At 68.7% G+C, this 110,589-nt stretch carries 111 protein-coding genes, 1 pseudogene and 1 riboswitch (1 of these 113 only partly in view); of the genes and pseudogenes, 65 read left to right on the forward strand and 47 right to left on the reverse strand.

From position 1 onward, the window contains the following. A partial coding sequence (locus tag RJ05_RS04670) for a PspC domain-containing protein (RefSeq protein ID WP_036533659.1) occupies positions 1 to 1,190 on the reverse strand: 1,190 nt, incomplete at its 3' end. Between the two features lie 149 nt (positions 1,191 to 1,339). Between RJ05_RS04670 and RJ05_RS04675 the strand changes: the two genes are divergently transcribed. Both RJ05_RS04675 and RJ05_RS04680 read left to right on the forward strand, forming a co-directional pair. Further along, positions 1,340 to 2,734, forward strand: coding sequence for a PspC domain-containing protein (locus RJ05_RS04675; protein ID WP_228790368.1), 1,395 nt, complete (start codon positions 1,340 to 1,342; stop codon positions 2,732 to 2,734). 99 nt (positions 2,735 to 2,833) lie between these two features. After that, a complete protein-coding gene (locus RJ05_RS04680; protein ID WP_036533661.1) occupies positions 2,834 to 3,469 on the forward strand; it encodes a response regulator in 636 nt (211 codons plus the stop codon). Between the two features lie 137 nt (positions 3,470 to 3,606). Here the strand turns inward: RJ05_RS04680 and RJ05_RS04685 are convergent, their stop codons facing one another. Beyond that, entirely contained in the window at positions 3,607 to 4,734 is a 1,128-nt protein-coding gene (locus RJ05_RS04685; RefSeq protein ID WP_036533489.1) for a serine/threonine-protein kinase, read from the reverse strand. A 353-nt stretch (positions 4,735 to 5,087) separates the two neighbouring features. Between RJ05_RS04685 and imuA' the strand changes: the two genes are divergently transcribed. From imuA' to RJ05_RS04700, 3 genes are all read left to right on the forward strand, one after another. Continuing rightward, the gene (gene imuA' / locus RJ05_RS04690; protein WP_036533491.1) at positions 5,088 to 5,840 is read left to right on the forward strand and encodes a DnaE2-dependent mutagenesis accessory factor ImuA'; all 753 of its coding nucleotides are present in this window, start codon (positions 5,088 to 5,090) and stop codon (positions 5,838 to 5,840) included. A 94-nt stretch (positions 5,841 to 5,934) separates the two neighbouring features. After that, positions 5,935 to 7,503, forward strand: coding sequence for a DNA polymerase Y family protein (locus RJ05_RS04695; protein WP_036533493.1), 1,569 nt, complete (start codon positions 5,935 to 5,937; stop codon positions 7,501 to 7,503). Between the two features lie 68 nt (positions 7,504 to 7,571). Then, the gene (locus RJ05_RS04700; protein ID WP_051016252.1) at positions 7,572 to 8,327 is read left to right on the forward strand and encodes an alpha/beta fold hydrolase; all 756 of its coding nucleotides are present in this window, start codon (positions 7,572 to 7,574) and stop codon (positions 8,325 to 8,327) included. A 37-nt stretch (positions 8,328 to 8,364) separates the two neighbouring features. On the opposite strand, the gene RJ05_RS04705 is transcribed toward RJ05_RS04700, so the two are convergent. Beyond that, on the reverse strand, positions 8,365 to 9,339 hold the full coding sequence (locus tag RJ05_RS04705; protein WP_036533495.1) for an SDR family NAD(P)-dependent oxidoreductase: 975 nt from the start codon (positions 9,337 to 9,339) through the stop codon (positions 8,365 to 8,367). A gap of 143 nt (positions 9,340 to 9,482) precedes the next feature. On the opposite strand from RJ05_RS04705, the gene RJ05_RS04710 reads away from it, so the two are divergent. The 4 genes from RJ05_RS04710 to RJ05_RS04725 are packed head-to-tail and all read left to right on the forward strand — an operon-like array spanning position 9,483 to position 14,668. Beyond that, positions 9,483 to 9,938: a hypothetical protein gene (locus RJ05_RS04710; protein WP_036533497.1), complete on the forward strand. Its 456-nt coding sequence runs from the start codon at positions 9,483 to 9,485 to the stop codon at positions 9,936 to 9,938. Between the two features lie 29 nt (positions 9,939 to 9,967). Next, the gene (locus RJ05_RS04715; protein WP_036533499.1) at positions 9,968 to 13,429 is read left to right on the forward strand and encodes an error-prone DNA polymerase; all 3,462 of its coding nucleotides are present in this window, start codon (positions 9,968 to 9,970) and stop codon (positions 13,427 to 13,429) included. A gap of 44 nt (positions 13,430 to 13,473) precedes the next feature. Then, positions 13,474 to 14,481 (forward strand): DUF4349 domain-containing protein, encoded by a 1,008-nt coding sequence (locus RJ05_RS04720; RefSeq protein WP_228790366.1) that lies wholly within the window; start codon positions 13,474 to 13,476, stop codon positions 14,479 to 14,481. Next, entirely contained in the window at positions 14,441 to 14,668 is a 228-nt protein-coding gene (locus tag RJ05_RS04725) for a DUF167 domain-containing protein (protein ID WP_036533501.1), read from the forward strand. The genes RJ05_RS04720 and RJ05_RS04725 overlap by 41 nt, the downstream gene beginning before the upstream one ends. 6 nt (positions 14,669 to 14,674) lie before the next feature. Here RJ05_RS04725 and RJ05_RS04730 read toward each other — a convergent pair whose 3' ends face one another. Genes RJ05_RS04730 through RJ05_RS04740 form a run of 3 tightly spaced genes read right to left on the reverse strand, consistent with a single transcriptional unit; the run spans position 14,675 to position 15,828 of the window. Then, positions 14,675 to 15,139 carry a tRNA (cytidine(34)-2'-O)-methyltransferase gene (locus tag RJ05_RS04730; protein WP_036533503.1) on the reverse strand — a complete coding sequence of 155 codons (465 nt, stop codon included), beginning with the start codon at positions 15,137 to 15,139 and terminating at the stop codon, positions 14,675 to 14,677. A gap of 27 nt (positions 15,140 to 15,166) precedes the next feature. Continuing rightward, complete coding sequence (locus tag RJ05_RS04735) at positions 15,167 to 15,580, reverse strand: type II toxin-antitoxin system VapC family toxin (protein WP_036533505.1); 414 nt, start codon at positions 15,578 to 15,580, stop codon at positions 15,167 to 15,169. After that, a complete protein-coding gene (locus tag RJ05_RS04740) occupies positions 15,577 to 15,828 on the reverse strand; it encodes a hypothetical protein (RefSeq protein ID WP_036533507.1) in 252 nt (83 codons plus the stop codon). The genes RJ05_RS04735 and RJ05_RS04740 overlap by 4 nt, the downstream gene beginning before the upstream one ends. 169 nt (positions 15,829 to 15,997) lie before the next feature. On the opposite strand from RJ05_RS04740, the gene RJ05_RS04745 reads away from it, so the two are divergent. Next, positions 15,998 to 16,243 carry a DUF3017 domain-containing protein gene (locus RJ05_RS04745; RefSeq protein ID WP_228783591.1) on the forward strand — a complete coding sequence of 82 codons (246 nt, stop codon included), beginning with the start codon at positions 15,998 to 16,000 and terminating at the stop codon, positions 16,241 to 16,243. Positions 16,244 to 16,276: 33 nt separating this feature from the next. Here RJ05_RS04745 and metX read toward each other — a convergent pair whose 3' ends face one another. Next, positions 16,277 to 17,425 (reverse strand): homoserine O-acetyltransferase MetX, encoded by a 1,149-nt coding sequence (metX, locus tag RJ05_RS04750; RefSeq protein WP_234012345.1) that lies wholly within the window; start codon positions 17,423 to 17,425, stop codon positions 16,277 to 16,279. Further along, positions 17,422 to 18,747 (reverse strand): bifunctional o-acetylhomoserine/o-acetylserine sulfhydrylase, encoded by a 1,326-nt coding sequence (locus tag RJ05_RS04755; protein ID WP_036533509.1) that lies wholly within the window; start codon positions 18,745 to 18,747, stop codon positions 17,422 to 17,424. Before RJ05_RS04755 ends, metX begins: the two co-directional genes overlap by 4 nt. Positions 18,748 to 18,834: 87 nt before the next feature. Continuing rightward, positions 18,835 to 18,945, reverse strand: a riboswitch (SAM riboswitch). Between the two features lie 291 nt (positions 18,946 to 19,236). Here RJ05_RS04755 and RJ05_RS04760 point away from each other — a divergent pair. Then, positions 19,237 to 20,454 (forward strand): NADP-dependent isocitrate dehydrogenase, encoded by a 1,218-nt coding sequence (locus RJ05_RS04760; protein ID WP_036533511.1) that lies wholly within the window; start codon positions 19,237 to 19,239, stop codon positions 20,452 to 20,454. 144 nt (positions 20,455 to 20,598) lie between these two features. Here RJ05_RS04760 and RJ05_RS04765 read toward each other — a convergent pair whose 3' ends face one another. Next, entirely contained in the window at positions 20,599 to 21,495 is an 897-nt protein-coding gene (locus RJ05_RS04765; RefSeq protein WP_036533513.1) for an NAD(P)-dependent oxidoreductase, read from the reverse strand. Positions 21,496 to 21,621: 126 nt separating this feature from the next. Here RJ05_RS04765 and RJ05_RS04770 point away from each other — a divergent pair, with 126 nt between their 5' ends. The 7 genes from RJ05_RS04770 (at position 21,622) to RJ05_RS04800 (ending at position 28,627) form a co-directional block, all read left to right on the forward strand. Then, a complete protein-coding gene (locus RJ05_RS04770) occupies positions 21,622 to 22,629 on the forward strand; it encodes a helix-turn-helix domain-containing protein (RefSeq protein ID WP_036533514.1) in 1,008 nt (335 codons plus the stop codon). A 36-nt stretch (positions 22,630 to 22,665) separates the two neighbouring features. Beyond that, complete coding sequence (locus RJ05_RS04775) at positions 22,666 to 23,310, forward strand: TetR/AcrR family transcriptional regulator (protein ID WP_036533516.1); 645 nt, start codon at positions 22,666 to 22,668, stop codon at positions 23,308 to 23,310. Between the two features lie 415 nt (positions 23,311 to 23,725). Further along, positions 23,726 to 24,931: a lipid-transfer protein gene (locus RJ05_RS04780; protein ID WP_036533517.1), complete on the forward strand. Its 1,206-nt coding sequence runs from the start codon at positions 23,726 to 23,728 to the stop codon at positions 24,929 to 24,931. Positions 24,932 to 24,992: 61 nt separating this feature from the next. Further along, positions 24,993 to 25,427, forward strand: coding sequence for a type II toxin-antitoxin system Rv0910 family toxin (locus RJ05_RS04785; protein WP_036533519.1), 435 nt, complete (start codon positions 24,993 to 24,995; stop codon positions 25,425 to 25,427). 14 nt (positions 25,428 to 25,441) lie between these two features. Then, entirely contained in the window at positions 25,442 to 26,317 is an 876-nt protein-coding gene (locus RJ05_RS04790) for a MaoC/PaaZ C-terminal domain-containing protein (protein WP_036533521.1), read from the forward strand. Between the two features lie 149 nt (positions 26,318 to 26,466). After that, on the forward strand, positions 26,467 to 27,336 hold the full coding sequence (locus RJ05_RS04795) for an SDR family oxidoreductase (protein WP_036533523.1): 870 nt from the start codon (positions 26,467 to 26,469) through the stop codon (positions 27,334 to 27,336). A 28-nt stretch (positions 27,337 to 27,364) separates the two neighbouring features. Further along, entirely contained in the window at positions 27,365 to 28,627 is a 1,263-nt protein-coding gene (locus RJ05_RS04800) for an acyl-CoA dehydrogenase family protein (RefSeq protein ID WP_036533525.1), read from the forward strand. Positions 28,628 to 28,726: 99 nt separating this feature from the next. Here the strand turns inward: RJ05_RS04800 and RJ05_RS04805 are convergent, their stop codons facing one another. Then, positions 28,727 to 29,182 carry an HAD family acid phosphatase gene (locus RJ05_RS04805; RefSeq protein ID WP_036533675.1) on the reverse strand — a complete coding sequence of 152 codons (456 nt, stop codon included), beginning with the start codon at positions 29,180 to 29,182 and terminating at the stop codon, positions 28,727 to 28,729. Positions 29,183 to 29,279: 97 nt separating this feature from the next. Between RJ05_RS04805 and RJ05_RS04810 the strand changes: the two genes are divergently transcribed. The 3 genes from RJ05_RS04810 to RJ05_RS04820 all read left to right on the forward strand — a co-directional run bounded on the left by RJ05_RS04810 (position 29,280) and on the right by RJ05_RS04820 (position 31,700). After that, positions 29,280 to 29,696 (forward strand): hypothetical protein, encoded by a 417-nt coding sequence (locus RJ05_RS04810; RefSeq protein WP_138445690.1) that lies wholly within the window; start codon positions 29,280 to 29,282, stop codon positions 29,694 to 29,696. Between the two features lie 416 nt (positions 29,697 to 30,112). Beyond that, on the forward strand, positions 30,113 to 30,397 hold the full coding sequence (locus RJ05_RS04815; protein WP_036533529.1) for a hypothetical protein: 285 nt from the start codon (positions 30,113 to 30,115) through the stop codon (positions 30,395 to 30,397). An 82-nt stretch (positions 30,398 to 30,479) separates the two neighbouring features. Continuing rightward, positions 30,480 to 31,700: a serine hydrolase gene (locus tag RJ05_RS04820; RefSeq protein WP_036533531.1), complete on the forward strand. Its 1,221-nt coding sequence runs from the start codon at positions 30,480 to 30,482 to the stop codon at positions 31,698 to 31,700. A 62-nt stretch (positions 31,701 to 31,762) separates the two neighbouring features. On the opposite strand, the gene ephH is transcribed toward RJ05_RS04820, so the two are convergent. Continuing rightward, on the reverse strand, positions 31,763 to 32,623 hold the full coding sequence (ephH, locus tag RJ05_RS04825; RefSeq protein WP_249040548.1) for an epoxide hydrolase EphH: 861 nt from the start codon (positions 32,621 to 32,623) through the stop codon (positions 31,763 to 31,765). 61 nt (positions 32,624 to 32,684) lie between these two features. Here ephH and RJ05_RS04830 point away from each other — a divergent pair, with 61 nt between their 5' ends. The 3 genes from RJ05_RS04830 to RJ05_RS04840 all read left to right on the forward strand — a co-directional run bounded on the left by RJ05_RS04830 (position 32,685) and on the right by RJ05_RS04840 (position 34,524). Next, the gene (locus tag RJ05_RS04830; RefSeq protein ID WP_036533533.1) at positions 32,685 to 33,467 is read left to right on the forward strand and encodes an exodeoxyribonuclease III; all 783 of its coding nucleotides are present in this window, start codon (positions 32,685 to 32,687) and stop codon (positions 33,465 to 33,467) included. Between the two features lie 92 nt (positions 33,468 to 33,559). After that, positions 33,560 to 34,048, forward strand: coding sequence for a guanyl-specific ribonuclease (locus RJ05_RS04835; protein WP_036533535.1), 489 nt, complete (start codon positions 33,560 to 33,562; stop codon positions 34,046 to 34,048). Then, positions 34,048 to 34,524, forward strand: coding sequence for a barstar family protein (locus tag RJ05_RS04840; protein WP_036533536.1), 477 nt, complete (start codon positions 34,048 to 34,050; stop codon positions 34,522 to 34,524). The genes RJ05_RS04835 and RJ05_RS04840 overlap by 1 nt, the downstream gene beginning before the upstream one ends. Before the next feature lie 12 nt (positions 34,525 to 34,536). Here RJ05_RS04840 and RJ05_RS04845 read toward each other — a convergent pair whose 3' ends face one another. Next, positions 34,537 to 35,172 (reverse strand): TetR/AcrR family transcriptional regulator, encoded by a 636-nt coding sequence (locus tag RJ05_RS04845; protein ID WP_232052322.1) that lies wholly within the window; start codon positions 35,170 to 35,172, stop codon positions 34,537 to 34,539. Positions 35,173 to 35,278: 106 nt separating this feature from the next. Between RJ05_RS04845 and trpS the strand changes: the two genes are divergently transcribed. Together trpS and yhjD are read left to right on the forward strand one after the other, a co-directional pair. Beyond that, complete coding sequence (gene trpS / locus RJ05_RS04850) at positions 35,279 to 36,307, forward strand: tryptophan--tRNA ligase (RefSeq protein WP_036533538.1); 1,029 nt, start codon at positions 35,279 to 35,281, stop codon at positions 36,305 to 36,307. A gap of 51 nt (positions 36,308 to 36,358) precedes the next feature. After that, a complete protein-coding gene (yhjD, locus tag RJ05_RS04855; protein WP_036533539.1) occupies positions 36,359 to 37,381 on the forward strand; it encodes an inner membrane protein YhjD in 1,023 nt (340 codons plus the stop codon). 91 nt (positions 37,382 to 37,472) lie between these two features. Here the strand turns inward: yhjD and RJ05_RS04860 are convergent, their stop codons facing one another. Next, the gene (locus tag RJ05_RS04860) at positions 37,473 to 38,762 is read right to left on the reverse strand and encodes a D-alanyl-D-alanine carboxypeptidase family protein (protein WP_174343898.1); all 1,290 of its coding nucleotides are present in this window, start codon (positions 38,760 to 38,762) and stop codon (positions 37,473 to 37,475) included. Positions 38,763 to 38,876: 114 nt separating this feature from the next. Between RJ05_RS04860 and RJ05_RS04865 the strand changes: the two genes are divergently transcribed. From RJ05_RS04865 to RJ05_RS04875, 3 genes are read left to right on the forward strand one after another with little or no spacing between them, the layout of a single operon-like run. Then, a complete protein-coding gene (locus RJ05_RS04865) occupies positions 38,877 to 39,818 on the forward strand; it encodes a metal ABC transporter substrate-binding protein (protein WP_249040549.1) in 942 nt (313 codons plus the stop codon). After that, positions 39,815 to 40,552 carry a metal ABC transporter ATP-binding protein gene (locus RJ05_RS04870; protein ID WP_036533541.1) on the forward strand — a complete coding sequence of 246 codons (738 nt, stop codon included), beginning with the start codon at positions 39,815 to 39,817 and terminating at the stop codon, positions 40,550 to 40,552. The genes RJ05_RS04865 and RJ05_RS04870 overlap by 4 nt, the downstream gene beginning before the upstream one ends. 5 nt (positions 40,553 to 40,557) lie before the next feature. Further along, positions 40,558 to 41,436, forward strand: a complete 879-nt coding sequence (locus RJ05_RS04875) for a metal ABC transporter permease (RefSeq protein WP_036533542.1) — start codon at positions 40,558 to 40,560, stop codon at positions 41,434 to 41,436. A gap of 256 nt (positions 41,437 to 41,692) precedes the next feature. Here RJ05_RS04875 and RJ05_RS04880 read toward each other — a convergent pair whose 3' ends face one another. Next, positions 41,693 to 42,370 (reverse strand): JAB domain-containing protein, encoded by a 678-nt coding sequence (locus RJ05_RS04880; RefSeq protein ID WP_036533691.1) that lies wholly within the window; start codon positions 42,368 to 42,370, stop codon positions 41,693 to 41,695. An 86-nt stretch (positions 42,371 to 42,456) separates the two neighbouring features. Further along, positions 42,457 to 42,654, reverse strand: a complete 198-nt coding sequence (locus tag RJ05_RS04885; RefSeq protein WP_036533544.1) for a type II toxin-antitoxin system VapB family antitoxin — start codon at positions 42,652 to 42,654, stop codon at positions 42,457 to 42,459. Positions 42,655 to 42,845: 191 nt separating this feature from the next. Here RJ05_RS04885 and RJ05_RS04890 point away from each other — a divergent pair, with 191 nt between their 5' ends. Further along, positions 42,846 to 43,730, forward strand: coding sequence for a phenylalanine 4-monooxygenase (locus tag RJ05_RS04890; protein WP_036533545.1), 885 nt, complete (start codon positions 42,846 to 42,848; stop codon positions 43,728 to 43,730). Positions 43,731 to 43,898: 168 nt separating this feature from the next. On the opposite strand, the gene RJ05_RS04895 is transcribed toward RJ05_RS04890, so the two are convergent. Genes RJ05_RS04895 through sdhC form a run of 4 tightly spaced genes read right to left on the reverse strand, consistent with a single transcriptional unit; the run spans position 43,899 to position 47,290 of the window. Then, complete coding sequence (locus RJ05_RS04895; protein WP_036533547.1) at positions 43,899 to 44,672, reverse strand: succinate dehydrogenase iron-sulfur subunit; 774 nt, start codon at positions 44,670 to 44,672, stop codon at positions 43,899 to 43,901. Further along, positions 44,672 to 46,438 carry a succinate dehydrogenase flavoprotein subunit gene (gene sdhA / locus RJ05_RS04900; RefSeq protein WP_085996156.1) on the reverse strand — a complete coding sequence of 589 codons (1,767 nt, stop codon included), beginning with the start codon at positions 46,436 to 46,438 and terminating at the stop codon, positions 44,672 to 44,674. Before sdhA ends, RJ05_RS04895 begins: the two co-directional genes overlap by 1 nt. Before the next feature lie 16 nt (positions 46,439 to 46,454). Further along, positions 46,455 to 46,886, reverse strand: a complete 432-nt coding sequence (locus RJ05_RS04905) for a succinate dehydrogenase hydrophobic membrane anchor subunit (RefSeq protein ID WP_014349289.1) — start codon at positions 46,884 to 46,886, stop codon at positions 46,455 to 46,457. Positions 46,887 to 46,891: 5 nt separating this feature from the next. Further along, on the reverse strand, positions 46,892 to 47,290 hold the full coding sequence (sdhC, locus tag RJ05_RS04910) for a succinate dehydrogenase, cytochrome b556 subunit (protein WP_081505318.1): 399 nt from the start codon (positions 47,288 to 47,290) through the stop codon (positions 46,892 to 46,894). Between the two features lie 312 nt (positions 47,291 to 47,602). Between sdhC and RJ05_RS04915 the strand changes: the two genes are divergently transcribed. The 4 genes from RJ05_RS04915 to RJ05_RS04930 all read left to right on the forward strand — a co-directional run bounded on the left by RJ05_RS04915 (position 47,603) and on the right by RJ05_RS04930 (position 51,274). After that, positions 47,603 to 48,004 carry a cytidine deaminase gene (locus RJ05_RS04915; RefSeq protein ID WP_036533549.1) on the forward strand — a complete coding sequence of 134 codons (402 nt, stop codon included), beginning with the start codon at positions 47,603 to 47,605 and terminating at the stop codon, positions 48,002 to 48,004. 47 nt (positions 48,005 to 48,051) lie between these two features. Then, entirely contained in the window at positions 48,052 to 49,344 is a 1,293-nt protein-coding gene (locus tag RJ05_RS04920; protein WP_174343899.1) for a thymidine phosphorylase, read from the forward strand. Positions 49,345 to 49,438: 94 nt separating this feature from the next. Then, on the forward strand, positions 49,439 to 50,536 hold the full coding sequence (locus tag RJ05_RS04925; RefSeq protein WP_036533551.1) for an adenosine deaminase: 1,098 nt from the start codon (positions 49,439 to 49,441) through the stop codon (positions 50,534 to 50,536). Between the two features lie 180 nt (positions 50,537 to 50,716). Continuing rightward, on the forward strand, positions 50,717 to 51,274 hold the full coding sequence (locus RJ05_RS04930; RefSeq protein ID WP_249040550.1) for a hypothetical protein: 558 nt from the start codon (positions 50,717 to 50,719) through the stop codon (positions 51,272 to 51,274). A gap of 28 nt (positions 51,275 to 51,302) precedes the next feature. On the opposite strand, the gene RJ05_RS04935 is transcribed toward RJ05_RS04930, so the two are convergent. The 5 genes from RJ05_RS04935 to RJ05_RS04955 all read right to left on the reverse strand — a co-directional run bounded on the left by RJ05_RS04935 (position 51,303) and on the right by RJ05_RS04955 (position 54,800). Continuing rightward, the gene (locus RJ05_RS04935) at positions 51,303 to 52,562 is read right to left on the reverse strand and encodes a SatS C-terminal domain-containing protein (RefSeq protein ID WP_036533554.1); all 1,260 of its coding nucleotides are present in this window, start codon (positions 52,560 to 52,562) and stop codon (positions 51,303 to 51,305) included. A 26-nt stretch (positions 52,563 to 52,588) separates the two neighbouring features. After that, positions 52,589 to 52,936 carry a YbaB/EbfC family nucleoid-associated protein gene (locus RJ05_RS04940; RefSeq protein ID WP_036533556.1) on the reverse strand — a complete coding sequence of 116 codons (348 nt, stop codon included), beginning with the start codon at positions 52,934 to 52,936 and terminating at the stop codon, positions 52,589 to 52,591. A gap of 70 nt (positions 52,937 to 53,006) precedes the next feature. Next, positions 53,007 to 53,357, reverse strand: a complete 351-nt coding sequence (locus RJ05_RS04945; RefSeq protein WP_036533558.1) for a hypothetical protein — start codon at positions 53,355 to 53,357, stop codon at positions 53,007 to 53,009. Next, complete coding sequence (locus RJ05_RS04950) at positions 53,354 to 54,478, reverse strand: C40 family peptidase (protein WP_036533560.1); 1,125 nt, start codon at positions 54,476 to 54,478, stop codon at positions 53,354 to 53,356. The genes RJ05_RS04945 and RJ05_RS04950 overlap by 4 nt, the downstream gene beginning before the upstream one ends. Positions 54,479 to 54,482: 4 nt before the next feature. Next, positions 54,483 to 54,800, reverse strand: a complete 318-nt coding sequence (locus tag RJ05_RS04955; RefSeq protein WP_036533561.1) for a type VII secretion target — start codon at positions 54,798 to 54,800, stop codon at positions 54,483 to 54,485. A gap of 146 nt (positions 54,801 to 54,946) precedes the next feature. On the opposite strand from RJ05_RS04955, the gene upp reads away from it, so the two are divergent. Then, positions 54,947 to 55,570, forward strand: a complete 624-nt coding sequence (upp, locus tag RJ05_RS04960; RefSeq protein WP_036533563.1) for a uracil phosphoribosyltransferase — start codon at positions 54,947 to 54,949, stop codon at positions 55,568 to 55,570. A 142-nt stretch (positions 55,571 to 55,712) separates the two neighbouring features. On the opposite strand, the gene RJ05_RS04965 is transcribed toward upp, so the two are convergent. Together RJ05_RS04965 and RJ05_RS04970 are read right to left on the reverse strand one after the other, a co-directional pair. Beyond that, positions 55,713 to 57,221, reverse strand: coding sequence for a phospho-sugar mutase (locus RJ05_RS04965; protein WP_036533565.1), 1,509 nt, complete (start codon positions 57,219 to 57,221; stop codon positions 55,713 to 55,715). Then, positions 57,222 to 58,001, reverse strand: coding sequence for a purine-nucleoside phosphorylase (locus RJ05_RS04970; protein ID WP_036533567.1), 780 nt, complete (start codon positions 57,999 to 58,001; stop codon positions 57,222 to 57,224). Between the two features lie 116 nt (positions 58,002 to 58,117). On the opposite strand from RJ05_RS04970, the gene RJ05_RS04975 reads away from it, so the two are divergent. The 3 genes from RJ05_RS04975 (at position 58,118) to RJ05_RS04985 (ending at position 61,449) form a co-directional block, all read left to right on the forward strand. Then, positions 58,118 to 58,822, forward strand: coding sequence for an enoyl-CoA hydratase-related protein (locus RJ05_RS04975; RefSeq protein ID WP_036533569.1), 705 nt, complete (start codon positions 58,118 to 58,120; stop codon positions 58,820 to 58,822). A 78-nt stretch (positions 58,823 to 58,900) separates the two neighbouring features. Continuing rightward, on the forward strand, positions 58,901 to 60,184 hold the full coding sequence (locus RJ05_RS04980; RefSeq protein WP_228790918.1) for a M20 family metallopeptidase: 1,284 nt from the start codon (positions 58,901 to 58,903) through the stop codon (positions 60,182 to 60,184). Between the two features lie 122 nt (positions 60,185 to 60,306). After that, on the forward strand, positions 60,307 to 61,449 hold the full coding sequence (locus tag RJ05_RS04985) for a M20 family metallopeptidase (RefSeq protein WP_036533571.1): 1,143 nt from the start codon (positions 60,307 to 60,309) through the stop codon (positions 61,447 to 61,449). On the opposite strand, the gene RJ05_RS04990 is transcribed toward RJ05_RS04985, so the two are convergent. Then, complete coding sequence (locus RJ05_RS04990) at positions 61,450 to 61,929, reverse strand: gamma-glutamylcyclotransferase family protein (protein ID WP_014349306.1); 480 nt, start codon at positions 61,927 to 61,929, stop codon at positions 61,450 to 61,452. 134 nt (positions 61,930 to 62,063) lie between these two features. Between RJ05_RS04990 and RJ05_RS04995 the strand changes: the two genes are divergently transcribed. The 5 genes from RJ05_RS04995 (at position 62,064) to RJ05_RS05015 (ending at position 67,600) form a co-directional block, all read left to right on the forward strand. Next, positions 62,064 to 63,464, forward strand: coding sequence for an NAD(P)H-quinone dehydrogenase (locus RJ05_RS04995; RefSeq protein WP_036533573.1), 1,401 nt, complete (start codon positions 62,064 to 62,066; stop codon positions 63,462 to 63,464). 286 nt (positions 63,465 to 63,750) lie between these two features. Next, complete coding sequence (locus RJ05_RS05000; protein ID WP_051016257.1) at positions 63,751 to 64,782, forward strand: hypothetical protein; 1,032 nt, start codon at positions 63,751 to 63,753, stop codon at positions 64,780 to 64,782. Positions 64,783 to 64,871: 89 nt separating this feature from the next. After that, positions 64,872 to 65,888, forward strand: a complete 1,017-nt coding sequence (locus RJ05_RS05005) for a DUF8176 domain-containing protein (protein ID WP_036533700.1) — start codon at positions 64,872 to 64,874, stop codon at positions 65,886 to 65,888. 137 nt (positions 65,889 to 66,025) lie between these two features. Further along, entirely contained in the window at positions 66,026 to 66,214 is a 189-nt protein-coding gene (locus tag RJ05_RS05010) for a hypothetical protein (RefSeq protein WP_036533575.1), read from the forward strand. A 159-nt stretch (positions 66,215 to 66,373) separates the two neighbouring features. Then, the gene (locus RJ05_RS05015) at positions 66,374 to 67,600 is read left to right on the forward strand and encodes an aminotransferase-like domain-containing protein (RefSeq protein ID WP_036533576.1); all 1,227 of its coding nucleotides are present in this window, start codon (positions 66,374 to 66,376) and stop codon (positions 67,598 to 67,600) included. Between the two features lie 193 nt (positions 67,601 to 67,793). Here the strand turns inward: RJ05_RS05015 and glpK are convergent, their stop codons facing one another. After that, positions 67,794 to 69,293 carry a glycerol kinase GlpK gene (glpK, locus tag RJ05_RS05020; protein ID WP_036533578.1) on the reverse strand — a complete coding sequence of 500 codons (1,500 nt, stop codon included), beginning with the start codon at positions 69,291 to 69,293 and terminating at the stop codon, positions 67,794 to 67,796. Positions 69,294 to 69,481: 188 nt separating this feature from the next. Between glpK and glpD the strand changes: the two genes are divergently transcribed. Beyond that, positions 69,482 to 71,215 (forward strand): glycerol-3-phosphate dehydrogenase, encoded by a 1,734-nt coding sequence (glpD, locus tag RJ05_RS05025; RefSeq protein WP_036533580.1) that lies wholly within the window; start codon positions 69,482 to 69,484, stop codon positions 71,213 to 71,215. Positions 71,216 to 71,267: 52 nt separating this feature from the next. Here glpD and RJ05_RS05030 read toward each other — a convergent pair whose 3' ends face one another. From RJ05_RS05030 to RJ05_RS05050, 5 genes are all read right to left on the reverse strand, one after another. Beyond that, a complete protein-coding gene (locus RJ05_RS05030; protein WP_036533582.1) occupies positions 71,268 to 72,098 on the reverse strand; it encodes an MBL fold metallo-hydrolase in 831 nt (276 codons plus the stop codon). Then, a complete protein-coding gene (locus RJ05_RS05035) occupies positions 72,095 to 72,658 on the reverse strand; it encodes a TetR/AcrR family transcriptional regulator (protein ID WP_036533583.1) in 564 nt (187 codons plus the stop codon). The genes RJ05_RS05030 and RJ05_RS05035 overlap by 4 nt, the downstream gene beginning before the upstream one ends. Positions 72,659 to 72,691: 33 nt before the next feature. Beyond that, positions 72,692 to 72,892 (reverse strand): hypothetical protein, encoded by a 201-nt coding sequence (locus RJ05_RS05040; RefSeq protein WP_036533585.1) that lies wholly within the window; start codon positions 72,890 to 72,892, stop codon positions 72,692 to 72,694. A gap of 88 nt (positions 72,893 to 72,980) precedes the next feature. Further along, positions 72,981 to 73,763 (reverse strand): DNA-formamidopyrimidine glycosylase family protein, encoded by a 783-nt coding sequence (locus RJ05_RS05045; RefSeq protein ID WP_036533586.1) that lies wholly within the window; start codon positions 73,761 to 73,763, stop codon positions 72,981 to 72,983. Between the two features lie 24 nt (positions 73,764 to 73,787). After that, positions 73,788 to 78,404, reverse strand: a complete 4,617-nt coding sequence (locus RJ05_RS05050; RefSeq protein ID WP_036533588.1) for an ATP-dependent helicase — start codon at positions 78,402 to 78,404, stop codon at positions 73,788 to 73,790. A gap of 68 nt (positions 78,405 to 78,472) precedes the next feature. Between RJ05_RS05050 and RJ05_RS05055 the strand changes: the two genes are divergently transcribed. Continuing rightward, positions 78,473 to 79,018 (forward strand): histidine phosphatase family protein, encoded by a 546-nt coding sequence (locus tag RJ05_RS05055; protein ID WP_036533590.1) that lies wholly within the window; start codon positions 78,473 to 78,475, stop codon positions 79,016 to 79,018. A gap of 14 nt (positions 79,019 to 79,032) precedes the next feature. Here RJ05_RS05055 and amaB read toward each other — a convergent pair whose 3' ends face one another. Next, complete coding sequence (amaB, locus tag RJ05_RS05060; protein ID WP_036533592.1) at positions 79,033 to 80,562, reverse strand: L-piperidine-6-carboxylate dehydrogenase; 1,530 nt, start codon at positions 80,560 to 80,562, stop codon at positions 79,033 to 79,035. 110 nt (positions 80,563 to 80,672) lie between these two features. Here amaB and RJ05_RS05065 point away from each other — a divergent pair, with 110 nt between their 5' ends. The 3 genes from RJ05_RS05065 to RJ05_RS05075 all read left to right on the forward strand — a co-directional run bounded on the left by RJ05_RS05065 (position 80,673) and on the right by RJ05_RS05075 (position 83,934). Beyond that, on the forward strand, positions 80,673 to 81,125 hold the full coding sequence (locus tag RJ05_RS05065; protein ID WP_036533594.1) for an Lrp/AsnC family transcriptional regulator: 453 nt from the start codon (positions 80,673 to 80,675) through the stop codon (positions 81,123 to 81,125). Between the two features lie 64 nt (positions 81,126 to 81,189). Continuing rightward, complete coding sequence (lat, locus tag RJ05_RS05070) at positions 81,190 to 82,539, forward strand: L-lysine 6-transaminase (protein ID WP_174343900.1); 1,350 nt, start codon at positions 81,190 to 81,192, stop codon at positions 82,537 to 82,539. A 168-nt stretch (positions 82,540 to 82,707) separates the two neighbouring features. Further along, positions 82,708 to 83,934 (forward strand): YncE family protein, encoded by a 1,227-nt coding sequence (locus RJ05_RS05075; RefSeq protein WP_249040551.1) that lies wholly within the window; start codon positions 82,708 to 82,710, stop codon positions 83,932 to 83,934. Positions 83,935 to 83,947: 13 nt separating this feature from the next. On the opposite strand, the gene RJ05_RS05080 is transcribed toward RJ05_RS05075, so the two are convergent. The 4 genes from RJ05_RS05080 to RJ05_RS05095 all read right to left on the reverse strand — a co-directional run bounded on the left by RJ05_RS05080 (position 83,948) and on the right by RJ05_RS05095 (position 88,368). Continuing rightward, positions 83,948 to 84,295 carry a GNAT family N-acetyltransferase gene (locus RJ05_RS05080; RefSeq protein WP_036533598.1) on the reverse strand — a complete coding sequence of 116 codons (348 nt, stop codon included), beginning with the start codon at positions 84,293 to 84,295 and terminating at the stop codon, positions 83,948 to 83,950. A 111-nt stretch (positions 84,296 to 84,406) separates the two neighbouring features. Further along, the gene (locus RJ05_RS05085; RefSeq protein ID WP_255220917.1) at positions 84,407 to 85,348 is read right to left on the reverse strand and encodes a patatin-like phospholipase family protein; all 942 of its coding nucleotides are present in this window, start codon (positions 85,346 to 85,348) and stop codon (positions 84,407 to 84,409) included. Between the two features lie 158 nt (positions 85,349 to 85,506). Continuing rightward, positions 85,507 to 87,309, reverse strand: a complete 1,803-nt coding sequence (locus RJ05_RS05090; protein ID WP_036533602.1) for an acetyl/propionyl/methylcrotonyl-CoA carboxylase subunit alpha — start codon at positions 87,307 to 87,309, stop codon at positions 85,507 to 85,509. 153 nt (positions 87,310 to 87,462) lie between these two features. Continuing rightward, positions 87,463 to 88,368: a sulfurtransferase gene (locus RJ05_RS05095; protein WP_036533604.1), complete on the reverse strand. Its 906-nt coding sequence runs from the start codon at positions 88,366 to 88,368 to the stop codon at positions 87,463 to 87,465. A gap of 168 nt (positions 88,369 to 88,536) precedes the next feature. On the opposite strand from RJ05_RS05095, the gene RJ05_RS05100 reads away from it, so the two are divergent. Continuing rightward, positions 88,537 to 89,286 carry a helix-turn-helix transcriptional regulator gene (locus RJ05_RS05100; protein WP_036533606.1) on the forward strand — a complete coding sequence of 250 codons (750 nt, stop codon included), beginning with the start codon at positions 88,537 to 88,539 and terminating at the stop codon, positions 89,284 to 89,286. Here the strand turns inward: RJ05_RS05100 and RJ05_RS05105 are convergent. From RJ05_RS05105 to RJ05_RS05115, 3 genes are all read right to left on the reverse strand, one after another. Further along, positions 89,209 to 89,847: a nucleoside triphosphate pyrophosphatase gene (locus RJ05_RS05105; protein ID WP_036533608.1), complete on the reverse strand. Its 639-nt coding sequence runs from the start codon at positions 89,845 to 89,847 to the stop codon at positions 89,209 to 89,211. The two genes, RJ05_RS05100 and RJ05_RS05105, sit on opposite strands and share 78 nt — an antisense overlap. Positions 89,848 to 89,872: 25 nt before the next feature. Beyond that, positions 89,873 to 90,202 carry an acyl-CoA carboxylase subunit epsilon gene (locus tag RJ05_RS05110; protein ID WP_036533610.1) on the reverse strand — a complete coding sequence of 110 codons (330 nt, stop codon included), beginning with the start codon at positions 90,200 to 90,202 and terminating at the stop codon, positions 89,873 to 89,875. Between the two features lie 129 nt (positions 90,203 to 90,331). Beyond that, on the reverse strand, positions 90,332 to 91,972 hold the full coding sequence (locus tag RJ05_RS05115) for an acyl-CoA carboxylase subunit beta (protein ID WP_036533612.1): 1,641 nt from the start codon (positions 91,970 to 91,972) through the stop codon (positions 90,332 to 90,334). Between the two features lie 193 nt (positions 91,973 to 92,165). On the opposite strand from RJ05_RS05115, the gene RJ05_RS05120 reads away from it, so the two are divergent. From RJ05_RS05120 to RJ05_RS05140, 5 genes are all read left to right on the forward strand, one after another. After that, positions 92,166 to 92,348: a hypothetical protein gene (locus RJ05_RS05120; RefSeq protein WP_036533614.1), complete on the forward strand. Its 183-nt coding sequence runs from the start codon at positions 92,166 to 92,168 to the stop codon at positions 92,346 to 92,348. 28 nt (positions 92,349 to 92,376) lie between these two features. Next, positions 92,377 to 93,174, forward strand: a complete 798-nt coding sequence (locus tag RJ05_RS05125) for a biotin--[acetyl-CoA-carboxylase] ligase (protein ID WP_036533616.1) — start codon at positions 92,377 to 92,379, stop codon at positions 93,172 to 93,174. A gap of 113 nt (positions 93,175 to 93,287) precedes the next feature. Next, the gene (locus RJ05_RS05130) at positions 93,288 to 93,815 is read left to right on the forward strand and encodes a PH domain-containing protein (protein WP_036533702.1); all 528 of its coding nucleotides are present in this window, start codon (positions 93,288 to 93,290) and stop codon (positions 93,813 to 93,815) included. Between the two features lie 40 nt (positions 93,816 to 93,855). Beyond that, on the forward strand, positions 93,856 to 94,533 hold the full coding sequence (locus RJ05_RS05135) for a response regulator transcription factor (RefSeq protein WP_036533618.1): 678 nt from the start codon (positions 93,856 to 93,858) through the stop codon (positions 94,531 to 94,533). A 1-nt stretch (position 94,534) separates the two neighbouring features. Beyond that, a complete protein-coding gene (locus tag RJ05_RS05140) occupies positions 94,535 to 95,845 on the forward strand; it encodes a sensor histidine kinase (RefSeq protein WP_036533620.1) in 1,311 nt (436 codons plus the stop codon). Positions 95,846 to 95,921: 76 nt separating this feature from the next. On the opposite strand, the pseudogene RJ05_RS05145 reads toward RJ05_RS05140, so the two are convergent. Continuing rightward, positions 95,922 to 96,405: pseudogene (locus RJ05_RS05145) on the reverse strand (GtrA family protein); the annotation flags it as partial. A gap of 39 nt (positions 96,406 to 96,444) precedes the next feature. Between RJ05_RS05145 and RJ05_RS05150 the strand changes: the two are divergent. From RJ05_RS05150 to RJ05_RS05170, 5 genes are all read left to right on the forward strand, one after another. Beyond that, positions 96,445 to 97,665, forward strand: a complete 1,221-nt coding sequence (locus tag RJ05_RS05150) for a 5-(carboxyamino)imidazole ribonucleotide synthase (protein ID WP_036533625.1) — start codon at positions 96,445 to 96,447, stop codon at positions 97,663 to 97,665. Continuing rightward, the gene (gene purE / locus RJ05_RS05155) at positions 97,658 to 98,167 is read left to right on the forward strand and encodes a 5-(carboxyamino)imidazole ribonucleotide mutase (RefSeq protein ID WP_036533627.1); all 510 of its coding nucleotides are present in this window, start codon (positions 97,658 to 97,660) and stop codon (positions 98,165 to 98,167) included. The genes RJ05_RS05150 and purE overlap by 8 nt, the downstream gene beginning before the upstream one ends. A 31-nt stretch (positions 98,168 to 98,198) precedes the next feature. Beyond that, positions 98,199 to 98,882, forward strand: coding sequence for a TetR family transcriptional regulator (locus RJ05_RS05160; protein ID WP_036533629.1), 684 nt, complete (start codon positions 98,199 to 98,201; stop codon positions 98,880 to 98,882). A 159-nt stretch (positions 98,883 to 99,041) separates the two neighbouring features. After that, complete coding sequence (locus RJ05_RS05165; RefSeq protein ID WP_036533631.1) at positions 99,042 to 100,202, forward strand: acyl-CoA dehydrogenase; 1,161 nt, start codon at positions 99,042 to 99,044, stop codon at positions 100,200 to 100,202. A 305-nt stretch (positions 100,203 to 100,507) separates the two neighbouring features. Beyond that, complete coding sequence (locus RJ05_RS05170; RefSeq protein WP_249040552.1) at positions 100,508 to 101,623, forward strand: serine hydrolase domain-containing protein; 1,116 nt, start codon at positions 100,508 to 100,510, stop codon at positions 101,621 to 101,623. Between the two features lie 17 nt (positions 101,624 to 101,640). Here the strand turns inward: RJ05_RS05170 and RJ05_RS05175 are convergent, their stop codons facing one another. After that, complete coding sequence (locus tag RJ05_RS05175; RefSeq protein ID WP_324195225.1) at positions 101,641 to 101,979, reverse strand: GNAT family N-acetyltransferase; 339 nt, start codon at positions 101,977 to 101,979, stop codon at positions 101,641 to 101,643. Next, positions 101,979 to 103,376 (reverse strand): FAD-binding oxidoreductase, encoded by a 1,398-nt coding sequence (locus RJ05_RS05180; protein WP_051016259.1) that lies wholly within the window; start codon positions 103,374 to 103,376, stop codon positions 101,979 to 101,981. Before RJ05_RS05180 ends, RJ05_RS05175 begins: the two co-directional genes overlap by 1 nt. Positions 103,377 to 103,475: 99 nt before the next feature. Between RJ05_RS05180 and RJ05_RS05185 the strand changes: the two genes are divergently transcribed. Beyond that, complete coding sequence (locus RJ05_RS05185; protein ID WP_036533707.1) at positions 103,476 to 103,793, forward strand: hypothetical protein; 318 nt, start codon at positions 103,476 to 103,478, stop codon at positions 103,791 to 103,793. A 46-nt stretch (positions 103,794 to 103,839) separates the two neighbouring features. Then, a complete protein-coding gene (locus RJ05_RS05190) occupies positions 103,840 to 104,349 on the forward strand; it encodes a GtrA family protein (protein ID WP_051016260.1) in 510 nt (169 codons plus the stop codon). A 63-nt stretch (positions 104,350 to 104,412) separates the two neighbouring features. Here RJ05_RS05190 and RJ05_RS05195 read toward each other — a convergent pair whose 3' ends face one another. The 3 genes from RJ05_RS05195 to RJ05_RS05205 are packed head-to-tail and all read right to left on the reverse strand — an operon-like array spanning position 104,413 to position 106,392. Then, entirely contained in the window at positions 104,413 to 105,051 is a 639-nt protein-coding gene (locus RJ05_RS05195) for a Type 1 glutamine amidotransferase-like domain-containing protein (RefSeq protein ID WP_036533639.1), read from the reverse strand. Between the two features lie 4 nt (positions 105,052 to 105,055). Continuing rightward, positions 105,056 to 105,892, reverse strand: a complete 837-nt coding sequence (locus RJ05_RS05200) for a maleylpyruvate isomerase family mycothiol-dependent enzyme (RefSeq protein ID WP_036533642.1) — start codon at positions 105,890 to 105,892, stop codon at positions 105,056 to 105,058. After that, on the reverse strand, positions 105,889 to 106,392 hold the full coding sequence (locus RJ05_RS05205; protein WP_051016261.1) for an HIT family protein: 504 nt from the start codon (positions 106,390 to 106,392) through the stop codon (positions 105,889 to 105,891). Before RJ05_RS05205 ends, RJ05_RS05200 begins: the two co-directional genes overlap by 4 nt. A 358-nt stretch (positions 106,393 to 106,750) precedes the next feature. Here RJ05_RS05205 and RJ05_RS05210 point away from each other — a divergent pair, with 358 nt between their 5' ends. The 4 genes from RJ05_RS05210 to RJ05_RS05225 all read left to right on the forward strand — a co-directional run. Next, on the forward strand, positions 106,751 to 107,869 hold the full coding sequence (locus tag RJ05_RS05210; RefSeq protein WP_051016262.1) for a Re/Si-specific NAD(P)(+) transhydrogenase subunit alpha: 1,119 nt from the start codon (positions 106,751 to 106,753) through the stop codon (positions 107,867 to 107,869). Beyond that, positions 107,869 to 108,195, forward strand: coding sequence for an NAD(P) transhydrogenase subunit alpha part 2 (locus RJ05_RS05215; protein WP_036533645.1), 327 nt, complete (start codon positions 107,869 to 107,871; stop codon positions 108,193 to 108,195). The genes RJ05_RS05210 and RJ05_RS05215 overlap by 1 nt, the downstream gene beginning before the upstream one ends. Positions 108,196 to 108,198: 3 nt before the next feature. Beyond that, the gene (locus RJ05_RS05220) at positions 108,199 to 109,620 is read left to right on the forward strand and encodes an NAD(P)(+) transhydrogenase (Re/Si-specific) subunit beta (RefSeq protein ID WP_036533647.1); all 1,422 of its coding nucleotides are present in this window, start codon (positions 108,199 to 108,201) and stop codon (positions 109,618 to 109,620) included. A 116-nt stretch (positions 109,621 to 109,736) separates the two neighbouring features. Further along, positions 109,737 to 110,589, forward strand: the 5' portion of a protein-coding gene (locus RJ05_RS05225; RefSeq protein ID WP_228790900.1) for a DUF5925 domain-containing protein. Its footprint extends 293 nt past the window's final position; only the first 853 of its 1,146 coding nucleotides appear in the window; the start codon lies at positions 109,737 to 109,739; its stop codon lies off the right edge, out of view.

A 110,589-nucleotide genomic window follows, 5' to 3' on the forward strand; every position in this document is an offset into this window, starting at 1 on the left:
AGTGGCGCGGTCACCACCAGCAATCCGTAGCCACGGCGCAGGAACGCACCGAGGATCAGGCCGAGACCGATCACGCCGAGCGCGACCGCGGCGATCCGGCCCGGCGTCATCCACTCCACTCCGGACGCGGCCGCCGCGCCCGCGCCCGCCGCGGCGAGTATCGCCAGGCCGAGCACCACCGGTGTGAGGCGGGAACGCGGCTTCTTCGGCTCCGGCGCGACCACGGTGCGCGCGGGCGAAGGCTCGGGCAGGTCCCAGGCCAGCGGTGCCACACCGAGCGGATCCCAGGACGGCGGGGTCACGCCTGCGGTGTGCAGGGTGCTCGGACCCGGCTGCACGGCCTTGGTGAGCTGCGGTTTCGCCGGTTCGACCGGTCCGGCAGCGGCAGAACCGGTGGAGCCGGGCTCGTCATCCGGCGATGCGGTGGCATCGTTCGGTGTGTGGGCTCCCGTGGCCGGAGTGGCATCGCCGGTGTGGAGGACCTCGGTGGTCTGTGTGCTCGCGAGGACCTCGGTGGGGCGATCGGTATTCAGCACGTCGGTCCGGTTCTCCTCGGGCTGCGCAGCCCGGGGCGCATCAGCGGCCTTGTCGAGCACCACCGGCTGGTCCGGGACGTACTGATCCGGCAGTTTCGTGTACGGCGTGTACGGGCCGTAGGTAGGTGTCGGGAACGGGGGAGCGCCGGTCCACAGCGGAGCCGTCTGCGGGAAGGCAGTACCCGGGTACCCGGTACCGGTGAGCCGGTCGCCGAATTCGGGGACGGGCGGCTGCGGGGTGCGCAGGTACAGCATCCACCAGCCCGCCAGCATGAACGCCAGCCCGATCACGCCGGACCCGCCGAGCCCGACGCCGATCGGCCCGACCGCGCTCACCGCGATGGCCAGCGCCACGATCAACACGATGGTCTTGGTCTGCGACTGGGAGCTGTGCCCCTTGCCGACCAGCGACTCGGCCGCCGAGGTCTCGTCGCCTTCCGCGCTGCACAGCAGCCAGGCCAGCAGATACAGCACGATCCCGGCCCCGCCGAAGATCGTCGACACCACGAACGCCACCCGCACCAGCACCGGATCGACGTGGTAGCGCTGCCCGAACCCGGCGGCCACGCCCGCGATCGGCCCGCGCCGCGGCAACCGCACCGGCCGCGTCCGCCACATCTGCTGAAGCTGCTCACCGAAGCTCGTCTTGGTCATGCCATTCAGCATCGGCCCCACCTCACCTCCCGCGCATCGGGGTTCACCCTGAAAATCCTCCTGAACCGCACGGACTCCGGATCGATACCGGCGATCTCAGGGTGTTTCCCGATGGCTGGGTGTCGGTGACGCGTGCCAGTATCGGGGGTATGTATCCGTCTGTTCCGGCGTTCGACGCGCGTGGGTTCGATGCTGCTCGCGGGGTGGCCGAGCCCGGGGAGCAGGCGCAGGGGCGGTTGGTGCGGCGCTCGGGTGGGCGGATCGTCGGCGGAGTGGCCGGCGGGATCGCCGATCATCTCGGGGTCGACGTGTTCAAGGTGCGGATGGCGTTCGTGTTGCTGTCCGCGCTGGCGGGGGCGGGGATCGTCGCGTATGCGATGTTGTGGATCTTCACCCCTGGCGGCGCCGACGATGTGCGGCCGTCCGGCCAGGAGCGGCGCCAGGCCATCGGGCTCGCGCTGCTCGGGTTCGGGTTGTCGGTGGCGATGTCGGCGCTGTTCAGCGGGACGGCGGCACGGATCATCGTCCCGTTGATCGCGGTCGCGGTGGGCGCGGCGCTGGTGTGGCGCGAATACGACGCGGACGGACCGCGGTCGCTGCTCGGCCTGCCTGCGAAGCCGTCGATGGTGACGTGGTCACGCATCGTCGCCGGTATCACCTTGATCGTGGCGGGGCTGGCGGTGGTGGTGCTGGCCGGTATCGATATCGGATCGCTCGGCTCGGCGCTGTTGGCGGTCGCGGTCACGCTGCTCGGGGCCGGGCTGCTGTCGGTGCCGCTGTGGCTGCGGATGATGCGGGCGTTGAACGCCGAACGCGCCGCCCGCATCCGCAACGAGGAACGCGAGGAGATCGCCTCCCATCTGCACGATTCGGTATTGCAGACGCTCGCGCTGATCCAGCGTCAGGCCGACGACCCGCACGAGGTGGTGCGGTTGGCGCGCAGCCAGGAACGCGAACTGCGCCGGTGGTTGTTCGAGGACACCGCGCCCGCCCACTCGAGTCTGGCCGTGGCGCTGCGCACCATTGCCGGTGAGGTGGAAGACCAGCACGGGGTGAAGGTGACGCCGGTGACCGTCGGCGACGTATCGATGGATCTCGCCGACACCGGGTCCGGCCTGCCCAAGGAACATTTCACCGCGGTGCTCGGCGCGGCGCGGGAGGCGCTGGTGAATGCCGCCAAACACGCGGACGTGCCCGTCATCGATCTGTTCGCCGAGACCGAACCCCACCAGGTGAGCGTGTTCGTGCGCGATCGCGGAGTCGGCTTCGATGTGGACGCGGTGCCCTCGGATCGTCAGGGGCTGGCCAAATCCATTCGCGGCCGGGTGGAGCGGCGCGGCGGACAGGTGGAGATCGTGTCCAGCCCGGGGCGCGGCACGGAGGTGCGGATCATCATGCCGCGCACCGATTCCGGGGCCGAGACCGACTCCGGGACCGAGGAGGAAGCCGGCGCCGGAACTCGGGCGGACGACACCGCCGATGTGGTTGTCGAGCAGCCGCTGACCCGGCCGAGCGGGTCCGCGGTTCGCGCCGAGCAGCGCTGACCGCTGCCTCCGGTGTGGTACCGATGGAACTGTCGCGGGCGACCGGGACGCAGTGGTGACGGCGGATAGGGCTGTCCGGTGAAGGAGAAGTAGGTGGCGGTGAAGGTCTTTCTCGTCGACGATCACGCCGTGTTCCGTTCCGGGGTGCGAGCGGAGTTGAGCCGGGAAACCGATATGGAGGTGGTCGGCGAGGCCGGTGGGGTGGCCGAGGCCGTCGCCGGGATCAACAGCACCCGCCCCGATGTGGTGCTACTGGACGTACACATGCCCGACGGCGGCGGTGTCGCGGTGCTGTCCGGGATCGAGGACGGTCCGGTATGCCTGGCGCTGAGCGTGTCCGATGCCGCGGAGGACGTCATCGCGGTGATCCGGGCGGGGGCGCGTGGCTACGTCACCAAGACCATCTCCGGTGCCGAACTGGCCGACGGCATCCGCCGGGTCGCGGGCGGCGACGCGGTGTTCAGTCCACGGCTGGCCGGTTTCGTGCTCGATTCGTTCACCGGGAAATCTCCGGTGCCGGAACCGCCGCTGGATCCGGAACTGGATTCGCTGACCCCGCGTGAGCTGGAGGTGCTGCGGCTGCTCGCGCGCGGCTACACCTACCGCGAAATCGCCGAAACCCTGTTCATCTCGGTGAAAACCGTGGAGACCCACGCCTCCAACGTGCTGCGCAAAACCCAGCAGTCCAACCGCAACGCGCTGACCCGCTGGGCGCACCGCAGGCGGATCGATTAGTTTTGCGCCGCCTGCGGCGTCGCGGGTTCGCGGCCCCTGGCGAGACGGGCCGCGAACTTGGGGGCTCGGTCTCGCTTCGCTCGAAAGATGATGTGTGACCCGCCGTTGCCCTTGATAGGGCTCGGGGGCGGTGGCGACTACAGCAGCGCGACGATGACGGCGATGATGATGACCAACCCGATCAGCATGCCGATCGCGATGGCCAGCGGCGCGTTGCTCGACTGCGGCAGCTTCTTGGCGCCGAGCTGTGGTTGAGCGGGGGCGACGGGGGCGGGCGCGGGCTGGGTGCGGCGCGGCAGCGGGGTGGACAGCGGGCTGCGCAGGCCCGACGCCGAATTGCGGGCCGCCCATGCCGGGATGGTGCCGTCCTCGGTGCGCACCGGAGCGCCGATGATGTAGGGCGCGGTGCCGGGACCGAAGGCAGCGGTGAGGATTTCGTCCCTGGCCTCGGCCATGGTCGGGCGACGCTGCGGCGCCGGTTCCATCATGTGCAGCAGCGCCTGGGTGAGCACACCGCTGCGGCTGGGCGGGATGATCTGCGCCATGGCCGCGCGCTCGACGATGGCGTCGCTGTCGTCGTCGAAGCCGAACGGCGGCTGGCCCTCGATGGCGGTGTAGAGGGTGGCGCCGAGGGAGAACACGTCGCTGGCCTCGGTCGGGCGGGCGCCGCGGGCCACCTCCGGCGGCAGGTAAGCGGGGGTGCCGGTGATGACGCCGTCGGGTTCGTCGGCGGCCTCGCCCGAACCGCGTGAGATGCCGAAGTCGCTGAGCTTGGCCATGCCGACGCCGGGCCCGCGGTCGGCGACGAGGATATTGCCCGGTTTGATGTCGCGGTGCACGATGCCGACGGCATGTGCGGCGGCCAGCGCGTCGGCGACCTGGGCGCCGATCTGCGCGACCTCGATCGGCGGCAGCGTATCGAACAGTCCGAGCGCCTTGGCCACGCTGCGCGAGGGTAGATGCTCCATCACCAGCCAGGGCTCACCGGCCTCGAGCACCACGTCGTAGACCGCGATGGCATGTTCATGGGAGAGCTTGGCCGCGACCCGGCCCTCATGGATGATCTGCTCGCGGATCCGGTTCGCCTCGTCCTCGTCGAGCCCGGCGGTGGACAGCACCTGCTTGATGGCGACGTCGCGGTTCAGCAGCCGATCGGTCGCGAGCCAGACCGCGCCCATACCGCCGCCACCGAGTTTCGATTGCAGGCGGTAGCGGCCGGCCACCAGATAGTCCGGGCCGACGATGGGACGGGGACGATCGATCATGGTGCGAGACTAGCCGAATTCCGTGGTAGCTGGCCGGATTCGGACCGGGAGTTCGCGGTCGTGACGGTGGTCACGGCGGCCGCCGGCCGAGCGGCCGCGGTGCGCGCTCGACAGATCTCAGGGGCGGGTTTCTACTCGACGGCATTCGAACGTATATTCGAGACAGATCGATAGCTGGATCGGTGCTGAACCGTCGAGGAACCGGGTTGCTTCGGCGGATGGGCGCCGCGAGGTGCGCGTGGCGTGAGGTTGGCCGGACCGGTCGGAGCCGGATCGGCCGAGCCCGGGCGGTGCGTCGGACGGGTTCCGGCCCAGTCGGCCGGAGCAGCAGTCCCCGTGGAGGTAGGTGAGTGATGGGTTCGGATTCGCGGGAACCGGGGCGTGCGACGGCGCAGGAGCTGGCGGAGCTGCGGCGCAAGATCGCGGCGGTGCCGGGGCGCGGCGAATCCGCTGCCGCCCGATTGCCCACCTCGGAGGAGGTACGCAGGCAAACGCTGCCCGTACCGCCGGCGCTGGCCGAGCTCCTGCCCGACGGTGGTCTGATCACGGGGTCGGTGGTGGCGTATGCGGGCGCGGGGTCGCTGCTGGCGGGTCTGCTGGCCGCGGTCACCGCCGGCGGCGGGCATGCGGCGGTGGTTGGTATGCCGAAACTCGGCTTGCTCGCGGCGGCGGAGATGGGGGCGCAGCTCGGGCGCATCGCCGTCGTCGCCGATCCTGGCCCGGATGCGCTGGAGGTGGCCGCGGTGTTGCTCGACGGCCTCGATCTGGTCCTGCTCGACCTCGGCGGCGTCGCCGTCGCCCCGGCCCGGGCCAAGGTCATCGCCGCGCGGGCCAGGAACAAGGGCGCCGTCCTGGTCGTCACCGGCGGGCGCTGGCCCGCCCCGTCGCTGCGGCTCGGCACCCGGGTGGCGGCCTATACCGGGCTCGGCCTCGGCCGCGGCAGGCTCGATTCGATCTCCCTCGACGTCGAGGTGGCGGGCCGGTCCTCGGCGCCGCGCACCGGCGGTATCACGCTGCGGCAGCACGAGGGCCGGATGGAATGGATGCCCCGCGAAACCCTCGCGGCTACAGGCGAACCCAGCGATGTCCGGGACGCCGCCTCATGAGGGCCGCCGGACGGGCCGCGCGCAGCTGGATGCCGCGCAGGACTTCGGCGGCGGAGTCGCGGAAAGAGCACGCGGCCCGCGACGGTGATCCACCATGACCCGCCCCGCCCGGGTCCTCGCGGTGTGGTGCCCGGATTGGCCCGCGGTCGCGGCGGCGGCACTGGGGAAGGTGCCCGCCAGCCGGCCGGTCGCGGTGTTGTCGGCCAACAAGGTGGTGGCGTGTTCGGCGACCGCGCGGGCCGATGGGGTGCGGCGCGGGCTGCGTCGGCGGGAGGCACAGGCCCGTTGTCCCGAGCTCTACATCGCCAAGGCCGATCCGGATCGGGACGCGCGGTTGTTCGAGCCGGTGGTGGCCGCGGTCGACGCCGCGGTCCCCGGAGTGGAGGTACTGCGGCCGGGACTGCTGGTCCTCGGCGTGCGCGGCGCGGCCCGGTTCTTCGGCTCCGAGGAGGCGGCGGCCGAACGACTCGTCGATGTGGTGGCCGCGGCCGGCGCCGAGGCCCAGATCGGGATCGCCGACGAGGTGTCCACCGCGGTGCTCGCCGCACGTCGCGACACCATCGTGGCGCCGGGCGCCGGCGCGGATTTCCTGGCGCCGCTGCCGATCGGTGAGCTGGCCGTCGAACCGGCGCTGGCCGCACCCGAACGGGTCGAGCTGGTGGATCTGCTGCACCGGCTCGGGCTGCGCCGCGTCGGCGATTTCGCCGCGCTCACCGCGGCCCAGGTCGGCTCCCGGTTCGGCGCCGACGCGATCGCGGCGCACCGCTGCGCCCGCGCCCTGCCCGAACGTCCGCCGTCCGCGCGCACCCCGCCGCGCGATCTGGCAGTGGAGTTGCACTGCGATCCGCCGATCGACCGCGTCGACGCCGCCGCCTTCGCCGGGCGCATGCTCGCCACCCGCGCCCACGCCGCGCTCTCGGCCGCGGCGGTGGCCTGCACCAGGCTCGCGGTCTCCGCCGAGACCGCCGCGGGGGAGCAGCTCACCCGTGTCTGGCGCTGCGCCGAACCGCTGACTGCCGACGGCGTCGCGGACCGGGTGCGCTGGCAGCTGGACGGCTGGCTCACCCACCGCGACACCGGTGGTTCCGGCGGGCCCACCGCCGCGATCACCCTGCTGCGGCTGGAACCGGTCGAAGTGATCCCGGCCGCCGCGCTTCAGCTCGGCCTGTGGGGCGACGCCGGCGGCACCGACGCACGGGCGATGCGCGCCCTGGTCCGGGTGCAGGGTCTGCTCGGCGGTGCGGCGGTGCAGGTCGGGGTGCTCAGCGGCGGGCGTGGCCCCGCGGAACGGATCACCATGGTCGCGCTCGGCGACGAACAGGTGCCCGCCGCCGACCCCGCGCTGCCGTGGCCGGGCAGGCTGCCCGAACCGGCGCCCGCGGTGCTCATGATGAACCGGCCCCGGGTCGAGCTGGAATCGGCGGGCGGTGCCCCGGTGCACGTCACCGAGCGCGGGCTGTTCAGCGCGACTCCCGCGCGTTTGCGCTGGGGCGGCAAGCAGTGGGAGCTGACCGCGTGGGCCGGCCCGTGGCCGATGGACGAGCTCTGGTGGTCCACCGGCTCCGCGCCCACCGCCCGCGTGCAGGTCGAACTACCCGGCCCGCACAGTCTGCTGCTCATCACCCGCGAGGGCCGCTGGCATGTGGAAGGGCTCTACGAATGAGCGCCGGCCTGCCCGTGTGTGCCAGATCATCGACTTCGCCCAGGTGATCGCCGGTACTCTCGACAATCGTGGATTTGACGACGGCCAGGGTCGCGCTCGGCGACGTGCTGATCGCCTACCGGGACTCCGGGGCGGTCGCCGTCGACGACGTCCCGGTGGTGCTCGTGCACGGCATGGGCGGCGACGGCCACACCTGGGACCGGTTCGCCCGTGACCTCGTGCGGGCCGGTCGCCGCGTCATCATCCCCGATCTGCGTGGCCACGGCCGCAGCGCGCACAGCGAGTCGTATCTGTTCGGCGAGTTCGGCGCCGACGTGCTGCGCTTGTGCGATCACCTGGGCCTGGACCGGGTGGACCTGGTCGGGCATTCGCTCGGCGGCTACGCGGTGTCCTGTGTGGCGCAGGAACGGCCGAGCCTGGTGCGCCGCCTGGTCATGGAGGAATGCCCGCTGCCGCTGCGTTCCGGTACCGAAGAACTGACGCTCACCCGCCGGTTGCCGTCCCTGCCCGAACTGTGGCACGCCACCTCCAGCCTGGTGCGTCACCCGCGCGCCGTGCTGGCCTTCGACCGGTCGATGACGCGCACCGCGCTCGAACAGTTCCGCAAACCGCATCCGGAATGGTGGGAGCGGCTCACCGAGATCAGCGCGCCGACGCTGGTGCTGCGCGGCGGGCCGGGCGGCATGGTCGATCCGGAGAAACTCGAGGTCATGCGCACCTCGATCCCCGACTGCTCGGTCACCGCCTTCACCTGCGGGCACAGTATCCACCGCGATCGCTATCGCGAATTCGCCGCCGCCGTACTGCCTTTCCTCGGCCACTGATCCGTCGGCCGGTCGCCGTGAGCTTCCGGCGCAGGGTTCACCAATGCGTGCCGGGGACCCAGCGCGCGGCACGGCGCAGGGCGGCGCCGGTGGCCTTGCGGGCCGCCGAGCGGGGGCGGGGTTCATGCGGCGGGGCGAGGGTGGCGGCGGGCTCGGCGGTGTCGTCCTGTTCGCCGCGGGCCGCGGGGGAGTCGGGCAGTGCGCGGTAGTAGCGGTGCAGGATGCGGTCGCGCAGTTTGGGGGTGATGATGCCGCCGTATTCGGCGAGGGTGCCGAGGGGGACGTCGATCCGTTTGGGGCGTTCGCTGAGTGCGCGAACGATGGTGGCAGCGGCCCATTCCGGCGATTCGGACGGGCCCTGATTACCGCTCGGGGCGATCATCGGGGTGCGCACCAGCGGCATGTGGATGGTGGTGAAGGTGACCCCGTCGGCCAGCGTCTCCACCGCGGCCACCTCGGTGAACTTGTCCAGCGCCGCCTTGCTGGCCAGATAGGCCGCGAAACGGGGCGTGGCGACCTGCACGCCCGCGCTGCTGATGTTGACGATGTGACCGAACTTGCGCTCCCGCATCTGCGGCAGCAGTGCCAGCGTCATCCGCAGGGCGCCGAAGTAGTTGACGGCCATGGTGCGTTCGAAATCGTGCAGCCGGTCGGTGGAGCGGTGGATGGCACGCCGGATGGAACGGCCGGCGTTGTTCACCAGCATGTCGACGTATCCGTGCTCGTCGAGGATCGCCTTGACCGCCTGATCCACCGATTCGGAATCGGTGACGTCGCATTGGTATCCGTACGCGCTGCCCCCGGCCGCGCGGATCTCTTCGACCACGGCCGCGAGCTCCTCGCCACGGCGGGCCAGCAGCAACACCACCGCGCCCTTGTCGGCGACGGCGATGGCGGCGGCCCGGCCGATGCCGGAGGAGGCGCCGGTGATCACGACATGGCGGCCGGTGAGGTCGCGGTTGCGCTGATTGCGCCGGATCTTCTCACGGGCGGCGTCGTCGGCTGAGGTCATCGCTGCTCCTTTGCAGGTCTGTCGGCACCGAACTTACTCTCAAGTAAGTTCACTGCCAAGTGGTTTACGTCACAGCTGAAGAACATCGGCGCCGCGGATTCGAACACTCGAAATTGTTCGAACATATGTGCGATACTGAGCCCATGACGGACGATCGGATGGCGGATATCTATGCCGCGGTGCGGCTCGGCGGTGTTGATCAGCAGGCAGCGCGAAGCGCGCTACACAGGCTGTGGGAGGAGATCGGCGAACACGGGGATCCGCTGCACCGCTGCGTGATCGCCCACCATCTGGCCGATGTGGTGGATACGGCCGAGGAGGCGCTGCTGTGGGATCAGCGAGCGCTCGCGGCGGTGTTCGCGCCGGGCAGCCCGCTCGATGAGGGCATGCGCGGTTTCCTGCCCTCGCTGTATCTGAACCTGGCCGACAGTCACCGCCGCGTCGGCGATTTCGATTCCGCCCGTATGCAATTGGCGCTGGCCAAAGGGCACCTCGAGGTCCTCGCCAACGATGCCTACGGCCAAGTGATCCGCACCGGGCTCGACCATGTGGCAGGCGCGCTAGACGCCGGCTCCACCGAGCGGCTCAAGGCGAGCTGACCGGCATCCGGTGAGGTGGAGGCCACGCCATGGGCTGGAGTAACGGGCCACCGAGTTGGTCGGAGCTGGAGCGGGTGCTGTCCGGTCGGCCGGGCAGGCACGACCCGGAGTCGATGTACCCGGGCGACGGCGGCGACAGCCCGGCGTGGTCGCGTAAACGCGGTGAATATCTCGCCGACGGCGGTGACTTCCGCCCCCTCGGCCCGGTGGTGCCCTACGCCGAACTGCACGCGCATTCGGCCTACAGCTTCCTCGACGGCGCGAGCCATCCGGAGGAGCTGGTCGAGGAGGCGGCCCGGCTCGGCCTGGAGGCCATCGCCCTCACCGACCACAACGGGTTCTACGGCGTGGTCCGCTTCTACGAAGCGGCACGGGAATGGGGTCTCGCCACCGTCTACGGCGCCGAATTGACCCTCACCGCGACGCATACCGGCTCTTCTCCCGCACCGTCGGTGGCGGGTTCGCCCGACTCCGCGCCGCGCACAGGGGAACCCGATCCACCGGGAACGCATCTGCTGGTGCTGGCCAGGGGGCAGGAGGGATATCGGCGGCTGTCGCGGGAGATCGCGGCGGCGCATATGGCCGCGGGGGAGAAGGGGATTCTGCGCTACGACCTCGATGCCCTCACCGCGGCGGCGGGCGGGCACTGGCAGATCCTGACCGGATGCCGCAAGGGGCAGCTACGCCAAGCGCTGGAACAGGATCTGCGCACGGGTGGGCCGCCGGTGCGCGCCGAGGCGGCGTTGCGCGATCTGGTCGAACGCTTCGGTGCCGAACGGGTGAGCGTGGAGCTCACCCATCACGGCCTGCCCGCCGACGATGAACGCAACGCTCACCTGATCGCGCTGGCCGATCGGCTCGGGCTACCCGTCGTCGCCACCACCGGCGCGCATTTCGCCTCCCCGGCGCAACGGCATCGCGCCATGGCGCTGGCCGCGATCCGGTCCAGGGGCAGTCTCGACGAGATGGCCGGCTGGCTGGCCCCCACCGGCGGCGCGCATCTGCGTTCGGGGGCGGAGATGGCGCGGTTGTTCGCCGACTGCCCACAGGCCATCGCCAACGCCGTCGCCCTCGCCCGCGAATGCGCCTTCGACCTGAAGTTGATCGCGGCGGAGCTGCCGCCGTTCCCGGTGCCGGAGGGCCACGACGAGAACTCCTGGCTGCGGCATCTCACGTTGAAGGGGGCCGCCGAACGCTACGGGACGCCGCAGGAGAATCCCGCCGCCTACCGCCAGATCGAGCACGAGCTCGCGGTGATCACCGGCATGAAGTTCCCCGGTTACTTCCTGGTGGTGCACGACATCGTCATGTTCTGCAAGAACAACGGCATCCTGTGCCAGGGCCGGGGATCGGCGGCCAATTCCGCGGTCTGCTACGCCATCGGCATCACCAATGTCGATCCGGTACGCAACAACCTGCTGTTCGAACGGTTCCTCTCGCCCGCGCGCGACGGGCCGCCCGATATCGACATCGATATCGAATCCGATCGCCGCGAGGAGGCGATTCAGCACGTCTACAACGCCTACGGCCGTGAATACGCCGCCCAGGTGGCGAATGTGATCACCTATCGCGGCAAATCGGCGGTCCGCGACGCCGCCCGCGCGCTCGGTTTCTCGACCGGTCAGCAGGACGCGTGGAGCAAACAGGTCAGCCGCTGGACAGGCGTCGGCGCCGAAACCGGCACCGATATCCCGGACAAGGTGCTGGAACTGGCGGCCGACATCGAAGGACTGCCCCGTCATCTCGGTATCCATTCCGGTGGCATGGTGATCTGCGATCGCCCCATTGCCGACGTCTGCCCGGTGGAATGGGCGCGTATGCCCGGCCGCAGCGTATTGCAGTGGGACAAGGACGATTGCGCCGCCGCCGGGCTGGTGAAATTCGATCTGCTCGGCCTCGGCATGCTCTCGGCGTTGCACTACATGATCGATCTGGTGCGTGAACACGAAGGCGTCACCGTCGAGCTGCACAAACTCGACCTGGCCGAAACCGCCGTGTACGAGATGCTGTCGAAGGCCGATTCGATCGGGGTGTTCCAGGTGGAGTCGCGGGCCCAGATGGCGACGCTGCCCCGGCTGAAACCGCGTGAGTTCTACGACCTGGTGGTCGAGGTGGCGCTGATTCGGCCCGGCCCGATCCAGGGCGGTTCGGTGCACCCGTATATTCGCCGCCGCAACAAGCAGGAGAAGTGGGATTACGACCACCCCTCGCTGAAAAAGACTCTGGAACGTACCTATGGTGTGCCGCTGTTCCAGGAACAGCTCATGCAGATAGCCGTCGACGTCGCCGGTTTCACCGCGGCCGAAGCCGATCAATTGCGTCGCGCCATGGGGTCCAAACGCTCACCCGAACGGATGGAGCGGCTCAAGGCGCGGCTCTATCAGGGCATGCGCGACCTGCACGGCATCACCGGTGAGGTCGCCGACCGCATCTACGAAAAGCTGTACGCCTTCGCGAATTTCGGATTCCCGGAAAGCCATTCGCAGAGTTTCGCCGCGCTGGTGTTCTATTCGGCGTGGTTCAAGCTGCATCACCCGGCCGCCTTCTGCGCCGGTCTGCTACGCGCCCAGCCGATGGGCTTCTACTCGCCGCAGTCGCTGGTGGCCGACGCGCGCAGGCACGGCGTGGTGGTGCACGGGCCCGATATCAACGCCAGCCGCGCCGAACCCACCCTCGAACAGCGCGGCACCCAGGTGCGGCTCGGGTTGGCGGCGGTCCGCTATATCGGTGACGAGCTCGCCGAGAAGATCGTCGCCGCCCGCGAGGAGAGCGGCCCTTATACCTCGCTGCTCGACCTGACCGGCCGCGTGGAACTCACTGTCCGCCAGGCGGAGTCGCTGGCGACGGCGGGCGCGCTGAACAGCATCACCACCGCGACACCGACCCGGGCATCGACGGCACCGGCTCGGCCGCCGGGGACCCCGGCGGCCCAGAAGCCGACGCCGGACACCGCGCTGCCCGGCGAGCGCAGCAACCTGCGGCGCACGGCGCTGTGGGCGGCAGGCGCAGCGGCCGGTGAACGGCCGGATCGCTTACCCGGCATGGTCGCCGCCACCACCGCCCCCTCGCTACCCGGAATGAGCGCGCTGGAACTGGCCGCTGCCGACGTCTGGGCCACCGGTATCTCGCCCGAGAGCTATCCCACCGAATTCCTGCGCGCCGAACTCGACGCGATGGGCGTGATTCCGGCCGACCGGCTGCTGTCGGTGCCCGACGGTTCCCGGGTGCTGGTCGGCGGCGCCGTCACCCACCGGCAGCGCCCGGCCACCGCCGCCGGTGTCACCTTCCTGAACCTGGAAGACGAAACCGGCATGGTCAATATCGTCTGCTCGGTCGGCCTGTGGACCCGCTATCGCAGACTCGCGCAGACCGCACGGGCGTTGATCATTCGCGGCCGGATCCAGAACGCCGAGGGCGCGGTGAGTGTGTACGCCGAACAGTTGCGGCAGCTGGATCTGCGGATGGCGGCCAAGTCCCGCGACTTCCGGTGAACGAGAAGCGTGTCGAGCCCAAGACAAGCCGCTACGCTGCGTCCATGCGCAAGCTCGCGGTGTTGTTGATCGCCCTGCTCGGCCTGGCCCTGCTCGTCGGCGGCTGCGGCGATGACGACGACGGCGAGTCGGCCGCCGGCGGCCACACGCCCACCGTCGCCGACATGCCCGGGCCCGCCGCGACACCGGGCTTCCGCGAACAGGCCCCGGCCCGGGAGCAGGACACCGGCGGGGAGGTGAACGCCGACCGCAAGGAAGTGATCACCGGGCAGGTCGAACTCGTCTCCGCCGATCCCATCGACGCGGCGGGCAAGGTGACAGCGCAGGTCACCGCGTTGCGGGGCCGCGTCGACAGTCGCACCGAACGCCCAGGCACCGACGACAACGTCCCCAGCGCCCGGCTCACCGTCCGGATCCCGGCCGAGCACACCGACGACTTCGTCGCCGGGCTCGGCGATATCGGCGACGTCACCGAGGTGAGCACCAACCGCGACGACGTCACGATGCAGTGGCAGGACCTCGACGCCAGGATCAAGGCCTTACAAGCCTCTGTCGACCGGCTGCGTGTGCTGATGGCCGAGGCCACCAACACCGCCGATCTGCTCGCCGCCGAACAGGCGCTGTCGAGCCGCCAGGCCGAACTCGACAGTCTCACGGGGCAGAAACGCCTGCTCGACGATCAGATCGCGTTGTCGACGTTGACCATCGAAATCTCCAGTACCCGTACCGAACCCGAGGAAGGGCCGACCAACTTCTGGGACGGCATCGTCGCCGGATGGGACTCGCTGGTCGATTGGTTGAAGGACGCGGTGGTCTTCCTCGGCAAGGCCGTACCGTGGATCGGTTTCCTCGTCGTCATCGGCGCGGTTGTCTGGGTGATCGTGCGGCTCGCCCGCCGGCCCCGCCGCGCAAAGGCCGCCGCCTCTACCGCCCCCGAGACGCGGGCGATGCCGTCGGCTGCCGGGAAGCCCGTCGAGGCAGGCAAAGACACTGGCGCAACGGGAGAATCGCGTGCCGACCGTTCGGGCGACGATCACACCGAACAGCCGTAAGGGCCCGCTGGTCGAAATCCTCGACGACGGCACCCTGCGGCTCTACGTCCGCGCGCCCGCCGTCGAAGGCAAGGCGAACAAGGCCGCGATCGAGCTGCTCGCCGCGCATTTCGGTGTGCCCAAGAGCGCGGTCCGCCTCGCTGCCGGCGCTACCTCGCGCTTCAAACGCTTCGAGATCGACGCTTGAACGACCTCACACCGCGTCGGGAAACCCGTGCTGGCGCCACGCCTCATAGACCGCGACGGCGGCCGAATTGGACAGGTTCATCGACCGCCGCCCCGGCAGCATCGGAATCCGCACCAGGTCGGTGATGTGCGGATCGGCGAGCACCTCGGCGGGCAGCCCGGTCGGCTCGGTGCCGAACAGCAACACATCGCCCGGCTGATACCGCACGTCGGTGAACCGCGTGCTCGCCTGCGTGGTGAACGCGAACACCCGCTCCGGCCGCAGCGCCGCCCACGCCGCCGCCAGATCCGGATGCACCGTCACCGAGGCGAGGTCGTGATAGTCCAACCCCGCTCGCCGCAACTTCGGCTCCGACAGATCGAAGCCGAGCGGCTCGACCAGATGCAGCTCGCACCCCGTCCCCGCCGCCAGCCGAATCGCATTCCCGGTATTGGGCGGGATGCACGGCTCATGGAACATCAGTCGGAACACAAGACACAGTCAACCAGGTGCCTCTGATCAGTCGGGGAGCAGCCTGAGCGGTTTCAGATGCCGGGTTCGAACGGCGCTGAAATGTCGCCGGTCGAGCGTCGCCACCTCGTACACGTCCAGCCGCTCGGTCACCGCGAGAACCGCAGCATCGACGGCTCCGAGCGGGAAATCGGCGTACCTTCGTACGAGCTCCGCCATCCGAGCAAGATCAACACGGGTGAGCTCGACCAGCTCGATTTCCCCATCCGCGATCGAGTCCAGGAACCTGGCTTCGGCTGTGGGACCAACGCGCGTCTCCAGGAAGTAGCAGACCTCCGCGAGAACAGGACTCGGCACGAGCAGCGGACCAGCATGCCGTTCGAGCAAATCCAGGCAACGCTGATGGTCAGCATCGTTCTCGTTGAGGACGGCAACGAGCGGACCTGTGTCGCATACGATCACGGAGCCTGTTTACCACGTTCCTCGCGGAGCAGATCCTCAGACCGCGCGGCGAGATCAGGTTCGGCCCGCATCAGTCCTGCGAATGAGAGCCGCCGCCGTCGTTCGCCGCCCGGTTCGGCAGCGGACTCGCGTTCGGAAGCGTCGGTGACAACAAGTTGCAGCGCCACGGCGCGCAATGCACGCGCTTGGTCCGGCGTCAGCCGGTCGACCAAGCGATGCAGGTCGTCGTAATGGTGCGCTGCGGTCATAGGATCGAGTTTACGGGCACATACGCGTGTTGTGGACGCACAGGAGCGCACATCTGGGTCACTCGGTGGGTCTGCAACAATCGACGGCGTGACCGATGCCGACACACCGACCGCCGAACGACGGCCCGGCGACAGTTGGGCGACGCAGTTCTTCCGCTGTCACCTGCCGATGGTGCTCGTGGCGCTGGTCATCGTGGTGGCGATCGTGTTCGTCGCCTCGGAACGCTGGCGCCGCGGTGCGCTGTTCTTCGGCGGCGCCACGTTGCTGGCCGCCGCGTTCCGGTTGTGCCTGCCCACGGCGCGGGTCGGGTTGCTCGCGGTGCGCAGCAAGCCGTTCGACGTCGGCGCGCTCACCCTGCTCGGCAGCTCGATCGTGTTCATCGCGGCCACCATCAACACCCTCGGCGTGAGCTAGGCGCCCGCATGGCCGGGCACCGTCAGAGCGGGCTCAGCGTGCGTTGCGGGCCAGGTTCATGGTCTGGATCAGCAGCTTCGACACCGCCGCGGCCTCGGTGAGGAACCCGTCGTGCCCGTCGCGGGAGTGCACGACTTCCAGGCCCTGACAGCCAGGGAGCGCGTCGGCCAGCTCCTGCTGGGTGTAGAGCGGGTACAGCCGGTCGGAGTCCACCCCGCCGACCACGCACGGCACCTGCGTACTCGCCAGCGCGGCCGCGATACCGCCACGCCCGCGGCCGACGTCGTGGCGGTTCATCGCCTCGCTCAGCAGCACGTAGGTGGCCGGATCGAAACGCTTGCAGAGCTTTTCGGCCTGGTACTCGAGGTAGCTCTGTACCGCGTATCGCCCGCCGCGCCACGGATCCTCATCGCCCTGCGGCCGGTTCTCGAAGCGGTGATCGAGTTCGGCTTCGGTGCGGTAGCTCAGGTGGGCGATGCGCCGCGCGATGCCCATGCCCGCGGTCGGCACGCGGCCGGTGTCGTGATAGTCGCCGCCCTGCCAGTCCGGATCGGCCTGGATGGCCGCGATCTGGGTGGTCTGGGTGCCGATCTGGTCGGCGGTGGCGCGGGCGCCCACCGCGAGCACCAGGGCCGCCGCGACCCGCTCGGGGGCGCCGACCATCCACTCCAGTACCCGCATGCCGCCCATCGAGCCGCCGACCACGGCGGCCAGCCGCTGAACGCCGAGCCGGTCCAGCAGGGCGGCCTCGGCGGTGACCTGGTCGCGGATGGAGATCTCCGGGAATCGCGAACCCCACGGCTTCCCATCCGGCGCCGGCGAGGACGGCCCGGTGCTGCCTTTACAGCCGCCGAGCACGTTCGTCGCGACGACACACCATTCGTCGGTGTCCAGCGGCGCGCCGGGCCCGACCATGCCCTCCCACCAGCCGGGCTCCGGGTGGACGTCGTTCGGACCGCCGACGACATGCGAGTCGCCGGTGAGGGCGTGCTCCACCAGCACCACGTTGTCCAGGGCGGCTGACAACTCGCCCCAGCGCTGCACGGCCAGATGCACATCGGGGATGGTGGCGCCGTTCTCCAGCGCGATATCCCCGACGGCGATGATGCCGAGCCGGCCATCTGGCGGCGGCAACTCGGCCGCCGCCAGACGGGGGCTGCTGTGGTCGGCGCTCACGGTCACGTCGCCGCCGCCGTCAGTCCCGCACGCAGGTCGGTGAGGATGTCGTTGATGCCTTCGATGCCGACGGCGAGGCGGATCAGGCCGGGGGTGACGCCTGCGGCGAGTTGTTGGTCGGGGGTGAGTTGGGAGTGGGTGGTGGAGGCGGGGTGGATGACCAGGGAGCGGACGTCGCCGATGTTGGCGACGTGGGAGTGCAGGGTGAGCGCGTCGACGAATTTCTTGCCCGCGTCGACCCCGCCGGCCAACTCGAACGACACGATCGCCCCGACCCCCTTGGGTGCGAGTCGCTGCCCGCGTTCGTACCAGGGTGAGGACGCCAGCCCGGCGTAGGCCACCGATTCCACCTCGGGTTGTTCGGTGAGGAATTGGGCGACCGCGACCGCGTTGGCGACGTGGCGTTCGATACGCAGGCTCAGGGTTTCGATGCCCTGGGCGATGAGGAAGGCGTTGAACGGCGAGACCGCCGACCCCAGATCCCGCAACAGCTGCACCCGCGCCTTCAACGCATACGCCGGCGCGCCGAGATCGGCGAACACCGCCCCGTGATAGCTGGGATCGGGGGTGGTGAACCCGGGGAACCTGGGCCGGCCCTGGTCGTCGGTGATGGTCCAGTCGAAGCTGCCGCCGTCGACGATCACCCCGGCCACCGCGGCGCCGTGGCCGCCGAGGTATTTGGTGGCCGAGTGCACCACGATGTCGGCGCCGTGGGCCAGCGGCTGGATCAGGTAGGGAGTGGCCACGGTGTTGTCCACGATCAACGGCACCCCCGCGCGGTGGGCGACCGCGGCGATACCGGGGATGTCGAAGACCACGCTGGAGGGGTTGGCGATGGTCTCCCCGAAGAACGCCTTGGTGTTCGGGCGCACCGCCGCTGCCCACTGCTCGAGGTCGTCGGGGTCCTCGACGAAGGACACCTCGATCCCGAGCTTGGGCAGGCTGTAGCGGAACAGGTTGTAGGTGCCGCCATACAAGTGCGCACTCGACACGATGTGATCCCCGGCCCCCGCCACGTTCAAGATCGCATACGTTTCCGCGGCCTGACCCGAGGCCACCAGCAGTGCCGCGACCCCACCCTCGAGCGCGGCGATACGCTGCTCGACCGCGTCCTGGGTCGGGTTCATGATCCGGGTATAGATATTGCCCGGCTCCGCCAACCCGAACAACGCCGCCGCATGATCGGTATCCCGAAACGCATACGACGTCGTCTGATAAATCGGCAGCGCACGAGCGCCGGTGCTGGCATCGGGGGCCTGACCCGCGTGGATCTGCTTGGTCTCGAAGGACCAGGAAGCGGTGGGATCGGGCGTGATGGCGTCGGTCATGGAAGGCTCCAGAAGGTGTTCGCCGGGACTACTGGGTTATCTGTGCGTGAGCGACAAACAACAACAACACATCTCGGTGACCTCCTACATGCGCGCTTGCTCCCGGCTCTCGGAAGCCCGGTCCTCACCCGGAGCACCCCACCGCCGCAGGAGGGTTGCCGTCCAGCTAGCCGGGGCTTTGCACTGGCTCTCATGACCTGACCGACATCGTAACCGGCGCCATGTCACAGACCGAACCCCGGCTTCCCATGTCCGGGATCGGAGGCGAGTGACCTGCGGTGGAATCGACGCCGGACCGTAATCCGCCTCACACCCTGCCCTACCCGCGCGGTGAGATAGCCACCAGCAGTACGCTTGTCTTGTTTGCACCAGACGTCTCGCGGACAACACGAGGCGTATACGTTGTCTGTTGAACAGCTGGGGTCCGCTCACAAGCGTGTTCGCCTGGCCGTGCAATGAGGGCACCATCCTAGGAGGACACGAAGATCCATGTCCAAGATCAAGGTTGAAGGCACCGTCGTAGAACTCGACGGCGACGAGATGACCCGGATCATCTGGCAGTTCATCAAGGACAAGCTGATCCACCCGTATCTCGATGTGAACCTCGAGTACTACGACCTCGGCATCGAGTACCGCGACAAGACCGACGACCAGGTCACGGTCGACGCGGCGAACGCCATCAAGAAGCACGGCGTCGGCGTGAAGTGTGCCACCATCACCCCCGACGAGGCCCGGGTCGAAGAGTTCGGTCTCAAGAAGATGTGGCGCTCGCCCAACGGCACCATCCGCAATATTCTCGGCGGCACGATCTTCCGCGCGCCGATCATCATCTCCAACGTTCCGCGCCTGGTGCCCGGCTGGACCAAGCCGATCATCATCGGCCGTCACGCCTTCGGCGACCAGTACCGCGCCACCGACTTCAAGGTGTTCCAGGGCGGCACCGTCACCCTGACCTTCACCCCCGACGACGGCAGTGAGCCGATCGTGCACGAGGTCGTGAAGATGCCCGAGGACGGCGGCGTCGTCATGGGCATGTACAACTTCAAGAAGTCGATCGAGGACTTCGCGCGGGCGTCGTTCAACTACGGCCTGCAGCAGAACTACCCGGTCTACATGTCGACGAAGAACACCATCCTGAAGGCCTACGACGGCATGTTCAAGGACACCTTCCAGGAGATCTTCGACGCCGAGTTCAAGAGTCAGTTCGACGCCGCGGGCCTGACCTACGAGCACCGGCTGATCGACGACATGGTGGCCTCCTCGATGAAGTGGGAGGGCGGCTACGTCTGGGCCTGCAAGAACTACGACGGCGACGTGCAGTCCGACACGGTGGCGCAGGGCTTCGGTTCGCTCGGCCTGATGACCTCGGTGCTGCTGACCCCGGACGGCCAGACCTGCGAGGCCGAGGCCGCGCACGGCACCGTCACCCGGCACTACCGCCAGCACCAGCAGGGCAAGCCGACCTCGACCAACCCGATCGCGTCGATCTTCGCCTGGACCCGTGGTCTCGAGCACCGCGGCAAGCTGGACAACACCCCCGAGGTGATCGGTTTCGCGCAGACTCTCGAGGACGTCGTCATCAAGACGGTCGAGGGCGGTCAGATGACCAAGGATCTCGCACTGCTCGTCGGCGGTGACCAGGGCTACCTGACCACCGAGGAGTTCCTGGCCGCGCTGGACGCCAACCTGGCGCGCGCCATCCGCTGAGCCGGTCCGCCGAGCAGACCCGCTCGGTCACGACCGCGGCCGGCCGTGATGCGCCCCACCGAGGCGCCGCGGCCGGCGGACGAGGTCCGGCTGGATAACGGGCACCCCGCACATCATGCGGGGTGCCCGAAGTGTTTTCCGGGGTCAGCGCACACCGGCCGGACGACCGGAGGTAAACAATCCGGTGACGGCGGCAGTGAAGCTGTCGGCGCCGCGACCGAGCTCGGTCTGGGTGTCGAACAGCCGTTGCAGCGGGTCGAGCAGCTCGGTCGACACGCCCTGGTCGCGCGCGGCCGTGCGGATGTTGTCGAGCCCGGCGCGATTGGCGGCGAGGTCGGAGAAGTTCACCGGGAACTCCCGCGAGTCGATCTCGGCGGCCAGCGCCGGCAGCAGGTCGAGCACCGACCGCAGCCACGGGATCAGGTAGCCCTCGGTGAAGGCCGTGGCACCGACGCCCTCGCTGTCCACCATGGCCACCGCCTGGAAGAAGCCGCCGAACATCCCGTACATCCCTGCCAGCACGGCCATATCGTGCAGTCCGGCCAGACCCGCGTCGGCGCCGAGATAGTTCACGGTGCCGAGTTCGGCGAGGGTGTCCGCGTGCCGTTGCCGAGCCTCGGGGGAGCCGCTGTAGAGGAACAGCGTGTCGGGGGTGCCGAGGGTCTGCGGGACACCGAGGATCGCACCGTCCAGGAACCGTCCGCCGCGTTCGGTGACCAGCCGCGCCAGTTCGCGGGCCTGATCCGGGCGCCCGGTCGCGACATTGAGGACGTCGCGCCCGGCGACCAGCTCGCCTACCTCGCCGACCAGCGCTGTCGCCGTGCCGGTATCGACGCCCGCGACCACGATCAGCTCACCCGCGCCGATTGCCTCCGTCACGGATTCCGCGCGCCGCGCCCCGAGCCCGTCGAGCTGGCCTGCCTTACCCGGTGTGCGGTTCCACACCGTGGTCGGATGTCCGTTGCGCAGGAACAACTCGGCGAGGGCGGCGCCGATGCGGCCCAGTCCGAGCACGGTCACCGAAGCGCTGTTGTCGGTCATGATGTGACTCCTGTTGCTGGTGATGTCAATGGTGTGGGCCCGGCAATGAGTTTTCAGCAACCAGCGCCATAGGTGTGAGTGGCAGGACTGACGGCAATCGAACGATTACTGCCATAGGCTGATCTCATGACCGCACATGTCGTGGCCTTGGCCGTCTCGCCCGGTGAGCTGCATCCATGGGATCTGTACGAGCTGGGTGTGGTCGCGTCGATCTTCGGCACGCCACAGCCCGATCTCGCCGATCCCTGGTACGAACTGCGGATATGCACGGTGCAGTCGGAGCCGCGGACCCAGCCGCTCGGCTTCGGCACCTATCTGCGTGCCGAACACGGACGGGCGGATCTGCTCGCCGCCGACACCGTCATCGTGCCGTCGGTGGCACACGATTACCTGCGCGACGGCGGCGAGGTTCCGGACGAGCTGGTCGAAGCCATCGCCGATGCTCACGCCGGGGGCGCGCGCATCGTCGCCCTGTGTGACGGCATCTTCGCGCTGGCCGAGGCGGGCATCCTCACCGGACGCCGGGTCACCGCGCATTGGGAGCACGCCGCGGCGCTTGCCGAGCGGTATCCGGGGATCCAGGTCGACGATTCGGTGCTCTACGTCGATGACGGCGATGTGCTCACGAGTGCGGGCATGACGGCGGCGGTCGACCTGTGCCTGCATCTGGTGCGACGCGACTTCGGCGCACTGATCGCCAACCGGTTGGCGCGCCGGATGGTGATCCCGCCGCATCGCTCGGGTGGGCAGGCGCAGTTCGTGGAGCTTGCCGTGCCGACCTCGGACTCCGACGACCTGGGGCCGGTGCTGCAATGGGCCGCGGCGAATCTCGACCTGCCGCTGACGGTCGACACGCTCGCCGCCCGCGCGAATATGAGCCCGCGGACCTTCCATCGGCGACTGCATCGGTCGAAGGGGGTCACCCCGATGCGCTGGCTGCTCAACCAGCGTCTCGCACACGCGCAATCGCTATTGGAAGCAACGGATTTCGGGATGGAGCGGATCGGCCGGATGACCGGACTCGGCACGGCGACGAACCTGCGCCGCCATTTCGTCGCCGTGCTCGGGGTGACGCCCGCCGAATATCGCCGCACCTTCCGGCGGCGCGAACCGCACGTCGTGGCCGCCTCCTGAACATACCGAGCTGCATGTAAAGGTAGAATCACCCGAATGGCCAGAACCGCACTCAGCAAGCCCGCGCGCCGTACCCAGGAGCAGCGCAGTAGCGAGATGCGGGTCCGGCTGCTCGATGCCACCATCGACTGCCTGGTCGAATACGGCTACGCGGGCACCACAACCCCGCGCGTCGCCGAACGCGCCGGCGTCACCCGTGGCGCTCAGGTGCATCACTTCGGCTCCAAGAACGACCTGGTGGTCGCGGCCATCAGCCATCTGGCCCAACGCAGGGCCGAAACCGCCATGCGCGATATGGGCCGGGTGGAGAACGTCGACGATCCGGTGGACGCCGCTCTGGAATTCCTCTGGGAGCTGCATCAGGGGCCGCTGTTCATCGCCACCGTTGAACTGTGGGTGGCCGGTCGCACCGATCCGGTGCTGGCCGCGGCGATGGAGAAGGTCGAGCCGTTCGTCAACAACGCGGTGCTGCTGGCGGTGGCGCGTTTCGTCCCGGATGAGGTGCGGCGCAAGGACGCCCGCGATTTCGTCTACACCGCGATGGACGCCCTGCGCGGCATTCTTATCTCGAACTTCATCGACCCCGATCCGGACCGGGCGCGTCGGCGGTGGGGTCGCGCCTGTGCGCATCTGCGCACCATCGCGGCGACGGCGCTGACACCGGCGGTGTCCTCGGAGTAGCGCGTCGCCGACTGCGCGTCCATTCGACCTGGTCCAGGCGGGTGGCCGAATCGCCGCGGCGCTCGCGTGCGCCGCCGGTCCGTGAAAACCGGCTGGTCACCGCCTGTCACGCATTCCTCGTTCGGCTGCGAGCCGTATTCGGCTATCGGCAACCCGCGCGGCCTCTCGAACAATCCCTCCGCACCGGCATGTCTACTGCTCGGTGAGCGCTGGTGGTCATCGCGCGACAGCGCGACGGGAATGGTCATACCCTGCCGCTTACCAGTGGTGACATGCCCTCCTCGGGTCGATAGGGGCAGAGCCCTTGCTTGTTTACATACACGCTTGTATGTTTGTTTGTGGCTGAACCGCGCGGCTGGCGCGGTGACCTGCGAGCGGCTCCGGTACGTCGGGGCGGCACAAGCTGAGGAGTTCGATGGCGAACAAGGTCTATGTCGTCGGTGTCGGGATGACGAAGTTCGAAAAGCCCGGCCGGCGCAAGAACGAAGACGGCAGCGACTGGGATTACCCGGACATGGCGCGCGAGTCGGGGACCAAGGCCCTCGCCGACGCCGGAATCGACTACCGCGAAGTGGAGCAGGCCTACGTCGGCTACGTCTACGGTGAGTCGACCTCGGGTCAGCGCGCCGTCTACGAGCTGGGCATGACCGGTATTCCGGTGGTCAATGTCAACAACAACTGCTCTACCGGATCTACCGCGCTCTACCTTGCGGCGCAGGCGATTCGAGGCGGGTTGGCGGACTGCACGCTGGCGCTCGGCTTCGAGCGGATGAAGCCGGGTTCGCTGGAGTCCACCTGGGACGATCGCGAACAGCCCATGGGTAAGCACATTCTCGCATTGGCCGAGATCTCCGAGGTGCTGTTCCCGGTGGCGCCGTGGATGTTCGGTGCGGCCGGCCGTGAGCACATGAAGCAGTACGGCACCACGCCGGAGCATTTCGCGAAGATCGGCTACAAGAACCACAAGCATTCGGTGAACAACCCGTACTCGCAGTTCCAGGACGAGTACACGATGGACGACATCCTCGGTGCGCGGATGATCTACGACCCGCTCACCAAGCTGCAGTGCTCGCCCACCTCCGACGGTTCCGGTGCGGTGATCCTGGCCAGCGAGGCCTTCGTGGACTCGCACGATCTGGCCGGGCAGGCGGTGGAGATCGTGGGTCAGGCGATGACCACCGACTACGCCTCCACCTTCGACGGCACCGCCAAGAACATCATCGGCTACGACATGAACGTGCAGGCCGCCCGCAAGGTCTACGACCAGGCCGGACTCGGCCCGGACGACTTCCAGGTGATCGAGCTGCACGACTGCTTCTCCGCCAATGAGCTGCTGCTCTACGAAGCGCTGGGTCTGTGCGGTGAGGGCGAGGCCGCCAAGCTGCTCGACGCCGACCAGACCACCTATGGCGGCAAATGGGTCGTCAACCCGTCCGGCGGCCTGATCTCGAAGGGTCACCCGCTGGGCGCGACCGGACTGGCGCAGTGCTCGGAACTCACCTGGCAGCTGCGCGGCACCGCCGACAAACGCCAGGTCGACGGCGTCACCGCCGCCTTGCAGCACAACATCGGTCTCGGCGGCGCCGCCGTCGTCACCGCCTACCAGCGCGCCGTGCGCTGACCGAACCAACCGAATTTCGCTGGCACACGGCGAAAACCCGTACTCGACGAGGAGCACGACCATGGGTCATATCGACGCAACCAAGAACCTGAACGCCGCCCCGGACGCCGTCTGGGCCGTCGTCTCCGACACCTCCACCTGGGACAAGTGGTTCACCATCCACGAGCGCTGGATGGAGGAGCCGCCCGCGACCCTGACCGCCGGATCCAAGCTGGTCGCCAAGATCTTCATGCTCGGCATGGCGAACAAGATCGAATGGGTCGTCGAGAGCGTCGACGCCCCGAACAAGCTGGTGCTCAGCGGCACCGGTATGGCCGGGGTCAAGGTGAAGTTCTCCTTCGAGATCCAGCCCGAGGGCGCCGGTAGCAAGTTCTCCGTCGACGGTGATTTCGAGGGCGCGCTGATCAAGGGTGCGCTGGGCAAGGCCGTGGAGAAGGACGGCGCCAAGCAGCTGGACAAGACCCTCGAGCAGCTCGACGCGCTGGCGTCGGCCTGATCGCGGGCGGGCAGATGAGCACCGAAACAGCGGGCACGAGCGTCGAATTCGACGACTCCGGGCTGAACGTCTGGTGCGACGAGGAGCGTTTCGAGGTCACCGCGGAGCGGATCGCGGAATACGCGGCCGCCACCAACGACCCGATTCCGGCGCATCTGGCCGGCGACGTGGCGTCACCGGTGTTCGGCATCGTCCCGGTCTTCGAGGCGATGATGATGCCGGTGATCGACGTGGTGCCGATGGACATCTTCGGCCGGGTGGTGCACGGGGAGCAGGACTTCCACTTCCATCGCCCCATCCGCCCCGGCGACAAGCTGGTCTCGCGGGCCAAGGCCATCGGCTACGAGGGCCGCGAGAACGGGACGACGATCACCATCCTGATCGAATGCCGCACCGAGGACGGCGAACTGGTCAACGAGCAGTACCTGACCGCGTTCTTCCGCAATATCGACGTCGGCACCAAGGTCGGCGAGTCGGCTCCGGCTCACAAGTTCGATCCGACGCTGGCCGAACAGCCACCGCTGGCGACGGTCGCCCACCACGTGGACGACGACCAGACCTACCGGTACGCGCCCGCGTCCGGTGATCCGGTCCCACTGCACCTCGACGAGCAGGTCGCCAAGGATGCCGGCCTGCCCGGCATCATCGCGCACGGGCTGTGCACCATGGCGATGTCGTCGTGGGGTGTGCTCACCGCCGTCGCCGGATCCGATGTGCACCGGCTGAAGCGGTTCGCGGTGCGTTTTTCCAAGATGGTGTTCCCCGGTGACGATCTGGAGACCCAGATCTGGCGGGTCGGCGCCGAGGACGGCGCCACCACCTATGCCTTCCGCACCGCGCGCGGCTCGGACCTGGTGCTCACCGACGGGCTCGCTATTGTCGCGGACTGATCCGGTCCAGGCCCGAGGGCGGCAGCGCAGCGGCACCACGCGGGGCATCTGATCAGGCCACCTGCAACACCGACCGAATTCAGCGCCGTGGCGGCCGATTCCGCTGCCGCCACGGCGTTTTTCCCACAGCTGTGAAGGAGTTTCGAACCATGGGTGCACTCGAAGGACGGGTCGCCGTCATCACCGGCGCGGGCCGGGGGATCGGGCGTGAACACGCGCTGCTGTTCGCCGCCGAAGGCGCCGCGGTGGTCGTCAACGATCTCGGCGGCAGCAATGCCGGTGAGGGTTCCGATGCCGGGCCCGCGCAGCAGGTCGTCGACGAGATCGTCGCCGCGGGCGGGCGCGCGGTGGCCAACACCGAGAACATCGCCACCTGGGACGGTGCGAAGAAGCTGGTCGAGCAGGCGATCGCCGAATTCGGCAAGCTCGACATCGTCGTCAACAACGCGGGCATCCTGCGCGACGGTTTCATTGCCGGGCTCGAGGAATCCCAGTGGGACGCGGTGATCGCGGTCCACCTGAAGGGGCACGCCGCGGTGCTGCACCATGCGGCGGCGTACTGGAAAGTGCAGAGCAAGGCGGGCAATCAGCCCAATGCCGCGGTGATCAACACCGCCTCGGCCTCCGGCGTCACCATCCCCAACCCCGGCCAGGCCAACTACGGCGCCGCCAAGGCCGGCATCGCCGCGCTCACCCTGGTGGCCGCCGACGAGCTGGAACGCTACGGCGTGCGCGTCAACGCCATCGCGCCGATGGCCCGCACCCGGCTCACCCTCGCCACCCCTGGCATGGGCGCGATCTTCGCCGCCGAGGTCGAAGAAGGCGAGTTCGACGCGTTCAGCCCGGCCAACATCTCCCCGCTGGTTGCCTACCTGGCCTCGGAGAAGTGCCCGCTCACCGGCAAGGTTTTCGCAGTTCAGGGCGGCGCCATCTCCGAGCTGGCAGGCTGGCATGACGTGAAGACCATCGAGGCCGACGGGCCGTGGCTGATCGACGACATCGCCGCCCGCCTGCCCTGAGCGCACCATCGAGTACAGGAGAACGACGATGTTCGAATGGTCCGAGACCGACGAGATGATCCGCGAGGCGGTGCGGACCTTCATCGACAAGGAGGTCCGCCCGAACCTCGACGCCCTCGACAGCGGTGAGATGTCGCCGTACCCGATTCTGCGGAAGTTGTTCGCCGACTTCGGGATCGAGGCGATGGGCGCCGAGGCGGTGGCCAAGATGCTGGCCAAGCAGCGTAAGCGCGAGGAAGCCCTCGCAGCGGGCGAGCCGCTGCCGGAGAAGAAGAAATCGGCGGAGGGTTCGAGTCCGTTCGCCGGTCAGGAATCGCTGATGGCGGTGCTGATCGGGGAGCTGTCCGGGGTCTGTATGGGCTTGGTGACGGCGCTGGGCGTCAGCATCGGGCTCGGTGCCACCACGATCATGTCGCGCGGCACGCTGGCCCAGAAGGAGCGCTGGCTGTCCGACATCGTCACCTTGAAGAAGGTGGCGTCCTGGGCGATCACCGAGCCGGATTCCGGCTCCGACGCCTTCGGCGGCATGAAGACCTACGTCAAGCGCGACGGCGAGGACTACATCCTCAACGGGCAGAAGACCTTCATCACCAACGGTCCGTTCGCCGACGTGATGATCGTCTACGCGAAGCTCGACGAGGGTGATTCCAGTGTCGACAAGCGTGACCGCAAGGTGCTGACCTTCGTGCTCGACAAGGGCATGGAGGGCCTGACCCAGGGCAAACCGTTCAAGAAGATGGGCCTGCACTCCTCGCCCACCGGCGAGCTGTTCTTCGACAACGTGCGCGTGGGCCGGGACCGGCTGCTCGGCGAGACCGAGGAACACAAGGGCGGCGACGGGCGTGACAGCGCGCGGTCGAGCTTCACCGCCGAACGCGTCGGGGTGGCGTTCATGGCGCTCGGCATCATCAACGAATGCCACCGGCTCTGCATCGACTATGCCAAGAACCGCAAGCTGTGGGGCCAGGAGATCGGCCGCTTCCAGCTGGTGCAGCTCAAGCTGGCCAAGATGGAGGTCGCGCGGATCAATGTGCAGAACATGGTGTTCAACGTCCTCGAACGTGGGCGGGCGGGCAAGCCGCCCACGCTTGCCGAGGCGTCGGCGATGAAGCTCTACGCTTCCGAAGCGGCCACCGAGGTGGCGATGGAAGCGGTGCAGCTGTTCGGCGGCAACGGGTATATGACCGAATACCGGGTCGAGCAGCTGGCGCGCGATGCCAAGTCGCTGATGATCTATGCGGGCAGCAATGAGATTCAGGTGACGCACGTGGCCAAGGGGCTGCTGGCGTAGCGCCGCCTGCGGCATCGTTCGCGGCAACGCCGCCCACCACACCTGGTGGGCGGCGTTGTGCTGTCGGAGGACCTACCCGCTGAGGACGCGGGCGCCGGCTCAGCTCAGCGCGCCGTCGTAGTCGGGCAGCTTGAACGTCAGCTCCGCATGCCCGCCGGCGAGGTCGGACGGACTGTTGCCGATATTGGCGACGATCGTGTAGCCATCGGATTCGATATCGATCCGCGCGCCGGTCTTGTACTGTTCGAGCCCGGCCGAGCCGGCCGAGAGCGTGGTGAGCGGGCTGCCGTAGAGGCCGTCGACCGGGTAGCCGACGGCGGACAGATTGTGCTGGGTGTAGCCGTTCACCAACTCGGGCCTTCCGGTCACGAAGATGATCGCCGCGCCCTGCCCCTTCGCCCAGCTCGCCAGCCGCAGGATCGGGTCGATCGCCGGGATGATGATGCCCGGGTTGTACTGGGTTTCCAGCGAGGTGTTGTCGATATCGAGCACGATGGCGGGGCGGGTGGCGCCGGGCAGCCGCTGCTCGAGCGCGTCGCGGGCCTGATCGGCCACGGTCTCCACCTCGGCGATCCACTCCGCGTATGAGGGCAGGGCAGTGCCCGAACCGGCGGTGGGATCGGAATCGCCCGAGTCCGAAGGAGCTTCGGAGTTGCCCGAGCGCGATCGGGAATGGGGGGTGCGCGAGGGCTTGTCGTCATCGGAGCGCGACGATGAACCGGTGTCGTCGTCCGAGCGGGAGGACGAGCCGGTGTCGTCGTCGGACGACGATCCGGAATCGCGGGAACCCGACGACGAACCGGACTTGCCCGACCCGGACGAGGAACCGGATTTACCTGAGCCGGACGATGATCCGGATTTCGCCGACCCCGAGGCCGAGCCGGATGAGGCGGATCCGGATTTCGCCGACCCGGACGCGGACCCGGATTTCGCGGACCCCGACGACGAACCGGTACCGCCGGGCAGAATGGACGAACCGGTATCGGCCAGTGCAGGCAGCGGAGCGATGAGCGAGACGGCGACGCCGAGAGCAACGCCTGCGATGGAGCGCTTCATGTCCGGACGGTAACGCCCGACACTATGAAGCGCTGGCGTTTCACAATCCCGAGACGAGCCCGTGATCTGCCGACGGTCGGACCATGGCCTACTCTGATGTGCCGGAGTCGAATTCAGGGGGGCGTCATGCGGGTGCAATCACCGCGGAAGTTCTTGGCCACAGCCGTTATCACCGCAGCGACACTCGCCGTGGCGGGGTGTGAAGGGCGACGAGGGTATCCCCGCCGCCCCACCGACAAGCTCGTCGACGGCGGCCACGACCACGGTCACCGAACCCGCCCGCCCCGATCTCGCCGGGCTGCCCACCTGCGACGCCATCGCTGATCGGCTCGCACGTCCGGAGCTGACGGCGGCACCCAGACCGACCACGACCCGGCCGGGTACAACAACCGCGGCGTCTACCGGGTCTGCGCCTGGAAGTCAGGGGCCGTGGAGGTCGAGGCCGGTGTCCTGCGATATCCGACGGAGGCGCTGGTCGACGCGGGTTACACCAACCTGATGATGGTGTGTCCCGGCGAGGCCGCCCCGCAGATCGGGATTGCCCAGCGGTCGGCCTTCTGCCAATCCACCCGCAAGCCGGAATGCGGTGTCTTCCTGGATCAGGGCACGACATTCATCGACGTCTCCTGGGGCCGCGATGAGGCCGCCGAGCCGGCCGTGTGCGAGGCCGATGTGATCGCCCTCGCCACCGCGACCTCCGAGCTCGTCGGCTGAGGTCGTCCGCCCGGCATACATTCTTGGCTCGCTCTCAGCGCAGCTCAGCGGGCTATCAGGGTGGATGGTTAAGCTCGGGCGAATGACGGCACTACCTGGCGCTCTGATCACCGTCGGCGACGATCTGGAGGCCGTGACCACGCGCGGTTACGAGGACGATCCATCGGCCGCGAAGCTCGCCCGCGCGGACGTCGAGGCGGTGTGGAGTTCGGTGCAGGACTGGTACCGGATGGGCACCACCCCCGCGATCCAGGTGTGCGTGCGACACAACGGAGCGATCGTGCTCAACCGGACCATCGGCCACGGCTGGGGCAACGGGCCCGAGGACGGTCCGGATGCCCAGAAGATCCTCGCCACCCCGGACACTCCGTTCTGCGGGTTCTCCACCGCCAAGGGTGTATCGGCGACGCTGATGTTCATGCTCATCGAGCAGGGCGCGTTCGGCGTGAACGACCGTGTGTGCGAATACATTCCGGAGTTCGCCGCCAACGGCAAGGAATCCATCACCATCGGCGACGTGCTCTCCCATTCGGCGGGGGTGCCGTTCATGACACCGCCGTACCGGGCCCTCGACGTGGTGGTCGACGAGGACCTGGCCGTGCAGGCTCTCACCGATCTGGCACCGAGCTGGCGGCCCGGACGCTTCCGCGTCTATCACGCGTTGACCAGCGGATTGATCCAGCGTCTGCTGGTGCGCCGGGCGACCGGGAAGCCGATGCGCGAGCACCTGGCCGAGCAGGTCCTCGAACCGCTCGGTTTCCGGTGGACCAACTTCGGGGTGCGACCCGAGGACGTCGACAAGGTCGTGCCGAGCGTGAAGACCGGCCCCGGACCGTCCCGAGTCGCGAAGTTCCTGGCCCGCAAAGCACTCGGGGGCGGCATGGGCGGCACCGTGTCCAAGGAGGCCAACGCGGCATTCCTCACCGCCGAACTGCCCTCGGGCAACCTGGTGACCACCGCCTACGAGCTGTCACGGTTCTACGAAATCCTCGCCCGCGGCGGCGAACTCGACGGGGTCCGGATCATCGAACCCACCACCCTGCGCGACGCCGTCCGTCCGGCCCATCGCATCCCGGGTGCCGCCGGACGCGTCTCGCGCGCCGGATTCGAATTGGGCGCGCGCCGTTCCAAATTCGGCCGCGACACCGAAACCCATTTCGGCCGCAGCGGCTTGACCACTCAATACGGCTGGGCCGACTCGGCTCGGGCCCTCTCCGGCGCCATCCTCACCAGTGGTAAGGCCACCACCGACACCACCCGCCCCTGGCAGTTGGTCGCCCAGATCTCCGACCTCACGCGGTAGTCGGCAGGCCGAGTGCATCCGCGCGAGGCCCGCAATGCTCCGGCCCGTCGCCCCTCGTCGGCTCAGACAGCCCGCAGATGGCTGCGGCTGGCGTAGATGTGTTCGGCGATGAGGGTGGCGATGCGGTCGGGAGCTTCGAGCATGGGCACGTGGCCGACGCCGTTGACGATGATGCGGTCGGCGGAGGCGGGGAGTTGGCGCAGGTAGCGGCGGGCGTAGACGCGGTTGGGGATGATGCGGTCGGTTTCGGCGAGCAGCAGCCGCACCGGGGTCGTCATCGTCGACACGTCGTCCATGGCCGAGGCGCGCAGGCTGCCGAGGATCATCGGCACCATTGCCGGGCAATGCAGGGCCGCGGTGATCATGGCGGCGAGGTCGGCGCGCGGCACGGCGGTGATGTTCTTGCTCAGCAGCAAAGCCACGGCCAGCTGGATGAGCCGATTGTGCGCCGGGAAATCGCCGAGCCGCTTACCGAGCTGCACCAGCGGAATCAGCGAGGCGAACTTCAGGCCGACCCGAATCTGGGTGAAGGAGGGGGAATCCCAGCCGCCGGCCGGTGCGATCGCGGTGAGCGTACGGGCCCGGCCGCGGCGCGCCAGCTCGAAACCCACCCACGCACCCAGCGAATTGCCGGCGATATTGCAGGTGCGCCAACCGAGTTCGTCCAGTTGCGCCTCGATCTGATCGGCGAAATCGCGGAATCCCAGCCTGCCGCCGGTGTATTCGGGACCGCCCCAATGGCCGAGGAACGCGGGCGCGAATACCTCGCAATTCGAGGACAATCGGGCCGCGACCTGCTCCCAGCAATGCGGGGACAGCATGAAACCGTGCAGCAGCAGCACCGGGTCGCCGGACCCGACATGCAGCGCCTTGACGGGCACGAGTGGGGAAGTGGACGTGGAGGTGCCTGACGTCATCGTCATCACCCCTTCCTGGCGCAATGGTCCTTGGGGAGGTCGATGTTGTGCATTGTACGGTCGTCGGGTGCCCCACATCATCTCGACAGTGAACGTCAACGGCGTGCGCGCCGCCGCGGGCAAAGGGCTGCTCGCCTGGCTCGCGGTCACCGAGGCCGACATCGTCTGTCTGCAGGAGACCCGCGCGACCGACGCGCAGGTCGCGGCCGCGCTCGCACCCGCGCTCGACCAGGGCTGGCAGCTCTCGCACGCCGAGCCCGGAGCCAAGGGCAGGGCCGGGGTGGGCGTGCTGTCGCGGCGCACGCCGCGCGCGGTGCGCACCGCGATCACCCCGGACAGCGAATTCGCCGCGACCGGCCGGTTCATCGAGGTCGACTTCGACGAGGTCACCGTGGCCAGCGTGTACGTCCACACCGGCGAAGCGGGCACCGAGCGGCAGGAGGAGAAGTATCGGTTCCTGGCCGAGATCGCGACCCATCTGCGCAGCAAGGCAGGCGATTACGTGATCGCGGGGGACTGGAATATCGCCCACACCGAACGTGACATCAAGAACTGGAAGGGCAACCTGAAGAACGCGGGCTTCCTGCCCGAGGAGCGCGCCTGGATCGATGCCCAACTCGCGGCAGGATACGTCGACGTGGTGCGCGCCCTGCACCCGGAAGGCGACGGCCCCTACAGCTGGTGGTCCTATCGTGGCCGCGCCTTCGACAACGACGCCGGCTGGCGCATCGACTACCAGCTCGCCACCGCCGATCTGGCCGAACGCGCCAAACAGGCGATCGTCGAGCGCGCGGACGCCTACGACCAGCGCTGGTCCGATCACGCGCCGGTCACCGTCCAGTACCGCTGACCGCGGCCGTCCGCCGAACCTTCGCCGACGGCCCGGCCGGGCGCCGGCGAGCCTCTCGAATGAACAAGGCCGTACCGACGAAAGCAGGAGTTGTGAAAGCGAAGGTCCTCCGGATCCTGTCCGTGCTGGGAGCGGTGGTGGTCGCCGTCGTCGTCGCGCTGTTGACCACCCAGGGCGGCGACGACAAGAGCGCGGGTAGCTCGGTCACCTCGACCAAGGCCACCACGACCAGCGCGGCCGCTCCGGACGGCATGCCACGTGGCACCGGATCCACCGCGCCGGTGGTGTCCAAAGCGCCCGGCGTCCCCGACCGCGCCTACGCGACGCTGCGCGAGATCGACGCCGGACGCTGGCCCGGCTCGGCCAACTCACCGGGCACCAAGGGCGGTGACCGGTTCTTCAACCGCGGTGGCGACCTGCCCGCCAAGGACGCAGGCGGTAAGGCGATCACGTATCAGGAATGGGACGTCAACCCCAAGCAACCCGGCCGTTCCCGCGACGCCGAACGCATCGTCACCGGAAGCGACGGCTCGGCCTGGTATACCGGTGATCACTACGAAACGTTCACGAGGATGCGCTGATGACCATCGCGTTATCGCAGTTCCTGGCTCCGCAGCTGTCGCCGGCGCCGGCCGTGCGCGAGCCCGCGCCGGTGTTCGGCGCCCTCGATGTGGGGGCGCCGGAGTTCAGCGGCGTCCGTCAGCAGGCGCCGTCCGGGTACCGGGTGCGCGAGCTGCGCGGCACGAAGATGCGCACGGTGGCCGGGGTTCTCGACGAGTTCGCCGCAGCGCTGCAATTCCCGTACTACTTCGGCGGGAACAAGGACGCGTTCGACGATTGCCTGCGCGATCTCGACGACTGTCTCGGCTCGGCCGAGGGGTACGTGGTGGTGATCCGCGATGCCGATCAGGTGCTGGCCGACGCACCGCAGGAGCGCGCGTGGCTCGCCGCCGCGCTGAGCGAGACGGCCGACTACTGGTGGCGGCGCGAGATCGTTTTCCGGGTGGTCGTGCAGGGTGAACCGGAGGGCCTGCCGACGATCGGGCTGCATCTGTGACGAGCCCGCCGGTCAGCCGAGTCGATGCGCCAGGTCCTCGCCGAGCAGCACGAACACGTCGGTGGTGTGCTCGATCAGCTCGTCGCGACTGATCGGCAGATCACCGCGCAGCCAGCCGGTGAGGGTCTGGATCAGGCCGCCGACCAGGTAGGTGGCCCGGAAATCGATCACCGGATCCGGCTGCGGATCGGTGATGCCGTAGAACTCGACGCCCTCGGTGGCGACCAGCCGCGCGAATACCCGCACCGTCTCGGTGGTGCGGGCCCGCAGCTCCGGCGTCGCCATACCCGCCACCAACGCCACCTCGGCTTTACGCGGATCGTCGGTGAGTAGATGGATGCCCGCGGTGATCGCCGCATGCGCCTTCGACCGGGTGTCGGCGGGCGCGGCATGCAGGGCCGCGACGATCACCGTCGCCAGTTCCTCGGCGATGCCATCGATCAGCGCGGTGAGCACCGCGTCGCGGCTGTCGAAACTTTCGTAGTAGTACCGCTCGTTGAGGCCGGCGCGATTGCACAGCCCGGAGACCGTGAGCTTGGCCAGGCCCTGGGTGCCGATGATCTCGAGCGCGGCCTCCAGCAGCGCCGCACGTCGCTGCGCGCGGCGCTCGTCCGCGGAGATTCCGCCGTAGGTCCGCTGCGCAGTCACGGATTCGATCATAGGGCGAGGCGGTCACGGCGCGGTTCGGGTCGCGGTCCGCGGTCGCCGGGAAACGGGTTCGATCCAGCACACGGCGGCATGCGAAGATCGGGGCATGTCCAGTCCTGCTTCCAGCCCCGTCGCCGCCGGTGAACGCAAACAGCGGGTCCTGTCCGGGATCCAGCCCACCAGCTCCTCGTTCCATCTCGGGAACTACCTCGGTGCGCTGCAGTACTGGGTGACGATGCAGGACGACTACGACGCGCTGTATTTCATCCCGAACATGCACGCCATCACGGTCCCGCAGGATCCGAAGGAGCTGCGTTCGCGTACCCGCCGGGCCGTCGCCCAGCTGCTGGCCATCGGCATCGACCCGGCCCGCTCGACGCTGTTCGTGCAGAGCCAGGTCCCCGAGCACGCGGAGCTGACCTGGGTGCTGAGCTGCCTCACCGGTTTCGGCGAGGCGAGCCGGATGACCCAGTTCAAGGACAAGTCGGTCAAGCAGGGCGCGGAGAACGCGACCGTCGGGCTGTTCACCTACCCGGTGCTCATGGCCGCCGACATCCTGCTCTATCGCCCGCACCAGGTGCCGGTCGGCGAGGACCAGCGCCAGCATCTGGAGCTGACCCGGAACCTGGCCCAGCGGTTCAACACCCGGTTCAAGAAGACCTTCGTGGTGCCGGAGGCACACATCGTCAAGGGCACGGCCAAGATCTACGACCTGCAGGATCCGACCGCGAAGATGAGCAAGTCGGCCGCCTCCGACGCCGGCCTGATCAACCTGCTCGACGATCCGAAGGTGACGGCCAAGAAGATCCGCTCCGCGGTCACCGACACCGAACGTGAGATCCGCTACGACCCCGAGACCAAGCCCGGGGTCAGCAACCTGCTGGTGATCCTCGGCTCGCTTACCGAGACCCCGATCGTCACCCTGGAAAAGGATTACGCGGGCAAGGGATACGGCGATCTGAAGTCCGACGTCGCCGACGCGCTGGTCGAATTTGTCACGCCGTTGCAGGCGAAGGTGGAAGAGTATCTCGCGGATCAGGGCGAACTCGACCGCATCCTCGCCAAGGGTGCCGAACGGGCGCGGGAGATCGCCGGCAACACCCTCGCACAGGTTTACGAGCGAGTGGGTTTCTGACCCGCTCGTCTCGTGCTCGCCGGCTGCGGGGTCCGTCTGAGGGGCTGACAGGTGCAGTTGATCGACAACGTCAAAGCGGCGGTTTCCCGGCAGGTCGCGGCGCGGCCGTGGCTCGACCATCTGGTGCGCGCCGGTGGGCGATATCAGAGTCAGCGCGGCGACTACTTCGCCGCCGGCATCACCTATTTCACGGTGCTGTCGCTGTTTCCGCTGCTCATGGTGGCCTTCGCCGCAGCCGGTTTCGTCCTGGCGGGCAACCCGGAACTGCTCGACGAGATCGAGCAGCGGGTGGTCGAGAACATCCCCGGTGAGCTGGGCACCCAGCTCAACGACCTGATCGACCAGGCCATCAGGTCCCGCACCGCGGTCGGCGTCATCGGCCTGCTGACCGGTCTCTACACCGGCCTGGGCTGGATGGCGAACCTGCGTGCCGCACTGACCGAGCAGTGGGAGCAGAAGACCGAGGACGGAAACTGGTTCGTCACCAAGATCAACGACCTCGGCGCGCTGATCGGCCTTGCGCTGGCGTTCGTGGTGTCGCTCGGTCTGTCGGGCCTGGCCTCCAGTGGGCTGGGCGCACAACTGCTCGACCTGGTCGGCCTGCGTGATGTGCCCGGCGCGCGGTTCGTGCTGTGGCTGTTGTCAACGCTGCTGGCGCTGCTGGCGTCCTGGGCGGTGTTCGCGTGGATGATCGCGCGGCTGCCCCGGGAGAAGGTCACGCTGGCCAGTGCGGCCAAGGCCGCGGCGCTGGCCGCGGTCGCGTTCGAGGTGTTCAAGATGATCGCCTCGTTCTACCTGCAGTCGGTGATGAGCAGCCCGGCGGGCGCGGCGTTCGGCTCGGTGATCGGTCTGATGGTGTTCAGCTACATCACCTATCGGATCGTGCTGTTCGCGACCGCATGGGCCGCGACGGCCGCCGAGAACGAACCCGAAGCCGAGGTGCCGGTGCCGGGTCCCGCGGTGATCCGGCCACGGATGCAGGACGGGGGCCGGTTCGGGAGCGGGGCGACGTATTTCGGGGCCGGTGCGGTTGCGGCGCTGGGGCTTTCGCTGTTGCGGCGGCGTCGGCAGTAGCGGGGAGCGCCGGCGCAGGGCAGACGGTCCGGCGTCCGGTGGCGGAGCAGGAAGGGCCGGTCCGGCTTCGGTGGTGTGGTCGCCGGAAAACTCAGCGGCGCCTGGCGATTCGCCGAGCACCGCCGAGCAGCACCAGCACCATGATCGCGCCGCCGACCACCAGCACCCACCGCAGATCGTCACGATCCGGGCCGCCCTGCGACTGCGCCAGGTGCCCGACCTCCGAACCCTGCGGCGGCGCGGCGAGCGCGACACCCGTCGGGGCGCTTTCGGTGTCCGCACCGGGCAGGCTGCCCACCGACTCGCCGGGGTCGAGCGCGAAGCCGTAATCCAGCAGCCGCGCCGCCTGCTCCCACGGCCGGATCGGCAGTACATCGGCTTTCAACAGCGTGACGATCAACCTGCGCCCGTCGCGCTCGGCCGCCGCGACGAAGGTCTGCCTGGCGTCATCGGTGAAGCCGGTCTTGCCGCCGAGCGCGCCCTCGTAGTTGTAGAGCAGATGGTTGTCGTTGCCGACCGGGAAACCGGGATGGTCCTGGTCGCCGGGAATGCGCGGGTCGGCCGGGTAGCCGGGGAAATCGATCTGCTCGGTGTGGATCAGTTCGGCGAACAGCGGGATCGTCATCGCCTCACGGAACAGCAGCGACAGATCGTAGGCCGAGGTGCTCATACCAGGACCGTCCAGCCCCGACGGCGTCGCGGCGCGGGTATCGAGCGCGTGCAGCGACTTCGCCAGCTCGTTCATCTTCGCCACCGCGGCATCGTCACCGCCGAGCTGGGCGGCGATCGCGTGCGCGGCGTCGTTGCCGGAAGCCATGATCAGCGCCTGCATCAGCTGGCGGTTGGTGTAGCGGCCGCCGGGACCGATGCCGACCCGGGTGCCGTCCACATCGGCGTCGGCTTGGGTCCCGGTGACGACGGTATCCAGATCCAGCGTGCGCAACGCCACCGTCGCCAGCAGCACCTTGATCGTGCTGGCCGGGCGGTACCGGCCATGCGGATCCTTGGCGGCCAGCACCTCGCCGGTGTCCATATCCGACACCATCCACGCCGTCGCCGAGATCTCGGCCGGCACCGGCGGCGCACCATCGGGCACCACCACCCCGCACTCACCCATCCGCTCACCGCCGATCGGCGGATCCGGCACCGGCAGCGGCTTCGGCGTCGGCTGCCCCGGCTCCGGCACCTCCGACAGATCGATCGGTGGCGGCGGCAGGGTCCGCTGGGCGCAGTTGTCGGTGTTCGGCGTGGTGAACGGTGTCGTCGTCGGGCCGGTAGTCCCGGTGGGCTCCGCCATCGCAGGGCCGCCCGCCACCGCACTCACCGTCAGCACTGCCGCCACCGCCACCGCGGCCCGGCGGCGAAGTTCCCGCATGTTCATCGCGGGTGAGCCTAGCGGGCGAGGGGGGATTCACCGCGCCTGGCGGGTGGGCCGTCCGGCAGCTGAAATTTTCCGAACTTGAAGTTTCGGGTACCCGAACATTACTATTTGGTAGTGGAGAGAGTTCGTTCCTTGCGTGGTTTTCGTGGTCTGGCGGGGATCGGCGCGTTGGTCACCGCCTGTGCCCTGGCGCTGGGGGTCTCCGGTTGCGGTGCGATCGAGGCCGACGACGGGAAGCCGACGGTGCTGACCACCTTCACCGTGCTGGCCGATATCGCGGCGAATGTGGCGGGCGAGCATCTCACGGTCGAATCGATCACGAAGCCCGGGGCGGAGATTCACGGCTACGAGCCGACTCCAGGCGACATCAAGAAGGCGGCAAAGGCCGATCTGATCCTGGACAACGGGATGAACCTGGAGGCGTGGTTCGGCCAGTTCGTCGAGGATTCCGAGGCCGCGCACGTGACCGTCAGCGACGGTGTCGCGCCGATGAGCATCACCGAGGACGCCTACCAGGGCAAACCCAATCCGCACGCGTGGATGTCGCCGCTGAACGTGCGCACCTACGTCGACAACATGGTTGCGGCGTTCAGTGAACTCGACCCCGACCATGCCACCGATTTCCGTGCCAACGGCGACAAATACAAAACCGAGCTGCAGCGGGTGCACGACGAGCTCGTCGCCGAGCTGAGTGTGCTGCCGCAACATCAGCGGGCCCTGGTCACCTGTGAGGGCGCGTTCTCCTACCTCGCCCGCGATGCCGGCCTGACCGAGAAATACATCTGGCCGGTCAACGCCGAACAGCAGGCAACGCCACAGCAGATCACCGCGGCGATCGAGTTCGTCCGTGCCAACCAGGTGCCCGCGGTGTTCTGCGAATCCACCGTCTCCGACGCGCCGATGCGCAGGGTCGTCGAGGCCACCGGCGCCTCCTTCGGCGGCGTGCTGTACGTGGACTCGCTGTCCGCACCGGACGGCCCGGTACCGACCTATCTGGAGCTCATCCGCCACGACGCCGGCCTGATCGGCGCCGCACTGACCGGGAGCAAGCCATGAGCGACCAACCAGCCATCGAGGTCCGCGACGTCACCGTCCATTACGGCTCGGTGCTCGCGCTCGACGCGGTCGACCTGACCGTCGAATCGGGGCGGGTGTGCGGGCTCATCGGCATGAACGGCTCCGGCAAATCGACGCTGTTCAAGACGATCATGGGCCTGGTCACCCCCGATCGCGGTACCGTCCGCATCGGCGGCGGCACACCCGCGGCGGCCCGCAAAGCCGGCATGGTCGGCTACGTCCCGCAGAGTGAGGACGTCGACTGGTCGTTCCCGCTGTCGGTGCGTGATGTCGTGACCACCGGCCGCTACGGGCGGATGGGATTCACCCGGCGGGCCCGGCGCAGCGATCGCGATGCCGTCGACCATGCGCTCGAACGGGTCGAGCTCACCGAGCTCGCCGACCGGCAGATCGGCCAGCTCTCCGGCGGCCAGCGCAAACGCGCGTTCGTCGCCCGCGGCATCGCCCAGGGAGCGACCGTGCTGCTGCTGGACGAGCCCTTCGCAGGCGTCGACAAGCGCTCCGAAGCCACCATCACCGGACTGCTGCGGGAACTGGCGGCCGGCGGCGCGACGGTGCTGGTGTCGACCCACGATCTGCACGCCTTGCCCGGCCTGGCCGACGAAGCGGTGCTGCTCATGCGCAAGGTGCTGATGCATGGCGACCCGGACGAAGCCTTGCGGCCCGAAAGCCTCGCTCTGGCTTTCGGTCTCGACGTCATGGGGCAGCGGTGAGTGCGATGGACCCGGTCGATTTCTTCGTGGACCCGCTGCGTTACGAGTTCATGGTGCGCGCGCTCGCCACCAGCGTGATCGCGGCGGTGGTGTGCGCGGTGCTGTCGTGCTGGCTGGTGCTGATCGGCTGGTCGCTGATGGGCGACGCGGTCTCGCACGCGGTACTGCCCGGTGTGGTGCTGGCCTACATCGTCGGCGCGCCGTTCGCGGTGGGCGCGGTGATCTTCGGGTTCCTGGCGGTGGCGTTGATCGGGGTGGTGCGTGACACCAGCCGGGTGAAGGAGGACGCCGCCATCGGCATCGTATTCACCACGCTGTTCGCGTTCGGTCTGGTGCTGGTGTCGGTGACGCCGAGCCAAACCGACCTCAACCACATCATTTTCGGCAACCTGCTCGGTGTGAGCCGCTCGGATCTGCTGCAGATCGCGATCCTGGCCGCGATCGTGTTCGCCGCGCTGGTCCTCAAACGGCGCGACTTCACCCTCTACGCCTTCGATCCCACCCACGCCCACGCCATCGGCATGAGCCCGCGGCTGCTCGGGGCGGCGTTGCTCGGGCTGCTGGCGTTGACCTCGGTGGTGGCGTTGCAGGCGGTCGGGGTGATCCTGGTGGTGGCGATGCTGATCATTCCGGGGGCGACCGCGTATCTGCTGACCGACCGGTTCGGGCGCATGCTCGTCATCGCGCCTACCGTCTCGGCGGCGTGTGCTGTGGTCGGGCTGTATCTGAGCTACCACCTCGATACCGCTTCGGGCGGGATGATCGTGGTTACCCAGGGCGTCGCGTTCGCGGCGGTGTATCTGTTCGCGCCGCGCCACGGAGTGATCGGGGCTCGGATCGCGGCGGCGCGGCGCAAAGCGGCCGGGGTCCCCGTCGCTCCCTGATCGGTGCTGATCCAGTCGGACGCTCAGGAGTCTTGCGTCCAACCGCGACCCTGTGGTGTCGAGCCGACCCGTTGCGCAGTTGAGCCACCGCCCCATGCCGCCGAGCCGATGCGAAGCGCCGGCTCGCCACCGTTCGGCCCGGCGCCGATGCGATGCTGCCTGGAGTCGGCGCACTGCTTCGTCGAGCGATCGGATCGCTGCGTCGAGCCGACGCGTTGTCGCGCTGCACAGCCGTCCGATCCAGGTCGAGCACATCTCAGGCCTCCGGAAGCGCTGGGGCGCTGCGCCATTGCTCGCCCGCGACGACCACGTGATCGAGAAAGCGCAGTCCGACCGTACGCGCCGCCTCGATCAGCAGAGTGCTCGCACGCCGATCATCGATGCTCGGCGACGGGTCTCCGGACGGATGATTGTGCGCGAGCGCGAAGGCGCGGCCGTCGTGGCGCAGCACCGTATTCAAGATCTCCCGCACCGGGACCGCCACCTGGTCGATCGCGCCCTCGGCCACGAACACCGGCTGGCGCAAGCGGTTACGCGCATCGCACACCAGCACCAGCAGCCGCTCCACCCTGGCGCCGGCGAACATCGGCTGCGCGATCCGGGCGACGTCGGCGGCGCCGCGCAGGCACATGGCAGTGGTGGTGCCGTGCCGGGCCCGGTTGGCCAGGTGGAAGGCGGCGATGATCGAGGCCGCTTTGGCCGCGCCGACACCCGAGCGCATGGCCAGCTCCTCGGGCCGCGCCACCGCCAGTCCGGCGAGACCGCCGTGCTCGGCGAGCAGTTCGGCCGCCATCTCCAGCGCGCTCTCGCCGCGCCTGCCGTTGCGCAACAACAGGGCGAGCAGTTCTCCGTCGGTGAGGGCGGCCGGTCCGAGCGCGGCCAGTCGCTCACGCGGACGCTGGGCTGTGGGCAGGTGGGCGATCGGGACCGACATCATTCCCCCTCGGTGCGGCACCGGATGTTGGACGTCCCGAATGATGCCAGCACCCACCGACAGATTTCGGCCCTCCGCGGCAGGCCCTACCTGTCGACGACGACCAGATCCGCGCCGGACCTGCCGGCACCGGAAGCGAGCTTCTCGAGGTGCCGCAGCTGCCGCTCGTGCACCACGATGCGGCGCAGCGCTTCGTTGACGGTCGCCGCACTGGTCGAGGTGCCCATGATGGCACTCGCCGCGGCGAGCAGTTTCTGGTCGAGATCGATCCGCACGGTCGGCATGCGTCCTCCTTCGTACATTCGCCATCTTGCGCCATGAACCGGGCGAATGTGCGGTGAATGGCGCCGTCGAGACGGCTCACACACGCTCCCCGATGCCCGCATCCGCGCTCGAAGGGCACTAAATGTAGACAGTTTGCGCAGTTGAGCGTGTGTTCGTTGTCAGTGTGCCGTGGTGGTGCTTGCATCGAAGTATGTTCACCGAAGCGCAGCTCTATTCGCCGGTCACCCGCACCGGTGACGGTGACGTGACGGTTCATCTGAGCGACGAGCATCCCGGCGTGCACGACCCGGAGTATCGGGCCCGGCGCAACGCGATCGCCGCGCTCGCGCTCGACTACCGGCCCGGCGGCTCCGTGCCGCACATTGATTACACCGCCGATGAGCAGCAGGTCTGGCAGATCGTGTCCGCCGAACTCGCCCGCAAACACCGCATCTACGCCTGCTCCGAGGTCCTCGAGGCGGCGTCGCGGCTCGCGCTGCCCACCGACCGTATCCCGCAGCTGGACGAGGTATCGGCAGCACTGCAACCTTTGACCGGATTCCGCTATGTCCCGGCTGCCGGCCTGGTGCCGCTGCGCGAGTTCTTCGGCTCCTTCGCGCACCGGATCTTCCACGCCACCCAATACATCCGCCACCATTCGGCGCCGCTCTATACCCCCGAACCGGACGCCATCCACGAGGTGATCGGCCACGCCAACCAGATCGCCAGCCCCCGCTTCGCCGCCATCTACGAAACTGTCGGCACCGCCGTCGCACGCCTGGAAACCCAGCAGGCCCTGAAGTTCCTCGCCGACGTCTTCTGGTTCTCCATGGAGTTCGGCGTAGTCCGCGAACACGGCGAAATCCGTTGCTACGGAGCCGGCCTGCTCTCCTCCTACGGCGAGATAGAAGAATTCCGCGAGGCCGACCTCCGCCCCCTCGACATCGCCGCCATGGGCACCGCCACCTACGACATCACCCACTACCAACCCACCCTCTACTGCGCCGACTCGATCGCCGAGATCGAAGACGTCATCGGCGGATTCTTCGCCGAGATGGACGACGAGACACCGCTGCGCCTGGCAGCGGCCCGCTGAAACTGTCGGCACGGTCGAATCGCTGTGCGATGGCGCGGATGGTTGCCATAGCGGCGGCAGGAATGCCGCTCAGTCGGTCGAGGGCAACTGAACGGCGAAGGCCGCCTTCCCGATCGGGGAAGGCGGCCTTCGTGAATCATCCAGCGGATCCGGTGGGACCCCCGAACCTCAGCGCGCGAACAGCAGCGCCCGCTTGACTTCCTGGATGGCCTTGGTGACCTCGATGCCGCGGGGGCAGGCGTCGGTGCAGTTGAAGGTGGTGCGGCAGCGCCAGACGCCTTCGACGTCGTTGAGGATGTCGAGGCGTTCGCGGGCGCCCTCGTCGCGGCTGTCGAAGATGAAGCGGTGGGCGTTCACGATCGCGGCCGGGCCGAAGTAGCTGCCGTCATGCCAGTACACGGGGCAGGACGTGGTGCAGCAGGCGCACAGGATGCACTTGGTGGTGTCGTCGAACCGGGCGCGGTCGGCCTGGCTCTGGATGCGCTCGTGGGTGGGCTCGTTACCGGTGGTGATCAGGTACGGCTTCACCGCGCGGAACGCGTCGAAGAACGGCTCCATGTCGACGACGAGGTCCTTCTCCACGGGCAGGCCGCGGATCGGCTCGACGGAGACGGTGATGGACTTGCCGTTCTTGGGCAGCATGTCCTTCATCAGCACCTTGCAGGCCAGCCGGTTCACACCGTTGATACGCATGGCGTCGGAACCGCACACCCCGTGGGCGCAGGAACGCCGGAAGGTGAGGGTGCCGTCCAGGTAGGACTTGATGTAGATGAGCACGTTCAGGAAGCGGTCGGTCGGCAGCACCGGCACCTGGAACGACTCCCAGTGCGCGCCCTTGTCGTCCTCCGGGTTGAACCGGGCAACCTTCACGGTGATCATGGTCGAGCCCTCGGGAACCGGAGCCGGCTTCTGCGACGAGGGTGCTTCGGCAACAGCGGTCATCAGTACTTACGCTCCATCGGCTCGTAGCGGGTCTGCACCACCGGCTTGAAGTCGAGGCGGATGTCGGACAGCAGGTCCGTACCCTCCTTGTAGGCCATGGTGTGGCGCATGAAGTTCACGTCGTCGCGATCCGGGTAGTCCTCGCGGGCGTGGCCGCCGCGCGATTCCTTGCGGTTGAGCGCGCCGACGACGGTGACCTCGGCCAGCTCCAGCAGGAAGCCGAGCTCGACGGCCTCGAGCAGATCGCTGTTGTAGCGCTTGCCCTTGTCCTGCACCGTGATCCGCGAGTACCGCTCCTTGAGCGCGTGGATATCGGTGAGGGCCTGCTTGAGCGTGTCCTCGGTGCGGAACACCGAGGCGTTGTTGTCCATCGACCGCTGCAGTTCGGTGCGGATGTCGGCCACCCGCTCGTTGCCGTGATCGGACAGGATCAGCGCGAGCCAGTCCTGCACCATCTTGGCCGGGTTCTCCGGCATGTCGACGAACTCGGTGCGCTCGGCGTATTCGGCGGCGGCGATACCCGCGCGACGGCCGAAGACGTTGATGTCGAGCAGCGAGTTGGTGCCGAGCCGGTTGGCGCCGTGCACCGAGACGCAGGCGCATTCGCCCGCGGCGTACAGGCCGGGCACGATGTCGGTGTTGTTGCGCAGCACTTCGCCGCGGATCCGGGTCGGGATGCCGCCCATCACGTAGTGACAGGTCGGGAACACCGGCACCAGTTCCTTCACCGGGTCCACACCGAGGTAGGTGCGGGAGAACTCGGTGATGTCGGGCAGCTTCTCCTCGAGCACGTCCTCGCCGAGGTGGGTCACGTCGATGTAGACGTAATCCTTGTTCGGCCCGGCGCCGCGGCCTTCGAGCACCTCGAGCACCATCGAGCGGGCGACGATGTCGCGCGGCGCGAGGTCCTTGATGGTGGGGGCATAGCGTTCCATGAAGCGCTCGCCGTCGGCGTTGCGCAGGATGCCGCCTTCACCACGGACCGCCTCGGAGATGAGGATGCCGAGGCCGGCCAGGCCTGTCGGGTGGAACTGGTGGAATTCCATGTCCTCGAGCGGAAGACCCTTGCGGAACACGATGGCCATTCCGTCACCGGTCAGCGTGTGCGCGTTCGAGGTGGTCTTGTACATCCGGCCCGAGCCACCGGTGGCGAACACGATCGACTTGGCGTGGAAGACGTGCAGGTCGCCGGTAGCGAGCTCGTAGGCGACGATGCCGGTGGCGACCGGACCGCGCTCGGTCTCGGTGAGCACCAGGTCGAGGGCGTAGAACTCGTTGAAGAACTCGACGTCGTGCTTGACGCAGTTCTGGTACAGCGTCTGCAGGATCATGTGGCCGGTGCGGTCGGCGGCGTAGCAGGCCCGGCGGACCGGGGCCTTACCGTGATCGCGGGTGTGGCCACCGAAGCGGCGCTGGTCGATCTTGCCTTCGGGGGTGCGGTTGAACGGCAGACCCATCTTCTCCAGGTCGAGCACCGCGTCGATGGCCTCCTTGGCCATGATCTCGGCGGCGTCCTGGTCGACGATGTAGTCACCACCCTTGACGGTGTCGAAGGTGTGCCACTCCCAGTTGTCCTCTTCGACGTTGGCCAGTGCCGCGCACATGCCGCCCTGCGCCGCGCCGGTGTGGCTGCGGGTGGGGTACAGCTTGGTCAGCACCGCGGTGCGCGCCCGGGGCCCGGCCTCGATCGCCGCACGCATACCCGCGCCACCGGCGCCGACGATGACGACGTCGTAGCGGTGCTCCTGAATCCGGGATTCACTCATCGGAGGTGGCCTGTTCCTAACTGATGTTGGGGTCGAAGGTGAAGATGACGTAGGTGCCGACGCCCATGACCAGGATCATCGACAGCACCAGCAGCGTATTCAGCCAGAAGCGGGTCGAGTCCTTGCGGGAGTAGTCCGCGATCACGGTGCGCAGCCCGTTGCCGCCGTGCAGCTGGGCCAGCCACAGCATGGCCAGGTCCCAGATCTGCCAGAACGGGCTGGACCACCGGCCGGCCACGAACGCGAAGTTCAGCCGCTTCACGCCGCCGTCGAGCAGCAGCATGATCGACATATGGCCGATCACGAGCACGATCAGGGCCAGGCCGGAGAAGCGCATGAACAGCCACGCGTACTTCTCGAAATTGCTGTTGGCGCGAGCGCGCGGGGAGCGGGGCAGATCCAGGCTCGCCGGACGGTCGTAAGACTTGCCGAGTACAGGTGCGCTCATGATTATCAGTGCTCCGTGAACAGTAGGTAGAACATCCGACCGACAGCGGGCACGAGTAGCACGACCAGCAGGCCGAGGATGCCCCAGAGCATCTGGCGCTGGTAGCGCGGGCCCTTGGACCAGAAGTCCACCAGGATCACTCGCACACCGTTGAGCGCGTGGAACAGTACGCAGAAGACCAGGCCCATCTCCATGAGCGCGACGATCGGGGTCTTGTAGGTCTCGATCGCGTCGTCGTAGGTGGCGGGGCTGACGCGCACCAGGGCGGTGTCCAGGACGTGCACGAAGAGGAAGAAAAAGACGGTCACGCCGGTGATCCGGTGCAGCGCCCAGGACCACATTCCGGGGTCGCCTCGGTACAGCGTCTTCCGCTTCGGCTGAGCCGGAGCTTCTATCGTGGTCATAGAGTGCGGTGCCTCCAACGTCGTTGATGGACCCGGTCGCAGATCCGACGCCGGCGCTTCGAGCCGGAAATCCGGTGCAAACCAGCTCGCGGCCACCAGGAGTTTTATCGCTTGTGGCTGCGCTCCGGCCCGCCGCCGGGAACCTGAACCGATCTGTTGTTGGACTCTAATCCTCTCCGAATCGCGGAACTAATTCGGAGTGCCGCGCGTTGCGCACATTTCCGGTAGGTTAGGGTTACCTTTCCCGGTGGGTGAGGGGTTGTGCGGTGGTCCGTCCATGCCCTGGTGCGGCCGGTTCGAGGGGAGTTCGGGATGACCGAAATCGACTGGAAACTCCTGCGTGACAATGCAATTGGAGTAATGCGCAATGCGTATGCCCCGTACTCGCGATTTCCGGTCGGTGCGGCGGCTCTCTGTGCCGCCGGCCGAATTGTGAGCGGTTGCAATGTGGAAAATGTCTCATACGGTCTCGCCCTGTGTGCCGAATGCGTACTCGTCGGTAACTTTCAAAGCGCCGGTGGGGGCCGCTTACTGGCGGTATCGGTGACCGATTCCCGTGGCGAAATCCTGATGCCGTGCGGGCGCTGCCGTCAGGTGCTCTACGAGTTCGGTGGCGCGCAGCTGCTGGTGGATCATCCGAAGGGGCCGGTGCGGTTGGGCGAGCTGCTGCCGGACGCCTTCGGGCCGGACGATCTGGACGCCGGGCGGAGCTGATCGGCGGCTCCCGGCACGCCCGGCCGCCTCCTGCGAGACTGACGGGCATGACGGCACTGGACGCGGTTTCGATCATCACCACCAAACGCGACGGCGGGCAGCTCTCCGATGCGCAGATCGACTGGGTGATCGACGCCTTCACCCGCGGCGAGGTGGCCGACGAGCAGATGTCGGCGCTGGCCATGGCGGTGCTGCTGCGCGGGATGACGCGGCGGGAGACGGCGCGCTGGACCGCGGCGATGATCGCCTCCGGGCAGCGGATGGACTTCACCGATCTACCGCGCCCGACCGTGGACAAGCATTCCACCGGCGGGGTCGGCGACAAGATCACCCTGCCGCTGGCACCGCTGGTGGCGGCCTGCGGTGCCGCGGTACCGCAGCTGTCCGGGCGTGGACTCGGGCACACCGGCGGCACCCTCGACAAACTCGAATCCATTCCCGGCTGGCAGGCCGACCTCAGCGTGCCCCGGATGCGGGAGATCCTCGCCGACCCCGCCGCGGGCGCGGTGGTGTGCGCGGCCGGTGCGGATCTCGCCCCCGCCGACAAACGTCTCTACGCGCTGCGCGATGTCACCGGAACCGTCGAGTCGGTTCCACTGATCGCCAGCTCGATCATGAGCAAGAAGATCGCCGAGGGCACCGGAGGGCTGGTGCTGGATGTGAAGGTCGGCTCGGGCGCGTTCATGAAGAACATCGAGCAGGCGCGTGAGCTGGCGACGACGATGGTCGAGCTGGGGGAGGACGCGGGCGTGCGCACCGTAGCGCTGCTGACCGGGATGGATATCCCGCTCGGTCGAACCGCGGGCAATGCGCTCGAGGTCGCCGAAGCGGTCGAGGTGCTGGCCGGTGGCGGTCCCGCCGACGTGGTCGAGCTGACGCTGGCGCTGGCCCGGGAAATGCTCGCCCTCGCAGGCATCGACGCCGATCCCGCCGACGCGCTCGCCGACGGCCGTGCCATGGACCACTGGAAGGCGATGATCCGCGCCCAGGGCGGCGATCCGGACGCACCGCTGCCGCGGGCCACCGCCACCGAGACCGTCTACGCGGACCGGGACGGCGTCCTCACCGGCCTCGACGCCATGGGCGTCGGGATCGCGGCCTGGCGGCTGGGTGCGGGCCGAGCCAGGCAGGGCGACCCGGTCCAGGCCGGTGCCGGAGTGCAGCTGCACGCGCGCGTCGGCGAGTGGGTCCGGGCGGGCAGCCCGCTGTTCACGCTGCACACCGATACACCGGAGGCGCTTCCCGGTGCGGTCGCGGCGGTGACCGATGCCGTCACCATCGATCCCGACGGCAGCCACGGTGCCGTCCCGCCGCTTTTCCTCGACCGCATCGAGGCGTGATCGGACGGTCGCGGCAGGACGACGGCGGCGCAACGAGATCGTCGCCACGCCTCGACTCCGTGCCGATTCGGCGCGCTGCGGCTACCGTCAGGACATGACTGGACCGATGCCGTTGACCCTTGCCTCGATCCGCCAAGCGCCCAAGGCGTTGTTGCACGACCACCTCGATGGTGGCCTGCGCCCCGCCACGGTGCTCGAACTCGCCGCCGACTGCGGCTACGACCAGCTACCCGCGAGCGACGCCGACGCGCTGGCCGCCTGGTTCCGCGAAGCCGCCGACAGCGGTTCGCTGGAACGCTATCTGGAAACCTTCAGCCATACCGTGGCCGTGATGCAGACCCCGGAGGGGCTGCGCCGGGTCGCGCGTGAATGCGTCGAGGACCTGGCCGCCGACGGCGTCGTCTATGCCGAGGTGCGGTTCGCGCCCGAGCAGCATCTGGAAGCCGGGCTCACCCTCGACGAGGTGGTCGAGCACACGCTGGCCGGCTTGCGTGAGGGGATGGCGGCGGCCGAGGCGGCGGGCACGCCCATCGTGGCGATCTGCCTGCTGACGGCCATGCGGCACGCGGCCCGCTCGCGGGAGATCGCGGAACTGGCGGTGCGGTTCCGCGACCGGGGCGTCGGCGGGTTCGATATCGCGGGCGCCGAGGCCGGTTACCCTCCGACCCGCCACCTCGACGCCTTCGAATACCTGCGCGCCAACCACGCCCACTTCACCATTCACGCGGGCGAAGCGTTCGGCCTGCCGTCCATTCACGAGGCGCTCGCGTTCTGCGGCTGCGATCGGCTCGGCCACGGCGTCCGCATCACCGACGACATCCATGTTCCCGGTGCGGTCGAGGATGCCCGGCTCGGCGTGGTCGCCAACTATGTGCGCGATATGCGCATCCCGCTGGAGCTGTGTCCATCGTCGAATGTGCAGACCGGCGCGGTGCCCTCGCTGGACAAGCATCCGTTCGACCTGCTGGCCCGGCTGCGTTTCCGTGTCACCGTCAATACCGACAACCGGCTGATGAGCGACACCACCATGAGCGCGGAGATGCTGAAACTGGTCGACACCTTCGGCTACGGCTGGAGCGACCTGGAACGCTTCACCATCAATGCGATGAAGTCGGCGTTCATCCCGTTCCCGGAGCGGCTGCGCATCATCGACGACATCATCAAGCCGGGGTATGCGGTGCTGCTGGGGTAGGGCCGGCAACGACGCAACGGTTAGTTTGAGTTCGTGACGGTATTGCGGATTTCAGCCCGGTTCAATGGTCCTTCCGGCTCCGGCAACGGTGGTTACGTGGCCGGCCTGGTCGCACAGCACGCGACGAGTCCGGCGCCAGCCGCCATGGGTGCGGTCGGCTCGGAAACGGAGCCCGTACGGGTGGTGTTGCGAGCGCCCGCACCGCTCGACGTACCGCTGGAGCTGCGTGCGGGCGGGCTGTACGACGGCGCGACCGTGATCGCCGAAACCGCGGCCGGGACGTTCGAGCGTGACGTCCCGGAACCGGTGTCCTTCGACGACGCGGGCGCGGCGTCGGCCGCCTACCGTAACGACAGCGAGATGTTCCGGTACTGCTTCGTCTGCGGTACCGCCCGCCAGGACGGGCTGGGGCTCGCGCCCGGCGCGGTCGGGACCGGAATGGTCGCCGCGCCGTGGGTGCCGGATGATTCGCTGCCGGTCGACCCGACCCTGCTGTGGGCCGCGATGGACTGCCCGGGCGGCTGGGCCCTGCCGGAGATGCTCGAGCGCCCGGCGCTGCTCGGATCGATGACCGCGAGCGTGTTCGCGCTGCCGGCGGTGGGGGAGAAATGCGTCGTGGTCGGCGCCGACCAGGGCGAACAGGGACGCAAATCGTTCGCCGCCACGGCCGTCTACGGTGCCGACGGCCGCCTGCTCGGGCGGGCCGAGCAGATCTGGATCCGGCTGAACCGGGCGTGACACCGACGCCTGGTCCGGCCGGTGCGGATCACTGCGGGTCGAGCCGCGACTCGAAGTTGCGTTCCAGATCCCGCCAGGCCTGCGCCTCGGCCGCGAACGGCGGGTTCGGTGCCATCCGGGTCGGGTCGGGGTTCAGCAGGTAGGAGACGTACCAGCCGAGCGGGGTGGACTGGGCCAAACCCTGCTCGACGGTGTCGTCGTCGGCGTAGTCGGCGGCATCGGTGAACAGTTCGACGGCCAGGTCGAGCTGTTCGATGTCGACCGATTCGGGGCCGTCGCCGAGATCCTCGGCCAACCCGGGCAGTACGTAGACGTTCTCGTCGGTGACCTCGACCTCGAGCGAACCGTCCACGGCCGCGGTCTGCACCTCGCCGAAGGTGGAGACCCGGGCGAGATCGTGTTCGTGATCGTCGGCGAGGTAGCGGGCCAGCGCACGCTCGGAGTTGAACACCGTGATGGAGCCCTTGCTACCGAGGAAGATCGGCTCGTCGTCGAGGTAGCAGCGCAGCGTGAAGTAGGTGCCTTCACCGGTGACGATCTTGATCGGGTCGATGCCGACCTCGGTCCAGAACGACTCGTCCTCGTCGTCTTCGTCCTCTTCGGTTTCGTCGCTGTCGGCGGTGAGGTCGACCGGCTCGTAGTCGGTGTCGGCGTCGGCCGCGTCGTCGGCTTCCACGACGTTCTCCTCGGCGGCCAGCAGCTCGGCCTCGGCCACCGCGACCGCGTCCGCGTCGACGTCGGGGGTCTGCACCACCGAGTCGATGGCATCGACCACGGCGTCCCAGTCCTTGGCGATGGCGGCGCCGATCTGATCCCAGAGTTCCTCACCGTCGCGCCCGACGAAGGCGTTGATGCCGCTGGGCAGCGCGCCGAGCACCGGATGCGAGCCGAAGAACTTGGTCACCACCTCCAGCTCACACACCTCGCCGATATTGCGCACCATCGCGAGCGTGTCCTCGAGTTCGGCGACGATCTCGGCATCCGGATCGCCCGCGACCAGCTCGGGAACCCCGATCAGGTCGAAGGTGAAGTTGTCCTCCGGCTCCAGTTCCACCGCCGACAGTCCGGCCACGACCTTCCACGCCGGATGGTCGACCAGATCGTTGTCGGAGTCGGTCCGGATGAACGCGGCGAGCTCCGCGACGGACTCGAAACCGTAGAGGGCGTCCTCGTGGCCGAGGAACGCCTCCCACTCGTCGTCGCCGTCACGCCAGCGCGGTGCCCACAGTGTGACGAGATCGCCGTCGGTCAGACCGAGCTCGATCGGGACGATGTCTCCAGAAGCCATGTGCCGAAGCCTATCGAGCTTCTGGCTCAGGCACTATCCGGGCTGGCCCCAACGGTGCCCGTGGCGGTCGGCGACTCGGGCGCGAACGACTCGTTCAGTGCGGCAACGACGTTCGACCGCTGCCCGCCGGCGTCCTCGGCGGCCTGCCTGCAGGCCCAGATGATGAGCTGGGCGACCTCGGCCGGCGGCAGCGAGGTGACCGTCTCCGCCAGCGACAGCGCGACCAACGCGCCGTCGCTGTTCACCTCGGCGCTGACCATGCCGTCTTCGGTGGTGAAACGCCCGCGCACCTGCTTGAGGCCGTACAGCGCGGCCTCGAGCGCCTCGAGTTTCTGCGTGGCCCCGGCGACCAGGGCATCCATTTCCGCGCTCATACCGCGTCCTCTCGGTGTTCGCAGGCGCACTCCATGGTTACGCGCGCTGCCTCCTCCGTGCGCTGACTGCTCACACCGGCCTCATCCAGCTCGTCTGTCCCGTGTCGGCATCGTCGATGCGGTCCAGCTCGTCGACCGCCTGCTGGCGCGTCGGCAGCCCGAGCCGGTCCAGGATGTCGTCGGGCATGCCCGATTCGGCGAGCACCTCGCGCCGCCGGGCCTTGGCCGCGACGGTGGAGCGCTGCGTCAGGCGCAGGATCTCCGCGGCGAGAGCCTGTGCGCCGTAACGGTATTCGCTGCGCTCGAACTTGATCTCCACCGGCATCCCCTGGTCGGTGGCCCGGACCGAGATGGTGCCGGATCGATTGCTGCTGGCCGCCACCGTGACGTTGGGGATGGCGGGTGTGGGCTGTTCGCTCATTCGGTGGGCCTGTAGAAGCCGTAGAACTCCATGTCCAAGTTCTCCGTTCGGATCGCGCTGATGGAGACCGGGTCGCCGGCCTCGACGAGTTGACCGTTGCCGACGACCATGGCGACGTGGCCATCCCAGACCGCCAGGTCGCCGGGCATGAGGTCGCCGGGGGACACCTGGGTGTGTCCGATGTGCTGTTCCTGGGCCAGACGCGGCAGCTCCACACCGGCCTCGCCGTAGGCGTACTTCGTCAGGCCGCTGCAGTCGATGCCGGCGCCGGGGGTGTTGCCGCCCCAGACGTAGGGGGTGCCGACCGCGCCGATCGCGGCCTTCACCGCGGTGGCGGCCTTCTCGTTGGGCGCCTCGACCTGGCTGCCGTCGGGCAGGGTGATCATGACGCCCTCGCCGGTGGCCTTGCCGCTGCTGGTGGAGCCGGAGCCGGACTTCGACGACGAGCTGGTGGCGGTGCGGCTGCCGGAGCTGCCGCCGCGCGAGCCCGAACTGGTGGACGGCGAGCTCATCACCGTGCTGAGCATCGAGCCGGCGGTACCCATGACACCCGAGGCCATCGAGCCGAGGCCCGAGGTCGCGGCGCTGACCGGCGCGGCCACGCTCGCGGGCGCGGTGGACGGCGGCGGGGCCAGCTGCTGCATCGAGGCGGTGTGGGTGGACAGCTCGTTCTGCACCCGGCCGACCACGCCGAGGGCCTGGCCGAGATGGTCGATGGCCGAGCCGACGAGCATGCTCAGCCCGACCGGAGTGGTCAGCGTCGGGCCCGCGGCCACGGCCGTGTCGACGAACGACTGCGCGATGGCGGTGAGGTCTTTCTGCCCGGTCTCGACTTCTGTCGCTGCCTGTCCAACCACCGTAGCCATCTCGTTGCCTCGGTCGGAGATGGTGGCGGCGCTGGTCTGTACGCGCAGGGCCTTGGAGGTCGCCGCGTCGGCGCCCTTGCCGTCCCACACGCTGTTCATCTGGTTGATGCTGTTGCGGCCGAGTTCGTGCACCTGGTCGATCGCGGTCGAGGTGGTGCGCAGCGCGTCGCCGGGGCCGCCGACCGGAAGCACGCCGGTACCGAAACTGGCGAGCAGATCGAAGATCGGCTTCGCCAGCACATTGATGTCGATCACCGGCTCACCCTTCTGCGGACGTGGTCCGCAGCGAGTCGGCGATATCGGTGTCGGTGCCGGCGTAATTGGCCGCCGCGCCCACCGCGGCGGTGCTCATGCTCGACACCACCGCCGACAGCTGGCTGATCGCCGCGACATGGCCCGCGTGGGTGGCGGCATAGGCGGCCATGAAATCACCGCCGATCAGACCGAAGATCGGACCCAGTAGCGCCGGCCCGGCACCGGCGGCTCCCGCTCCCGCCGCCGCGAGCTCGCCCGCCATCACCCCGGCGGTGGCACCGTACGCGGCGATGCCCTCGGTATCCGCTGAGATCCTCTTCATCAGAGCTTCCCCCATCGTCTTCGTTTCCGGGCAGAGTATGTCATCTACCTGATTCGACGCAGCGATCCGCCGATCGGTTCCAGATCGTCGGAAAAAAGTTTCGGCGACAACGGCGGCGAACCCTGCTCCGACTTTATCGTTCCCTCATGCGTACGCACACTGTGGATCACCCGCTCGCCGCGGCTCTGCTGACCGTTCTACGGGACGAGCGCACCCCCAACTCGGCGTTTCGTTCGGCGTTGCGGGACTTGACGGGCCTGCTGGTCTACGAGGCGTTGCGCGACGCGCCGTTGACGCGGTTCGACATCAACACGCCGATCACCGTCACCCAGGGCGCGCGGCTGGCACAGCCGCCGCTGCTGGTGCCGGTCCTGCGGGCCGGGCTCGGAATGGTCGATGCCGCTGCGGCACTCATACCCGACGCACGGGTCGGCTTCGTCGGCATCGCGCGCGACGAGACGACGCATCAGCCGGTGCCGTACCTGGAATCGCTGCCGGCCGATCTGTCCGGGATTCCGGTGTTCGTGCTGGATCCGATGCTGGCCACGGGCGGCTCCATGCGCCACACCCTGGAACTACTGGCCGGACGCGGCGCCACCGACATCACCGCGCTGTGTGTCGTCTCGGCTCCGGAAGGGGTTGCGCTGCTGGAGGATTCCGGGCTGCCGGTACAGCTGATCACCGCGGCCATCGACACCGGTCTCAATGCCGACGCCTATATCGTGCCCGGACTCGGCGATGCGGGGGACCGGCAATTCGGGCCGCGGTGAGCTGTTCGGCGGCCGATCCGCCGACGAATCCGCCGGAGGGCGTGATCACCGCATGAGTGGCGAGGCCACGCTCATCAGTTCGGGCCGCGCTCAGCCGTTCGGGCTATGGTTCGCGCCTGCATTCGCTGCCGGGACGGTGTGCTCACGATGACTCGCCCAGCGCCTCGCAGTAAGAGCGCAGTTCGCGGAGCTGTTGCGCGGCAATCGCTCTCGTCTGCTCGAGTTCACCCGGCGCGGAGACCGGCCGCACGACCTCGAGATAGCACTTGAGTTTGGGTTCGGTCCCGGACGGGCGGATGACCAGCCGTGCCGACTCGCCCTCGAAGATCAGTGCGTCGGTGCGCATCCGCCCGCGCGCGGTGCTCAGATCGGTGACCTGCACCGGCATCCCGGCGATGACGTCCGGCGGGTTCGCCCGCAACCGCGCCAGCAGCGCCGCCGCACTCGCCTGATCGGCCAGCCGCAGCGAGACCTGATCGCCTGCGTGCACACCGAATTCCGCCGCGTAGGCATCGAGTTCGTCGAGCAGGGTGCGCCCGTCCGCTTTCCGCCGCGCCACCAGATCGGCGGTAAGCACGGCCGCGGAGATGCCGTCCTTGTCGCGCACAGTCGCCGGATCGACGCAGTGCCCGATGGCCTCTTCGTAGGCGTAGACGAGCCCGTCGCCCGCCCTGGCCAGCCATTTGAAACCGGTCAGCGTCTCGGCGTAGCGGGCGCCGCGCGCGGGAGCCAGCCGCGACAGCAGCCGCGAGGACACGATCGTGGTCGCGACCAGTGCGCCGGCCGGTGCGGTGCGCAACACGTAATCGGCCAGCAGCACACCGGTTTCGTCGCCGCGCAGCATGCGCACCTTGCCGTCGCGGCCGGGTACACCGATCGCACACCGGTCGGCGTCGGGATCGAGTGCGATCGCGAGATCGGCGCCGACGCGCTCGGCCAGAGCGACGAGCAGATCCGTCGCGCCCGGCTCCTCCGGATTCGGGAAGGCGACGGTCGGGAAGTCCGGGTCGGGGGTGAACTGCTCGTCCACCACGTGCACGTCGGTGAAACCGGCCGCGGTCAACGCCGCTCGTGCCGTCGCGCCACCGACACCGTGCAGCGGGGTCAGCGCGATCCGGATGGTCGCGCGTTCGCCCGGGCCGCCGATCACTGTCGGCAGTGCGGTCACCCGGTCGAGGTAGCGGCGCACCAGATCGGCATCCGACGGTGACACCGCGGTGCGCGGGATCGGCTCGGTGACGGCCTCGATCCGGGCCTCGATCTCGGTGTCTGCCGGTGCCAGCAGCTGGGCGCCGCCGTCGAGGTAGACCTTGTAGCCGTTGTCGGTGGCGGGATTGTGCGAAGCGGTGATCTGGACGCCTGCCACCGCGCCCAGCTCGCGCACCGCGAAGGCCGTCACCGGGGTGGGCAGGGGATCGGGCAGCAGCGTCACCGGGAAACCGGCGGCGGCGAGGATTTCGGCTGCCGCGGTGGCGAATTCGGCCGAACCGTGGCGCGCGTCGCGGCCGACGACCACCCGGCCGCCACCGAGGCAGCGCTCCCGCAACCAGTCCGCCAGGCCCGCCGTCGCCCGGCCGACCGTGGTCACGTTCATGCCGTCGGGGCCCTCGCGCAGCGGCCCGCGCAGCCCGGCCGTCCCGAAGCGCAACATCTACAGCTGCTCCAGCACGCCGCGCAGCAGTTTGCCGAGCCGCGGCGCCGCCGCCCGGCCCTCGGCGAGCACCTCGGCGTGCGAGAGCGCTTCTCCGGTGACGCCCGCGGCCAGGTTTGTGACCAGGGAGATGCCGAGCAGTCTGGCGTCGAGGGCACGGCAGGCGATGGCCTCGAGCACCGTGGACATGCCGACCAGATCCGCGCCCATCGTGCCGAGCATCCGGATCTCGGCGGGGGTCTCGTACTGCGGCCCGGACAGGCCGGCATAGACCCCTTCGGTGAGCGATGGATCCACCCGGCGGGCCAGCTCGCGCAGCCGCGGATCCCACGCGTCGACCATGTTCACGAAGGTCGCGCCCGACAGCGGGGTCCGGCCGGTGAGGTTGATGTGGTCGCTGATCAGCACCGGCTCGCCGACGTGCAGGCCGGGCCGGATCCCGCCGGCGGCATTGGTGAGCAGCACCGTCTGCGCGCCCGCGGCGATGGCCGCGCGTACCGGGCGTACTACGTCGTCGGGGGCATGGCCCTCGTAGAGGTGCTGGCGGCCCATGAGCACCAGTACCGGCGTTTCACCGACCGGTATCGAATGCACCATGCCCACATGCCCCAGCGCGGTGGGTACCGCGATGCCGGGCAGCTCCGACATCGACACCGACGCGGTGGGTGTCCCGATCTCCATGGCGGCGTCCTGCCAACCCGATCCGAGCACCACCGCGACGGGATGGCGTGGCACTCCGGTCTGTTCGGCGATCGCCGCGGCGGCCTGTTCGGCAAGCATGACGGCAACTGTATCGGCCCGCGCCCGCTCGGGCCTGATGGCGAGGTGACCGAACCCACCCGAACGGTTGCTACCCGTGAGTAGGATTTGCCCGCCGGTACCGATACGCTGCACACATGCCGTATCTGGAACGTGATGGGGATGTGTTCGTGCTCTACCTCGGCAACGAGGGACAGACCGACAGTGAGAACCGCTTCCACCCGGACTGGATCGCCGAGATCCACGCCCACCTCGACACCGTCGAGGCGTCCGAGGGTCCCGCCGCGCTGGTCACCACCGCCGCCGGGAAGTTCTTCAGCAACGGCCTCGATACCGACTGGCTGTTCGCCAACCTGGATCAGATGCACGGCTACCTCGACCGCGTGCATTCGATCTACACCCGCCTGCTGACCTTCCCGATGGCGACCGTCGCCGCCATCAACGGCCACGCCTTCGGCGCCGGCGCCATGCTGGCCACCTCGCACGACTTCCGGTTGATGCGCGCCGACCGCGGCTTCTACAGCCTGCCCGAGGTGCACCTGGGGATGCCGTTCACCATCGGGATGAACGCCCTGCTCACCGAGCGGCTCACCAACCAGGTCGCGGTGAAGGCCATGACCACCGGGCATCGCTTCCCGGCCGACGAGGCGATCGCCGCCGGCATCGTCGACGGTAAGGCCGAGGCCGACGCGCTCGTCGCCGCCGCGGTCGCGCAAGCGGCGGCCCTGGCCGGTAACCGCAAGCCGAACCTGCCGGTGATCAAGCGCGCCCTGCACGCGAACGCGCTGGCCGGGCTCGCCGTGCCGACCACCCCGGAGAACCTGGCGTTCGCCGCCGGATAACCCCGCGGGCTCCCTCCCGCCACGCCGCCGCCATGGTGGCCTGCGGACCGGTCGGTGCGCAGTGCGACACTGAATGCCATGTCACCCCCGCGCAGCGGCCGGTCCGACCAGCGCAGCGCCGATCATGTCCGGCGCGGCGAGGCTGCCGCGCGTCATGGCGACGGGAGATCGCGCCCGGACCCGGCCCTCGCGCTGCGGTCCGACGCCGCCGTCGCCGCCGCCCGCGATGAGCTGATCGGGCTGTCGCATTCGATCCACGCCGAACCCGAACTCGCCTTCGCCGAGACCCGCAGCGTCGCCAAGGTGATCGAACCGCTGGCCGCGCGCGGGTTCGAGATCGAGACCGGCGTCGCCGATCTACCCACCGCCTTCCGCGCCCGCTACGGCAGCGGCGAACTCACCGTCGGGCTCTGCGCCGAGTACGACGCGCTGCCCGAGATCGGGCACGCCTGCGGGCACAACATCATCGCCGCGAGCACGGCCGGCGCGGCGCTCGGGCTGGCCGAGGTGGCCGATGCGCTCGGCATCACGGTGGTCGTGCTCGGCACACCCGCCGAGGAGAGCGGCGGCGGCAAGATCCTGATGCTCGAGCGCGGCGTCTTCGACGACATCGCGATGGCGATGATGGCCCATCCCGGCCCGTACGACATCGTCGGCGCGCGCTCGCTGGCGCTGGCCGATCTGTCGGTGGTCTTCCACGGCCGCGAAGCGCATGCCAGCGCCGCCCCTGAGCAGGGCCGCAACGCCGGGGACGCGGTCACCGTGGCGCAGGTCGCCATCGGCTTGCTGCGTCAGCACCTGCGGCCCGGCCAGCAGCTGCACGGTATAGTCGGCGACGGTGGCGTAGCCCCCAACATCGTGCCCGGACGTGCGGAACTGCTGTACTACCTACGCGCAGCCGACTCCGCATCCCTCGGCGAACTGATGCGACGCGCATCCGATTGCTTCGAGGCGGGCGCCCTCGCGACCGGCTGCACCCACGACATACGGACGCTCGCGCCCACCTATACCGAGCTCACCCCCGATCCGGCATTACTGTCTGCCTATCGAGAGCAGATCGCCGGCCTCGGACGGACGCCGATCGCGCCCGAGCTCGAAGCGCAGCGCCCGCTCGGGAGCACGGACATGGGCAACGTCACCAACGTCATCCCGGGGATACACCCGGTCATCGGGATCGATGCCGATGGTGCGGTGACGCATCAGCCCGGTTTCGCCGCGGCCAGCGTCAACGCCTCGGCCGACCGAGCGGTGATCGATGCGGCGACGGCGCTCGCGCGTACCGCGATCGCGGTCGCCGGCGATGCACTACACAGGGACAGGTTGTTGCAACGGCTCGTTCAGCGACAGGAGGAAATTCGGTGAGTAGCCCGGCGGCGCGAGCGACAGGGCCGGAAGAGGCAGCGCGTGTGAGCACGCAGCCACCCGTAACCACGAAGGCCACCGGGGGTGCCGCCCTATCGAAGGCGACGCGAACCGGCCAGGACGTGGTCGACGCGTGGCTGGCCGAGCACACCGTCGACCTCATCCAGTGGCGCCGCCACATCCACGCCAACCCGGAGCTGTCCCGCACCGAGTTCGGCACCACCGAATTCGTCGCCACCTGGCTCACCAAAGCCGGCCTCACCCCGCGCGTGCTGCCCGGCGGCACCGGCCTGATCTGCGATATCGGCCCGGACACCCCGCGCCTGGCACTGCGCGCCGACATGGACGCGCTGCCCATGCAGGAGTTCACCGGCCTGAGCTTCGCCTCCACCGTGCCCGGCGTCTCGCACGCGTGCGGGCACGACGCGCATACCACCATCCTGCTCGGCACCGCGCTGGCGCTGGCCGAGGCCGACCTGCCGGTCGGCGTGCGACTGGTGTTCCAGCCGGCCGAAGAGGTGATGCCGGGCGGCGCGCTCGATGTGGTCGCCGCAGGCGCCATGGAGGGCGTGGAGCGGATCTTCGCGCTGCACTGCGATCCGCGGCTGGAAGTGGGCCGGGTCGGTGTGCGGGTGGGGGCGATCACCTCGGCCGCCGACACCGTCGAGCTGGTTCTCGATTCGCCCGGCGGACACACCTCACGTCCGCATCTGACCAGCGATCTGGTCTATGCCATCGGTACGGTGATCACCGGCCTGCCAGGGCTGCTGAGCCGGCGGATCGATCCGCGCACCAGCACCGTCATGGTGTGGGGTGCGGTCAGCGCGGGCAAGGCGCCCAACGCGATACCGCAGACCGGCATGCTCACCGGCACCGTCCGCACCGGCGACCACGCCACCTGGTCACTGCTGGAGCCCATGGTGCACGAGATCGTCGACGGGCTGCTGGCGCCCACCGGCGTGCGGTATCAGCTCAACTACCGTCGCGGCGTTCCGCCGGTGGTCAACGACGAGCACTCCACCCGGATGTTCGAGGAGGCGATCCGCGCTGTCGGGCCCGACGCGCTCGCCGACACGCCGCAGTCCGGCGGCGGCGAAGACTTCTCCTGGTACCTGGAAGAAGTCCCTGGTGCGATGGCGCGGCTGGGCGTGTGGTCCGGTGAGGGCGAGCAGCTCGACCTGCACCAGCCGACGTTCGACATCGACGAACGCGCGCTGGCGGTCGGAGTGCGGGTGCTGAGCAACATCGTGCTCCAGGCGGGCTGATCAGGCCGAGAAATTCCCAGGGCCGACGTTGCGGCTGTTGCGGGTGCGCAGGGCGTGCACGTATTCCTCGGGCGCGCCCGCCTTCTCCGCGGCGTCGGCCATCACACCCAGATAGCGGGCCGACGGCAGCCCGCCCTCATAGGCGTCGAGGACATACAGCCAGGCCAGGATGGGTTCGGTGCCGCTACCGGGATTCGGGGTGACGCGCAGCCGGATCTTGCGGTGGATCCCGAAATCGGAGCCCTCCCAGCGGTCCAGCCGCTGCTCGTCCTCCGGGGAGACGTCATAGAGCACGACGAAGACCCGGGAACCGGGTTCCTCCACGACGGTGGCGAGCGGGCCTTCCCAGCCGATGTCGTCGCCACTGAAGGTGAGGCGCCAGCCCTCCAGCCACCCCGTCCCGAACATCGGGGAGTGCGGACAGCGCTCGAGCATCTGGGACGAGTCCATGTTGGACCCGTAAGCGGCGTAGATCGGCACGAGGAAAGGGTAACCGGTATCGGATTTGCCGTGCTCGCGGCGCGGCCTACCGCAACGCGGCGGCAGGGCCGAGGGCGGATAACGTTGACGGGCGAACCGGAGATCCCGGTGCAACTGCTCGAGCGGAGGTATCCATGACCCGCATTGCGATCATCGGTGGCGGACCGGCCGGATACGAGGCCGCACTGGTGGCGGCCCAGCACGGCGCCGAAGTCACGCTGATCGATTCCGACGGCATCGGCGGAGCGTGCGTGCTGTGGGACTGCGTGCCGTCGAAGACCTTCATCGCCTCGACCGGGGTGCGCACCGATCTGCGCCGCGCCCGCGATCTCGGCATCACCCTCGATCCCAGTCAGGCCACGGTGTCGTTGCCGGAGGTGCACTCGCGGGTGAAGGCGCTGGCGCTGGCCCAGTCCTCGGACATCCGCTCGAAGTTGCAGACCGTCGGGGTGACGGTGCTGGCCGGCCGCGGCCAGTTGATCGATTCGGGCACCGGCCTGGCCGCGCATCGGGTGCGCGCCGCGCTCGCCGACGGCACCGAGCAGATCATCGAGGCCGAGGTGGTGCTGATCGCCACCGGTGCCAGCCCGCGGGTGCTGCCCGGCGCCGAACCCGACGGCGAGCGCATCCTCACCTGGCGTCAGCTCTACGACCTGACCGAACTGCCGGAGACGCTGGTGGTGGTGGGTTCCGGTGTCACCGGCGCCGAATTCGTGTCCGCCTACACCGAAATGGGCGTCCAGGTGAAGCTGGTGTCCAGCCGTGACCGGGTGCTGCCCGGTGAAGACGCCGACGCGGCGCTGGTGCTGGAGGACGCGCTGGCCGAGCGCGGTGTCGAGCTGGTCAAGCACGCACGCGCCGACGCCGTGGAGCGCACCGCCGACGGCGTCGTGGTCAAACTGGCCGACGGGCGCACCGTCTCCGGTTCGCATGCGCTGATGACCGTCGGTTCCACGCCCAATACCGACGATCTCGGCTTGGAGCGCGTCGGCATCGAACTCGACCGCGGGTACCTGCGCGTCGACCGGGTCTCGCGCACCTCGGTGCCCGGCATCTACGCCGCGGGCGACTGCACCGGCCTGCTGCCGCTGGCCTCGGTGGCCGCCATGCAGGGCCGCATCGCGATGTACCACGCGCTCGGCGAGGGCGTGAATCCGATCCGGCTCAAGACCGTCGCCTCGGCGGTGTTCACCCGGCCGGAGATCGCCACCGTCGGCGTCAGCCAGACCGCCATCGACAACGGCGAGGTGCCCGCCCGCACGGTGATGCTGCGGTTGAACACCAATCCGCGCGCGAAGATGTCCGGGCTGCGCCGCGGCTTCGTCAAGATCTTCTGCCGTCCGGCCACCGGTGTGGTCATCGGCGGTGTGGTGGTGGCGCCGATCGCCTCCGAGCTGATCCTGCCGATCGCCCTTGCGGTGCAGAACAATCTGACCGTCACCGACTTGGCGCAGACCTTCTCGGTGTATCCGTCGCTGACCGGATCGGTGACCGAGGCCGCTCGCCAGCTCATGCGGCACGACGATCTGGACTGAGTCGGCGGTTCGACCGGCGTGTCGAGTGTTCCTGTGAGTGGGTAGGTTTCGTCACGTTGCCTGGGCGGGACAGTTGTGGTTCACTTCCGGCAGAGATGCGATCGATGGGTGGTCGTGAGGTTTGGTGTCGGGGGGAATTCCTTTCCTGACGCGAACGGCGGGCAGCCTGGGCTGTTGGCAGTCCGAGCGTCTCACCAAAGACAGCTGAGTGTGGTCGATGACCGCACCCGGGAAAGGGATTGGGCGAAAAGTGAAACATCGTAAGCCGAGTCGGGCGCAGCGAGCGATGGCGAGCACTTCGTTGCCGCTGGCCACCGCGGCCGCCGTAGCCACTCTGTTCGCATCGCCGGCGGGGGCCGTTCCGAACGATCAGCCCGAGGCCCCGGCGCCGACGCAGGACGAGTCGCCGAGCCAGCCGGGTACCACGCAGCCGGAGCAGTCGCAGTCGCCGACGCAGCCGGGCGTCACCGACCCGGCGAAGCCGGAGAACCCGCAGGGCAACGCCACGCCGAGCCAGCCGGGCGTCACCACCCCGAACACCGACAACGACCAGAAGGACCCGAAGCTGGCCGCCCCGCGCCAGCCCGGCGTCACCGCGCCGCGTGTCGCGCCGCTGCCGGTCCCCGGCCAGAGCGGTCCCGTGCAGCCGGTCGTCGTGCCGGATCAGGAGCCGGGCGAGACCGACCCGAACCGTCCCGGCGTCATCGACCCGCGTACCGAGGGTGTCGTGACTCCCGAGGACGGCAGCGAGGCGCAGCCGGCCATCGACGGTGAGACCGCCGAAGCCATCGAGCCCGGTACCGAGTCGGAGACCCAGACCCTGGTGCAGCCGCGCTGGGAGGCCCCGCGCATCGAGGCCGCGCCCGCTGCACCGGTCGTCGAGATGACGGGCCCGCACGCAGAGGTCGGCGCCACCATCGACGGTGGCGCACTGCTGCCCGGCCACCTGGCCAACACCCACCACTTCACCAACGAGGCCGGCTACGTCGGCACCATCGGCTACAGCACGCCGACCGGCCGTGGTGACGCGGGCATCTCGTGGGAGTTCCTCGACGAGAACCACATCAAGGTGAACACCTTCACCGGCGGTGCGGGTCTGGCCGACAACAAGTTCGAGACCGTTCTCGACACCACCCAGGTCAATGCCGCCAAGGCGACTGTCGAGCAGTGGATCGCGCAGCAGCCGGGCGGCGCCGCCGCGCTCGAAGCGGCCGCGCAGGTCAAGCTGCCGACTCTCGTGCAGCCGGGCGACATGGCTCCGCAGACGATCAATATCGCTGGCGTCACCACCCAGTGGGGTGGTTCACTCCAGTACTGATATGTGCTGAAGCGGCTATGTGCTGAATCGGCGGGTGGGGCGGTCGTTCGCGGCCGCCCCACACGTGTGTTGTGGGGAAAGGATTGGGTGTGTCCGGCGACGGCGAAGGCAAGGACAGCGGGTCCGGAGGATCGGATTTCGGCCCACCGGTAGGGGACTTCGGACCACCGGTCGGAGACTTCGGTCCGCCGGTCGGAGCCTTCGGACCGCCCACCACCGGTGGTCCCGGCTGGAAGCCCGAGCCCGCACCCGAGAAACCCGGTCTGACCTGGCGTCCGGCCGGTGAGCCCGCCCCCGAGCCGCCGGCGAGCGTGCCCGCACCGCCGCCACAGTTCCGCGCTCCGGACAGCACCACCTTCCCGGACAATCCGCCGCGCCCGCCGCGGCCGGAATCCGCCGACGCCGGCGAGGACCGCACCGTCCGGATGTCGGCCGACGACGACAGCAGCTGGTGGAATCGGCCGACCAAGTCCGGCGAGCCACCCACCCCGCCATCGGAGCCCGCGCGCGAGCCGGGCCTGTCCTGGGCCGACGATCCGATCGCCAAGCGCCTGACCCCGCAGTCGGTCACCGAGGCGCTGGCCCGCCCGGCCAAGAAGAAGCGCCCGCTGGGGCCGATCATCGCCGGATCGGCCGCGGTCCTGGCCGTGCTGGTCGCACTGACCGTGGTGATCGTCATGATGACCGGTGACGACAGTGGTGCGGAGACCGCTCAGGCGCCGACGACCACGGCCGCGCTCAGCTGTCCGGCGAGCAAAGACGGCAAGGTCACCGTCGGTAACGGCCCGGGTGATACCGCCAGCGGGGCGGGCGCGATTCTGGGGTACCAGCATGCGTTCTACACCGCTCGCGACGGCGCGAAGGCGCGCAGCTTCGCCGCCTCGGATGCGAACGTGCTGCCGGCCGCCGATCTGCAAAAGGTCATCGATGAGCAGATCCCGCAGGGCACGACCTACTGCCTGCGCATGACCGAACGGCAGCCGAACGTCTTCGACGTCGACCTGGCCGTGCATCAGCCCGACGGCACCACCAACCTCTACCCGCAGACCGTGCAGACGATCGACCAGAACGGCAAGCACTTGATCTTCGCCATCCTGGATCGCTGACCCGATCCGCCCGAGTGGCGGCTCACCCAGCGGCGATAGGAAACCGCTACTGCCCCAAGGGTTTTCGCTCGAACCGGCTATTGCCGCACCCGCTGGTGTCGGGTACTGTTCGAGCTGACTCTAGGGAGGGAGTATCCATGAAGAAATTGGTTGCCGGTGTCGCGCTCACGATCGGTCTGGTGGGGGTTGGCCCCGCGCTGGCGCCGTCCATCGCGGTGGCCGGGCCGTGTCAACCGGGCGTCAGCACGGACTGCAAGGACACCAAGAAGAAGCCGCCGTGCCAGCCGGGTGTCACGAAGGACTGCAAGGTTCCCTCGCGACGCTGATCCGCGCTTCGGCGAACGACCCCATCCCGTACTCGGGATGGGGTCGTTGTCGTTTATCCGTCCGCGGGGTGTCTCAAATCATGGGATGACTATTTCACATCATGGTCCTCGGTGTGCGACAGTGGGGAAGGCGCACCTCGCGTAATCCCTGGAGGTTCCATGTCGCAGCACCTTCCGCCGTTGGCCGCCCGCCTGTCCGGGCTGACCAGCTCGGCCATCCGTGACCTGCTCAAACTCACCGCGCGCGCGGAGATCATCAGCCTCGCCGGTGGTCTACCCGACGCCGCGCTGATGCCGGGCGAGCGGATCGCGGTAGCCGCCGACGCCGCGCTGCGCCAGGACGCCGCCCTGCAATACACCGAATCGCCCGGCTGGCGGCCGCTGCGTACCGTGCTCGCCGAACGGGAGAGCGCCCGGTTGGGCCGCACCGTCGCGCTGGACGAGGTGTTCGTCACCCACGGGTCGCAGCAGGCGCTGTCGCTGCTGTCGGAGGTGCTGCTCGATCCCGGCGCGCTCGTCGTCGTGGAAGACCCCGCTTACGTCGGTGCCCTCCAGGTGTTCCGGGCGGCGGGCGCGCGCATCGTCGCACTGCCGCTGGATGCCGAGGGTTTGCGGACGGACCTGCTGGGCGAGCTGCTCGCCGGCGGTGAACGTCCCGCCGTGGTGCACACGGTGAGTAACTTCCACAACCCGGGCGGCGTCACCATGAGTCCCGCGCGCCGGCAGGAACTGGCCGCCCTGGCCGAACGCTACGGCTTCTGGGTGATCGAGGACGATCCCTACGGTGAGCTGTGGTTCGATCGGCCCGCTCCGGCGCCCGTCGCGACCTACTCGCCGCAGGTGATCCGGCTCTCCAGCGCGTCCAAGATTCTCGCCCCGACGCTGCGGGTGGGCTGGATGGTCGCGCCGAGCCCGGTGTGCCGTGCGGTCGAGCTGCTCAAACAGGGCGCCGACCTGTGCGGTTCCGCGTTGACCCAGCAGATCACGGCCGATCTGCTCGCCGATACCGACTGGCTGACCGGCCATGTCGACACGGTGCGCGCCGCATACGCCGAACGCGCCCGGGCGCTGGTCAGCGCGCTGCGTGACCGTTTCGGTACTCGGCTCACCTGCTCCGATGCTGCCGGCGGCATGTTCATCTGGGCCGATTTCACCGACGGCACCGACACCGGGGCGCTACTGAACGATGCTCTGGCGGCCGGTGTCGCCTACGTGCCCGGTCGGGCGTTCTCGGTGAGCACCCCGTATCCGCATTCGCTGCGCATGTGCTTCACCACCGGCGCACCGGACGCGCTCGCCGAGGCGGTGGACCGGCTCGACCGCGCGGTCGCCGCGCAGGGTGCAGGTGCGACAGCCGAGCGTGAGGGCGTGACAGCGCAGCGTTGAGGCGCGGCGGCCAGGCGCCCGGGTGCCGTCGCGCAGCGTCAGCGCACGGCCGCACAGCGCCAGGGCCACTGCGCGGGCACACAGAACGCCGTGGTGGCCTCCTCGGCGGGTTTCACCGCGCAGCGTCGGGGCATGGCCGCACAGCGTCAGGGTGTCGCCGCGCAGCGTCAGCGGTGGCCGCGCACGATCGGGTTCAGTCGACCCAGTTGTACGTACGCTCGACGGCCTTGTTCCACGCATCCAGTCGCGCCCGGCGGTCGTCGTCGCTCATCGTCGGCTCCCAGGTCTTGTCCGCCGCCCAGTTGTCCTGGATGTCGTCGGTGCCCGCCCAATAGCCGACCGCGAGCCCGGCCGCGTACGCGGCGCCGAGCGCGGTGGTCTCGTTGACGACCGGGCGGACCACCGGCACACCGAGGATATCGGCCTGGAATTGCATGAGCAGTTCGTTGTTCACCATCCCGCCGTCGACCTTCAATGTGGTCAATTCCAGTCGCAGCTGCTGGGATTCGGCGTCCGCGCGCATGGCGTCGGTCACCTCGCGGGTCTGGAACGCGGTCGATTCGAGGACCGCCCTCGCCAAGTGGGCCTTGTTCACGAAGCGGGTGAGCCCGGTGATGACGCCGCGCGCGTCCGGCCGCCAGCGCGGGGCGAACAAGCCGGAGAACGCGGGCACGATGTAGGCGCCGCCGTTGTCCTCGACGCTGCGCGCCAGCGGTTCGATCTCGGCGGCCGAGGAGATGATGCCGAGATTGTCGCGGAACCATTGCACGAGTGAGCCGGTGACGGCGATGGAGCCTTCGAGCGCGTACACCGGCGCCTGCTCGCCGAGCCGGTAGCAGACGGTGGTGAGCAGCCCGTGTTTGCTGAACACCGGCGTGGTTCCGGTGTTGAGCAGCATGAAATTGCCGGTGCCGTAGGTGTTCTTGGCATCGCCGGGCGACAGGCAGGCCTGGCCGAAGGTGGCGGCCTGCTGATCGCCGAGGATGCCTGCCACCGGAACTCCGGCGAGCGGACCCGAGGTGATCTCCGCGTACACCTCCGAGGAGCTGCGGATCTGCGGCAGCATCGCGGTGGGCACCCCGAATTCGGCGCAGATCCGGTCATCCCATCGCAGCGTCCGCAGGTCCATCAGCATGGTGCGCGAGGCATTGGTGACGTCGGTCAGATGCTGTCCGGTGAGATTCCACAGCACCCAGCTGTCGATGGTGCCGAAGCACAGCTCGCCGGCCTCGGCGCGCTCGCGGGCGCCTTCGACATGGTCGAGGATCCAGCGCAGTTTCGGGCCGGCGAAGTAGGTCGACAGCGGCAGACCCGTCCGGTCCTGATACCGGGTGCGCCCCACCTCGCCCGCCAGCTCGGTGCACAGCGCCTCGGTGCGGGTGTCCTGCCAGACGATGGCATTGTGGATCGGCTTGCCGGTGGCGCGTTCCCAGACCACGGTGGTCTCACGCTGATTCGTCACGCCCACCGCCGCGATATCGGCGGCGGTGATGCCGGTGGCCGTCAGCGCGTCGCCGAGGACCTGTTCGGTGTTGTGCCAGATGGCCTCGGCGTCGTGCTCCACCCAGCCCGGCCGCGGGAACAACTGCTCGTGTTCGCGTTGCGCGATGCCCGCGACGCGGCCCGCGCGGTCGAAAACGATGCACCGACTCGACGTCGTCCCCTGATCGATGGCGGCCACATAGCGTCGCATTGGAGCAGGTTACCGGAACCCACGGCCGGTCACGGCCCGGTCGCGGCATCCAGGAACCGCACGCGCGCAAGGGCGTCGCAGGCGGGCGCGGGCCTCGCGGCGATAGGGTGTACACCGAAGCTCGAACGCGCCCGATCACAGACCACAACGTCGACCTCCGACGCTTGCGTCGGTTGGAGGAGCCGAGCATGACCAAGAAGCCCGATTCGCAGTTCCTCGGTCCGCAGCAGCGGCTGGATGCCTGGGCCCGGCTGGGCAAAGACCACTTCGACGTGGTCGTCGTCGGCGGCGGCGTGGTGGGCGCGGGCATCGCACTCGACGCCGCGACCCGTGGTTTGCGGGTGGCGCTGGTGGAGGCGCGCGATCTGGCCTCCGGGACGTCGAGCCGTTCGTCGAAGATGTTCCATGGCGGGCTGCGTTATCTGGAGCAGCTGGAGTTCGGGCTGGTCCGGGAGGCGCTGGCCGAACGTGAGTTGTCGATGTCGACGCTGGCGCCGCATCTGGTGAAACCGCTGCGCTTTCTCTACCCGCTCACCCACCGGGTGTGGGAGCGGCCGTATGTGGCGTCGGGTTTGTTGCTCTACGACACCATGGGCGGCGCGAAATCGGTTCCCGGGCAACGTCATCTGAGCAGGCACGGGGCACTGCGGTTGGCGCCCGGGTTGCGCCGGGATTCGATGATCGGCGGGATCAGCTATTACGACACCGTGGTCGACGATGCCCGCCACACCATGACCGTGGCCCGAACCGCCGCTCACTACGGTGCGGTGATCCGCACGTCGACGCAGGTGGTCGGCTTTCTGCGGGAGGCCGACCGGGTGGTCGGGGTGAAGCTGCGCGACAGCGAGGACGGGCGCACCACCGAGACCCGAGCGCACGTGGTGATCAATGCGACCGGCGTGTGGACCGACGAGATCCAGGCCCTGTCGCATCAGCGGGGACGGTTCCATGTGCGGGCGTCCAAGGGCGTGCACATCGTGGTCCCGCGCGACCGGATCGTCAGCGACGCGGCGATCATCCTGCGCACCGCGACGTCGGTGTTGTTCGTGATCCCCTGGGGCAGCCACTGGATCATCGGCACCACCGACACCGACTGGAATCTGGACCTGGCCCATCCGGCGGCGACCAAGGCCGATATCGACTATCTGCTCGAGCACGTCAACCGGGTGCTGGTCACCCCGTTGACGCACGACGATATCGACGGCGTGTACGCCGGGCTGCGGCCGTTGCTGGCAGGGGAGAGCGACGACACCTCCAAACTGTCGCGTGAGCACGCCGTCGCCCGGATCGCGCCCGGTCTGGTCGCCATCGCCGGCGGCAAGTACACCACCTATCGGGTGATGGCCTACGACGCCGTCGACGAAGCGGCGCAGGACATTCCGGCCCGGGTCTCGCCCTCGATCACCGAGAAGGTGCCGCTGCTCGGCGCCGACGGCTACTTCGCGCTGGTCAACCAGACCGTGCAGCTGGCCGAGGCCTACGGCGCGCACCCGTATCGGATCAAGCATCTGCTCGACCGCTACGGCTCGCTCATCGACGAGGTGATGGCCGTGGCCGAGGGCAAACCCGAGCTGCTGCAACCGCTCACAGACGCACCCTCCTACCTCCAGGTCGAGGTGGTCTACGCGGCCGCCGCCGAGGGGGCACTGCACCTGGACGACATCCTGGCCCGGCGCACCCGCATCTCCATCGAGTACTCCCATCGCGGCGCGGACTGCGCCGAACAGGTGGCCAGGCTGGTGGCACCGGTACTCGGCTGGGACGATGACGATGTCGACCGTGAGGTGGGTCTGTATCTGGCCCGCGTCGATGCCGAGATCCGTTCCCAGGCCGAGCCCGACGACGAATGCGCCGACGCGTTGCGGGTAGCGGCGCCGGAGCCGCGTCCGGAAATCCTGGAACCGGTACCGCTGGACCGGTGACGCTCGGGCAGGCGCGGCCGCACAGGCAAGGGCGCGCCCGCCCGCTGCCGAATCAGACTGCTGCCGCCTGCATCGCTCGCAGCTCACCGGCGTGGTGGGCGCTGAAGATCCGCACCTGATCGCCATTAGCCGCGATCAGTTCGCGCAGACGCTGCTGGTTGTTGACCCTGGCCTCGGGCACCGTCTGCACGATACGTTCGAAGGCGGCGATCCCGAGCGGTTGATGCGGGTGGGCTTCGAGGACGCCGGGGTGAAAGTACGAGTCGCCCGCGCTGAGCAGCCAGCCCTCGCCGGTATCGACCGCGACGCCGGCATGCCCGCGGGTGTGCCCAGCCAGCGGCACCAGCATGATTTCCGGCGGTAGACCGGCCAGCTCGCGGACCGCGTCGAAGCCGAACCAGGGCTCACCGTGTTCGCCGTGCACCTGCCATTTCGGCCCGTGGGCGAACTGGATCGCGCGGTAGCGGAACCGTTCTCGCGGACCGTAGGTACCCTCCAGCGCCCGCATCTCCTCGGCGTAGACGTGCACGCGCGCGTGCGGGAAATCGGCGAGACCGCCCGCGTGATCGAGGTCGAGGTGGGTCAGCACGATATCGCGGACGTCGTCGCGCCGATAGCCGAGCCGCTCGATCTGATGGGCGACGGTCCGTTCGAGATCGAGCACGGGATGGGTCATCTGCAGGAATTGGGTGCCGAGCCAGTCGGACGGGCGGCGCACCGCCTGCTCGCCGATGCCGGTCTCCACCAGCACCAGACCGGTGTCGTGCTCGATGAGCATGCAGTGACAGACCATTTCGCCGCGATGCAGCAGACCGCCGGAGCCGCTGATCAGGCGGCCGCCGAAGGGGCGCATCGTTCCACCGTCGAGGTGATGGATCTTCATCGGGACAACTCCTGGTCCATGAGGGTACGAAGGTGTTCGGCGACCGCGCGCAGGGGAGCGATATCGCGGTTGGTCTTGGCCAGCAGCAGCGCGCCTTCGACCATGGCGAGCGCGACGGTGGACAGCTGTTCGGCGCGTTCGGCGCCGATGCCTTTGGCGCGCAGGTATTCCGCGATGGTCACCCGCCAGGATTCGAACCCGCCCGCGCAGGCGGCTCGAATCGGTTCGCTGTCGGCGGCGTCGAGCGCGACCGAGGCCAGCGGGCAGGCGCGGGTGAAATCGGATTCGACGAGATTGGTGGCCAGTACGTCGACGACGGCGTCGATGTCGCCGTGGTCGAGCACGGCCGCGAGCCGCTCGCGCAACTGCTTGCCCGCCTGGTCGAGGGCCTCGGCGGCGAGTTGTTCCTTGCCGCCGGGGAAATGGAAATACAGCGAGCCCTTGGGCGCGCCGCCCGCGGTGACCAGCTGGTTGAGTCCGGTGGCGTGATAGCCCTGGGTGTGGAAGAGGTCGACGGCGGCGTCGATGAATCGTTGCCGGGAGTCCGTGCGTGTAGTCACGACGGAGACGTTACGTGAATTATGACGACCGGTCTAGTGAGAGATGGAGAAGCGTTCGATCTGCGGGGCGGGCGGAGCAGGGGCGGGTGGCGCGACGGGCGCGGCGGGCGCGGCGGGACCGCCGGCATGCAGCAGCAGGTAACTGAACAGGACGGTCGCCAGCACGGCGAGCACGGTGGTCACAATGCGACCGGCGATGGCGGCCAGGCGCTGCCGCGTCGTCGGTGCCCGCATGTGTGCTCGCTTTCGATCGGACGGCGAAATCGACTACTGCCGTCCTTGTCGTGCGAACTCGTTGAAACATTAGCAATTGAATGGCAAATCACATCGAACCCGCTGGCTGGCACCGCGGGCAGAAGTAGATGCCGCGCTCGCGCCGCGACACCCGGTCCGACGGTGGTGCGGTCTCGCCGAGCAGCTCAACGGCGATGGTAGTGCCGCAGCGCAGGCACGGCATCCGATGACGGCCGTACACCAGCGGGCGCCAGGGCGGTTGCCGCGCGGCGGCGGTGAGCACGCGATGCGCCTCGTTGACCAGGGCGAGCAGATCCGGCACGGCGGCGACCGGCGTGGCCGGGTGCACGCGACGCAGGAAGCACACCTCGCTGCGGTAGATATTGCCGATGCCGGCCAGATTGCGCTGATCGAGCAGCGCGATCCCGATGGATTCGTCCGGCAGGCGGGCCAGCCGCTCGACGGCCTCGGCCGGATCCCAGTTCGGGCCGAGCAGATCGGGACCGAGGTGCTCGATCACGCGCTGCTCCTCGGCGCGGCGCAGTACCTCGACCACGCCGAGGGAGAAGCCGACCGCCTCCACCTCGTCGGTGGCCAGCACCAGCCGGGCGGTCACCCGCGGCTTGGTCCAGCGTTGCCCGCAGTGGAACACCCGCCAGCTGCCCTCCATCTTCAGGTGGGTGTGGATGCTGACGGTGTCGGTGCGGACGAACAGGTGCTTGCCGTAGCTGCCGACGCTGTCTACGGTCTGTCCGCGCAGGTCGACGGTGGCGTAGCGGGGGACACGGAAGTCACTGCGGGTCAGTACCTGTCCGGCCAGGGCGGCGCGTAACCGTTCCGCGGTGCGGTAGACGACGTCACCCTCGGGCATCGCCCGCTCCGGCAGCCGGGGTGCTCACGGGCGTCCGCGTAGGCGCAGGCCGCGCGGGGTGGCGGCGAAACCGGCGTCGGTGAGGAAGGAGGCGAAGGTGTGACCGTGCACCGATTCGCCGTCGACCCGGTCGATCACCAGCGAATCGACCCTGCGTTCGTGCACCAGCGCGGCCAGCGCCCGAGTGGCCCGCTGCCGGGCGGTGGGATCCTCGGTGAAGGTGAGCAGAGTCTTGCCGCCGCGTTCCAGATACAGCACCAACTCGCCGTCGACCAGCACGACCAGGGCGCCCGCCTTGCGGCCGGGCCGGTGCCCGGACTCGCCGTCCCCCTTGGGCCAGGGCAGTGCGGCGCCGTACGGGTTGGCCGGATCGCAGGCTGCCAGCGCGAGCGCGCCACCCTCGGCGCGGTTGCCGCCGCGGTCGGTGTCGAAGGAGCGCAGCCGGTCCACCACATCGGTGGTGGAGAACTGGGCGCCGCCGAGCGAATCGATGAAATAGCCACGACGGCAGCGACCACGGTCCTCGAATTCGGTGAGCACCCGGTACATCAGCGCGAACCCGCCCGGCACCCCTTCGCTCTGCACCGAACCCCTGGTCAGCACGCCGTAGCGTTCCAGAAGCAGGTCGGCCGTCGCGTGCGCGCGGATCGTATTGTCGGACAACCGGTCCGGCAACAGCGACCAGCGCCCCGCGACGGTCGGCGGGCCCGAACGAGTCGGGAGCGACTGGCGCGGGAGATAGGCACGGCCGCGTGGGGTGCGCCGCGGTGCGCGGTGCGCGGTCGGTGTCCTGGTCGAACCGGCCAGCCGCGCCCGGACCGGGGCGAAGGTGTCACCGGAGACGAGTCCGGCCCACACCAGCTCCCACAGCGCATCCGCCACCGCCACGTCGTCGAGCAGGCCGGTGGCATCGGAGAGCTGGCGGAAGAAGTAGGCGCCGCCGCCGTGCAGCATCGCCGGGACCCGCATGACGGGCTGCTGATCGACCGGTTGCGGTGATGCCGCCGGTTCGGTCACGTCGAGGTCTACTGCCGGGGGCACGCCGGGCGTCCACGCGGGCAGCTGTGCGCCGAGCGCGGTGAGCAGGCGCAGGTGGGTTTCGGTGAGCTCGATGTCGTCGGCCGGCGGCAAGGTGACCGGCGCCTGGTCGGCCGGATGTAGCGCGATCCAGCCGTCTTTGGCGTTGATGGCGCCGTGGCCGGACCAGCGCACCTCGCCGGTGGCCATGAGTTCGTCCAGCATGGCGGGCGAATAGTCGCGTACCCGGGCGGGCAGCACCAGCGATTCCAGGGCGGACGCCGGAATCGGTACCCCTGCTAGCTGTTCCACCACCGCGGCCACGCCGTCGATCCCGCGCAGTTCGCCGGTGCCGAGGTGCTGCCAGGCGGGCAGGAAACGCCCGAAGGTGGCGGTGGATACCGGCTCCACCTCGTGCCGCGCGGCGGCCAGGCTGCGTCGGCGCAGGCGGCGTAATACCTGGGCGTCACACCATTCCGAACCGGCGGCAGACGGTGTGAATTCGCCTTCCACCACGCGCTTTTCGGCCGCCAGGCGATGCAGAGCGCCGGCGGCCACTGCCGTGCCGAGACCGAATCGGGCCGCCACCGCCTCCACGCCGAACGGCCCATGCGTGCGGGCATAACGCGCCACCAGGTCACCGAGCGGATCGGCGACGGGCTCGATGAACGCGGCCGGGGTGCCGATGGGCAGCGGCACGCCCAGCGCATCACGAAGGCGCGCAGCGTCTTCCACCGGTGCCCACCAGGTGCGTCCGGCGAAGGAAACCTCCAACGCCCGCCGGGCCTGGACGAGTTCGGCGAACCACGGCGCCGGGTCCTCGCGGCAGCGCTCGGCGGCTTCGGCGGCGGTGAGCGGACCGAGCAGCCGCAGCAGGTCGGCCAGTCCCTCGGCGTCGCGGGCGTGGCGTTCGGGGGTGAGCCGTTGCAGCTCGCGTTCGGTCTGCTCGATGACGGTGGCGTCGAGCAGTTCCCGCAGCTCCACCCGCCCGAGCAGTTCGGCCAGCAGGCTCGAATCCAACGACAAGGCCGCCGCCCGGCGTTCGGCCAGCGGGCTGTCGCCGTCGTACATGAACTGGCCGATGTAGTCGAACAGCAGCGCGTTGGCGAATGGCGACGGTGTCGCGGTCTCCACCTCGATCAGCCGCACCTGCCGCCGCGCCACCCGGCCGAGCAGCTCGCTCAACGCGGGCAGGTCGTAGACATCGCGCAGGCATTCGCGCACCGTCTCCAGCAGGATCGGGAAGTCCGGGAACTTGCGCGCCACATCCAGCAGCTGCGCCGAGCGCTGGCGTTGCTGCCACAGCGGGGCGCGTTTGCCGGGATCGCGGCGCGGCAGCAGCAGAGCACGTGCCGAGCACTCGCGGAAGCGGGAGGCGAACAGGGCCGAGCCGCCGACCTGTTCGGTGACGATGTCGTCGATCTCGTCCGGTTCGAAGACGAACAGTTCGGCGCCCGGCGGATCGTCGGTGGTGTCGGGCAGCCGCACCACGATGCCGTCATCGGAGGCGTTGGGCGCGGCGTCGACCCCGAAGCGTTCGCGCAGCCGCGCGCCCACCGCCAGCGCCCACGGCGCGTGCACCGGCAACCCGTACGGCGAGTGCAGCACCAGCCGCCAATCGCCGAGCTCGTCGCGGAACCGTTCCACGATCAACGTGCGATCGGTCGGCAGCCTGCCGGTGGCAGTGCGCTGATCATCCAGCAGCGCCACCAGATTCGAGGTGGCGTTCTCGTCCAGCCCGGCCGCGCCGACCAGCTCCGCCATGCTGTCGTCCGGCCCCGCACGCTCGGAAACCTGCCCTGCGCGCCGAATGAATTCACCCAGCGCCGCTCCCAATTCGGCAGGCCGCCCGAGACCGTCGCCGTGCCAGAACGGCAGCCGGCCCGGCAGCCCGAAGGCCGGTGTCACCAGCACTCGGTCGAAGGTGATCTCCTCGATCCGCCAGCTCGTGGCGCCGAGGGCGAAGACATCGCCGACACGTGACTCGTAGACCATCTCCTCGTCGAGCTCACCGACCCGAGAAGCCTTTTCGCCCACCATGTACACCGCGAACATGCCGCGATCGGGGATCGCGCCACCGGAGGTGACGGCCAGCCGCTGAGCACCCGGTCTGCCGGTCAGCGTGCCCGCGTCGCGATCCCACACCACCCGCGGGCGCAGCTCGGCGAACTCGTCGGACGGATACCGCCCGGACAGCAGATCGAGCACCGACTCATAGGCCGAACGCGGCAGTGCCGCATAGCTTCCGGTGCCGCGGACCACCTCGAACCAGGCGTCGACGTCGACCGGCTCCAGCGCGCACGCCGCGACCGTCTGCTGGGCGAGGATGTCGAGCGGATGCGCCGGGATCTGGATGGCCTCGATCTGGCCGGTGGTCATGCGCTGGGCGGCGACCGCACAGTGGATGACGTCGGTGCGGTGCTTGGGAAACAGCACCCCGCGCGAGATCTCACCGACCTGGTGCCCGGCCCGTCCGATTCGTTGCAGCCCGCTGGCCACCGACGGCGGCGCCTCCACCTGCACCACCAGATCCACCGCGCCCATATCGATGCCGAGTTCGAGGCTGCTGGTGGCGACCACGCAGCGCAGCCGTCCGCTCTTGAGATCGTCTTCGATCAGCGCGCGCTGTTCTTTGCTGACCGAGCCGTGGTGCGCCCGGGCCAGCAGCGGTGCCGCACCGTGCACCACCTCGGTGGACGCGCCGAGTTGCGCGGGCGGCGCGTGCTCGGTCTCGACCGGGTCGCCTGCCCGTTCGGCGAAAGTTTCGTTGAGCCGCGCGGTGAGCCGTTCGGCCAGCCTGCGGGAGTTGGCGAACACGATCGAGGACCGATGCGCGAGCACCAGATCCACGATCGCCTCGTCCACATGCGGCCAGATCGAGCCGGGCTGATCCGATTCGCCGGGCTCGGTCATATCCGCGATAGGCACCCGCACCGACAGGTCGAAGGTCTTCGGAGCGGGTGGCGAGACGATGGTCAGCGGCGCGCTGCCCACCAGGAACCGGCCCACCACCTCGGGTGGGCGCACGGTCGCCGACAGGCCGATCCGCTGCACCGGGCGCTCGGTGAGCAGGTCCAGCCGGGCCAGCGACAGGGTCAGGTGGGAGCCGCGTTTGGAGCCGGCGATGGCGTGCACCTCGTCCACGATCACCGTGCGAACGGTGCGCAGCGTCTCCCGGGCGGCCGAGGTGAGCATGAGAAACAGGGATTCCGGGGTGGTGATCAGGATGTCCGGAGGTGTGCGCTGCATCGTGCGGCGTTCGCTCGCGCTGGTATCGCCGGAACGCACCCCGACGCTGATATGCGGCGGATCGAGCCCGAGCCGCTTGGCCGTCTGGGTGATGCCGACCAGCGGGGCCCGCAGATTGCGTTCCACGTCCACCGCGAGCGCCTTCAACGGCGAGACGTAGAGCACGGTGGTGCCCGGCTCCTGCGCTTTCTCCCCGGAGGCCAGCCGATCGATCGCCCACAGAAACGCCGACAGCGTCTTACCCGAGCCGGTCGGCGCGATGACCAGGGTGTGCTCACCGGCCGCGATGGCGCGCCACGCGCCGAGCTGGGCATCCGTCGGCGCCGGGAAGGCGCCGTCGAACCACTCCCGGGTCGCGGTGGAGAACTCGGCCATGAGATCAGTGTGCACCCGGGCACCGACAGGTATGCGGCGACCAGCGCCGTCGCCCGTATCGTTGCGCTGTGCCCGGCGTGCTGAAACTCGACCTGATCGGCCACGGCGTGACCGAGGCCATGCGTGGCGCGCGCTTCCCCGGCGACGAACCGCTCACCGCATCCGGCCGCAACGCGCAGGCTCCCTATCGTCCACCCGCCGACGCTGTCGTGCTGATCGCGCCCGAGCGCCGCGCCGGCCAGACCGCACAGGCGTTCGGACTGGCCGGCCGCACCGAACCCGCCCTGCGTGACCTCGACGCGGGCAGCTGGCGCGGTCGCGAACTCGCAACACTCGCGCCCGAGGAAGCGCACGCCTGGCTCACCGACCCCGCGTTCCGCGGACACGGCGGCGAGTCGATTCTCGACCTGGTCGACCGGATCGGCGCCTGGCTGGACGTCATCGCCGACGCCGGCCGGTCGACGGTCGCGCTCACCCATCCGGCGGTGATCCGGGCCGCGCTGCTGGTGGCTCTCGACGCGCCCGCCGCCTCGTTCTGGCGGCTCGACATTCCACCGGCTCATCCCGTCCGGCTGCACCATCGCGGCGCCTGGACCGTGCGGTTCGGGCGCTGACCGGCCGCCGGGGATCAGCCGAATTCGATCCCCTGCGCCAATGGCAGATCATCGGAGTAGTTGATGGTGTTGGTGGCACGGCGCATGTAGGCCTTCCACGAATCGGACCCGGATTCGCGTCCGCCGCCGGTCTGCTTCTCCCCGCCGAACGCGCCGCCGATCTCCGCGCCGGAGGTGCCGATATTGACATTGGCGATGCCGCAATCGGAGCCGTCGGCGGCCAGGAACCGTTCGGCCTCCCGCTGATCGGTGGTGAACACCGACGACGAAAGACCCTGCGGCACCGCATTGTGCAGCTCGATCGCGGTCTCGAAATCGTGGTAGGTCAGCACATACAGGATCGGGGCGAACGTCTCCTCCCGCACCACCGCGGTCTGGGCGGGCATCCGGATGATGGCCGGCTGCACGTAATAGGCGTCGTCGCCGAAGCCGTCCACACGTTCACCGCCGCAGATCAATTCGCCGCCGTCGTCGAGTGCGCGCTCGATGGCCTCGATCATCGACGCATGGGCCCGTCCGTCGATCAGCGGGCCGACCAGCACGCCGGGTTCGAGTGGGTTGCCCACGCGCAGTTGCAGATACGCGCTCTCCAGCCGGTCCAGCAGCGGACCGGCCACATCGGCGTGCACGATCAACCGCCGCAATGTCGTGCAGCGCTGGCCCGCGGTGCCCGCCGCCGCGAAGACGATGCCACGCGCGGCCAGCTCCAGATCCGCCGACGCCGTCACGATGGCGGCATTGTTGCCGCCGAGCTCGAGCAGGCAGCGACCCAGGCGGGCCGCGACCCTCGGCGCGACCGTGCGGCCCATCCGCACCGAACCGGTCGCGCTCAGCAACGCCACCCGCTCGTCGTCCACGAGTCGCTCACCGGCCTCGGTGCCACCGAGGATCAGCTGATGGATCTGCGGATCGGCACCGACGTCGGCGGCAGCCCGGCGCAGCAGCGTATGACAGGCCAGCCCGGTCAACGGCGTGGTTTCCGAGGGCTTCCAGACCACGGTGTCGCCGCACACCAGCGCGATCGCGGTATTCCAGGCCCACACCGCGACCGGGAAGTTGAACGCCGAGATCACCCCGACCACGCCCAGCGGATGCCAGGTCTCCATCAGGCGGTGGCCGGGACGCTCCGAGGGCATCGTGCGCCCGTAGAGCTGGCGCGACAACCCGAGGGCGAACTCGCAGACATCGATCATCTCCTGCACCTCGCCGACCGCCTCGGCGCCGATCTTGCCCGCTTCAAGCGTCACCAACTCGCCGAGTTCGTCCTTGTGCGCGCGCAGTAGTTCGGCGAGTCTGCGCACCACCGCGGCCCGTACCGGCGCGGGAACCGTGCGCCAGTTCCGAAACGCGGTGGCGGCCCGATCGATCGCGGCTTCGACGTCGGCGGGTGCGTCCGGGCGCAGGGTCGCCAGCTGCCCGCCGGTGATGGGCGTGCGCGCGACCAGCGTCCCGGGCGCGGGGAGTTCGGCACCGAGCGCGTCGAGCAGGGCTTCGGCGCGGGCCGGCAGCGTGCGGGTGGCGTGCTCGCCGACGATGTAGGTCATCTGGTCCTCCGCTTCGACGTCGCCGACCGGTGCCCGACGCGGGTGCGGTCGCGGAATGAACGATTACAAGTTTTCTGCACGGGCCCCGTTGGCTGCGTTAGCCTTCGCTGATGGCGGAAACACCGGCAAAGCCCGTTCTCGACGATATCGATCGGCTACTGATTCGCGAGCTGATGGCCGACGGCCGGGCGACCCTGTCCAACCTGGCCGAAAAGGCGAGCCTGTCGGTGTCGGCGGTGCAGTCGCGGGTGCGCAGGCTGGAAGCGCGCGGCGTGATCCGCGGCTACACCGCGAAGGTCGATCCCGAGGCGCTGGGGCATCTGCTGTCGGCATTCGTCGCGATCACTCCTCTCGACCCGTCCCAACCCGATGACGCGCCCGCATTGTTGCAGCAGATCCCGGGTATCGAGGCCTGCCACTCGGTGGCGGGCGACGAGAGTTACGTGCTGCTGGTGCGGGTGGCCTCGCCGCGGCATCTGGAGCAGCTCTTGCAGGAGATCCGTGCGACCGCCAACGTCCGTACGCGAAGCACCATCATCTTGCAGACATTCTACGACAGGTAGGGCTTGACCGGAGTTTCTCCGTTTTGTTGTAGAGATTTCGCTAAATCTTTCGTACCCTGCGGATGTGACCATCGAACTGGAGCGCACCCGCCCGGATGGTGACGAGGTATCGGTCACCACCGCATCCCGAGTCCATGAGATCTTGTCGGCGAGCATCCTCGCCGATGGCTTCGAGCTGGTTCTGGACCTACGACAATCGCAGGGCCGCCACCTCGTCGACGAACGTGACGGCACCGTCTACCTGGACATGTTCGGCTTCTTCGCCTCCAACGCCCTCGGCATGAATCATCCGGCGCTCGCCGGTGACGAGGCGTTCGTCGCGGAGCTCGCCGCCGCCGCCCTCAACAAGCCGAGCAACTCCGACATCTACACCGTCGCCATGGCCCGCTTCGTGGAAACCTTCGTGCGGGTGCTCGGCGATCCCCGGCTGCCGCACCTGTTCTTCATCGACGGCGGCGGTCTGGCCGTGGAGAACGCGCTCAAGGTGGCGTTCGACTGGAAGAGCAGGCACAACGAAAGCCTCGGCCGGTCACCGCGACTCGGCACCCAGGTGATGCACCTGACCGGCGCCTTCCATGGCCGGACCGGTTACACGCTGTCGCTGACCAATACCGATCCGAACAAGACCGCCCGCTTCCCGGCCTTCGACTGGCCACGCATCGACGCGCCGTATCTGGGCGAGGGACGCGATATCGCCGCCGCGGAACGGCTCGCGCTCGATCAGGCCGCCCGTGCCTTCGCCGAGAACCCGCACGATATTGCGTGTTTCATCGCCGAACCGATCCAGGGCGAGGGCGGCGATCGTCATCTGCGCCCGGAGTTCCTGATCGCGATGCAGCAGTTGTGCCACGACAACGACGCGCTGTTCGTCCTCGACGAGGTGCAGACCGGTGTCGGTATGACCGGAACTACTTGGGCCTACCAGCAATTCGGGCTGACGCCGGATGTGGTGGCCTTCGGGAAGAAGACCCAGGTCTGCGGCGTGATGGCCGGCGGTCGCGTCGACGAGGTGCCCGACAACGTCTTCGCGGTGAGCTCCCGGCTGAACTCCACCTGGGGCGGCAACCTGACCGATATGGTGCGCACCCGCCGCATCCTCGAGGTGATCGAACGCGACGGGCTGGTGGAACGCTCCCGGCTGCTCGGTACGCACCTGCTGGACCGGCTCACCGAGTTGGCGCAGCGGCATCCGACCGTCACCGAGCCGCGTGGTCGCGGGCTCATGTGCGCGATCACGCTGCCCGACACCCGCTTCCGTGACGATGTGCTCACCCAGCTGCGCGAACGTGAGCACGTGCTCATCATCGGCACCGGCGAACGCGGCATCCGGTTCCGTCCGCCGTTGACGGTGACCGTCGAGGAACTCGACGCGGCGGTCACGGCCCTGGACCGGGTGCTCACCGACCTGCCCTGAGCGGCCCTCGGCTCGAAGCGGTTTCCCGCCGAGTTCGGCGCGGTCAGCTGCGCTACCGGGTGGCTATCCCTATGCTTCGCAGCCATGTCCTCCCGTCAGCACCACAATTCAGCGCCGGTGGCCGGCGTACGCGGTCAGTGTTCGGAGGCTGCGACGCGGGTCACCGGTGTGCGAGCACACACCTGCCGAATCGACCACGGCGTGCGGCGACGCCGGGCTTCCCTGGTCGCCTCGCTAGCGGTGGTCGCGGCCGTCGCCGGATGTTCCACCACCAGCGAGGCCGGTTCGGTCCAGCACACCGAGGGCGCCACCGCCACCACGACCTCCGCGCCGCCCCCACCCCATCTGGCGAACCTGCTACCCGGCATGCCGCCGCCACTGTCGGACACCGACGTGTACGCGGCCAACCGGGAACTCGATCCGTCGGTCGCCGACCATCGCGCACTCGTCTACGTGCCCAACAGCGAATCCAATACCGTCACCGTGATCGACCAGGCGACCTTCCAGGTGGTCGACACGTTCCCCTCGGGTGGGCAGGAACCCCAGCACGTGGTCCCGTCCTACGACATGCAGACCCTCTACGCCACCAACGATCTGCCCATCGGCGGCGGCAGCCTGCTGCCCATCGACCCCCGGACCGGCAAGCCCGGCGCACCCATTCCGGTGCGCGACCCGTACAACATGTACTACACCCCGGACGGCAAATTCGCCCTCGTCGTCGCCGAGGCGGACAAGTCCCTGGACTTCTACGACCCGAAGACCTGGCAGAAACTGCACGGCGTCCCGGTGCCCGACTGCGCGGGCGTCGACCACATGGACTTCACGGCCGACGGCCGCTTCGCCCTGGCCAGCTGCGAATTCATCGGGCGGATGCTGGTTTTCGACGTCGCCGAACGCAAGGCGATCAAAACCATCGACCTGCCCGGCGGGCGCTCCGGCAAACCACAGGATGTGAAGCTCTCTCCCGACGGCACCCAGTTCTTCGTCGCCGACATGGTCGCCAACGGCATCTACGTCTTCGACGCACTCACCTTCGAGAACACCGGATTCGTACCCACCGGTCACGGTGCGCACGGGCTCTACATCACGCGCGACTCGAAGCAGATGATCATCACCAACCGGCACGAGGGCAGCATCTCGGTGTGGGACTTCGCCCAGGACAAGCTGGTACACAAGTGGTACCTGCCTGGCGGCGGTAGTCCCGACATGGGCAACATCTCCGCTGACGGCCGCGTCTTCTGGGTCTCGGGCCGCCACCACGGCGAGGTCTACGCCATCGACATCATCGACTGGAAGCTACTGGCGCGCATCCCCGTCGGGAAGGGCGCACACGGGCTGACGGTGTGGCCGCAGCCGGGGCGGTATTCCACGGGGCACACCGGCGTCATGCGGTGAGTACGAGGCGACCTCAGCCTGTGCGGCGTGGACTCAGCCCGAGCGCGCCCTCGGTGAAGCGCCGCACCGCCGTCAATCCGGCGTCCAGGGCCTCGTCGTAGCCGGGCCGGGACCAGCCGGTGATCTCGGCCGTACCGTCATCGCCGGGAGTGACGCCGATTTCGGCGACGAGTTCGGCGGTCGTCGGCTCGCAGACCGCCCAGGAGTAGTGGGTTTCGTCGTCCCACTGGGCGGCGCGGCGGCCGACGTAGTCCGGATCTCCGATCCCGCCCTCGGCCAGCGCCGGGCGGTCATCGATGCGGTCGTCGGCGCGCAGGGCACGCAGGTACCAGGAACCCGCGTTGATCTCGATCGGCTCCATCAGCTCTCTTCGTCTCGCATGCCGGCAGCGCGTCGGCGTGCTGCGCGCAATCGTGGTCGGATACCGGTGCAAGGGTAGCTGTGAGCGGATCGGTGGGTCCGTACCTACCGGTCAGCTCCGATCGCGCTGCGCCACGACCTCGCCCAGCGCGGCGTGTGCCGCCCGCCGCCCGATCTCGAGGGCCCGGGCCAGCAGATCGGTGTCGCGGGCCGCGCTGTCGACGGCGGGCGAACCCACGGGAGGATGGATTTGCAGGACGGCGTCGCCGAGGCTGGCCAAGACCCGGTCTTCCACTGCTTGTTGATGCGGGCGCTCCAGCCAGGCCCGGTACGCGCCGGGCGCGCGCACCCTGAGATAGGTGCCGCCCACCACCGAATGCACGCGTGAGGCCGGCGGGCGCCGCTCGTCCACGCGTCGGGTGCGCAACACCAGCGCATGGGTGGCGCCGGAGCGCAGCGCGGTACGGATCGGGACGGTTTCGGCGAGCCCGCCGTCCAGGTAGTAGGCGTCACCGAGCGCGACCGGCGGTCCGGCCAGGATCGGCAGCCCGGCCGACGCCCGCAACGCGGTCAGCAGGGTGGGCTTGTCCACGATGTGCCGATTCAGATCCACCGCGAGCCCGGTGCGCACATCGGTGGCCACCGGATGGAAGGTGGTGGGGTTGGCCAGAATGGCCGGAAAGTCCATCGGCTCGATGCCGTCGTAGACCTGATGCACCAGGTACCGCAGATCGAAGGCGGGTCGGCCACGCAGCAGCCGGGCCGGGTCGATCGCACGGCGCATGATCACCGGATCGGTCCACGACCGCATCCCCGGCTCGGCCCGCCCGCACAGCAGCCAGGCACCGTTGATCGCACCGGCCGAGGTGCCGTACACGGCATCGAACACCGCCGACAACCCCAGCTGCTCTAGCCCGTGCACCATGCCGCTGGAATACACGCCACGGCTGCCCCCACCTTCGACGACGAGCACCAGCCGATGCCCATCGGCACGGCTACCGGACTCGACGCGGGTACGAATGACCTCCGCGACGGCGGGCACAGAGCTGGTCACGCGACCACGATACTGGGTCATTCGGCGATCGGCGCGGCGTGTTCGTGGTCGCGCGGCTCGATCGCCATTGGTGTCGGACCGGTGCGGAAACGCAAGACGGGCCGCGAACGGGGCATTACATCGCCTCGTTCGCGGCCCGCTATCGGCCTGGCCGAGTCCTACTTGATCTCGGCGAGCACGGTGCCCTGGGTGATGGCGGCGCCGGCTTCCACGGCGAGACCGGTGACCACACCGGCCTTGTGCGCGTTGACCGGGTTCTCCATCTTCATGGCCTCGAGCACCACGATCAGGTCGCCGGCCTCGACGGTCTGGCCTTCTTCGACGGCGACCTTGACGACGGTGCCCTGCATCGGCGCGGTGACCGAGTCACCGGAGGCCGCGCCGCCGCCCGCGCCGCCACGCTTGCGCGGCTTGGGCTTCTTGCGGATCACACCGGCACCGTTACCGCCCGCACCGGCGGCACCCGCACCGACGGTGAAGTTGCCGGGCAGCGAGACCTCGACGCGACGGCCGCCGACCTCGACGACCACCTTCTGGCGGGGTCCTTCTTCGTCCTCCTCGAGCGGGGCACCACCGGTGTAGGGCTCGATGGTGTTGTTCCACTCGTACTCGATCCACTTGGTGTAGACGTCGAACTTCTCGCCGTCACCGATGAACGCGGGGTCCTCGACGATGGCGCGGTGGAACGGGATGACGGTGGCCAGGCCCTCGACGTGGAACTCGGCCAGCGCGCGGCGGGCGCGTTCCAGGGCCTGGGTGCGGTTCTCGCCGGTGACGATCAGCTTGGCCAGCATGGAGTCGAACTGGCCGCCGATCACGCTGCCCGCGACCACGCCGGAGTCGACGCGCACGCCGGGGCCGGTGGGCTCGGAGTAGGCGGTGACCGGGCCGGGGGCGGGCAGGAAGCCGCGGCCGGCGTCCTCACCGTTGATCCGGAACTCGAACGAATGCCCGCGCGGGGTCGGGTCTTCCTTGATCGACAGTTCCTCGCCGTTGGCGATGCGGAACTGCTGACGCACCAGGTCGATGCCCGAGGTCTCCTCGGTGACCGGGTGCTCGACCTGCAGGCGGGTGTTCACCTCGAGGAACGACACGGTCTCGCCCTGCACCAGGTACTCCACGGTGCCCGCGCCGTAGTAGTGCGCCTCGCGGCAGATCCGCTTGGCCGACTCGTGGATCTCGGCGCGCACCTCGTCGGACAGGAACGGTGCCGGGGCTTCCTCGACCAGCTTCTGGAACCGGCGCTGCAACGAGCAGTCGCGAGTGCCTGCGACCACGACATTGCCGTGCTTGTCGGCGATGACCTGCGCCTCGACATGGCGAGCCTTGTCCAGGTACTGCTCGACGAAGCACTCACCGCGACCGAACGCGGCAACGGCCTCGCGGGTGGCCGACTCGAACAGCTCGGGAATCTCTTCGATGGTGTGGGCGACCTTCATGCCGCGGCCACCACCACCGAAGGCGGCCTTGATGGCCACCGGAACGCCGTACTTCTTGGCGAACTCGACGACCTCGTCGGCATTCTTGACCGGGTCCTTGGTGCCCGCGGCCATCGGCGCGTTCGCGCGTTCGGCGATGTGGCGGGCGGTGACCTTGTCGCCGAGGTCGCGGATGGACTGCGGCGACGGGCCGATCCAGATCAGCCCGGCGTCGATGACGGCCTGGGCGAAGTCGGCGTTCTCGGACAGGAATCCGTAGCCGGGGTGGATGGCGTCGGCGCCGGACTTGGCGGCGGCGTCGAGGATCTTGTCGAACACCAGGTACGACTCTGCCGACGTCTGTCCACCGAGGGCGAAGGCCTCATCGGCGAGCTTGACGAACGGGGCATCGGCATCGGGTTCGGCATACACCGCGACGCTACCGATACCGGCATCCTTGGCCGCCCGGATCACGCGCACGGCGATCTCGCCTCGGTTAGCTACGAGTACCTTCGTGATCTGCGCGCTGGCATGGCTGGGCACTGAGCCTCCTGTGCAATCTTCTCTGTGGTCGCCCCTGGGTCGACAACTCAACGTCTGGGGCGAGTGTAGGCAGTCTGCCAACAGACGCCGAACTCGGATAGTCCTACCGAAGAGTAGGTTGTGGATCACATATATGGTCGGCCGGGGTCTGTGTTACCTGCTACGAGCCCGGCGACCGGCGCCGGCGGGCGCGCTGCCCGGTTCACTTCCGCGGGCGATCGGCATGCGCACCGAGTTGCCCCATTCGGTCCATGAGCCGTCGTAATTGCGCACCGAATCGAAGCCGAGCAGGTACTTCAGCACGAACCAGGTGTGGCTGGAGCGCTCGCCGACCCTGCTGTAGACGATCAGGGCGTCTTCAGCGGTGAGTTCGCCGTAGCGGGCGTCGAGATCGGTACGCGGCCGGAAGCGGCCATCGGAGTTCAGCGCCTCGGTCCACGGAATGTTCACCGCGGTCGGGATGTGGCCGGCGCGCAGCGCGAGATCGTCGGGCTCCGTGGCGGCCTCGCCGGTGTATTCCTCCGGCGAGCGCACATCGACCAACGGTTTGCCCAGATGGTTGAGCACCTCGGAGCGGAAAGCGCGATCGGTGCTGTCGTCACGGCGCACGACCGGATAGCTGCTCTCGGCCAGGCGTGGTGGCTCGAAGGTGGTGTCGCGCTCCTCGCCGATCCAGGCCTCGCGGCCACCGTCGAGCAGTCGGACGTCCTCGTGGCCGAACAGGGTGAGCACCCAGAGCGTGTGCGCGGCCTGCGCGTTGCCGCGATCGCCGTAGACGACCACGGTGTCCTCACGTTCGATGCCCTTGGACCGCATGAGTTCGGTGAACCGCGCGCCGTCTATGTAATCGCGGGTGACCGGGTCGTTCAGATCGCCGCGCCAGTCGATCTTGGTGGCGCCGGGCACATGCCCGATGTCATAGAGCAGGATGTCTTCGTTCGATTCGATGATCTTGAGCCCGGGAGCGCCGATGTTTGCCGACAGCCATTCCGTGGTTACTAGTCGTTGTGGGTGTGCGTAGGCACCGAAGGCGGGATTTGGGTCCGGGGCGACGGGCACGTCAGGGATCCTTCACACGAGGTAGGCGGCGGTAGGGCGGTATCGGGGTCGCACAGTGCATGGTATGTGTGACCCGAAGATGAATCTCGTTTCAGATCACAAATCGGCTGATTGGGCGAATAAATCGCACGAGCATCCGATAAAGTCTCCCGGGAGGAGGGGTGAGCTATGTCCGATTCGTGGCCGCGGCGGCGACTGCTCGCGATCCTACGTGGCGCAAGCGAGCCTCTCGACGCCCAGGAGCTGGCTAAGATCACCGGACAGCATGTCACCACGGTCCGATTTCATCTCGATGTTCTCACCCGGGAATCGCTGGTTCGGCAGTTCCAGCAGCCGCCGCGGGGCCGCGGACGCCCGCGCATCGGATACCGCGCGGTCCAGCGAACGGTCGGCTATCAGGAATTGGCGCAGGTGCTCGCCGATCAGCTCGGCCCGGATCCACGCCGTCGCGCCGAAGCCGCGGTGGCAGCGGGTCGCGCGTGGGGTGCCCGCCTCGACGTTGTGGAGCAGCCGGCCGAATCGCTAGGCGAGGCCAAGGATCTGGCGATGTCGTTGATGTCGGAGCTCGGATTCGCCCCCGAACGCGACCCTGCCGGCGATACCGACGAGAAGGTCACCATCCGGCTCACCGCCTGCCCGCTGCGTGAATTGGCGCGCACGCACTCCGAAGTGGTCTGCGGGGTGCATCAGGGGCTGCTGCAGGAAGTGCTGGACCGCAACGGTGCGCGCGACCGGGTGGAGGTCAGCCTCGATCCCTTCGTCGAGGCCGAGGTGTGCGAATTGCGGCTGGCTCTGCTGGCCGTCGGCCGCGAACCCTTCGACGGGCCGCGCCCGGCTCCGTCAGTCGTCGGCCGGATGCCGCCACAGGTCCGCGACAGCGACCCCGACATCGTCGAGCAACCTGCGCAGCAGTGGTAGCCCGATGCCGATCACGCTCGACGGATCGCCGTCGATGCGGTCGACGAACCAGCCGCCCAGACCGTCGAGGGTGAACGCCCCCGCCACCTGCAAGGGCTCACCGGTGGCGATATAGGCCTCCAGCGCCTCGGGTTCGGGTTTGCCGAAATGAATCGTGGTGGAACTGCAATCCACCGCTTCCGCGGTCACAGCGCCGTCCAGCAGCCGCAGCACGCAGTGGCCGGTGATGAGCTCGGCGCTGCGCCCGGCCATTACGTTCCAGCGGGCCCGCGCCACCTCGGGCGTATGGGGTTTGCCCTGCAGCATGCCGTCGATCAACAGCATGGAATCGCAGCCGACCACCACGCAGTCGGCGGCGAATTCGGGCACGGCCGCGGCGACGGTCGCGGCCTTGGCCTTGGCCAGTTCGACTACCACGCGTTGGGGCGGGGTATCCGCGGGTAGCGCCGCGGCCACGGCGTCCTCGTCCACGTCCGAGACCCGGACGACGGGCTCGATGCCCGCGGACCGCAGCACGGTGCGCCGGGCAGGGGACGCCGACGCGAGAACCAATTCGGTCACGGTTGTTCCCCTCCCGGCGCGCCGCTCAGCGCAGATGCGACAGCTGCGGGAAGGCGTACGGGGAGAACGGTGAGGTACCGCGGTGCATCATGGTCGGCCTGCCCCAGAAATCGTTCGGTCCCTGTGGGCCCGCCGGCGCGGCACTGTTGGCCGCCGCGCTCAGTACGCACACCAGCGCCGCGATCTCCTCATCGGTGGGCGCGCCCTTTTCGATGATCAGGAAGGGCTTGTCGCCCGCTACCGCAGCCAGGGCAGCGTCGACGTCGGTGCCGACTGCCGCGGCGTCATCGAGCGAGTCGACCGCGAGGTCGAGTTCGGCGGCGGTCAGCACTTCTTCATCTGCCACGATTGTCACGGTGCCAGATCCTCTCTCTTGCCTTGGCCGAACGAGGGGTCGTGTCCGGCCAAGAGACGCAATCATCGTCGGATTCACTCATTGCATCACTGCAACCAGTGTGCGCGGCTCAACGAGGGTATCGCTGATTCACAGCGGAATGTTGCCGTGTTTCTTCGGCGGCAGGGTCACCATCTTGCGTTCCAGCAGCCGCAGCGCCGAGACGATCTGGCCGCGCGTGTGCGACGGCGGGATGACCGCGTCGACGTATCCGCGCTCGGCGGCGACGTACGGGTTCACGAGGGTGTCCTCGTACTCGTTTTGAAGCTCGAGCCGCAGCGCATCGACGTCAGCGCCCTCTTTGGCGGCCTCGGCCAGTTGCTTGCGGTAGACGAATCCGACGGCCCCGGAAGCACCCATCACGGCGATCTGCGCGGTGGGCCAGGCGAGGTTCACATCGGCGCCCATGTGCTTGGAACCCATGACGTCGTAGGCGCCGCCGTAGGCCTTGCGAGTGATGATCGTGATTTTGCCCACAGTGGCCTCACCGTAGGCGTAGAGCAGCTTCGCGCCGCGCCGGATGATGCCGTTGTATTCCTGTCCGGTACCGGGCAGGAAGCCGGGGACATCGACCAGGGTGATGATCGGGACGTTGAACGCGTCGCAGGTGCGCACGAAGCGCGCGGCCTTCTCCGAGGCGTCGATGTCGAGGCAGCCGGCGAACTGGGTGGGCTGGTTGGCGACGATGCCGACGCTGCGGCCGTCGATCCGGCCGAAGCCGACGATGATGTTCATCGCGCGCTCGGCCTGCACCTCGAGGAACTCGTCGTCGTCGAGCAGGCGACGGATCACCTCGTGCATGTCGTAGGGCTGGTTCGGCGAGTCCGGGATCAGCGTGTCCAGCTCGAGGTCTTCCTCGGTGAGCGAGTCCTCGATGGCGCCGTCGATCGGGTCGGTGGCCGGGAAGCGCGGGGCCTCGGCGCGGTTGTTGCTGGGCAGGTAGGACAGCAGATCCTTGACGTAGTCGAGGGCGTCCTGCTCGCCGGAGGCGACGTAGTGGGCCACACCGGACTTGGTCATATGGGTGTTGGCGCCACCCAGCTCCTCCATGGTGACTTCCTCACCGGTGACCGTCTTGATGACGTCGGGGCCGGTGACGAACATCTGGCTGGTCTGGTCGACCATCACCACGAAGTCGGTGAGCGCGGGGGAGTACACGTGCCCGCCTGCGGCCGGGCCCATGATCAGCGAGATCTGCGGGATCACGCCGGAGGCCTGGATGTTGCGGTGGAAGATCTCGCCGTAGAGGCCGAGCGAGACGACACCCTCCTGGATGCGGGCGCCCGCGCCTTCGTTGATGCCGATCAGCGGGCGGCCGGTCTTCAGCGCCAGGTCCATGACCTTGACGATCTTCTCGCCGTAGACCTCGCCGAGGCTGCCACCGAAGACGGTGACGTCCTGGCTGAAGATGCACACGTCGCGGCCGTCGATGGTGCCGTAACCGGTGACCACACCGTCGCCGAGGGGGCGGTTGTTCTCCAAGCCGAAGTTGACGCTGCGGTGGCGGGCCAGGGCGTCCAGCTCGACGAAGGAGCCCTCGTCGAGCAGGGCCAGGATGCGTTCGCGGGCGGTCATCTTGCCCTTGGCGTGCACCTTGTCGACCGCGGCCTCACCCATCGGGTGCTTGGCCTCTTCCAGCCGATTCCGCAGGTCAGCCAGCTTGCCGGCGGTGGTGTGGATATCTGGGGCACCCGCCGGTCCCGGCGTAGGCTGCTGCTGGACACTCGTCATGGGTTCGGAGTGTAACCAGTGCCAGTACCGCCTGTTAACCCAGGAAGGGCTACCGGTCAGTAGAAAACCCCAGGTGGACATGGGGTCGGTGCGGAAAATCGGTATCTTTCCCAAGGGGCTCCGCAATACCCTGTGAACATTCATTTTTCGAGCTCAGGGGAGGAGAGCGAGCGTGTGGGGATGGAGTAGCGGCGTGGCCGAATACGCGGCCGCGGCGGCGTTCACCCGGCCGGTCGGTGAGCCGGAGCCGACGGTCACCGAGACGGCGGCCGCGGCAGAATTCGGATTCACCGAGCAGGCGTGCGAAGGCGAGATCGCAGACGCGTCCGTCATGCGCCCTGCGGCGCGTCCGGCCGATTTCGATCTCGCGGGGTAGCGCTGCCGCCGACGAGTAGCCTGCGCATGTGCACAGGCCACCGTTGGATGCAGAGCAGTTGCGGCGCGATATCGCCGAGGACGACCGGTTGTCGTTCTATCGCGCGGTCGAGGTGGTGGAGACGACCGGTTCCACCAACGCCGATCTGATCGCCAGGGCGGCCGACCCGGAGGTCGACCGGGTCGCGCTGCTGGCCGAGGCACAGGAGCAGGGGCGCGGCAGGCACGCGCGGGTATGGGTGAGTCCGCCGCGCGCGCAGATCTCGCTGTCGATTCTGGTGCGGTTGCCCGGGATCGATCCGTCGGCACTCGGCTGGCTACCCCTGTTGACAGGCGTGGCGGTGGTGGACGCGTTGCGGACCACGGCCTCGGTGCCCGCCACCCTCAAATGGCCCAATGACGTGTTGATCGAGGGCCGCAAGGTGGCGGGCATCCTCGCCGAGGTGGCGGTGAGCGGCGCCGAGCCGGCGATCGTGGTCGGCGTCGGGCTGAACGTGAGCCTGGCCGAGGACGAACTTCCGGTGCCGCATGCCACCTCACTGACACTTGCCGGTGCCGCGGACACCGACCGCACCGCGGTGGCACGTTCGATCCTCACCGAATTCGCCCGCCGGATGACGGCCTGGCGCGAAGAGGATTGGGCCGTACCGCATCTGGCCGCCGCCTACCGCGAGCGGTGCGCGACCCTCGGCGCCCGGGTACGCGCCGACCTGCCCGGCGGGAAGGCGCTGACCGGCGTGGCCACCGACGTCGACGACGCGGGCCGGCTGCTCATCGGTGATCAGGCGGTCTCGGCGGGCGACGTCACCCATCTGCGCCCCGAATAGCGGCCCGCGGTCATTGAACCCGTTGCGGTCGAGGGCGTTCCATGCGCACCGACGGCCTCGACACCCCGTCGCGCGCCGGTCGTTTCGGGATTCCGGGCGGTAGGGTTCGGCATATGGGTTATCCGGAGGACGTCCTGGCGCCCGACGAAGAGCTGATACTGCATCGTCATCCGCATTGGAAGATGCTGTTCTGGCCGGTCGTCACCTTGATCGTGGCCACCGCAGTGGCCGGCTTCGCCGGTGGCGTGGCCTACCGCAATACCGAGACGCCCGGCCGGTCGATCCTGCTGCTGGTGATCTTCCTGATCTGGCTGCTCATCGTGGTCTGGCGCTGCGTGATCCCGCTGATCAGCTGGAAGTCGACGCATTTCATCATCACCCAGCGGCGGGTGCTGGTGCGGCAGGGCGTGATCACCCACACCGGTATCGATATTCCGATGAGCCGGATCTCCAGCGTCCAGTTCCGGCACGGCCTGTTCGACCGGCTGCTCGGCACCGGCACCCTGATCATCGGCTCCTCGTCGGAGGAACCGCTCGAATACGACGACATCCCCGCGGTGCAGCAGGTGCACGCGCTGCTCTACCACCAGGTGTTCGAGGTCGAGCGCGGCCATCGTGACGATCTGCACGGCTACCGGTGAGTGACGCGCCGGTCGTGGCGCGGGTCCGTAATCTTGCCCTATGACCGCTGTACTGCTGGCCGAGGACGATGAGGCCATCGCCGCGCCGCTCTCGCGCGCCTTGGGCCGGGAAGGCTACTCGGTCACCGTCGAACGCTTCGGTCCCGCGGTGCTGCGCCGCGCGCTCGAAGGCAACCACGATCTGCTGATCCTCGATCTCGGGCTGCCGGGAATGGACGGGCTCGAGGTGTGCCGTCAGGTGCGGGCGCGCGGCGCCGACCTGGCGGTGCTGATGTTGACCGCGCGCACCGACGAGGTCGACTTCGTGGTCGGGCTGGACGCGGGCGCCGACGACTACGTGGGTAAACCGTTCCGGCTGGCCGAACTGCTGGCCCGGGTGCGAGCGCTGTTGCGGCGCAGCGGAATCGGCGACGACACCGTCGAGGTCGGTGGCATCCGGCTCGAGCCCGCCGCGCGGCGGGTGCTGGTCAACGGTGTCGAGGTCGGCCTGGCCAACAAGGAGTACGAGCTGCTCAAGGTGCTCATCGACCGGGCGGGCCAGGTGGTTTCACGGGAGACCATCCTGCGCGAGGTGTGGGGCGATGCCGAACTGCGCGGCTCCAAGACCCTCGATATGCATATGTCGTGGCTGCGTCGCAAGATCGGGGACGAGGGGCCGATGGCGGAGCGGCGCATCGTCACCGTGCGCGGTGTCGGGTTCCGGCTGAACACCGACTGACGTGCGGCGCCGGATTCTGCGGTCCATGCTGACCGTGCTCATGCTCACCACGGTGGCGCTCGGCGTGCCGCTGACCTACACCGCGTGGCTGTGGGTCGAAGACATCACCCGCAACGACCTGCAGAACCGGCTCGAACGGATCGCGGTGGAAGTGATCGCCCAGGAACGCGAGGACGGCCGGGTGCACGACGGCCTGGATCTGCGCACGGTGCGTCCGCTGGTGCCCGACGACGGCAAGCTCACCATCATCTATCCCGCGCCGCACGACAATGCCTCGCAGGTCGATATCGGCCCCGAGCGGGTGCAGGATCCGCTGCTGGAGTCGCTGTCCATGGGCGCGTCGGGGTCGCTGCGGCTCGAGGTGCCGTCGGCGCCGATGCATGCCAGGCAGCGCCAGGCCGTCGCCGTGGTCGGCTTGGCCGTGCTGGCCTCCCTCAGCGCGGCGGTGGGGGTGGCGGTGGTGACCGCGCGCCGGGTCGCCGATCCGCTGCGCGACGTGGCGGCGCGGGCGGCGCGGCTGGCCATGGGTGATTTCCGGCCCGACCCGCGCAGGCACGGCATCGCCGAACTGGACCGCGTCTCCGACGTGCTCGATTCGGCGACCGTGGAGATCGCCGGCCGGCTGCAACGCGAGCACGCGCTGGTGGCCGACGTCTCCCATCAGTTGCGCAGCAGGCTCACCGCGGTACGGCTGCGGCTGGACGAGCTGTCGGCGCACCGGGATCCGGATGTGGTGCACGAGGCCGAGGAGGCGATGGCGCAGGTCGACCGGCTCACCGAGGCCATCGACGATCTGGTGCGCGCCTCCCGCGACGAGGATGCCACCGAGCGCGATCCGGTGCCTGTGATGGATGAGTTGCGCGGCATTGTCACCGAGTGGACCCACCCGTTCACCGAGGCCGGGCGCACGCTGCAACTGATCGGTGACGACCAGTTGCGCGCGCCGATCACCGGCTCCCGGTTGCGGGAGGCGGTCGCGGTGCTGATCGACAATGCGCTCATGCACGGCGGCGGCACCTGCACGGTGTCGGTGCGCACGGTACGTCCCGGTGGTGACCGGGAGCCGCTGGTGTGTGTGGAGATCGCCGATGAGGGCGACGGCGTCAGCGATGAGCTGGCCCCGCACATCTTCGATCGGGGTTTCTCCGGCGCCGGTTCGACCGGTGTGGGGCTGGCGCTGGCGCGGGCGTTGATCGAGGCCGATGGCGGGCGGCTGGAGTTGCAGCGGCGCAGGCCGGCGTTGTTCGCGGTGTTCCTCGGTGCGCCGACGGCGACGCGTCAGGCCAACGGTGTGGTGGGGGAGCCGCGGTAGCTTCGCGGCACTCAGCCCTGATGGCCGAGGCGGCGCTCTTCCTCGACGAGCTCTTCGAACTCTTCCATGATCTGTTCCATCTCATCGGGGAACACCCAGCGGCGCATGGCCCAGAAACGGAACGCCATCTGTAGCAGATTGCCGATGATGAACGCGCTGATGAAGTCGGCGACGTTCTCCACGAGGAAGCTGACGTCTGGTTGACGCAGGTGGAAGACGTAACTGGAAATCCACAGCGGCACGAAGCTCAGCACCACACCCACGCCGCTGACGGCGAAGAACAGCGCGGCTTCGTGGTGGCGTTCGCGGCCGCCGCGGTTCTTGAACGACCATTCTCGGTTGAGGATGTAGGAACAGATCACCGCGATCACACCGGAGATGATCTTCGCGGTGACCGGCTTAGGCTCGAGAACCGTCCACTTCAGTAGGTAGAAGATGCCGCTGTCGATGACGAATGTGGTCGCGCCGACGATCGCGAACTTGATCAGCTCACGGTGGCGATACGCGATCTCCTGCGCAGGCTTGGGAAGGACGCTGACCACGTCGTCGACGAATGACACAAGGCCCGAGTGTACCGGTAGCGGTCATTCGCACCGGACATGACAGTATTGACCGACGTGAGCGCACGTTCCTTCGATCCTTCGGCAATGCCGACCGTCACCATGATCGGCGGTGGCCAGCTCGCGCGCATGACGCACCAGGCCGCCATCGCACTCGGGCAGCGTCTGCGGGTCCTCGCCGAGCAGCCCGGCGATCCGGCCGCGCAGGTCAGCCCCGACGTCGTCCTCGGAAGTCACACCGACCTGGCCGCGTTGCGCGCCGCCGCGGTCGGCTCGCACGCGCTGACCTTCGATCACGAGCATGTGCCGACCGAGCACCTCGAGACACTGGTCGCCGAGGGCGTCAATGTGCAGCCGCCGCCGTCGGCGCTGCTCTATGCCCAGGACAAGCTGGCCATGCGGACGAAGCTGTCTGGCATGGGGCTGCCGGTGCCTGCGTTCGTCGAGGTCACCGAGCCCGCCGACGCGGTGAAGTTCGGTGCCGAGCAGGGCTGGCCGATCGTCGTCAAGGCGGTGCGCGGCGGCTACGACGGGCGCGGGGTGTGGATGCCCGAGGATGCCGCCGAAGCCGAGCGGATCGTCACCGACCAGCTCGCGCAGGGGGTGCGGCTGCTGGCCGAAGCGCGGGTGGACCTGAAGCGGGAGCTGTCGGCGATGGTGGCGCGCTCGCCGTTCGGGCAGGCCGCGACCTGGCCGGTGGTGGAGACCGTGCAGCGCAAGGGACAGTGCGCGGTGGTCATCGCGCCCGCGCCGGAGCTGTCCGAACAGGTCGGCGCCGAAGCCGAGACCATGGCGCTGGCGCTGGCCAGCGAACTCGGTGTGGTCGGCGCGATGGCGGTGGAGCTGTTCGAGACCCACGACGGCACGCTGCTGATCAACGAATTGGCCATGCGCCCGCACAATTCCGGGCACTGGGGCATGGACGGCGCCCGCACCGGCCAATTCGAGCAGCATCTGCGCGCGGTGCTCGACTACCCGCTCGGCGACACCAGCCCGCTGGCGCCGGTGACGGTCATGGCGAACATCCTCGGCGCCGCCGAGGCGCCCGCCATGTCGATGGACGAGCGGCTGCATCACCTGTTCGCCCGGATGCCGGATGCCAAGGTGCACCTGTACGGCAAGGGTGAGCGTCCCGATCGCAAGATCGGGCATGTGAACGTGCTGGGCGAGGATGTCGCCACGGTGCGGGAGAAGGCCGAGCGGGCGGCGCATTGGATGTCGCACGCCGTATGGACCGACGGATGGGATCCGCATGAGTGAGCAGCAGGGCCCGGCAGTCGGCCTGATCATGGGCAGCGACTCCGACTGGCCGACCATGGAGGCCGCCGCCGAGGCGCTGGCCGAGTTCGGGATCCGCTTCGAGGTCGGCGTGGTCTCCGCGCATCGCACTCCGCAGCGCATGCTCGACTACGCCCGTGAGGCCGCCGGGCGTGGCATCAAGGTCATCATCGCCGGCGCGGGCGGGGCCGCCCATCTGCCCGGCATGGTCGCCTCGGCCACGCCGCTGCCGGTGATCGGTGTCCCGGTCCCGCTGAAGTACCTCGACGGCATGGACTCGCTGCTGTCCATCGTGCAGATGCCCGCCGGTGTCCCCGTGGCGACCGTCTCCATCGGCGGCGCCCGCAACGCCGGCCTGCTCGCCGCCCGCATTCTCGCCACTCAGGACCCGGCCCTGCTCGAGCGCATGCGGCAGTTCCAAGCCGGACTCGAGCAGATGGTGCTGGACAAGGACGAAGCGCTGCGCCGCAAGCTGCTCGGCTGAGCAGCCACCGGGTGCTCGATACGGTGAAAAGATGACGACCGACGACTCGGCGCGGGTCAAAGCAGGCGACGACACCGTGCGCTTCCGGCTGGCCGTGGTGGATGTGGCGCTGCGATTGTTCGCCGAACAGGGGTATGAGGCGACGTCGGTGGACGAGATCGCCGAGGCCGCGGGTATTTCCCGGCGCACGTTCTTCCGGCAGTTCCGGTCGAAGGAAGACGTGATCTTCGCCGATCACGAGGCGCAGCTGGCGGCGGCGGGGGAGTACCTGGCCGCCAGCGATGAGGATCCGTGGGACGCGGTGTGCTCGGCGGTGGTGGGAGTGTTCGAGCGGTTCACCCAGTGGCGCGATATCGCCGCGCGCCGGTACCGGGTGGTGCGGCGGGTGCCCGCGCTGCGGGAACGCGAGATCGTGACGGTGTTCCGGTACGAGCGGTTGTTCACCGATTTTCTCCGTGAACAGTTGCCCGACGCGTCAGATCTGGCGCGGGTGCAGTTCACCGCCGCGGTCACCGCGACACACAACTATCTGTTGCGGCGGATGGTGCGCGGGGAATCCGATGCGGGCGCGGCCGATCTGCGGGTCGAACTGGCCGCGATTCCGCGCGGGGCGCAGCGGACGGAGTCGGAGGAGATGGTGGTCGCGGTGTTCCCACGCCATCTGCCGCCGCGCCGTGTCGCCGATCTGCTCGAACACCGTCTCGGTAACCTGTGAGCAGTCACACAGCTGGATCCTGACACTCAGTGCCATGCGGTCCCTGCCGGTAGTGCTGGGTTGGCGCGTATACTCGGCGTCGACGTGGCACTGAGTGCCGGACCAATCTGTGTGTCCGGAAAGGACCGCAGCTTTCACACACGATCAGGAGCGTGCCCGATGGCGGGAAACCCCGATTTCGACTTGTTCAAGCTCGAGGACTTCCACGATGAGCTGCGTGCGGCCATCCGCGGCCTGGCCGAAAAGGAGATCGCGCCCTACGCCAAGGACGTCGACGGCAACGCCCGCTTCCCGGAAGAGGCGCTGACCGCGCTCAACGCGGCCGGCTTCAACGCCGTGCACGTGCCGGAGGCCTACGGCGGCCAGGGTGCCGATTCGGTCGCCACCTGCATCGTCATCGAAGAGGTCGCCCGCGTCTGTGGCTCCTCCTCGCTGATCCCCGCGGTCAACAAGCTCGGCACCATGGGCCTGATCCTCAACGGCTCCGAGGAGCTGAAGCAGAAGGTCCTCGGCGACCTGGTGAACGGCAAGATGGCCTCGTACTGTCTGTCCGAGCGTGAGGCCGGGTCCGACGCCGCCTCCATGCGCACCCGCGCCAAGCAGGACGGCGACGAATGGGTGATCAACGGCTCCAAGTGCTGGATCACCAACGGTGGCAAGTCGGACTGGTACACGGTGATGGCCGTGACCGATCCCGACAAGGGCGCCGACGGCATCTCCGCCTTCATGGTGCACAAGGACGACGAGGGTTTCGTGGTCGGCCCGCTCGAGCACAAGCTGGGCATCAAGGGCTCGCCCACCGCCGAGCTGTACTTCGAGAACTGCCGGGTGCCGGGCGACCGCATCATCGGCGAGCCGGGCACCGGTTTCAAGACCGCCCTGCAGACCCTCGACCACACCCGTCCCACCATCGGCGCGCAGGCCGTCGGCCTGGCCCAGGGCGCGCTGGACGCGGCCATCGCCTACACCAAGGACCGCAAGCAGTTCGGCAAGGCCATCGCCGACTTCCAGAACACCCAGTTCATGCTGGCCGATATGGCGATGAAGGTCGAAGCGGCCCGCCTGATGGTCTACACCTCGGCCGCGCGTGCCGAGCGCGGCCAGCAGAACCTCGGCTTCATCTCCGCCGCGGCCAAGTGCTTCGCCTCCGATGTGGCCATGGAGGTCACCACCAACGCCGTCCAGCTCTTCGGCGGCGCCGGCTACACCACCGACTTCCCGGTCGAGCGGATGATGCGTGACGCGAAGATCACCCAGATCTACGAGGGCACCAACCAGATCCAGCGCCTGGTGATGAGCCGCGCCCTGCTCAAGGGCTGATTTCTCCGGCCGAGCGGCCGGACGAGTTCGGTGTGAAGGCCCCGTGCGATCGGACCACAATCGGTTCGATCGCACGGGGCCTTCGTTCCGTATAGCCGTATATGCGCCCCCATCGGTCGCTGCCCACCCGTCGCCCGGCTCGCCCAGCGCGCCCCGGATACGATGAGCGCGGCGCTCTCGGCCGTTGTGAACGCCGGTCTCGCCGATGGAACCGATAGCGAGGACCGTTCATGAACGAGCCGGCACCACAGCCGTCACGGAGACGTCGATACCTACTCCGCGCGGCTGTCGGATTCGCGCTAACGGTGGTGCTGCTGATCGCGGCCGCGTTCGGCGCCACCTCGATCATGTCGCTGCCGTCCCCGCCGACGCTGGCGCAGCTGATGTTCGCACCGCCGTCCACCCAGGGTGAGCTGTTCGCCTCGCGGACCGTGCCGGCCTCGCCGGAACCGCGGCCGCTGCCGAAAACCGAAGCACCGCTGCCGGATACGGTGCCATGGAAGGGCGCGCAGATCACGGTGTCCGAGTTCCTGGACACCACGAAGACCAACTCGTTCGTGGTGCTGCGCGATGGCGTGATGATCCACGAGTGGTACCGCGACGGCGTCGGCCCGGCCACGAAGCAGTCGTCCTGGTCGGTCGCCAAATCGGTGGTGTCGCTGCTGATCGGCCGGGCCGTCGACGCCGGGCAGATGAGCGAGGACGACCGGCTGGTCGACCTGCTGCCCGAACTCGCCACCGGCACCGACTACGACAAGGTCACCATCGGCGATCTGCTCGATATGAGTTCGGGCATAGACGTTTCGGAGAACTACAACAAGTGGGCGCCGTTCACCGGCACCGCCCGCATGTACCTGACCACCGATCTGGACGAGTTCGTCGACGGGCATCGCACGCTCGTCTTCCCGCCCGGCAGCAAGGGCGATTACCGCAGCGTCGACACCCAGCTGCTCGGGATGGCGCTGGCTCGGGTCACCGGCACCTCGCTGAGTGAGCTGCTGGCGCGCGATCTCTGGGCGCCGATCGGCGCCGTGGACGACGGCCTGTGGAATCTCGACCGCGAGGGCGGCCAGGAGAAGGCGTTCTGCTGCCTCAATGCCACCGCCCGCGATTTCGCCAAGATCGGCCAGCTGGTCGCCGACGGCGGACGTGTCGGCGAGCAGCAGATCGTGCCGCCGGCGTGGATCGAGCGGATCAGTACGCCGTCACCGCATCGGGTCTCCGATGAGGGGTACTCGGCGCAGTGGTGGCATCCGGATGGCGGCGACGGCGCCGACCTGTCGGCGGTCGGTGTCTACGGCCAATACATCTGGGTCGATCCGCCCAGCCGCACCGTCATCGTCAAGCTCAGCGATTACGGCACCTCGCAGGATGAGACGGAGACCTTCGAGGTCTTCCGCACCATCGCCCGCGCGGGCTGAACCGAGCGGGCCGCCGCTCACTTCACCAGGTCGGCGTACTCCGGATGCGAGCCGATGTACTGATCCACATACCAGCAGGTGGGGACGACGGAGAAGCCGTGTTCGCGGCTATCGGCGAGCGCGTATTCGACCACCTGGGCGGCCACACCGCGACCACGGAATTCCGGGAAGGTCATGGTGTGGTGGAAGTCGCGGACCTTGGTGTCCTCGCGTTCGGAGTAATCGGCATAGCCGGCGAGGGTGTCGTCGATGTAGATCTCGAAGCGGGTATCGGCGACATTGTGTTCGAGCCTGGTGGTCATATCGGGGTGGAACTCCTTCTCCGGCGCGGTTGTTCCGTATGCGGTCGATTCGATCACAGGATGGCGCCGGGATTGAGAATGCCGTGCGGGTCGAGCGCGTCCTTGATGCGGGTGGTCAACGCCATCACGTCGGGGCCGAGCTGATCGGGCAGCCAGGCCTTCTTGAGCCTGCCGACGCCGTGTTCGCCGGTGATGGTGCCGCCGAGGGTGATGGCCAGGTCCATGATCTCGCCGAAGGCCCGGTGCGCGCGCTCGGTCATGTCCGGATCGGTGGGGTCGTGCACGATCAGCGGGTGGGTGTTGCCGTCACCGGCGTGCGCGATCACCGACACGATCACATCGTTGCGTTCGGCGATCTCGGCGATGCCGTTGACCAGATCGCCGAGGCGCGGCAGCGGAACGCCGACGTCTTCGAGCAGCAGCGGCCCGAGTCGTTCCACCGCGGGGATGGCGAATCGCCTGGCCGCGGTGAAGGCTTCTCCTTCCTCGGCGTCCTCGGTGTGGAAGACCTCGGTGGCTCCGGCCTTCGCGCAGGCCGCGACCATGACCTCGGCCTCGTGCGCGGCGAACGCGCCGGGCGCGTCGGAGCGGGCGACCAGCAGCGCGGCGGCCTCGCGATCCAGGCCCATGCGCATCTCATCCTCCACGGCGTTGATCGCGACGGTGTCCATGAATTCGAGCATGGCCGGGCGCAGCGCGCCGGTGATGGACAGGATGGCCTCGGTCGCGGCGGTGAGCGTGCCGAAGGAGGCGACCACGGTGCTCTGCGGCGGTTGCGCGGGCAGCAGTCGCAGGGTGAGTTCGGTGATGACGCCGAGGGTGCCTTCGCTGCCGACGAACAGCTTCGTCAGCGACAGGCCAGCCGAATCCTTCAACCTCGGCCCGCCCAGCCGCACCGGCGTGCCGTCGGCCAGCACGACCTCCATGCCGAGCACGTAGTCGGTGGTGACGCCGTACTTCACACAGCACAGCCCGCCCGCGTTGGTCGCGGCGTTGCCGCCGATCGAGCACATCTCGAACGACGACGGATCCGGCGGGTACCACAACCCGTGCTCGGCGACGGCCCGCTTGACCTCGGCATTGAGCAGACCCGGCTGCACCACCGCGGTACGGGTGACCGGGTCGACGGTGATCGCGCGCATGCGTTCGGTGCTCAGCACGATCCCGCCGTCCACCGCGGTCGCCCCACCGGACAGCCCCGAGCCCGCGCCGCGCGGCACCACCGGTACCCGGCGCGCGTGTGCCCAGCGCAGGGTCGCCGCGACGTCGGCGGTGCCGGTCGCCCGGACCACCGCGAGCGGGGTACCGGCATCGGGGTCACGGGCCCAGTCGTGCCGGTAGCCGTCGAGCACATCGGGGTCGGTGACCACCGCGCCGTCGGGCAGGGAGTCGATCAGCTCGTGCAGGTCCACCCCGATAACACTAGGGCCACCGCCGCGAGCGCAAGCCATCGAATGTGATGTCGCGCGCCGGAGTGGCCCGGCGGCGGGTCGTGGGGCGACAATCAGCTGTCGGGGTTAGTGCACTGGTCGGGCGGAGGGATGGCGTTGATGCAAGTCGAACCGCAGAGTTGCCGGGAGCTGGTGGCCGCGATGTTGTCCGCCGAGTTCGTCGACGGCGGAGTCGATCCGGCGGCGTTGCGCCGCGTACACGCGGGTGAGCACGCCGAATGGGCGCTGGCCCTGGATCGGTCCGGGATGTTCGGCACCGATACCGTCGCGGCGGTCACCGCGCGGTGGCGCGAGGATCCGCGGGTGCTGTTGGATGCCCTGCTCACCGAGGCCGACGACGTCACCCGCCGCCGCTGCCTCACCGCATGGGCCGCACTCGATGACAGCGGCGCGGGCACCCGCGCTCGGATGGCCTAACCAGCTCGTTTCCCAGTTGATCATCTCGGTGACACCTGCCGCTGGCATGCTGGCCGCCGTGCATGATCTGGCCGTCGCCGCCGAGACCTTGGCCGAGCGTTTCACTCGCCTGTGCGAGGCCGTGGTCGCGCGGCTGCCCTGGGGCCTCGACCGCATCGTCGCGCCGACGTTCCTCGGGTTCGCGCTGATCAACAGCTTCACCTTCGCGGTGGATCTGGTGCTGCTCACCGCCCTGCACAGCGGGTTCGGGTTGCCGCTGTGGTTGTCGGTGACGGTCGGCTATGTGTGCGCGTTCGGGCTGGCCTTCCTCCTCAACCGCACCTTCAACTTCCATTCGCACGCCCCGATCGGCAGGCAGGCCGTGGTGTACGCGGTGGTCGTGCTGATCAACTACCTGGCCTTCATCCTCGGCGTCAGCACGGGCCTGGCCGCGCTGGGCCTCGAATACCACCTGTCCCGGCTCGCGGCCGGCGCCTGCGAGGCGGTCTACATGTACAGCGCGATGCGCTGGGTGGTCTTTCGCCGGCGCGCGGAACCCGCGTCCGACGTGACCTGACGGCGGCCGGCGGCGCCGAACGGAATCCGGGTGGATACGCAACGACCCGGCGGGCTCGCCGAGTCACTGAAGCAGTCTGACCGTGTCCCCGTCGACGACGACCACATCGTCATCGGTGAGCGCCCAGTGCTCGATGCCCGCGGCACGGTAGGCGGCGGCCAGCCGGTTGCCGTCACCGCCGGGGTCGGTGGGGGAATCGATGTGCGGGACGATGGGCCGGTCGATCAATCCCAGACCGTCCCAGCGCGGTTCGATGCCGCAGGCCGGTAGCACCTCGGCGGGATCGTCGGCGGTTTCCAGGCCGTGCAGATCGGGTGCGAGCACGCACGCTCCCGCGCTGTATCCCGCGTACACCAGGGCGTCGGCGGCGAGCAGCCGCCCGATGACGAGATCGGCGCCGCTGCGCGCGAACTGCGCTCGCAGCACGAAGGTATTGCCCCCGCGCACCCACAGCATCGGGAATTCGGCCAGCCGCTGCTCCAATGCCGCCGCGCGGCCGGTGTATTCGCGCAGATCCACTTCCTCCGGCCGATAGCCGAGCGTGCGCAGCGGCACCAGATCGCTGGTCACCGCCGCGGCTCGGGACTGCGGCCAGGCGTCGCAGGCGTTGGCGATCACCGCGACCCGGCCCGGCGCCCCGGCGAGTCCGGCGAGCGCGCCGGCGTGCGCGCCGAAACGGTAGGACGCCAGGAACAGTCGCATCGGTTCAGATGGTGAAGGCGAGGGTGCGCACCAGCCGCCTGCCCAGTTCGTCGTCGCCGGCGAAGCCGATCTCGCCCATCCGCGAATCGGCGGTCACCCGGCCGCCGCCGAGCCGGACCATCAGGCCGGAATCCAGCGTGATGGTCGTCGTCGGCGGCCCGTCGAAGCCGTCCACATAGCGGGCCCTGCCTTCGACCGCGATATGCAGCGTGCGCGCCAGTGGTCCGGTCAGTTCGAAGGTGATCCGCGAACCTTCCGGAGCCTTGCCGACCTTGGCGATCACTCGCGGCACGGTCTGTGCGAACTCCTGGAACGCCAGCTCGCCCCGTGGCCCGCCCTCGTCCACCCGGACGCCGAGCGCGTCGGCGAGATCCAATTCGTGCATCCAGCAGTCGAACAGCCGCACCCGCATGAACCGGCCGTAGCTCACCGGCCCGATCGGTGACTGGGTCTGCGCCTGCCACTGCGTCTCGTCCATCGCCGACAGCGCCTTGCGCCTGCGTTCGGTGACGTCGCGGAACCGTTGCAGCAGTGCGGATCCGGTGAGCGGGCGCAGCCGCTGGATCCAGATCTCGTTGAACACCGCCGTCTCGTTGCGCACGTGCGGCAACGAATGCACATCGATCTCCGGCTGCGAGCGATCGCGGGCCGGCGGCTTCTCCCCGAGCAGGAACGACTCGGTGCCCACCACATGGGCCACCACATCGAAGACGGTCCAGCCCGGCAGCGGGGTAGGGCTGCGCCACACATGCTCTTCCAGCCCGTCGACGAGGGTGGCGATGGCTTCCCACTGCTCCGGCAGCAGTGCGGTGAGCTCGGCCTGATTCGGCGTATCCGTCATCGTGGTGCGGGTCCTTCCCCCGTGCTGGTCTGATCGTTGTCGAATTCGGTTGCGGTCGAGGTCTTTTCGGTCTCGGCGCCGAGTGCGTCCAGGCCCGAGCGGATCGCGGCGGCGGTGGAGCCGGCCTCGTGCGGGCGGCGCAGCAGGAAGCCGGCCGCGAAGCGCAGCTTGTCGCCGTGCCTGCGTGGCACCACGTGCAGGTGCACATGCGGCACGGTCTGGAAGGCCGCTGTGCCATCGTTGAGGATGAGATTGGCGCCGTCGGCGGCCAGTCCGCCGCGCCGGATCGCCAGCGCCAGTCGATGCCCGGCGCGGAACAGTTCGGCTCCGGTATCGGGATCGAGGTCCTCGAGTTCGGTGGCATGACGTTTCGGCACCACAAGGGTGTGCCCGCGAGCGATCGGGCGGATGTCGAGAAACGCGCACAAAGTGTCGTCCTCGTACACCTTGGTCGCCGGAGCTTCACCCGCCACGATGCGGCAGAAGACGCAGTCGTTCACACGGCGACCATACGGCGTACGAGTGGCCTGGGACACCCCGCGGCCGGTTATCGGCGTGATGCCCATCACTGCGGTCGGCGGTCGCGGCTGTCCGACCGGCCGACGTACCTCCAGGTGGGTAACCCACCCGGACGTTCGCTCTTGTGCCGTTTGCGCTGCTCAGTCACGATCTGAGTCCGAAAGGGCAACCTAACCCGGGCGTCCGCGTGTGACCGGACTCTCAGCTAAGCTCACCGCGGTCCGGGTACAGTTGCCAGGATTTGGTGGAACTTACTCTTCGGTAACTTCGTTCGGCCGCCGTTCAGTGGCGCTGAGTCGTTCGGTAGAGCTAAGCCAGCACGAGAAGGAAGTCTGACAGGTGGAGACAACGCAAAACGTGGGCGAGGAGTCCCCGCGCGGAGCGCGTGTCGGAGTCGTTCGCGAAACCGGCGCGGGCGAACGACGTGTCGCATTGGTACCCAAGATCATTCCTGCCCTGGTGAAACAGGGCGTGCAGGTGGTCGTGGAATCCGGTGCCGGACTCGGCGCGCTCATTCCCGACGAGGCCTACATCGAGGCAGGCGCGACCATCGGCGATCCGTGGTCGGCCGAGGTCGTGGTCAAGGTCGCCCCGCCCAGCGACGCCGAAGTCGCCAAGCTGTCGGCCGGGCAGACGCTGATCGGGTTCCTGGCCCCGCGCAATGCCGACAACCAGATCGCCACGCTGAAATCGGCCGGCGTGCAGGCCTTCGCGGTCGAGGCCATCCCGCGCATCTCGCGCGCGCAGGTGATGGACGCGCTGTCCTCGCAGGCGAACGTGGCCGGCTACAAGGCCGTGCTGCTCGCGGCCTCGGAGTCGACCCGCTTCTTCCCGATGCTCACCACCGCGGCAGGCACTGTGAAGCCGGCCACCGTGCTGGTGCTCGGTGTGGGTGTGGCCGGTCTGCAGGCGCTGGCCACCGCCAAGCGGCTCGGCGGGCGCACCACCGGTTACGACGTGCGCCCCGAGGTCGCCGATCAGGTGCGTTCGGTCGGCTCGCAGTGGCTGGATCTCGGTATCGACGCCGCCGGTGAGGGCGGCTACGCCCGCGAGCTCACCGACGAGGAGAAGGCCAAGCAGCAGCAGGCCCTCGAAGACGCCATCAAGGGCTTCGACGTCGTCATCACCACCGCGCTGGTGCCGGGACGCCCGGCGCCGCGCCTGGTCACCGCCGCCGCGGTGGAGGGCATGAAGCCCGGCAGCGTGATCGTCGACCTGGCCGGTGAGACCGGCGGTAACTGCGAGCTGACCGAACCCGGCCAGACCGTGGTCAAGCACGGCGTCACCATCTGCTCGCCGCTGAACCTGCCCGCGACCATGCCCGAGCACGCCAGCGAGCTGTACTCGAAGAACATCGCGGCGCTGCTGGAACTGATGCTGGTCGACGGCAAGCTCGCCCCTGATTTCGACGATCAGGTGCTCGCCGATTCCTGCGTCACCCGCGAGGTGGAGAACTGATGTACACCGAACTGCTTGCCAATATCGCGATCCTGGTGCTGTCCGGCTTCGTCGGATTCGCGGTCATTTCCAAGGTCCCCAACACCCTGCACACCCCGCTGATGTCGGGCACCAACGCCATTCACGGCATCGTGGTGCTCGGCGCGCTGGTGACGCTCGGCAAGGTCGAGGACCCGTCGGTGCTGATGCAGGTGATCCTGTTCGTCGCCGTCGTCTTCGGAACCCTGAACGTCATCGGTGGTTTCGTGGTCACCGACCGCATGCTCGGCATGTTCAAGGGCAAGAAGCCGGCCGCATCTGGCAACACCGAGAAGGCGAGTCGCTGAGTCATGGACAACCTGGTCAACATTCTCTACATCGTCGCGTTCTCGCTGTTCATCTACGGTCTGATGGGCCTGACCGGCCCGAAGACCGCGGTGCGCGGCAACTGGATCGCCGCAGCCGGTATGGGCATCGCGGTGATCGCGACGCTGATCGCGGTGCGTGACACCGGCAACTGGATTCTCATCATCGCCGGCCTCGTGGTCGGTGTGGTGCTCGGCGTTCCGCCGGCCAAGTTCACCAAGATGACCGAGATGCCGCAGCTGGTCGCGGCGTTCAACGGCGTCGGCGGTGGCACGGTCGCGCTGATCGCGTGGGCCGAATTCCTCGACACCACCGGGTTCTCGAACTTCAAGCACGGCGAGGAACCGACCGTGCACATCGTGATCGGTTCGCTGTTCGCGGCGATCATCGGTTCGATCTCGTTCTGGGGTTCGCTGATCGCGTTCGGCAAGCTGCAGGAGATCCTGCCCGGCCGCCCGATCGGTCTGGGCAAGCTGCAGCAGCCGCTGAACCTGCTGCTGCTGGTCGGCTCGATCGCCGCCGCGGTCTACATCGGGGTGCAGGCCGCCGACGGCGGGGCCTCCCAGCTCTGGATGATCGCGGTGCTGGTGCTCGCGGGCATCCTGGGTCTGATGGTCGTGCTGCCCATCGGCGGCGCCGATATGCCCGTGGTGATCTCGCTGCTCAACGCCCTCACCGGTCTGTCGGCCGCGGCGGCCGGTCTGGCGCTGAACAACACCGCGATGATCGTTGCGGGCATGATCGTCGGCGCGTCCGGCACCATCCTCACCAACCTGATGGCCAAGGCGATGAATCGGTCCATCCCGGCCATCGTGGCCGGCGGGTTCGGTGGCGGCGGTGGCGCCGCGGCCGGTGCCGGTGGCGGTGAGGCCAAGCAGGCCAAGGCCACCTCGGCCGCCGACGCCGCGATCCAGATGGCCTATGCCAACCAGGTCATCGTGGTGCCCGGCTACGGTATGGCCGTCGCGCAGGCCCAGCACGCGGTCAAGGAGATGGCCGCGCTGCTCGAAGCCAAGGGCGTCGAGGTCAAATACGCCATCCATCCCGTCGCGGGCCGTATGCCCGGCCACATGAACGTGCTGCTGGCCGAGGCCGAGGTGTCCTACGACGCGATGAAGGAGATGGACGACATCAACGGCGAGTTCGGCCGCACCGATGTCGCCCTGGTGATCGGCGCCAACGACGTCACCAACCCGGCCGCCCGCGAGGACTCCTCCAGCCCCATCTACGGCATGCCGGTGCTCAACGTCGACCAGGCCAAGTCGGTCATCGTGCTCAAGCGCTCGATGAACTCCGGCTTCGCCGGCATCGACAACCCGCTGTTCTACGCCGACCACACCTCCATGCTGTTCGGCGACGCCAAGAAGTCCGTCGGTGAGGTCACCGAGGAACTGAAGGCGCTGTAATCCAGGCGGTTTCGCGCGAACACGGCCCGTCGTCCGGTAGGGACGGCGGGCCGTCGCGTTGCCGGTGAACCGATATTCGCTGGACGTTCCCCGTTCCGGCGCGAAGCATGGTGGCGATGTTCGAACACAGTGAAGCTCTGCGGCTGGTCGGCACACCGGAGGCGTCCGCGGATGCCACCGGCGGGCTCGACTGGTCGGTCCGGCTCGATTCCTACTATTCCGCGCGCGACGTGCTCGATGTGCTGGCACTGACGCCGTTCGCGCGCGGCGCGCTGCCCTGCTACCGGAAGGTGCATCTGGAGCGGGTACGTCCGCAGGCTTTGCTGCGTCCGGCCGGGTCGACGGTGTCGCGGATGGTCAACGAAGGCGGCAGCGTCTCGGTGCTGGTGCACGGTGACGGCTGGACCTTGCGGTCGGATCGCTGGGAGGACCGCAGCGGCGTCGTCGAAGTGGTCGCGGTCGACGATGAACTCGCCGAACGGATCATGACCGAGGCGACCCACGAGGCGGTGGACGAAACCATCGCCGACGACGTGGTCAAGATGGGTTTCTGGCATCTGGACGAGCACCAGGGCCCGCGCCGGCGCGTGCTCGACATCTCGACCCCGGCCTGGACCGATATTCGCGGCAACTACTCGGCCCCGGTGGCAGCAACACTGGATCGGCTGATGGCGCTGGCGGCGGCCGATATTCGCGGCAGGCTGTTGCTGCTGCACGGCGCGCCCGGCACCGGGAAGACCACCGCGCTGCGGGCCCTCGCGCGCTCCTGGGGTGCCTGGTGTCAGGCCGATTGTGTGCTCGATCCGGAGGTCTTGTTCTCCCAGCCGGGATACCTGATGTCGGCGGCGATGGGTGCCGACGGCGGCGAACAGGGGGCCGGGCGCTGGCGGCTGCTGGTGCTCGAGGATTGCGACGAACTGATCCGCGCCGAGGCCAAAGAGTCTGCGGGACAGGGCCTTTCCCGGCTGT

This window comes from Nocardia cyriacigeorgica NBRC 100375 (genome assembly GCF_000308555.1).
GTDB classification, from domain to species: Bacteria; Actinomycetota; Actinomycetes; order Mycobacteriales; family Mycobacteriaceae; genus Nocardia; species Nocardia cyriacigeorgica.

What these genes read in the sequence shown, in the direction of transcription:
- RJ05_RS04800 (WP_036533525.1), top strand. Translation starts at nt 27,365, where the DNA reads ATGTTCGAATGGTCCGAGACCGACGAGATGATCCGCGAGGCGGTGCGG.
- RJ05_RS04715 (WP_036533499.1), top strand. Translation starts at nt 9,968, where the DNA reads ATGGGCTGGAGTAACGGGCCACCGAGTTGGTCGGAGCTGGAGCGGGTG.
- RJ05_RS04775 (WP_036533516.1), top strand. Translation starts at nt 22,666, where the DNA reads ATGGCCAGAACCGCACTCAGCAAGCCCGCGCGCCGTACCCAGGAGCAG.
- RJ05_RS05220 (WP_036533647.1), top strand. Translation starts at nt 108,199, where the DNA reads ATGGACAACCTGGTCAACATTCTCTACATCGTCGCGTTCTCGCTGTTC.
- upp (WP_036533563.1), top strand. Translation starts at nt 54,947, where the DNA reads ATGCGTACGCACACTGTGGATCACCCGCTCGCCGCGGCTCTGCTGACC.
- RJ05_RS04920 (WP_174343899.1), top strand. Translation starts at nt 48,052, where the DNA reads ATGACGGCACTGGACGCGGTTTCGATCATCACCACCAAACGCGACGGC.
- RJ05_RS04675 (WP_228790368.1), top strand. Translation starts at nt 1,340, where the DNA reads ATGTATCCGTCTGTTCCGGCGTTCGACGCGCGTGGGTTCGATGCTGCT.
- RJ05_RS05150 (WP_036533625.1), top strand. Translation starts at nt 96,445, where the DNA reads ATGACAGTATTGACCGACGTGAGCGCACGTTCCTTCGATCCTTCGGCA.
- RJ05_RS04820 (WP_036533531.1), top strand. Translation starts at nt 30,480, where the DNA reads ATGACGGCACTACCTGGCGCTCTGATCACCGTCGGCGACGATCTGGAG.
- RJ05_RS04780 (WP_036533517.1), top strand. Translation starts at nt 23,726, where the DNA reads ATGGCGAACAAGGTCTATGTCGTCGGTGTCGGGATGACGAAGTTCGAA.
- RJ05_RS04935 (WP_036533554.1), bottom strand. Translation starts at nt 52,562, where the DNA reads ATGGCTTCTGGAGACATCGTCCCGATCGAGCTCGGTCTGACCGACGGC.
- RJ05_RS04975 (WP_036533569.1), top strand. Translation starts at nt 58,118, where the DNA reads ATGCCGTATCTGGAACGTGATGGGGATGTGTTCGTGCTCTACCTCGGC.
- purE (WP_036533627.1), top strand. Translation starts at nt 97,658, where the DNA reads ATGAGTGAGCAGCAGGGCCCGGCAGTCGGCCTGATCATGGGCAGCGAC.
- RJ05_RS04895 (WP_036533547.1), bottom strand. Translation starts at nt 44,672, where the DNA reads ATGACCGCTGTTGCCGAAGCACCCTCGTCGCAGAAGCCGGCTCCGGTT.
- RJ05_RS04765 (WP_036533513.1), bottom strand. Translation starts at nt 21,495, where the DNA reads ATGACCGACAACAGCGCTTCGGTGACCGTGCTCGGACTGGGCCGCATC.
- RJ05_RS04710 (WP_036533497.1), top strand. Translation starts at nt 9,483, where the DNA reads ATGACGGACGATCGGATGGCGGATATCTATGCCGCGGTGCGGCTCGGC.
- RJ05_RS05200 (WP_036533642.1), bottom strand. Translation starts at nt 105,892, where the DNA reads ATGACGGATACGCCGAATCAGGCCGAGCTCACCGCACTGCTGCCGGAG.
- RJ05_RS04785 (WP_036533519.1), top strand. Translation starts at nt 24,993, where the DNA reads ATGGGTCATATCGACGCAACCAAGAACCTGAACGCCGCCCCGGACGCC.
- RJ05_RS04965 (WP_036533565.1), bottom strand. Translation starts at nt 57,221, where the DNA reads ATGTTGCGCTTCGGGACGGCCGGGCTGCGCGGGCCGCTGCGCGAGGGC.
- RJ05_RS05180 (WP_051016259.1), bottom strand. Translation starts at nt 103,376, where the DNA reads ATGGCTTGCGCTCGCGGCGGTGGCCCTAGTGTTATCGGGGTGGACCTG.
- RJ05_RS04885 (WP_036533544.1), bottom strand. Translation starts at nt 42,654, where the DNA reads ATGCCGACCGTGCGGATCGATCTCGACCAGAAACTGCTCGCCGCGGCG.
- RJ05_RS04940 (WP_036533556.1), bottom strand. Translation starts at nt 52,936, where the DNA reads ATGAGCGCGGAAATGGATGCCCTGGTCGCCGGGGCCACGCAGAAACTC.
- RJ05_RS05050 (WP_036533588.1), bottom strand. Translation starts at nt 78,404, where the DNA reads ATGGCCGAGTTCTCCACCGCGACCCGGGAGTGGTTCGACGGCGCCTTC.
- trpS (WP_036533538.1), top strand. Translation starts at nt 35,279, where the DNA reads ATGTCCAGTCCTGCTTCCAGCCCCGTCGCCGCCGGTGAACGCAAACAG.
- RJ05_RS05160 (WP_036533629.1), top strand. Translation starts at nt 98,199, where the DNA reads ATGACGACCGACGACTCGGCGCGGGTCAAAGCAGGCGACGACACCGTG.
- RJ05_RS05190 (WP_051016260.1), top strand. Translation starts at nt 103,840, where the DNA reads ATGCTGGCCGCCGTGCATGATCTGGCCGTCGCCGCCGAGACCTTGGCC.
- RJ05_RS04760 (WP_036533511.1), top strand. Translation starts at nt 19,237, where the DNA reads ATGTCCAAGATCAAGGTTGAAGGCACCGTCGTAGAACTCGACGGCGAC.
- RJ05_RS04970 (WP_036533567.1), bottom strand. Translation starts at nt 58,001, where the DNA reads ATGCTTGCCGAACAGGCCGCCGCGGCGATCGCCGAACAGACCGGAGTG.
- RJ05_RS04790 (WP_036533521.1), top strand. Translation starts at nt 25,442, where the DNA reads ATGAGCACCGAAACAGCGGGCACGAGCGTCGAATTCGACGACTCCGGG.
- RJ05_RS04890 (WP_036533545.1), top strand. Translation starts at nt 42,846, where the DNA reads ATGTTCACCGAAGCGCAGCTCTATTCGCCGGTCACCCGCACCGGTGAC.
- RJ05_RS05045 (WP_036533586.1), bottom strand. Translation starts at nt 73,763, where the DNA reads ATGCCCGAGGGTGACGTCGTCTACCGCACCGCGGAACGGTTACGCGCC.
- RJ05_RS05040 (WP_036533585.1), bottom strand. Translation starts at nt 72,892, where the DNA reads ATGCGGGCACCGACGACGCGGCAGCGCCTGGCCGCCATCGCCGGTCGC.
- RJ05_RS05215 (WP_036533645.1), top strand. Translation starts at nt 107,869, where the DNA reads ATGTACACCGAACTGCTTGCCAATATCGCGATCCTGGTGCTGTCCGGC.
- ephH (WP_249040548.1), bottom strand. Translation starts at nt 32,623, where the DNA reads ATGACGATGACGTCAGGCACCTCCACGTCCACTTCCCCACTCGTGCCC.
- RJ05_RS04755 (WP_036533509.1), bottom strand. Translation starts at nt 18,747, where the DNA reads ATGACCGACGCCATCACGCCCGATCCCACCGCTTCCTGGTCCTTCGAG.
- imuA' (WP_036533491.1), top strand. Translation starts at nt 5,088, where the DNA reads ATGGGTTCGGATTCGCGGGAACCGGGGCGTGCGACGGCGCAGGAGCTG.
- RJ05_RS04980 (WP_228790918.1), top strand. Translation starts at nt 58,901, where the DNA reads ATGTCACCCCCGCGCAGCGGCCGGTCCGACCAGCGCAGCGCCGATCAT.
- sdhC (WP_081505318.1), bottom strand. Translation starts at nt 47,290, where the DNA reads ATGACCACGATAGAAGCTCCGGCTCAGCCGAAGCGGAAGACGCTGTAC.
- RJ05_RS05065 (WP_036533594.1), top strand. Translation starts at nt 80,673, where the DNA reads ATGGCGGAAACACCGGCAAAGCCCGTTCTCGACGATATCGATCGGCTA.
- sdhA (WP_085996156.1), bottom strand. Translation starts at nt 46,438, where the DNA reads ATGAGTGAATCCCGGATTCAGGAGCACCGCTACGACGTCGTCATCGTC.
- RJ05_RS04795 (WP_036533523.1), top strand. Translation starts at nt 26,467, where the DNA reads ATGGGTGCACTCGAAGGACGGGTCGCCGTCATCACCGGCGCGGGCCGG.
- RJ05_RS05000 (WP_051016257.1), top strand. Translation starts at nt 63,751, where the DNA reads ATGGCGAGCACTTCGTTGCCGCTGGCCACCGCGGCCGCCGTAGCCACT.
- RJ05_RS05135 (WP_036533618.1), top strand. Translation starts at nt 93,856, where the DNA reads ATGACCGCTGTACTGCTGGCCGAGGACGATGAGGCCATCGCCGCGCCG.
- RJ05_RS04915 (WP_036533549.1), top strand. Translation starts at nt 47,603, where the DNA reads ATGACCGAAATCGACTGGAAACTCCTGCGTGACAATGCAATTGGAGTA.
- RJ05_RS04905 (WP_014349289.1), bottom strand. Translation starts at nt 46,886, where the DNA reads ATGAGCGCACCTGTACTCGGCAAGTCTTACGACCGTCCGGCGAGCCTG.
- RJ05_RS04840 (WP_036533536.1), top strand. Translation starts at nt 34,048, where the DNA reads ATGACCATCGCGTTATCGCAGTTCCTGGCTCCGCAGCTGTCGCCGGCG.
- RJ05_RS04695 (WP_036533493.1), top strand. Translation starts at nt 5,935, where the DNA reads ATGACCCGCCCCGCCCGGGTCCTCGCGGTGTGGTGCCCGGATTGGCCC.
- RJ05_RS04870 (WP_036533541.1), top strand. Translation starts at nt 39,815, where the DNA reads ATGAGCGACCAACCAGCCATCGAGGTCCGCGACGTCACCGTCCATTAC.
- RJ05_RS05185 (WP_036533707.1), top strand. Translation starts at nt 103,476, where the DNA reads ATGCAAGTCGAACCGCAGAGTTGCCGGGAGCTGGTGGCCGCGATGTTG.
- amaB (WP_036533592.1), bottom strand. Translation starts at nt 80,562, where the DNA reads ATGACCTACATCGTCGGCGAGCACGCCACCCGCACGCTGCCGGCCCGC.
- RJ05_RS04720 (WP_228790366.1), top strand. Translation starts at nt 13,474, where the DNA reads ATGCGCAAGCTCGCGGTGTTGTTGATCGCCCTGCTCGGCCTGGCCCTG.
- RJ05_RS05130 (WP_036533702.1), top strand. Translation starts at nt 93,288, where the DNA reads ATGGGTTATCCGGAGGACGTCCTGGCGCCCGACGAAGAGCTGATACTG.
- RJ05_RS05030 (WP_036533582.1), bottom strand. Translation starts at nt 72,098, where the DNA reads ATGAAGATCCATCACCTCGACGGTGGAACGATGCGCCCCTTCGGCGGC.
- RJ05_RS04880 (WP_036533691.1), bottom strand. Translation starts at nt 42,370, where the DNA reads ATGTCGGTCCCGATCGCCCACCTGCCCACAGCCCAGCGTCCGCGTGAG.
- RJ05_RS04875 (WP_036533542.1), top strand. Translation starts at nt 40,558, where the DNA reads ATGGACCCGGTCGATTTCTTCGTGGACCCGCTGCGTTACGAGTTCATG.
- RJ05_RS05195 (WP_036533639.1), bottom strand. Translation starts at nt 105,051, where the DNA reads ATGCGACTGTTCCTGGCGTCCTACCGTTTCGGCGCGCACGCCGGCGCG.
- RJ05_RS04860 (WP_174343898.1), bottom strand. Translation starts at nt 38,762, where the DNA reads ATGAACATGCGGGAACTTCGCCGCCGGGCCGCGGTGGCGGTGGCGGCA.
- glpD (WP_036533580.1), top strand. Translation starts at nt 69,482, where the DNA reads ATGACCAAGAAGCCCGATTCGCAGTTCCTCGGTCCGCAGCAGCGGCTG.
- RJ05_RS04745 (WP_228783591.1), top strand. Translation starts at nt 15,998, where the DNA reads ATGGTGCTCGTGGCGCTGGTCATCGTGGTGGCGATCGTGTTCGTCGCC.
- RJ05_RS05115 (WP_036533612.1), bottom strand. Translation starts at nt 91,972, where the DNA reads ATGACGAGTGTCCAGCAGCAGCCTACGCCGGGACCGGCGGGTGCCCCA.
- RJ05_RS05080 (WP_036533598.1), bottom strand. Translation starts at nt 84,295, where the DNA reads ATGGAGCCGATCGAGATCAACGCGGGTTCCTGGTACCTGCGTGCCCTG.
- RJ05_RS05015 (WP_036533576.1), top strand. Translation starts at nt 66,374, where the DNA reads ATGTCGCAGCACCTTCCGCCGTTGGCCGCCCGCCTGTCCGGGCTGACC.
- RJ05_RS04995 (WP_036533573.1), top strand. Translation starts at nt 62,064, where the DNA reads ATGACCCGCATTGCGATCATCGGTGGCGGACCGGCCGGATACGAGGCC.
- RJ05_RS04705 (WP_036533495.1), bottom strand. Translation starts at nt 9,339, where the DNA reads ATGACCTCAGCCGACGACGCCGCCCGTGAGAAGATCCGGCGCAATCAG.
- RJ05_RS04770 (WP_036533514.1), top strand. Translation starts at nt 21,622, where the DNA reads ATGACCGCACATGTCGTGGCCTTGGCCGTCTCGCCCGGTGAGCTGCAT.
- glpK (WP_036533578.1), bottom strand. Translation starts at nt 69,293, where the DNA reads ATGCGACGCTATGTGGCCGCCATCGATCAGGGGACGACGTCGAGTCGG.
- RJ05_RS04685 (WP_036533489.1), bottom strand. Translation starts at nt 4,734, where the DNA reads ATGATCGATCGTCCCCGTCCCATCGTCGGCCCGGACTATCTGGTGGCC.
- RJ05_RS05165 (WP_036533631.1), top strand. Translation starts at nt 99,042, where the DNA reads ATGGCGGGAAACCCCGATTTCGACTTGTTCAAGCTCGAGGACTTCCAC.
- RJ05_RS05010 (WP_036533575.1), top strand. Translation starts at nt 66,026, where the DNA reads ATGAAGAAATTGGTTGCCGGTGTCGCGCTCACGATCGGTCTGGTGGGG.
- RJ05_RS04925 (WP_036533551.1), top strand. Translation starts at nt 49,439, where the DNA reads ATGACTGGACCGATGCCGTTGACCCTTGCCTCGATCCGCCAAGCGCCC.
- RJ05_RS05100 (WP_036533606.1), top strand. Translation starts at nt 88,537, where the DNA reads ATGTCCGATTCGTGGCCGCGGCGGCGACTGCTCGCGATCCTACGTGGC.
- RJ05_RS04740 (WP_036533507.1), bottom strand. Translation starts at nt 15,828, where the DNA reads ATGACCGCAGCGCACCATTACGACGACCTGCATCGCTTGGTCGACCGG.
- RJ05_RS04955 (WP_036533561.1), bottom strand. Translation starts at nt 54,800, where the DNA reads ATGAAGAGGATCTCAGCGGATACCGAGGGCATCGCCGCGTACGGTGCC.
- RJ05_RS04945 (WP_036533558.1), bottom strand. Translation starts at nt 53,357, where the DNA reads ATGAGCGAACAGCCCACACCCGCCATCCCCAACGTCACGGTGGCGGCC.